This window comes from Streptomyces sp. TS71-3 (genome assembly GCF_018327685.1).
In the GTDB taxonomy this organism is placed as follows: Bacteria; Actinomycetota; Actinomycetes; order Streptomycetales; family Streptomycetaceae; genus Streptomyces.
The window spans coordinates 3,341,291-3,455,743 of record NZ_BNEL01000003.1 but is presented as its reverse complement, the minus strand read 5'-3'; the positions used below and the strand labels follow the sequence as shown (position 1 = coordinate 3,455,743).

General features: G+C 73.7%; 98 protein-coding genes and 4 pseudogenes. 67 read left to right on the top strand and 35 right to left on the bottom strand.

Annotated elements, in window-relative coordinates; genetic code table 11:
- The first annotated feature begins 49 nt into the window (after positions 1–49).
- A complete protein-coding gene (locus tag Sm713_RS38575) occupies positions 50–823 on the top strand; it encodes a helix-turn-helix transcriptional regulator (RefSeq protein WP_212914576.1) in 774 nt (257 codons plus the stop codon).
- Between the two features lie 206 nt (positions 824–1,029).
- Positions 1,030–2,355 (top strand): phenylacetate--CoA ligase PaaK, encoded by a 1,326-nt coding sequence (gene paaK / locus Sm713_RS38570; protein WP_249416952.1) that lies wholly within the window; start codon positions 1,030–1,032, stop codon positions 2,353–2,355.
- A 119-nt stretch (positions 2,356–2,474) separates the two neighbouring features.
- Here paaK and Sm713_RS38565 read toward each other — a convergent pair whose 3' ends face one another.
- Complete coding sequence (locus Sm713_RS38565) at positions 2,475–2,654, bottom strand: ester cyclase (RefSeq protein WP_283249858.1); 180 nt, start codon at positions 2,652–2,654, stop codon at positions 2,475–2,477.
- Positions 2,655–3,021: 367 nt separating this feature from the next.
- On the opposite strand from Sm713_RS38565, the gene Sm713_RS38560 reads away from it, so the two are divergent.
- The 4 genes from Sm713_RS38560 to Sm713_RS38545 all read left to right on the top strand — a co-directional run bounded on the left by Sm713_RS38560 (position 3,022) and on the right by Sm713_RS38545 (position 5,876).
- Positions 3,022–3,735: an SDR family oxidoreductase gene (locus tag Sm713_RS38560; RefSeq protein WP_249416951.1), complete on the top strand. Its 714-nt coding sequence runs from the start codon at positions 3,022–3,024 to the stop codon at positions 3,733–3,735.
- A 62-nt stretch (positions 3,736–3,797) separates the two neighbouring features.
- Positions 3,798–4,730, top strand: coding sequence for an NADP-dependent oxidoreductase (locus Sm713_RS38555; protein WP_212914572.1), 933 nt, complete (start codon positions 3,798–3,800; stop codon positions 4,728–4,730).
- A 67-nt stretch (positions 4,731–4,797) separates the two neighbouring features.
- Positions 4,798–5,232 (top strand): ester cyclase, encoded by a 435-nt coding sequence (locus Sm713_RS38550; protein WP_212914571.1) that lies wholly within the window; start codon positions 4,798–4,800, stop codon positions 5,230–5,232.
- Between the two features lie 134 nt (positions 5,233–5,366).
- Entirely contained in the window at positions 5,367–5,876 is a 510-nt protein-coding gene (locus tag Sm713_RS38545) for a MarR family winged helix-turn-helix transcriptional regulator (protein WP_212914570.1), read from the top strand.
- 8 nt (positions 5,877–5,884) lie between these two features.
- Here the strand turns inward: Sm713_RS38545 and Sm713_RS38540 are convergent, their stop codons facing one another.
- The 4 genes from Sm713_RS38540 to Sm713_RS38525 all read right to left on the bottom strand — a co-directional run bounded on the left by Sm713_RS38540 (position 5,885) and on the right by Sm713_RS38525 (position 11,595).
- Entirely contained in the window at positions 5,885–7,444 is a 1,560-nt protein-coding gene (locus Sm713_RS38540) for an NAD(P)/FAD-dependent oxidoreductase (protein ID WP_212914569.1), read from the bottom strand.
- A 112-nt stretch (positions 7,445–7,556) separates the two neighbouring features.
- On the bottom strand, positions 7,557–10,007 hold the full coding sequence (locus tag Sm713_RS38535; RefSeq protein WP_212914568.1) for a serine/threonine-protein kinase: 2,451 nt from the start codon (positions 10,005–10,007) through the stop codon (positions 7,557–7,559).
- Between the two features lie 18 nt (positions 10,008–10,025).
- Complete coding sequence (locus Sm713_RS38530; RefSeq protein WP_212915122.1) at positions 10,026–10,865, bottom strand: oxygenase MpaB family protein; 840 nt, start codon at positions 10,863–10,865, stop codon at positions 10,026–10,028.
- A gap of 343 nt (positions 10,866–11,208) precedes the next feature.
- On the bottom strand, positions 11,209–11,595 hold the full coding sequence (locus Sm713_RS38525) for a ferredoxin (RefSeq protein ID WP_212914567.1): 387 nt from the start codon (positions 11,593–11,595) through the stop codon (positions 11,209–11,211).
- Positions 11,596–12,029: 434 nt separating this feature from the next.
- Here Sm713_RS38525 and Sm713_RS38520 point away from each other — a divergent pair, with 434 nt between their 5' ends.
- The 12 genes from Sm713_RS38520 to Sm713_RS38465 all read left to right on the top strand — a co-directional run bounded on the left by Sm713_RS38520 (position 12,030) and on the right by Sm713_RS38465 (position 26,693).
- Positions 12,030–15,944 (top strand): discoidin domain-containing protein, encoded by a 3,915-nt coding sequence (locus Sm713_RS38520; protein ID WP_212914566.1) that lies wholly within the window; start codon positions 12,030–12,032, stop codon positions 15,942–15,944.
- Positions 15,945–16,141: 197 nt separating this feature from the next.
- Complete coding sequence (locus Sm713_RS38515; protein ID WP_212914565.1) at positions 16,142–17,452, top strand: diacylglycerol kinase family protein; 1,311 nt, start codon at positions 16,142–16,144, stop codon at positions 17,450–17,452.
- Between the two features lie 165 nt (positions 17,453–17,617).
- Complete coding sequence (locus Sm713_RS38510) at positions 17,618–18,058, top strand: ATP-binding protein (RefSeq protein WP_212914564.1); 441 nt, start codon at positions 17,618–17,620, stop codon at positions 18,056–18,058.
- Positions 18,059–18,175: 117 nt separating this feature from the next.
- A complete protein-coding gene (locus tag Sm713_RS38505; protein ID WP_212914563.1) occupies positions 18,176–20,251 on the top strand; it encodes a SpoIIE family protein phosphatase in 2,076 nt (691 codons plus the stop codon).
- Between the two features lie 176 nt (positions 20,252–20,427).
- Complete coding sequence (gene dhaK / locus Sm713_RS38500) at positions 20,428–21,420, top strand: dihydroxyacetone kinase subunit DhaK (protein WP_212914562.1); 993 nt, start codon at positions 20,428–20,430, stop codon at positions 21,418–21,420.
- Positions 21,421–21,505: 85 nt separating this feature from the next.
- Entirely contained in the window at positions 21,506–22,135 is a 630-nt protein-coding gene (gene dhaL / locus Sm713_RS38495) for a dihydroxyacetone kinase subunit DhaL (RefSeq protein WP_212914561.1), read from the top strand.
- A gap of 76 nt (positions 22,136–22,211) precedes the next feature.
- Positions 22,212–22,598: a PTS fructose transporter subunit IIA gene (locus Sm713_RS38490; RefSeq protein ID WP_249417127.1), complete on the top strand. Its 387-nt coding sequence runs from the start codon at positions 22,212–22,214 to the stop codon at positions 22,596–22,598.
- 431 nt (positions 22,599–23,029) lie between these two features.
- Positions 23,030–23,629 (top strand): hypothetical protein, encoded by a 600-nt coding sequence (locus Sm713_RS38485; protein WP_212914559.1) that lies wholly within the window; start codon positions 23,030–23,032, stop codon positions 23,627–23,629.
- Positions 23,630–23,831: 202 nt separating this feature from the next.
- A complete protein-coding gene (locus tag Sm713_RS38480; RefSeq protein ID WP_212914558.1) occupies positions 23,832–24,578 on the top strand; it encodes a sugar phosphate isomerase/epimerase in 747 nt (248 codons plus the stop codon).
- Positions 24,575–25,690 (top strand): Gfo/Idh/MocA family protein, encoded by a 1,116-nt coding sequence (locus tag Sm713_RS38475; RefSeq protein WP_212914557.1) that lies wholly within the window; start codon positions 24,575–24,577, stop codon positions 25,688–25,690. The genes Sm713_RS38480 and Sm713_RS38475 overlap by 4 nt, the downstream gene beginning before the upstream one ends.
- Positions 25,691–25,745: 55 nt before the next feature.
- Positions 25,746–26,015 (top strand): hypothetical protein, encoded by a 270-nt coding sequence (locus tag Sm713_RS38470; RefSeq protein WP_212914556.1) that lies wholly within the window; start codon positions 25,746–25,748, stop codon positions 26,013–26,015.
- A gap of 174 nt (positions 26,016–26,189) precedes the next feature.
- Positions 26,190–26,693: a MarR family winged helix-turn-helix transcriptional regulator gene (locus tag Sm713_RS38465; protein ID WP_249416950.1), complete on the top strand. Its 504-nt coding sequence runs from the start codon at positions 26,190–26,192 to the stop codon at positions 26,691–26,693.
- An 84-nt stretch (positions 26,694–26,777) separates the two neighbouring features.
- On the opposite strand, the gene Sm713_RS38460 is transcribed toward Sm713_RS38465, so the two are convergent.
- From Sm713_RS38460 to Sm713_RS38450, 3 genes are all read right to left on the bottom strand, one after another.
- On the bottom strand, positions 26,778–27,503 hold the full coding sequence (locus tag Sm713_RS38460; protein WP_212914555.1) for a GNAT family N-acetyltransferase: 726 nt from the start codon (positions 27,501–27,503) through the stop codon (positions 26,778–26,780).
- A complete protein-coding gene (locus Sm713_RS38455) occupies positions 27,500–28,420 on the bottom strand; it encodes an NADP-dependent oxidoreductase (protein ID WP_212914554.1) in 921 nt (306 codons plus the stop codon). The genes Sm713_RS38460 and Sm713_RS38455 overlap by 4 nt, the downstream gene beginning before the upstream one ends.
- Positions 28,421–28,684: 264 nt before the next feature.
- Positions 28,685–29,089 (bottom strand): VOC family protein, encoded by a 405-nt coding sequence (locus tag Sm713_RS38450; RefSeq protein WP_212914553.1) that lies wholly within the window; start codon positions 29,087–29,089, stop codon positions 28,685–28,687.
- A 501-nt stretch (positions 29,090–29,590) separates the two neighbouring features.
- Here Sm713_RS38450 and Sm713_RS38445 point away from each other — a divergent pair.
- Positions 29,591–30,505, top strand: coding sequence for a polysaccharide deacetylase family protein (locus tag Sm713_RS38445; RefSeq protein ID WP_249416949.1), 915 nt, complete (start codon positions 29,591–29,593; stop codon positions 30,503–30,505).
- 390 nt (positions 30,506–30,895) lie between these two features.
- Positions 30,896–32,155 (top strand): ROK family transcriptional regulator, encoded by a 1,260-nt coding sequence (locus Sm713_RS38440; protein ID WP_212914551.1) that lies wholly within the window; start codon positions 30,896–30,898, stop codon positions 32,153–32,155.
- 183 nt (positions 32,156–32,338) lie between these two features.
- Here Sm713_RS38440 and Sm713_RS38435 read toward each other — a convergent pair whose 3' ends face one another.
- Complete coding sequence (locus tag Sm713_RS38435; protein WP_212914550.1) at positions 32,339–33,046, bottom strand: LuxR C-terminal-related transcriptional regulator; 708 nt, start codon at positions 33,044–33,046, stop codon at positions 32,339–32,341.
- A gap of 65 nt (positions 33,047–33,111) precedes the next feature.
- Between Sm713_RS38435 and Sm713_RS38430 the strand changes: the two genes are divergently transcribed.
- The 17 genes and pseudogenes from Sm713_RS38430 to Sm713_RS38355 all read left to right on the top strand — a co-directional run bounded on the left by Sm713_RS38430 (position 33,112) and on the right by Sm713_RS38355 (position 49,150).
- Positions 33,112–33,348 carry a hypothetical protein gene (locus Sm713_RS38430; RefSeq protein WP_212914549.1) on the top strand — a complete coding sequence of 79 codons (237 nt, stop codon included), beginning with the start codon at positions 33,112–33,114 and terminating at the stop codon, positions 33,346–33,348.
- Positions 33,349–33,554: 206 nt separating this feature from the next.
- Entirely contained in the window at positions 33,555–33,962 is a 408-nt protein-coding gene (locus Sm713_RS38425) for a hypothetical protein (RefSeq protein WP_212914548.1), read from the top strand.
- The gene (locus Sm713_RS38420; protein WP_212914547.1) at positions 33,959–34,261 is read left to right on the top strand and encodes an acyl carrier protein; all 303 of its coding nucleotides are present in this window, start codon (positions 33,959–33,961) and stop codon (positions 34,259–34,261) included. The genes Sm713_RS38425 and Sm713_RS38420 overlap by 4 nt, the downstream gene beginning before the upstream one ends.
- A gap of 147 nt (positions 34,262–34,408) precedes the next feature.
- Positions 34,409–35,419, top strand: coding sequence for an acyl-CoA synthetase (locus Sm713_RS38415; RefSeq protein WP_212914546.1), 1,011 nt, complete (start codon positions 34,409–34,411; stop codon positions 35,417–35,419).
- Positions 35,406–36,347: pseudogene (locus Sm713_RS41360) on the top strand (aromatic amino acid lyase); the annotation flags it as partial. The gene Sm713_RS38415 and the pseudogene Sm713_RS41360, both read left to right, overlap by 14 nt.
- Complete coding sequence (locus Sm713_RS41355) at positions 36,317–36,967, top strand: aromatic amino acid lyase (RefSeq protein WP_308293214.1); 651 nt, start codon at positions 36,317–36,319, stop codon at positions 36,965–36,967. The pseudogene Sm713_RS41360 and the gene Sm713_RS41355, both read left to right, overlap by 31 nt.
- Positions 36,964–37,749: pseudogene (locus Sm713_RS41555) on the top strand (3-deoxy-7-phosphoheptulonate synthase); the annotation flags it as partial. The gene Sm713_RS41355 and the pseudogene Sm713_RS41555, both read left to right, overlap by 4 nt.
- A 79-nt stretch (positions 37,750–37,828) precedes the next feature.
- On the top strand, positions 37,829–38,251 hold the full coding sequence (locus Sm713_RS41550; RefSeq protein WP_308293223.1) for a 3-deoxy-7-phosphoheptulonate synthase: 423 nt from the start codon (positions 37,829–37,831) through the stop codon (positions 38,249–38,251).
- The gene (locus Sm713_RS38395) at positions 38,248–39,525 is read left to right on the top strand and encodes an acetyl-CoA carboxylase biotin carboxylase subunit family protein (RefSeq protein ID WP_212914544.1); all 1,278 of its coding nucleotides are present in this window, start codon (positions 38,248–38,250) and stop codon (positions 39,523–39,525) included. The genes Sm713_RS41550 and Sm713_RS38395 overlap by 4 nt, the downstream gene beginning before the upstream one ends.
- A 63-nt stretch (positions 39,526–39,588) precedes the next feature.
- A complete protein-coding gene (locus Sm713_RS38390) occupies positions 39,589–40,836 on the top strand; it encodes a biotin carboxylase (protein WP_212914543.1) in 1,248 nt (415 codons plus the stop codon).
- Between the two features lie 77 nt (positions 40,837–40,913).
- Positions 40,914–42,341: an amidase gene (locus tag Sm713_RS38385; RefSeq protein ID WP_212914542.1), complete on the top strand. Its 1,428-nt coding sequence runs from the start codon at positions 40,914–40,916 to the stop codon at positions 42,339–42,341.
- Between the two features lie 49 nt (positions 42,342–42,390).
- Positions 42,391–43,656 carry an MFS transporter gene (locus Sm713_RS38380; RefSeq protein WP_212914541.1) on the top strand — a complete coding sequence of 422 codons (1,266 nt, stop codon included), beginning with the start codon at positions 42,391–42,393 and terminating at the stop codon, positions 43,654–43,656.
- A 733-nt stretch (positions 43,657–44,389) separates the two neighbouring features.
- Positions 44,390–44,938, top strand: coding sequence for a flavin reductase family protein (locus Sm713_RS38375; protein WP_249416948.1), 549 nt, complete (start codon positions 44,390–44,392; stop codon positions 44,936–44,938).
- Positions 44,916–45,986, top strand: a complete 1,071-nt coding sequence (locus tag Sm713_RS38370) for an ABC transporter substrate-binding protein (RefSeq protein WP_212914539.1) — start codon at positions 44,916–44,918, stop codon at positions 45,984–45,986. The genes Sm713_RS38375 and Sm713_RS38370 overlap by 23 nt, the downstream gene beginning before the upstream one ends.
- On the top strand, positions 45,983–46,858 hold the full coding sequence (locus Sm713_RS38365; RefSeq protein WP_212914538.1) for an ABC transporter permease: 876 nt from the start codon (positions 45,983–45,985) through the stop codon (positions 46,856–46,858). Before Sm713_RS38370 ends, Sm713_RS38365 begins: the two co-directional genes overlap by 4 nt.
- The gene (locus Sm713_RS38360; protein WP_212914537.1) at positions 46,834–47,778 is read left to right on the top strand and encodes an ABC transporter ATP-binding protein; all 945 of its coding nucleotides are present in this window, start codon (positions 46,834–46,836) and stop codon (positions 47,776–47,778) included. Before Sm713_RS38365 ends, Sm713_RS38360 begins: the two co-directional genes overlap by 25 nt.
- Positions 47,762–49,150, top strand: a complete 1,389-nt coding sequence (locus Sm713_RS38355; protein ID WP_212914536.1) for an LLM class flavin-dependent oxidoreductase — start codon at positions 47,762–47,764, stop codon at positions 49,148–49,150. The genes Sm713_RS38360 and Sm713_RS38355 overlap by 17 nt, the downstream gene beginning before the upstream one ends.
- 39 nt (positions 49,151–49,189) lie before the next feature.
- On the opposite strand, the gene Sm713_RS38350 is transcribed toward Sm713_RS38355, so the two are convergent.
- The 3 genes from Sm713_RS38350 to Sm713_RS38340 form a co-directional block, all read right to left on the bottom strand.
- Positions 49,190–50,044: a class I SAM-dependent methyltransferase gene (locus tag Sm713_RS38350; protein ID WP_212914535.1), complete on the bottom strand. Its 855-nt coding sequence runs from the start codon at positions 50,042–50,044 to the stop codon at positions 49,190–49,192.
- 232 nt (positions 50,045–50,276) lie between these two features.
- Positions 50,277–51,032, bottom strand: coding sequence for an SDR family NAD(P)-dependent oxidoreductase (locus Sm713_RS38345; RefSeq protein ID WP_212915120.1), 756 nt, complete (start codon positions 51,030–51,032; stop codon positions 50,277–50,279).
- Positions 51,033–51,300: 268 nt separating this feature from the next.
- On the bottom strand, positions 51,301–51,930 hold the full coding sequence (locus Sm713_RS38340) for a ScbR family autoregulator-binding transcription factor (RefSeq protein WP_212914534.1): 630 nt from the start codon (positions 51,928–51,930) through the stop codon (positions 51,301–51,303).
- 158 nt (positions 51,931–52,088) lie between these two features.
- On the opposite strand from Sm713_RS38340, the gene Sm713_RS38335 reads away from it, so the two are divergent.
- Together Sm713_RS38335 and Sm713_RS38330 are read left to right on the top strand one after the other, a co-directional pair.
- Positions 52,089–53,048, top strand: a complete 960-nt coding sequence (locus tag Sm713_RS38335; protein WP_212914533.1) for a ScbA/BarX family gamma-butyrolactone biosynthesis protein — start codon at positions 52,089–52,091, stop codon at positions 53,046–53,048.
- A gap of 389 nt (positions 53,049–53,437) precedes the next feature.
- Positions 53,438–54,424, top strand: coding sequence for a glycoside hydrolase family 64 protein (locus Sm713_RS38330; RefSeq protein ID WP_212914532.1), 987 nt, complete (start codon positions 53,438–53,440; stop codon positions 54,422–54,424).
- 177 nt (positions 54,425–54,601) lie between these two features.
- Here Sm713_RS38330 and Sm713_RS38325 read toward each other — a convergent pair whose 3' ends face one another.
- Complete coding sequence (locus Sm713_RS38325; protein WP_212914531.1) at positions 54,602–57,079, bottom strand: glycoside hydrolase family 65 protein; 2,478 nt, start codon at positions 57,077–57,079, stop codon at positions 54,602–54,604.
- Positions 57,080–57,266: 187 nt separating this feature from the next.
- The gene (locus Sm713_RS38320; RefSeq protein WP_212914530.1) at positions 57,267–58,319 is read right to left on the bottom strand and encodes a universal stress protein; all 1,053 of its coding nucleotides are present in this window, start codon (positions 58,317–58,319) and stop codon (positions 57,267–57,269) included.
- Between the two features lie 383 nt (positions 58,320–58,702).
- Between Sm713_RS38320 and Sm713_RS38315 the strand changes: the two genes are divergently transcribed.
- Positions 58,703–59,164 (top strand): Crp/Fnr family transcriptional regulator, encoded by a 462-nt coding sequence (locus tag Sm713_RS38315; RefSeq protein WP_212914529.1) that lies wholly within the window; start codon positions 58,703–58,705, stop codon positions 59,162–59,164.
- A gap of 308 nt (positions 59,165–59,472) precedes the next feature.
- Here the strand turns inward: Sm713_RS38315 and Sm713_RS38310 are convergent, their stop codons facing one another.
- On the bottom strand, positions 59,473–60,102 hold the full coding sequence (locus Sm713_RS38310; protein WP_212914528.1) for a hypothetical protein: 630 nt from the start codon (positions 60,100–60,102) through the stop codon (positions 59,473–59,475).
- A 205-nt stretch (positions 60,103–60,307) separates the two neighbouring features.
- Here Sm713_RS38310 and Sm713_RS38305 point away from each other — a divergent pair, with 205 nt between their 5' ends.
- The 3 genes from Sm713_RS38305 to Sm713_RS38295 all read left to right on the top strand — a co-directional run bounded on the left by Sm713_RS38305 (position 60,308) and on the right by Sm713_RS38295 (position 63,034).
- The gene (locus Sm713_RS38305) at positions 60,308–61,393 is read left to right on the top strand and encodes an alcohol dehydrogenase catalytic domain-containing protein (RefSeq protein ID WP_212914527.1); all 1,086 of its coding nucleotides are present in this window, start codon (positions 60,308–60,310) and stop codon (positions 61,391–61,393) included.
- Positions 61,394–61,602: 209 nt separating this feature from the next.
- Positions 61,603–62,040: a pyridoxamine 5'-phosphate oxidase family protein gene (locus Sm713_RS38300; RefSeq protein ID WP_212914526.1), complete on the top strand. Its 438-nt coding sequence runs from the start codon at positions 61,603–61,605 to the stop codon at positions 62,038–62,040.
- Positions 62,041–62,302: 262 nt separating this feature from the next.
- Positions 62,303–63,034 carry a response regulator transcription factor gene (locus Sm713_RS38295; RefSeq protein ID WP_212914525.1) on the top strand — a complete coding sequence of 244 codons (732 nt, stop codon included), beginning with the start codon at positions 62,303–62,305 and terminating at the stop codon, positions 63,032–63,034.
- Between the two features lie 78 nt (positions 63,035–63,112).
- Here the strand turns inward: Sm713_RS38295 and Sm713_RS38290 are convergent, their stop codons facing one another.
- Positions 63,113–63,823 carry a pyridoxamine 5'-phosphate oxidase family protein gene (locus tag Sm713_RS38290; protein ID WP_212914524.1) on the bottom strand — a complete coding sequence of 237 codons (711 nt, stop codon included), beginning with the start codon at positions 63,821–63,823 and terminating at the stop codon, positions 63,113–63,115.
- A 421-nt stretch (positions 63,824–64,244) separates the two neighbouring features.
- Between Sm713_RS38290 and Sm713_RS38285 the strand changes: the two genes are divergently transcribed.
- Genes Sm713_RS38285 through Sm713_RS38265 form a run of 5 tightly spaced genes read left to right on the top strand, consistent with a single transcriptional unit; the run spans position 64,245 to position 69,841 of the window.
- Positions 64,245–64,334, top strand: coding sequence for a potassium-transporting ATPase subunit F (locus Sm713_RS38285; RefSeq protein WP_212914523.1), 90 nt, complete (start codon positions 64,245–64,247; stop codon positions 64,332–64,334).
- On the top strand, positions 64,334–65,995 hold the full coding sequence (kdpA, locus tag Sm713_RS38280) for a potassium-transporting ATPase subunit KdpA (protein WP_212914522.1): 1,662 nt from the start codon (positions 64,334–64,336) through the stop codon (positions 65,993–65,995). The genes Sm713_RS38285 and kdpA overlap by 1 nt, the downstream gene beginning before the upstream one ends.
- On the top strand, positions 65,992–68,067 hold the full coding sequence (gene kdpB, locus Sm713_RS38275; RefSeq protein ID WP_212914521.1) for a potassium-transporting ATPase subunit KdpB: 2,076 nt from the start codon (positions 65,992–65,994) through the stop codon (positions 68,065–68,067). Before kdpA ends, kdpB begins: the two co-directional genes overlap by 4 nt.
- A gap of 8 nt (positions 68,068–68,075) precedes the next feature.
- Positions 68,076–68,669: a potassium-transporting ATPase subunit KdpC gene (kdpC, locus tag Sm713_RS38270; protein WP_212914520.1), complete on the top strand. Its 594-nt coding sequence runs from the start codon at positions 68,076–68,078 to the stop codon at positions 68,667–68,669.
- Between the two features lie 29 nt (positions 68,670–68,698).
- The gene (locus Sm713_RS38265; RefSeq protein WP_212914519.1) at positions 68,699–69,841 is read left to right on the top strand and encodes a universal stress protein; all 1,143 of its coding nucleotides are present in this window, start codon (positions 68,699–68,701) and stop codon (positions 69,839–69,841) included.
- 250 nt (positions 69,842–70,091) lie between these two features.
- Here Sm713_RS38265 and Sm713_RS38260 read toward each other — a convergent pair whose 3' ends face one another.
- Positions 70,092–70,811, bottom strand: coding sequence for an SDR family oxidoreductase (locus Sm713_RS38260; RefSeq protein WP_212914518.1), 720 nt, complete (start codon positions 70,809–70,811; stop codon positions 70,092–70,094).
- 160 nt (positions 70,812–70,971) lie between these two features.
- Here Sm713_RS38260 and Sm713_RS38255 point away from each other — a divergent pair, with 160 nt between their 5' ends.
- Positions 70,972–71,544 (top strand): TetR/AcrR family transcriptional regulator, encoded by a 573-nt coding sequence (locus tag Sm713_RS38255; RefSeq protein WP_212915119.1) that lies wholly within the window; start codon positions 70,972–70,974, stop codon positions 71,542–71,544.
- A gap of 136 nt (positions 71,545–71,680) precedes the next feature.
- On the opposite strand, the gene Sm713_RS38250 is transcribed toward Sm713_RS38255, so the two are convergent.
- Positions 71,681–72,589: a helix-turn-helix domain-containing GNAT family N-acetyltransferase gene (locus Sm713_RS38250; protein WP_212914517.1), complete on the bottom strand. Its 909-nt coding sequence runs from the start codon at positions 72,587–72,589 to the stop codon at positions 71,681–71,683.
- 305 nt (positions 72,590–72,894) lie between these two features.
- On the opposite strand from Sm713_RS38250, the gene Sm713_RS38245 reads away from it, so the two are divergent.
- A complete protein-coding gene (locus Sm713_RS38245; RefSeq protein WP_212914516.1) occupies positions 72,895–74,130 on the top strand; it encodes a cytochrome P450 in 1,236 nt (411 codons plus the stop codon).
- Positions 74,131–74,208: 78 nt separating this feature from the next.
- Here the strand turns inward: Sm713_RS38245 and Sm713_RS38240 are convergent, their stop codons facing one another.
- Complete coding sequence (locus Sm713_RS38240; RefSeq protein ID WP_212915118.1) at positions 74,209–74,883, bottom strand: TetR/AcrR family transcriptional regulator; 675 nt, start codon at positions 74,881–74,883, stop codon at positions 74,209–74,211.
- Positions 74,884–74,999: 116 nt separating this feature from the next.
- Between Sm713_RS38240 and Sm713_RS38235 the strand changes: the two are divergent.
- Together Sm713_RS38235 and Sm713_RS38230 are read left to right on the top strand one after the other, a co-directional pair.
- A pseudogene (locus Sm713_RS38235) lies at positions 75,000–75,920 on the top strand (alpha/beta fold hydrolase); the annotation flags it as partial.
- Positions 75,921–76,348: 428 nt separating this feature from the next.
- Positions 76,349–77,791, top strand: coding sequence for an MFS transporter (locus Sm713_RS38230; RefSeq protein ID WP_212914514.1), 1,443 nt, complete (start codon positions 76,349–76,351; stop codon positions 77,789–77,791).
- Between the two features lie 94 nt (positions 77,792–77,885).
- Here the strand turns inward: Sm713_RS38230 and Sm713_RS38225 are convergent, their stop codons facing one another.
- From Sm713_RS38225 to lnt, 4 genes are all read right to left on the bottom strand, one after another.
- The gene (locus tag Sm713_RS38225) at positions 77,886–79,811 is read right to left on the bottom strand and encodes a GAF domain-containing protein (protein ID WP_212915117.1); all 1,926 of its coding nucleotides are present in this window, start codon (positions 79,809–79,811) and stop codon (positions 77,886–77,888) included.
- Between the two features lie 310 nt (positions 79,812–80,121).
- Entirely contained in the window at positions 80,122–80,949 is an 828-nt protein-coding gene (locus Sm713_RS38220; RefSeq protein ID WP_212914513.1) for a 3-hydroxybutyrate dehydrogenase, read from the bottom strand.
- A 54-nt stretch (positions 80,950–81,003) separates the two neighbouring features.
- A complete protein-coding gene (locus Sm713_RS38215; RefSeq protein WP_212914512.1) occupies positions 81,004–81,483 on the bottom strand; it encodes an NUDIX domain-containing protein in 480 nt (159 codons plus the stop codon).
- Between the two features lie 252 nt (positions 81,484–81,735).
- A complete protein-coding gene (gene lnt, locus Sm713_RS38210; protein ID WP_212914511.1) occupies positions 81,736–83,394 on the bottom strand; it encodes an apolipoprotein N-acyltransferase in 1,659 nt (552 codons plus the stop codon).
- Between the two features lie 311 nt (positions 83,395–83,705).
- Between lnt and Sm713_RS38205 the strand changes: the two genes are divergently transcribed.
- Positions 83,706–84,737, top strand: a complete 1,032-nt coding sequence (locus Sm713_RS38205; protein WP_249416947.1) for an O-antigen ligase — start codon at positions 83,706–83,708, stop codon at positions 84,735–84,737.
- A gap of 108 nt (positions 84,738–84,845) precedes the next feature.
- Here the strand turns inward: Sm713_RS38205 and Sm713_RS38200 are convergent, their stop codons facing one another.
- Both Sm713_RS38200 and Sm713_RS38195 read right to left on the bottom strand, forming a co-directional pair.
- Positions 84,846–85,391: a hypothetical protein gene (locus Sm713_RS38200; RefSeq protein ID WP_212914510.1), complete on the bottom strand. Its 546-nt coding sequence runs from the start codon at positions 85,389–85,391 to the stop codon at positions 84,846–84,848.
- Between the two features lie 67 nt (positions 85,392–85,458).
- Positions 85,459–86,253: a glutamate racemase gene (locus Sm713_RS38195; protein WP_212914509.1), complete on the bottom strand. Its 795-nt coding sequence runs from the start codon at positions 86,251–86,253 to the stop codon at positions 85,459–85,461.
- Between the two features lie 361 nt (positions 86,254–86,614).
- On the opposite strand from Sm713_RS38195, the gene Sm713_RS38190 reads away from it, so the two are divergent.
- From Sm713_RS38190 to Sm713_RS38170, 5 genes are all read left to right on the top strand, one after another.
- Positions 86,615–87,805: a glycosyltransferase gene (locus tag Sm713_RS38190; protein ID WP_212914508.1), complete on the top strand. Its 1,191-nt coding sequence runs from the start codon at positions 86,615–86,617 to the stop codon at positions 87,803–87,805.
- A 425-nt stretch (positions 87,806–88,230) separates the two neighbouring features.
- Complete coding sequence (locus tag Sm713_RS38185; RefSeq protein WP_212914507.1) at positions 88,231–88,734, top strand: DUF6643 family protein; 504 nt, start codon at positions 88,231–88,233, stop codon at positions 88,732–88,734.
- A 56-nt stretch (positions 88,735–88,790) separates the two neighbouring features.
- Positions 88,791–89,615, top strand: coding sequence for an MOSC domain-containing protein (locus tag Sm713_RS38180; RefSeq protein WP_212914506.1), 825 nt, complete (start codon positions 88,791–88,793; stop codon positions 89,613–89,615).
- A 304-nt stretch (positions 89,616–89,919) separates the two neighbouring features.
- Positions 89,920–90,525 (top strand): hypothetical protein, encoded by a 606-nt coding sequence (locus Sm713_RS38175; RefSeq protein ID WP_212914505.1) that lies wholly within the window; start codon positions 89,920–89,922, stop codon positions 90,523–90,525.
- A gap of 121 nt (positions 90,526–90,646) precedes the next feature.
- Complete coding sequence (locus Sm713_RS38170; protein WP_212914504.1) at positions 90,647–93,100, top strand: right-handed parallel beta-helix repeat-containing protein; 2,454 nt, start codon at positions 90,647–90,649, stop codon at positions 93,098–93,100.
- Here Sm713_RS38170 and Sm713_RS38165 read toward each other — a convergent pair.
- Positions 93,070–95,505 (bottom strand): hypothetical protein, encoded by a 2,436-nt coding sequence (locus Sm713_RS38165; protein ID WP_374196118.1) that lies wholly within the window; start codon positions 95,503–95,505, stop codon positions 93,070–93,072. The two genes, Sm713_RS38170 and Sm713_RS38165, sit on opposite strands and share 31 nt — an antisense overlap.
- 324 nt (positions 95,506–95,829) lie before the next feature.
- Between Sm713_RS38165 and Sm713_RS38160 the strand changes: the two genes are divergently transcribed.
- Positions 95,830–96,708: a DeoR/GlpR family DNA-binding transcription regulator gene (locus Sm713_RS38160; RefSeq protein ID WP_212914503.1), complete on the top strand. Its 879-nt coding sequence runs from the start codon at positions 95,830–95,832 to the stop codon at positions 96,706–96,708.
- A gap of 30 nt (positions 96,709–96,738) precedes the next feature.
- Here the strand turns inward: Sm713_RS38160 and Sm713_RS38155 are convergent, their stop codons facing one another.
- Complete coding sequence (locus Sm713_RS38155; RefSeq protein ID WP_212914502.1) at positions 96,739–97,884, bottom strand: PLP-dependent cysteine synthase family protein; 1,146 nt, start codon at positions 97,882–97,884, stop codon at positions 96,739–96,741.
- Positions 97,885–98,234: 350 nt separating this feature from the next.
- On the opposite strand from Sm713_RS38155, the gene Sm713_RS38150 reads away from it, so the two are divergent.
- Together Sm713_RS38150 and Sm713_RS38145 are read left to right on the top strand one after the other, a co-directional pair.
- Complete coding sequence (locus Sm713_RS38150) at positions 98,235–98,549, top strand: hypothetical protein (protein WP_212914501.1); 315 nt, start codon at positions 98,235–98,237, stop codon at positions 98,547–98,549.
- A 607-nt stretch (positions 98,550–99,156) separates the two neighbouring features.
- On the top strand, positions 99,157–99,705 hold the full coding sequence (locus Sm713_RS38145; RefSeq protein WP_212914500.1) for an ATP-binding protein: 549 nt from the start codon (positions 99,157–99,159) through the stop codon (positions 99,703–99,705).
- Between the two features lie 26 nt (positions 99,706–99,731).
- Here Sm713_RS38145 and Sm713_RS38140 read toward each other — a convergent pair whose 3' ends face one another.
- Genes Sm713_RS38140 through Sm713_RS38130 form a run of 3 tightly spaced genes read right to left on the bottom strand, consistent with a single transcriptional unit; the run spans position 99,732 to position 103,362 of the window.
- Entirely contained in the window at positions 99,732–102,302 is a 2,571-nt protein-coding gene (locus Sm713_RS38140) for an ABC transporter permease (RefSeq protein WP_212914499.1), read from the bottom strand.
- Positions 102,299–103,087 carry an ABC transporter ATP-binding protein gene (locus tag Sm713_RS38135; RefSeq protein ID WP_212914498.1) on the bottom strand — a complete coding sequence of 263 codons (789 nt, stop codon included), beginning with the start codon at positions 103,085–103,087 and terminating at the stop codon, positions 102,299–102,301. The genes Sm713_RS38140 and Sm713_RS38135 overlap by 4 nt, the downstream gene beginning before the upstream one ends.
- Positions 103,084–103,362 carry an SHOCT domain-containing protein gene (locus Sm713_RS38130; protein ID WP_212914497.1) on the bottom strand — a complete coding sequence of 93 codons (279 nt, stop codon included), beginning with the start codon at positions 103,360–103,362 and terminating at the stop codon, positions 103,084–103,086. The genes Sm713_RS38135 and Sm713_RS38130 overlap by 4 nt, the downstream gene beginning before the upstream one ends.
- 196 nt (positions 103,363–103,558) lie before the next feature.
- Between Sm713_RS38130 and Sm713_RS38125 the strand changes: the two are divergent.
- A pseudogene (locus Sm713_RS38125) lies at positions 103,559–103,969 on the top strand (phosphotriesterase); the annotation flags it as partial.
- Between the two features lie 47 nt (positions 103,970–104,016).
- On the opposite strand, the gene Sm713_RS38120 reads toward Sm713_RS38125, so the two are convergent.
- Positions 104,017–105,252: an ROK family protein gene (locus Sm713_RS38120; RefSeq protein ID WP_212914496.1), complete on the bottom strand. Its 1,236-nt coding sequence runs from the start codon at positions 105,250–105,252 to the stop codon at positions 104,017–104,019.
- Between the two features lie 189 nt (positions 105,253–105,441).
- A complete protein-coding gene (locus Sm713_RS38115) occupies positions 105,442–106,101 on the bottom strand; it encodes an alpha-ketoglutarate-dependent dioxygenase AlkB (protein WP_212914495.1) in 660 nt (219 codons plus the stop codon).
- A gap of 217 nt (positions 106,102–106,318) precedes the next feature.
- On the opposite strand from Sm713_RS38115, the gene Sm713_RS38110 reads away from it, so the two are divergent.
- Positions 106,319–107,008, top strand: coding sequence for a DUF899 domain-containing protein (locus tag Sm713_RS38110; RefSeq protein ID WP_212914494.1), 690 nt, complete (start codon positions 106,319–106,321; stop codon positions 107,006–107,008).
- A 21-nt stretch (positions 107,009–107,029) separates the two neighbouring features.
- On the opposite strand, the gene Sm713_RS38105 is transcribed toward Sm713_RS38110, so the two are convergent.
- Positions 107,030–107,512, bottom strand: coding sequence for a hypothetical protein (locus tag Sm713_RS38105; protein ID WP_212914493.1), 483 nt, complete (start codon positions 107,510–107,512; stop codon positions 107,030–107,032).
- Between the two features lie 488 nt (positions 107,513–108,000).
- On the opposite strand from Sm713_RS38105, the gene Sm713_RS38100 reads away from it, so the two are divergent.
- Positions 108,001–108,795: a metalloregulator ArsR/SmtB family transcription factor gene (locus tag Sm713_RS38100; RefSeq protein ID WP_212914492.1), complete on the top strand. Its 795-nt coding sequence runs from the start codon at positions 108,001–108,003 to the stop codon at positions 108,793–108,795.
- A gap of 215 nt (positions 108,796–109,010) precedes the next feature.
- Here the strand turns inward: Sm713_RS38100 and Sm713_RS38095 are convergent, their stop codons facing one another.
- The gene (locus Sm713_RS38095) at positions 109,011–109,880 is read right to left on the bottom strand and encodes a ketose-bisphosphate aldolase (RefSeq protein ID WP_212914491.1); all 870 of its coding nucleotides are present in this window, start codon (positions 109,878–109,880) and stop codon (positions 109,011–109,013) included.
- An 83-nt stretch (positions 109,881–109,963) separates the two neighbouring features.
- The gene (locus Sm713_RS38090) at positions 109,964–110,854 is read right to left on the bottom strand and encodes an SIS domain-containing protein (protein ID WP_212914490.1); all 891 of its coding nucleotides are present in this window, start codon (positions 110,852–110,854) and stop codon (positions 109,964–109,966) included.
- A 228-nt stretch (positions 110,855–111,082) separates the two neighbouring features.
- On the opposite strand from Sm713_RS38090, the gene Sm713_RS38085 reads away from it, so the two are divergent.
- From Sm713_RS38085 to Sm713_RS38075, 3 genes are all read left to right on the top strand, one after another.
- Positions 111,083–111,865 (top strand): DeoR/GlpR family DNA-binding transcription regulator, encoded by a 783-nt coding sequence (locus Sm713_RS38085; RefSeq protein WP_212914489.1) that lies wholly within the window; start codon positions 111,083–111,085, stop codon positions 111,863–111,865.
- A 388-nt stretch (positions 111,866–112,253) separates the two neighbouring features.
- Positions 112,254–113,429 (top strand): MFS transporter, encoded by a 1,176-nt coding sequence (locus tag Sm713_RS38080; RefSeq protein WP_249416946.1) that lies wholly within the window; start codon positions 112,254–112,256, stop codon positions 113,427–113,429.
- 231 nt (positions 113,430–113,660) lie between these two features.
- A complete protein-coding gene (locus tag Sm713_RS38075; protein WP_212914487.1) occupies positions 113,661–114,392 on the top strand; it encodes a maleylpyruvate isomerase family mycothiol-dependent enzyme in 732 nt (243 codons plus the stop codon).
- The last annotated feature ends 61 nt before the right edge of the window (positions 114,393–114,453 follow it).

The window sequence follows — 114,453 nt, the reverse complement described above, 5'->3', positions numbered from 1 at the left end:
GGGGCATCCTTCGGCTGCTGCCGAAACCTCCTTCCCCTAGCCTCGACGCATGACCCCGCACTGCGAGACCGACGTGGCGGATGTCGCCGCCGCCATCGGCGAGCCCTCACGGACCAGGATCCTGCTGGCGCTGGCCGGTGGCGGGGCCCTGCCCGCCAGCGCCCTCGCCGCGGAGGCCGGAGTCGCCCCGTCCACCGTCAGCGGCCATCTGGCGCGGCTGCGGGAGGCACGGCTCGTCACCGTCGAACTCGACGGACGGCACCGGTACTACCGGCTCGCCACGACCGAGGTCGCCCGGACGCTGGAGCAACTGGCGCGGATCGCACGCCCCCTGCCGCCGCGCACGCTCGGTGCCGACGGGCGCACGCGGGCGTTGATGCGCGCCCGGCTCTGCTACGACCATCTGGCGGGGCGGCTCGGCGTCGAGCTGATGGACGCGCTGCGCGAGGCGGACATCCTCACGGCGGACCGGCCCGGCGAGAAGAGCGAGAACGACGGGAATGGCGAGAACGGTGGGAACGGTGGGAACGCAGCCGTGGCCTACACCGTCTCGTCCAAGGGCCGCACCGTGCTGGGCGAGTTCGGTGTGGACATGACGGCCCTGTCCCGCCGCCGGTCCGCCGTGCGGTACTGCGTCGACTGGGCCGAGCGCCGCCACCACCTCGCGGGCCCGCTGGGCGGCGTGCTCACCACCCGGCTGTTCGAGCTCGGCTGGCTGCGGCGCGGCAGGTACCGGCGCGTCGTGCTCCTCACCGACGCGGGACGCACGGGTCTGGTGGAGACGTTCGGCGTCGCGGTCGAGCGGGTCGATGCCGCGCGGTGACGTCCGGCGTCGAGGGCGCCCCGGACCCGTCCCGCGGTGAAGGCGCGAGCCCCGGCCGCGTGCCCGGAAGATGCCGTCACCTCCCTTGACGCGCCTGCGGCCCCCTGGATTACTGATCCCGGAGCGGCCCGGACCGAATGATCGGTCGACCGGCCGCCCTGTCGACGCTGGGCACCGGACGGCCCGCTGACGAGAAAGAGGGCGCCTTGACGACGCATCCGACGCACCAGGCGGGACCGGGCGGCGAGGCCGGTCCACGCGACGCGGGCGAGCGCCTGGACCCCGAGCAGCTCCGGGATGTCCAGCTCAGGCGGCTGCGGGCCACGCTCCGGCACGTCTACGACCACGTCCCCTTCCACCGCGCCGCCTTCGACCGGGCGGGACTGCTCCCCGAGGACTGCCGCTCGCTCGACGACCTCGCCCGCTTCCCGTTCACCACCAAGGCCGACCTGCGCGACTCGTACCCGTTCGGGATGTTCGCGGTGCCCGAGGAGGAGGTCAGGCGGCTGCACGTGTCGAGCGGCACGACGGGCCGTCCCACCGTGGTCGGCTACACGGAGGCCGACCTGTCGCTCTGGGCCGACCTCGTGGCCCGGTCGATCAGGGCCGCCGGCGGGCGCCCCGGGCACAAGGTGCACGTGGCGTACGGGTACGGCCTGTTCACCGGCGGCCTCGGGGCGCACTACGGCGCCGAGCGGCTGGGCTGCACCGTGATCCCCGCGTCCGGTGGGATGACGGCGCGCCAGGTGCAGCTCATCCAGGACTTCCGGCCCGAGGTCATCATGGTGACGCCCTCGTACCTGCTCGCGCTGCTGGACGAGTTCGAGCGGCAGGGCATCGACCCGCGCGGCACCTCCCTGAAGGTGGGCATCCTCGGCGCGGAGCCGTGGAGCGAGGAGATGCGCCGGGAGATAGAGGAGCGCCTGGCTATCGACGCGGTCGACATCTACGGCCTCTCGGAGGTCATCGGCCCCGGCGTGGCGCAGGAGTGCGTGGAGACCAAGGACGGGCTGCACATCTGGGAGGACCACTTCCTGCCGGAGGTGGTGGACCCGATCACCGGCGAGGTCCTCCCGGACGGCGAGGAGGGCGAGCTGGTGGTCACCTCGCTCACCAAGGAGGCGATGCCCGTCGTGCGGTACCGCACGCGCGACCTCACCCGGCTGATGCCGGGCACGGCCCGGGTCTTCCGGCGGATGGCGAGGGTCATGGGCCGCAGCGACGACATGCTGATCGTGCGCGGCGTCAATGTCTTCCCCACGCAGATCGAGGAGATCGTGCTGCGCACCCCCGCGGTCGCGCCGCACTTCCAGTTGCGGCTGACCCGTGAGGGCCGGATGGACGCGCTGACGGTGCGCGCCGAGGCCCGTCCCGGCGCGACGCCCGAGGCGCGCGACGCGGCGGCCCGGGCCATAGCCGCGGGGGTGAAGGACGGCATCGGGGTGACGGTGGCCGTGGAGATCGTCGCTCCGGAGTCGCTGGAGCGCTCGGTGGGCAAGATCAAGCGCCTGGTGGACCTGCGGCCCCGGTAGGGCCCGTCCCGGTGGCGGCCGCGTGAGGGCCGCCGCCACCTGCAACTCCGCACGGCGGGCCGGGGCCGCCCCGCCGCGGGGCCGAGCTCACCTGAGCTGCGGCGGTCGACGGCCGGCGGTCATGCCTGGGTGAGCTGCCGCCTGAGCCCCGGGGCGTCGTACAGGAACCACGACTCGACGAACCGGCCGCCGGCGACGCGGTAGTGCCCCAGCTCCAGCATGGTGAACATCCGCCCCCTGGGCTCGATGCCGTCGTACACGCCGCGGTGGGTGCCCGTGATGGTGTACCGCACGCAGATGGGGTCCCCCCCACGACCACGTGCTCGATCCCCAGTGCCAGTCGGGGAACGCGGTGGTCAGGTCCTCGGCCTGGGCGCGGAGGGAGCCGGGGTCCCGCCGGCCACCGTGGGGAGCCGGCACCTCGCGGACCGGTCGCTCCCCGAGGACGAGGCGGCGTCGGGTCCGGTCTGTACGGGTCTGTACATACCGGAAAGCCGGGCAGAGAAATTTGCAGAGTCAAGCAAGTGTGGTGTTATGTGGGAGGAGGGGGCACGGGCCGGCGGACGCCGTCAGGGCCGGCCGATCGCCGTCGCCTGTACCGGTCGACGCCCGCCACCAGCGCAGATACCGAGAGACAACACCAGCATTGCGAGGACGGTGATGGAGATGAACGGAAGGCGAGTCGTGGTCATCGGCGGTACGTCGGGGCTGGGCTTCGCGGTCGCCCGGACGGTCGCCGCCCAGGCGGCCTCCGTGGTGGTGGCCTCCCGTGCTCGCGACCGCGTGGACAAGGCCGTTGCCGCGCTGGGGGACGGCGCCACGGGAGAGATCGTGGACGTCACCGACGAGGAGTCGCTCCGCGGCCTCTTCCGCCGGGTCGGAGCCTTTGACCACCTCGTCTACACCGCGGGCGAGACGCTCATGAACGGCACGCTGGAGGCAACCGATCTGGAGGCGGCCAAGCGCTTCTTCGGCATCCGTTGCTTCGGCGCGCTCGCCGCTGCGAAGTACGCCGCCCCGTACCTCGGAGCCGGCGGCTCGATCACCCTGACCAGCGGCATCCCCTCCACCCGGCCACAGGGCGGGACGGTCGTCGTCTCCAGCGTGCTGAGCGCCGTCGAGGGACTGACCCGCGCCCTGGCCTTCGAACTCGCGCCGGTCCGGGTCAACGCCGTGGTGCCGTCCATCACCCGGACCGAGTTGTGGGACGGCCTGCCGGACTCGGCCCGCGAGGACCTGTTCGCGTCGGTGGCGTCGTCCCTCCTGCTGCGCAGGGTCGGTGAGCCGCACGACATCGCGGACGCCTACGCATTTCTGATGAACAACGACCACACCACCGGCACGCTGCTCACCGTCGACGGTGGAGCGGTGCTGGTCTGAACGCCGTCCCGACGGCAAGAACGTCCGCCCCCTCCACAGGGAACGACAGAGGTGATGAACCCGTGAAGGCACTCGTTTCCAGGTCATACGGCCCGCTGGAGGCCCTTGAAACGGCCGACCTGCCCACTCCCGCGCCCGGCAGGGGCGAGGTCCTGCTGCGTACGGAGGCCGTGTCCCTGAACGGCATCGACCCCAAGCTGGTCACCGGCGCCATGAAGGACTTCCTCCCGGTCCCGCATCCGTTCGTGCCCGGTGTCGACGTGGCCGGGGTCGTGGAGGCCGTCGGACCCGGAGTGACGCGCCTGTCCGCCGGCGACCGGGTCGTGGCAGCGCTCGCACCCCCGTTCGGAGGGCTGGCCGAGTATGTCGTGGCGCAGGACTCCCCGAGGCTCGCACCGCGGCCCGAGGGACTCGACGCCGCGCGGGGCGCAGCCCTGGTCACGGGGGCGATGACCGCGCTGACCGTGCTCGACGCGGCCGCGATCCAGGCAGCGGAGACCGTCCTGGTGGTCGGGGCGACCGGCGGGGTCGGATCCTTCACGGTACAGCTGGCCTGCCGCGCCGCCCGGGCGCTCCACGCCACGGGGCACGCGGAGGACCAGGCGTTCCTGGCAGGCCTGGGCGCGGACCGGCTCATCGACTACAGGTCCGTGGACGTGGCGCAGGAAGCGCACCGGATCGTCCCCGGCGGCGTCGACGTGGTGCTCGACCTCGTCCACGCCGGCCCGGCGCTGGCCTCGTCCGCGGCCGCCGCCCGGACCGGCGGCAGGCTCGTCTCGGTGCTCGGGGGCCCGCCGGCCTTCGACCGCGGCGTCGGTGCCACGTACGTCGCGACGCAGTACCCGGCGGGCCGCCTGGAGGAGGCGGCGCGCCAGGTCGCGGACAGCCGTCTTGAGGTGCCGATCGGCGCCTCCTACTCCTTCGGCCAGGCCCGCGCCGCCCTCATCGATTTCACGACGCTGCACGTCAGGGGCAAGTACGTGGTGGCCTTCTGAGCGTCCCGCGCTCCATGCGTCTCCCGGTCGCCCCGCGGACGGCCGGCCGGCAACAGAGATGGGAACGATGACTCACAGCGAGGAGAGCAGGGCGGCGATCGCCGTCGTGCGCCGGAACACCGAGGAAGTGCAGGGCGGCGGCGATTTCGAGCTCTTCGAGGAGCTCTTCGCCGACGAGTTCGTCGACCACACGCCCCAGCCCGGCTTCGGCGCGGACAAGCCAGGCGTGAAGAGGCTCTACACGGCCTTGCGCGAGGCGTTCCCCGACTTCCACGCCGACATCGAGTGGCAGTCGGCCGACGGCGGCCTCGTCACGACGTTCAAGATCTACTACGGCACCCACCGGGGCGAGGTCCTCGGCATCCCCGCGACGGGACGCTCGATCCACTTCGAGACGGTGGACGCCATGCGGGTCGTGGACGGCAGGATCGTCGAACACTGGGGAGTGGGGAACCTCTTCTTCCTCGTCCAGCAGCTCGGGGCGCGGCTGACGGTCGAGTAGCGCACGGCGGCCGGCCGGACCCAGCGGGCCGCCGAGCGGGCCGGCTCGCTGTCCACCCGGCGCGAGCCGTCGGTTCCGGTCCCGTTCTGCCGACGACGTAAATATTTGTAGACTCAGACAACTAGAATGGGTGCATGGAGAAAGAACGACCGGACGGCTCGCTCCCGGCTCCCCTGACGCAGCAGGAGGAGGCCGCCTGGCGGGCGCTGGCACGCGCCGTGCTGGTAATCCCCAAGATCATGGACGCGGACCTGCTCGAGTCCCAGAACCTCAACATGACCGAGTACTCGGTCCTGATGAACCTCTCGGAGGCGCCCGAGCGGTCGCTGCGCATGAGCGAACTCGCCAACTACGTGTCGATCAGCGTCAGCGGGCTCTCCCGCGTGATCGAACGGCTCTCCCACCAGGGCCTCGTCGAGCGGGTCAGGGCGGCGTCCGACGGGCGCGGGCAGGTCGCCGTGCTCACCCCGGCCGGCCTCACCCGGCTGGAACGGGCCTGGCCGGCACACCTGGCCAGCGTCCGCCGCCATGTCATGGACCACCTCGCAGGGCTCGACCTCACCGCGTTCGCCGAGGCCATCAACAACATCGCGTACGCCGAACTGGGACCGCCGACCCGCCGCTACCTGCGCGGACCTCGCTGAACCAGCGGTCAGTGGCCGAGCACCGCCATCGCGGCGTTGTGACCCCCGACGCCGCTCACCCCGCCGCCGCGCACCGCGCCCGCCCCGCACAGCAGGATGTTGGGGTGGGCGGTCGCCACGCCCCAGCGGCCGGTGTCCTCGCCGGCCCATGGGAAGGCCAGGTCGCCGTGGAAGATGTTCCCGCCGGGCAGCCGCAGATCCCGTTCCAGGTCGAGCGGGGACTTCGCCTCGATGCACGGCCTGCCGTCGGCGTCCGTGGCCAGGCAGGACTCGACGGGCTCCGCGAGGTGGGCGTCGAGCTGGGCCAGCGTGGCGCGCAGCAGGGCCTCGCGGACCCCGGTGTTGTCGTGCCGGAAGAGCCGGGCGGGGGTGTGCAGCCCGAAGAGCGTGAGGGTGTGCCAGCCGCGCCGGGCGACCTCGGGGCCGAGGATGGTCGGGTCGGTGAGCGAGTGGCAGTAGATCTCCGCGGGCGGCGCGGTGGGCAGGGCGCCGGACGCCGCCTGGTCGTGCGCCTCGCCGAGTGCCTCGTAGCCCTCGGCGATGTGGAAGGTGCCCGCGAACGCCTCGCGCGGGTCGACGGACGTGTCCCGCAGCCGCGGCAGCCGCTCCAGCAGCATGTTGACCTTGAGCTGGGCGCCCTCCGCCGGGGCCGGAGGCTCCTCGCCGAGGAGGGTGGCCAGCTCCTGCGGCGAGGCGCCCGACAGCACGTGGCGGGCATCGACGCGGCCCTCCGCCTCCCGGGTGCGGAAGGTCACCTCCGCCGAACGGTCGTCCGTCTCCACCCTGATGACCTCGTGTCCGGTGGCGATCTCGGCGCCGGCGGCGCGTGCGGCTGAGGCCAGCGCCGTGGTGAGGGCGCCCATGCCGCCGACCGGAACGTCCCAGTCGCCGGTGCCGCCGCCGATGACGTGGTAGAGGAAGCAGCGGTTCTGCCGCAGGGACGGGTCGTGGGCGGCGGCGAAGGTGCCGATCAGCGCGTCGGTGAGGACGACCCCGCGCACCAGGTCGTCCTGGAAGTGCTCCTCGACGGCGGCCCCGATGGGCTCCTCGAAGACCATCCGCCAGGTCTCCGCGTCATCGATGCGGCGGCGCAACTCGTCCCGGGTCGGCAGCGGTTCGGTGAGCGTCGGGAAGACCCGTTCGGCGAGCCGCCGGGTGCGCCCGTAGAAGGCCTGCCACGCCTCGTACTCGCGCTCTCCGCCGGTGAGCCGCGCGAACGATGCCCGGGTGCCCTCCTCGCTGCCGGGACCCGCGCCGATCAGCAGGCCCGTCGGCTGTCCGCCGCGTTCGGCGGGGGTGTACGAGGAGACGGTGCGCTTGGCCAGCCGGAAGTCCAGGCCGAGATCGGTCACGATCTTCTCCGGCAGCAGGCTGACCAGGTAGGAGTAGCGCGACAGCCGCGCGTCGGCTCCGGCGAACGGGGGGGTCGAGACGGCCGCGCCGCCCGCGCCGTCGAGCCGTTCCAGCACCAGCACGGTCCGTCCGGCACGGGCCAGATAGGCGGCGGCCACCAGGGCGTTGTGTCCCCCACCGATGATCACCGCGTCATAGGCATCGCGATCAGGCATGGTCCTTGGTAACACGCGAAGATCGGCGGGGCCAGGGGCGGGAGCGCCATCCGGGCCCCCGCCCAGCAGGTGCGCGGGCGCGCGCCCGCCTCCCGCCGTGCACCGCGCGCGTTCAGAGTGCCGAGCGCTGCCGCAGCGCGGCCACCCTCCGGTAGATCGCCTCGGCCTCGGGGCCGCGGCCCAACTGCTCCAGGCAGTGCGCCTCGTCGTTGTGGGCCGCCAGGGTGTCCGGGTGGTCGGCGCCCAGCGACCTGGCGCGGGCCGCGGCCACCGCGCGGTACTCGGGCAGGGCGTCGGACCAGCGGGCGAGCCAGCCCAGGGCGACGGCCACCTCGCGGCGGCTGACGAGGGTGTCGGGGTGGTCGGGCCCCAGCACGCGGGCCCGGCTGGCGGCCACGTGGCGCGCCTCGGCTAGCGCGTCCTCCCAGCGCCTGAGGCGCCCCAGGTTGACGCCGAGGCCGTGCCGGGCGCGCAGGGTCTCGGGGGCGTCCGGGCCGTCCACCCGGGTGCGGTCCTCCACGAGGCTCCGGTACAGCTCCAGGGCCTGACCGCCCCGGCCGAGGCGGCCGAGGCAGATGCCGATCTCGTAGCGGGCGGCGAACGTGTCGGGGTGGTCGGGGCCCAGCACCCGGGCGCGCGCCTCGGTGACCGCCCCGTAGATCTCCAGCGCCCGGGCCCAGCGTCCGAGCAGCCCGAGCACGTAGGCGACCTCGTACTGGGTGACCAGCGTGTCCGGGTGCTGCGCGCCGAGCACCCGCGCCCGGGCCGCCGCGACCTCGGAGGCCATCCGGCAGGACTCCTCCAGGCGGCCGAGCCTGCTGAGGTTGAACGCGAGGTTGTGCCGGCAGCGGAGCGTGTCGGGATGGTCGGCGCCCATCGCCCGGGTACGGGCCAGCAGCACGGCCGAGTAGACCTGGTGGGCCTCGGCGTGCCGGCCGAGCTGCCCCAGCTCGTACGCGGTCTCCTGGAGGGCCGCGAGCGTGTCGGGGTGGTCGGCGCCGAGCACCCGGGAGCGGGCCGCGGCCACGTCCCCGTACTCGCCGAGGGCGATCTCCGGGCGGCCCGTGCGGCTGAGGGTGAAGGCGATCTCGAAACGGCTGGCGAGGGTGTCGGGGTGGTCGGGTCCGAGCAGTTCGGCGCGCTCGGCGGCGACCGTCCGGTGCGCCTCCTCGGCCTCGGCCCAGCGGCCCTGCCGGCCCAGGTTCAGGCCCGCCTCGTGCCGGGAGGCGAGCACGGCGGCGGGGCCGGTGGTACGCGCCGGGGTGGGATGCGCGGCGGAGTTCGCCGGCGTTCGTGCCGCCGGCGGCCGGGATCCGGGGGGCGTCGTCCGGGCAGCCGGCGCCGCGTGCCGCGGTCCGGGAGCCGCGTGACGCCCGGAGGACGGCGTCCCGCCCGTGCCCGGGTCCCGTGCTGGCGGGGCGCCGGTCCGCGGGCTCCCGGTCCCGGGCGTGGCGGGCGCCGGCGCCGTCCAGGGGCCGCTGAGCCCCATGGAGGTGTCGGGCGGGATGGGGTCCAGGTCGAGGGCGCCGCTGGCCTTGGGTCCGGTGATCATGCCCGCGGTCCAGGTCGGCAGGCCCGGCTCGCGGGCGGCCACGGGCGCGGGCCCGCCGGCGCGCTGGGCGCCGTGGCCGGTGCTGCGATCGGCCGACGGAGCGGCCTGGCCCGCCGGGTCCCTGCGCGGCCGGGCACCGGCGGCCGAGGCGGTGGCACCGCGGCCGGCACGGATGCGGATGGTGAGGTCGCGGGCGTCCACCGGGCGCGTGTCGGGGTCCTTCTCCAGCAGGTCGAGGATGATCCGGTCCAGGTAGCCGGGCAGCTCGGAGCGGTGCTCGCGGGGCGGCCGGGGCGGCGTGTCTCGGTGCCCCAGGAGCACCGCCCACGCGTCGTCCAGGTCGAACGGCGGCGCTCCGGTGGCGAGTTCGTACAGCACGCAGCCGAGGGAGTACAGGTCGCTGCGGTGGTCGACGTAACCTCCGCCGATCTGCTCGGGAGACATGTAGTGCGGGGTTCCCATGGCGATGCCCGTGCCGGTCAGCCGCTGGGTGAGCCCGATGTCGTGACCGAGCCGGGCGATGCCGAAGTCGCAGATCTTCACCGTTCCGTCGGTGAGCCGCATGATGTTGGCCGGTTTCAGATCCCGGTGCACCACGCCCTGTTCATGGGTGTACGCGAGCGCCGCCGCGACCTGGTCGGCGATCTCCTCGACGTCTGCGACCGGCAGCGGCCCCCGGGCGCTGTCCTCACCGGCCAGCAGCTGGCTGAGGTTCCGGCCCTGGAGGAGCTCCATCACCAGGAAGAGCACGCCCTCGTACTCGCCGAAGTCGTGCACCACCGTGATCCCGCGGTGCTGGAGCGACGCGGCGACCCGGGCCTCGCGCCGGAACCGCTCCCTCATCACCCGCGTGAAGGACGCGTCCTGCTCGGGCGTCAGCGGTTTGAGGCACTTCACCGCCACCCTGCGGCCCAGCGACTCGTCCCGGGCGCTCCACACCTCGCCCATGCCGCCCCGCCCGATCAGGTCGATCAGCCGGTAGCGGCCCTGGATGAGTCTGCTCTCCACCATGTCGTGCAGTCGCCCCCGTCACCCACCTGTGCCTTCCGGCCCGTCCAGTATGGCGAGCCGGGTGACGAGTTTGTACGGCGAGGGACGGGCGGCAGGGCCGAGTCGCGCCATCGCGCGCAGGATGTGCTTGGGCGGCAGCTGCCAGCGCACGCGTCCGGGGATGCGGCGCAGCACCGCCCCGGTGGCGCGCAGCCTCCGGGTCACCGCGGCGTCCGGCGGCGCGGACCTGCCGTACAGCGCCTGGGCGCGCGGCGGCAGCGTGGCGTAGGCGAGCCGGGCGAGCGGGCGCCAGAGCAGGGCGCGCACCGGCAGCAGCGGCAGGGGCACCGGGGGGCGGCGCAGGAAGTCGTCGACGCCATGTGCCTCGGGTCCCGCGGCGAGTTCGGGCCGCATCAGCTCGAAGTAGGCGGCAAGGGCGGCCCGGTCGGCGGGCACGTCCCGCGGGTCGAGCCCGACGAGCGGTGCCGCGGTGGCGGCCTGCTCGGCGACGTACCGGTCGGCCTGCGCGTCGGTGAGCGGGAAGCCGGAGCGGCGTACCACGTGCAGGTAGGACTCGATCTCGGCGCAGTGCACCCAGAGCAGCAACTCCGGCTCGTCGACGCCGTAGAGGGCGCCGGTGGCCGGGTCGGTGGCCTTCAGCCGGGCGTGGATCGCGCGCACCCGCGCGCCCGCGGCGTGAGCCGACTCCGTGGTGCCGTAGGTGGTGGCGGCCACGAAGCGTGCGGTGCGGATGAGCCGGCCCCAGGCGTCCCGCCGGAAGTCGGAGTTCTGCATGACGCCGCGCACCGCACGGGGGTGCAGCGCCTGGAGGTACAGGGCCCGCACGCCGGCCACCCACATCATGGGGTCGGCGTGCATCTGCCAGGTCACGGAGGAGGGCCCGAAGAGTCCCGCATCGCCGTCCCGCACGGCCGTCCCACCCCCTGCGCAATGTCCCTGGTACGAAAGGTCTGTCAGACGGCCAGGTTATCTGTCAGACGGCCAGGTTATCCGCACGGGCGGCCAGGATATCCACACGGCGGCGCAGGGGCGTCGCCCGGCACCCTCGACGGCGCGGGGCGACCCGGGGGCCGGCCTCGGCCCGCGGCCGAGAACCGGGGCGGCCGCCCCGTGCGCCGCGAGCGCTCCGCCCTGCCGAGGGCGCCCAGGCATGCCGCGAGCCGGGAGGGGCGCAGCCGCTCCCGGCCGGACGGCGAGGGCGTCAGCCGAGGATGGCGAGGAAGTCCGTGCAGGCACGGGCGCACGCACGGCAGGCCGCCGCGCACTCCTCGGCGCCCGGGTGCGCGTCGCAGACGTGCGCGCACTCCATGCACATCGCCCTGCACCACTCGACCTGGATCCGCATGCTGTACTCGTCCTGATGCGCCTGCTCGGACAGCATCGCGCAGGTCGCGTCGCAGACCTCCGTGCAGAGCACGGCCTGCCGGCGCATCTCGTGCCCCACGCCCGCGTCGCCGGGGCCGGCGAAGCTCACCCGGCCCGCGCAGACCCGCGCGCAGTCGGCGCATGCCTGTGCGCAGGCGAAACCCTCTTCCAGAAACGCGACGAGATCCTGCCGGTCCTCCGCGTGCCACGCCGTGGACGTCACCGTTCGGCTCTCCTCTCCGAGCTCTCCGCTCCGCTTGCGGCTCGCCTTACGGCCCCCTCTCCCGGTGTTGCGGGTAGCCCCGGCCCCGCGCCACCAAACCCACCCGCGGCCCACCGCTTCCCCGAGGGCTCGCCGGCCCGCGCGGCGACTGACCGGGAAGCGGCCCCGTCCCACAAAGTCCAGTAAGAAGGTCTGCGCAAACCGTGGACTCAGCAACACGCTTCTGCAATTCTCCAACAAATAGTCGCAAGAAAACGAGGTCCCCTCACTCGGCCGCGGCCCTCCCCCGCGCCCGGGGACCTCGGCGCGCCGGTACCGAAGCACCCGAGCAGGTCAGCGCCGGCGCACATCCGCACCTCGCACCCCCGCACACCCGTACTCGACGACCAGGCGCCCGGCCGCCGTGCGCGGCCCGCGCCGAGGACAGGGGAACGATGCGCACACCACGCTGGAGACGACGGGCGCTGACCGCCGCACTCGCCGCCGCACTCGCCGCCGTCGGCCTGCCGGCCGCCTCCGGCGCCGCGGACGCCGGCCGGCCCACCGCCGTGAGCGGCGGTCATCACGAGGCCCACGGCACGAACCTCGCGCACGGCAAGCGGCTCACGGCCAGCAGTTCGGCCCGGGCGTCGGCGGCCGCCGACGCCGGCGACGGCAGCCGCGCCACCTACTGGGAGAGCGCGAAGGGCGACCTCCCGCAGTGGATCCAGACCGACCTCGGGGCATCGGTGGGCGTCGACCGCGCGGTGCTGAGGCTGCCGTCCGGCTGGGGCACCAGGACGCAGGCGCTCACGCTCCAGGGCAGCACCGACGGCAGGCACTTCACCGATCTGGTCGCCTCGCACCGCTACACCTTCGGATCCGCGCAGGACCGGTCCGCGACGCTCTCGTTCGGCACCACCGTCACGCGCTACGTCCGGGTGACGGTCACCGCGAACTCCGCCGGATCGGCCGGCCAGCTCGCCGAACTGGAGGTCTACGGCCCGGCCCGGGGCGACACCCGGCCGCCGAGCGCGCCGCGCGGCCTGACCCTCAGCACGCCCGAGAAGGGGCAGGTCAAGCTCGACTGGCGCCCGGCGCACGACAACACCGGGGTCACCGGCTACGACGTCTACGCCGGCGGCACCCTGCGGACCAGCCTCCCGCCGACCACCACCACCTACACGGACACCCCGCCCGCCGGCTCCGCGGTCTCCTACTCCGTGCGGGCCAGGGACGCCGCCGGCAACCAGTCCCCCGACAGCGGCAAGGTCACCCGCAAGGCCGTCCGGGGCGACAGCCGGGCGCCGACGGCCCCCGAGCACCTGGCCCTCACCGAGCGGCCAGGCGGAAAGGTCCACCTGGCCTGGGGCGCGTCGAAGGACGACACCGGGGTCACCGGCTACGACGTGTACGCCGGCGACGGAACGCTGCTCGGAACCGTGCGGGGCGGCACGACCGCGTACACCGACGCCCGGCCCGCCCGCACCGGCACCGGATACCAGGTCAGGGCCAGGGACGCCGCCGGCAACCGTTCCACCGGCAGCAACACGGTCTCCCGCACGGCACGTGCCGCCCAGGACGCCGACCTGGCGGCCCACAAGCCCATCAGCGCCTCCTCGACCGTGTTCACGTACGTCGCCGAGAACGCCAACGACGGCAACCTGGGCACCTACTGGGAGGGCGGCGGGGGCAGCTACCCGAACACCCTCAGCGTCAGGCTCGGCGCCAACGCCGACGTCCACCAGGTCGTGATCAAGCTCAACCCGGACCCGATCTGGAGCAAGCGCACCCAGACCTTCGAGGTGCTGGGGCGCGAGCAGAAGGCGAGCGGCTTCAGCAGCCTGGTCGGCAGCAGGACGTACACGTTCGACCCGGCCACCGGGAACGCGGTGACGGTTCCGGTCAGCGCGCGCGTCGCGGACGTCCAGCTCAAGTTCACCGCCAACACCGGTGCCCCGGCCGGCCAGGTCGCGGAGTTCCAGGTGCTCGGCGTGCCGGCGCCCAACCCGGACCTCCAGGTCACCGGCGTGACCGCAAGCCCGTCGTCCCCGGTGGAGTCGGACCGGGTCGGCCTCACGGCGACGGTCGCCAACACCGGCACGGCGGCCTCGGACCCGGCCGACGTGACCTTCCAGCTCGGGTCGTCGAAGGTCGGCACGGCGCAGGTCGGGGCCATCGCGGCCGGTGCGACGGCGACCGTGACGGCGGACACCGGGACGCACGGCGCGGGCTCGTACCAGGTCGGCGCGGCCGTCGACCCGGACAACAAGGTCATCGAGCAGAACGACGGCAACAACACCTACACCAGCCCCACCGCGCTGGTGGTGCGGCCGGTCTCCAGCTCCGACCTGGTCGCCTCGCCGGTGAGCTGGTCGCCGTCCGCCGCGGCCGGCGGCGACACGGTCACGTTCACGGTCGCCCTCAAGAACCAGGGCACGGTGGCCTCCGCGGGCGGATCGCACGCCATCACGCTCACGGTGCTCGGCTCGGGCGGCTCCACCGTGAAGACCCTCACCGGCTCCTACGACGGCACCATCGCGGCGGGCGCGACCACGGCGCCGGTCAAGCTGGGCACCTGGACGGCGGCGAACGGCAAGTACACGGTGCGTACCGTGATCGCCGACGACGCCAACGAGCTCCCGGTCAAGCGCACCAACAACACCACCTCGCAACCCCTGTTCGTGGGCCGCGGCGCCGACATGCCGTACGACACCTACGAGGCCGAGGACGGCGTGACCGGCGGCGGGGCGCGGACCGTCGGCCCCAACCGCACCGTGGGCGACCTCGCCGGCGAGGCGTCGGGCCGCAGAGCCGTCACGCTGCCGAACACCGGCAGCTATGTCGAGTTCACCACGAAGGCCAGCACCAACACGCTGGTCACCCGCTTCTCCATCCCGGACTCCGCGGGCGGCGGCGGCACCAGCGCCACCCTGGACGTCTACGTCAACGGCGCCTTCCGCAAGGCGATCGACCTCACATCGAAGTACGCGTGGCTGTACGGCGCCGAGACCGGGCCCGGCAACTCGCCCGGCGCGGGCACCCCGCGGCACATCTACGACGAGGCCAACCTGATGCTCGGCGAGAGCGTGCCGGCGGGCAGCACCATCCGGTTGCAGAAGGACGCCGCCAACACCTCCACGTACACGATCGACTTCATCAACCTGGAGCAGGCGTCCCAGATCGCCAACCCGGACCCGGCGCACTACACCCAGCCGGCCGGGTTCACCCAGCAGGACGTGCAGAACGCCCTGGACAAGGTCCGGATGGACACCACGGGCACCCTGACCGGGGTGTACCTGCCGGCGGGCGACTACGAGACGTCGGGCAAGTTCCAGGTCTACGGCAAGGCCGTCAGGGTGGTCGGCGCCGGGCCCTGGTACACCCGCTTCCACGCCCCCTCGTCGCAGGAGAACACCGACGTCGGATTCCGCGCGGAGAGCTCCGCGAACGGCTCCACCTTCGCGAGCTTCTCCTACTTCGGGAACTACACCTCCCGGATCGACGGTCCCGGCAAGGTCTTCGACTTCTCGAACGTCGCCGACATGACCATCGACAACATCTGGGACGAGCACACGGTGTGCCTCTACTGGGGCGCCAACACCGACCGCGTCACGATCAGGAACTCCCGGATCCGCGACACCTTCGCCGACGGCGTCAACATGACCAACGGCAGCACGGACAACCACGTCGTCAACAACGAGGCCCGGGCCACCGGCGACGACAGCTTCGCCCTCTTCTCGGCCATCGACGCCGGCGGCTCGGACGAGAAGAACAACGTCTACGAGAACCTGACGGCCATCCTCACCTGGCGGGCCGCCGGGATCGCCGTGTACGGCGGCTACGACAACACCTTCCGCAACATCCACATCGCGGACACCCTGGTGTACTCGGGCATCACGGTCAGCTCGCTGGACTTCGGGTATCCGATGAACGGCTTCGGCACTGGTCCGACCACCCTGGAGAACATCTCGATCGTGCGCGCGGGAGGCCACTTCTGGGGGGCGCAGACCTTCCCGGGGATCTGGCTCTTCTCGGCCTCGAAGGTGTTCCAGGGCATCCGGATCAACAACACCGACATCATCGACCCGACCTACAGCGGGATCATGTTCCAGACCAACTACGTGGGAGGCCAGCCCCAGTTCCCCATCAAGGACACCGTCCTGACCGACATCACCATCACCGGCGCCCACAAGAGCGGCGACGCCTACGACGCTAAGTCGGGCTTCGGGCTGTGGGCCAACGAGATGCCCGAGCCGGGCCAGGGCCCCGCGGTCGGCGAGGTGACGTTCCACAACCTCACGCTGTCCGACAACGCCCAGGACGTGAAGAACACCACATCCACCTTCACCATCAACGGGCTCCCGTAGGGGCAGAAGCGCCTCCGGCGGGGCGAGCGGCGCCCCGCCGGACGGGGCATGCACGACGGCCGCATACGGTGGGGTCAGCCGACCCCGCCGTATGCCGGCCTCCCGCTAAAGTGGGGCGGCGTCGTGTGCCATGAAGCGACGCGCGCGGCGCGCATCGGGTGCACCGTGTGACGGCCGATGCGCAGGGGAGCTGGCGGATGAAGTGGACACCCCGGCTGCCGGGACGTACGGCGCGCAGGGCCGCGCTGCGCGCGGTCGGTTCCCTGGCCCTCGCCACCGTGGCCACCCGCGCGCTCACCCCTGCCGGCGCCCGCCCGCCGGGCGGCGGCGCCACCCGGAACGCGGCCGCGGCGGCGGCACTCACCCTCGGCGCCCTCCTGGAGGCCCCCAGGTTCGGGCTGTTCGTGGGCCCGGTCACCGGTGCCCTGGCCGCTTCCCGGATCCGCACCAGCGGCCACCACAAGGGCGAGGTGGCGGCCGGTCTCGCCATAGGCGCGGGCGCGGCGGTGCTCACCTGCCGCTGGTGGCCGGTCAAGCCGGAGGCGGCAGCGGCGGCCGCCCCGCCCCGCACGCCGGGCCCCGCGCTCAAGGACGGCGCCGGGCTGCACCTCGTCGTCAACCCCTCCTCCGGCATCTCCCTGGGCCGCGAGCAGGGCGGCACCGCAGACCAGCTCCACTCCCTGCTGCCGGCCGCCGAGATCACCGTCCTGGAGGAGGGAGACGACCTGGCCGCGGTGCTGGACGCCGCCGCGGTACGGGCCGCCGGGGAGGACGGCGCCCTCGGCGTGTGCGGCGGGGACGGCACCGTGAACGCGGCGGCACAGGCCTGCATACGGCGTGGCGTGCCGCTGGCGGTCTTCCCGGGCGGCACCTTCAACCACTTCGCGGTCGACCTCGGCAACCAGACCTTGGCGGACGTGGCACGCGCGGTCCGCGAGGGCGACGCGGTGGTCGCGGACGTCGGGCGGGCCGCGGCGCCGGGCGGCACGGACCAGCTCTTCCTGAACACCTTCAGCCTCGGCGTCTACACGGAGCTGGTGCAGGCCAGGGAGCGCCTGGAGGACCGCATCGGCAAGTGGCCCGCCGTGGTCGCGGGCCTCGCCACGGTGCTGGCGAACGGCAGCCCGGTACGCGTCGCCGTGAACGGCCGGCCCCGCCGGCTCTGGCTGCTCTTCGCCGGCAACGGCATCTACCACCCGGCGGGCTTCGCCCCCACCTACCGCACCCAGCTCGACGACGGGCTGCTCGACGTGCGGGTGGTCGACGGCGGCGCCCCCTTCGCCCGGACCAGGCTGCTGCTCGCGGTGCTCACCGGCACCCTGCACAGCTCGCGGGTGCTGACCACCACGCAGGCGCGCCGGGTCCGTCTCGAGGTGCTGGAAGGCGACCCACGCTTCGCCTACGACGGCGAGGTCACCCGCGCCACGGACACCCATCTCGTGCTGGACAAGCTGCCCCGGGCCGTCACCGTCTACCGGCCGGCCGACCAGGACCGATGGCTGCGCTGAGGCCCCCGGCGGGCGCCGCCCCGGCGTCGGTGCAGGGCCCGCCGGGCGGCCGGGCGGACGTCCGCCGGCGGCTGCACGGGTGTGGCAGGCGAACATTTCTGCGTACGCCGCACCTCGTCGGGCAAGCGCATCACTGAAGCGAATTTCCAGACCGGGGTGAACGACGTGAGTGAAGCAGAAGTACAGGCGCGCGACAGGCCGGAGCCGCCCGACGCGCACGATGTGCGGGCGGCGGCCCACGACGTGCGGACGACGGTCCACGAGGTGCGCCCGTCGGCCATAGCGCAGGCCCGCGACCTCGCCCGCAGACGGCTGAGGGGCTTCGACGCCCGGCTGGTCGACGACTGCCTGCTGGTGGTCTCCGAGCTGGTCACCAACGCCGTACGGCACGGTGGGGGACTCGTGGGTTTCGATGTGACGGCCAGGCCCGGGCACGTCACCGTCAGTGTGCGCGACCGCAGCACGACGCTGCCCAGCACCATCCCGCCCACCGGGCAGTGGCTGCCCGGCGGATATGGGTGGCCGATGGTGTGCCGCCTCGCCAAGAAGATCACCATCAGCATGCCTCCCGGGGGCGGCAAGGCGATCCACGTCAGTATCGGCTGATCGGGGCTCCGGGGGCTGCCGGCGGACCGCAACTGCGCAGGTCGTCCCGTCGCGACAGCAAACCTCCCCATCCCGAAATATCTGGGCATAACGGCCGATTCAGAGCAGAATGGATACATGGCCGTCAGGGGAGCACGCTCCTCGCCAGAGGAGCCCGAGTCAGAGCACCAGGTGCCCATCCTGGCGCTGAACCGCCTCGGCAGCTTCCACTGGGACCTGGACGGGCGGCGCCTGGACATGGACGCCACGGGCCTCGCCGTCTTCGGCCTGGACGAGGACGACTACGACCAGCGGCCCTCCACCCTCGGCGAGCGCATCCCGCGCACCGACGCGCGCCGCATCCGGGACACGGTGACCACGGCGCTCCGCAGCGGTGCACAGACCTACGGAACCTACTTCAGGGTCTCCAGGCCGGGCGAGGGACCGCACTGGGCGCACACGCACGGTTTCGTCCGCAGGGACGCCCGCGGCCGCGCACGGTGGGTGCACGGCATCGTCCGGGACGCCACCGACGAGCTGGGCGAGCCGGGCAGCGCGGCGGGAGGGCCGCGGCGCTCCGGCGAGCGGCCGATGGGCGACATCGTCCAGGAGGCGACCGTCGCGCTGGGCCGCGCCCGCACGGTGGACGAGGTGATCCAGGTCCTTCAGGACGCCTACGACGTCGAGCGGCTGGGCTCGGCAAGCATGGCACTGGGGCTGGTCGACAACGGGCGGGTGCGCATCGTCGCCGCCCAGCCGCCCCGCCGGCTGATCCCGGGCACCGAGGTGACCCGGCTGGAGGAGCCGTATCCCACCAATGACGCGGTGCGCACGCTCGCCCCCGTGTTCATCGAGTCCCCGGAGCAGTTCAAGCGGGCCTATCCCGACCTGTGGGAGAGCTTCGGCGCCCACGGCATGACCGCGGCCGCCTACCTCCCGCTGGTCGCCCAGGGCCGTCCCATCGGCGTCTTCGGGTTGCACTACCACGGGAAGTACGAGTTCTCCCACGAGGAGCGCAACCTGCTCCTCGCGCTGGCCAGCAACATCGCGCAGGGCCTGCAGCGGGCGATGTTCTTCGACCAGGCCCAGGACCTCGCCCAGAGCCTCCAGGAGGCGATGCTGCCGCACAGCATCCCGCAGGTGCCCGGCGCCGACGTCGCCGTCCGCTACCGCTCCGCGTCGCTCGCCCGGGAGATCGGCGGCGACTGGTACGACATCATCCCGCTCCCGCAGGGCCGCTACGGCGCGGTCATCGGCGATGTGCAGGGGCATGACATGCATGCGGCCGCGGTCATGGGGCAGCTCCGCATCGTGCTGCGCGCCTACGCCTGCGAGGGGCACACCCCGGCCACGGTCATGGCCCGGGCCTCCGTCTTCCTCCACGAGCTGGACACCGACCGCTTCGCGACCTGCGTCTACGCCGACGCCGACCTGTCGACCGGGGTGATCAGGCTGGTGCGGGCCGGGCACCTCGGCCCGCTGCTGCGCGAGGCGGACGGCACCTGCCGGCCCGTCGACGTCGCGGGCGGGCTGCCGCTCGGCCACTCCCAGGAGTTCGGCAGGCCCGAGTACGAGGTGACCACGCTGGTACTGGCGCCCGGCCAGAGCCTGCTGCTGTTCACGGACGGCCTGGTGGAGCGGCCCGGCGCCGACGTGGAGCAGGGCCTCGCGGAGCTCGCCGAGCAGGTCGCCACCGGCACGGGCGACGTGGAGCGGCTCGCGGACCAGCTGGCCTCCGTGGCCGACGAGCGGGAGGGAGAGGACGACGTGGCGCTGTTGCTGCTGCGGCGGCACGGCCGGGCCGGCGACCGCCCGGGGAGGCGGCTGCGCTGCGAGGTGCTCCGGAACGACCCGGAGGCGCTGGTCGCGACCCGCCGGATGATCCGCGACGCGGGGCGCGGCATGGGCATCGAGGAGCGCGGCGACGAGGTGGAGCTGGTCGCCGACGAGCTGATCACGAACGTGCTCGTGCACACCGGGAGCGCGGCCACGGTGACGGTGCGGGCGCCGGAGGACCGGACGGACGGGAAACCCCGGATGCGGGTGGAGGTGGAGGACGCCTCCAGCACGCTGCCGCGCCGCCGTGAGACGGGCGAGTCGGGTGTGTCGGGCCGGGGGCTGCTGCTGGTGGACGAACTCTCGGACGGATGGGGGGTGGAGTCGCGCGGCGAGGGCAAGTGCGTCTGGTCGGAGTTCACGGTGCCGGAGGACTGATGAGACTCCGTCAGACACCCCCAAGGATGTGCCTGGTGCGGCCCTGACGCGTGACAGCGAATTCTTGATACTGATGATATTGCTCTTGAACGACCGGGCCGCCGGCCCGGTGCCGCTCACCTTCGATCGCGGGTGAGCGCGCTCCGCCCGACCGGGTCCACCCCCTGGAGGTACCGATGAAGATGCTGATCAACGTGGCGGAGACGGTTGTCGCCGACGGCCTGCGGGGTCTTGCCGCGGCCCACCCGGAGCTGACGGTCGACGTGGACAACCGCGTGGTGGTCCGGCGGGACGCGCCGGTCGAGGGCAGGGTGGGCCTGGTCTCCGGCGGTGGTTCCGGGCACGAGCCGCTGCACGGCGGCTTCGTCGGTCCCGGCATGCTGTCGGCGGCCTGCCCCGGCGAGGTGTTCACCTCCCCGGTACCGGACCAGATGGTGCGGGCCGCGGCGGCGGTGGACAGCGGCGCGGGGGTGCTGTTCATCGTGAAGAACTACACGGGCGACGTGCTCAACTTCGACATGGCCGCGGAGCTCGCCGAGGACGAGGGCATCCAGGTCGCGAAGGTGCTCGTCAACGACGACGTGGCGGTCACGGACAGCCTCTACACGGCGGGCCGGCGCGGCACCGGCGGCACGCTGTTCGTCGAGAAGCTGGCGGGGGCGGCGGCCGAGGAGGGCGCGCCCCTGGAGCGGGTGCAGTCGATCGCCCGTCAGGTGAACGAGAACTCCCGCAGCTTCGGCGTCGCCCTGAGCGCCGTCACCACCCCGGCGAAGGGCAGCCCGACCTTCGACCTGCCCGCGGGCGAGCTGGAACTGGGCATCGGCATCCACGGCGAGCCGGGGCGCGAGCGGCGCGCGATGATGACCTCAGGGGAGATCGCGGACTTCTCCGTGGACGCCGTCCTGGAGGATCTCCAGCCGAGCAACCCTGTACTGGTGCTGGTCAACGGCATGGGCGCCACCCCGCTGCTGGAGCTGTACGGGTTCAACGCCGAGGTCCAGCGGGTCCTGTCGCAGCGGCGGGTGGCGGTTGCCCGCACGCTCGTCGGCAACTACGTGACGTCGCTCGACATGGCCGGCGCCTCGGTGACCCTGTGCCAGGTCGACGAGGAGCTGCTGAGGCTGTGGGACGCGCCGGTGAGCACCCCGGGGCTGCGCTGGGGCATGTGACGCGCCGCCTGCCTCCACCGTCCGCCCGGCGCGCCGCCCTTCAGGCGGCGCGCGTCCGCCTTCCTCGACCTCGCTAGGAGTTCCCGTGCTCGACGCCGATTTCTTCCGCCGCTGGATGACGCTCGCCGCCTCGTGGGTGGAGCGTGACGCCGACCGGCTCACCGCGCTCGACTCCCCCATCGGCGACGCGGACCACGGCAGCAACCTGCTGCGCGGGTTCACCGCGGTCATAGCGACGTTGGAGGAGCAGCACCCCGGCACACCGGGCGACGTGCTGGCGCTCGCCGGGCGGCGGCTGGTCTCCACCGTCGGCGGCGCCTCGGGCCCGCTCTACGGCACGCTGCTGCGCCGCACCGGGAAGGCGCTCGGCGAGTCGCCCACCGTCGATCGCGACCAGCTCGCCGAGGCCCTGCACGCCGGCGTCGACGCGGTGGCGGGCCTGGGCGGCGCGACGCCCGGCGACAAGACCATGCTGGACGCGCTGGTGCCGGCCGCGGGGGCTCTGCGGACCTCGTTCGCGGCGGCCCGGGAGGCCGCGGAACAGGGCGCCCTGGCCACCACGCCCATGCTGGCCCGCAAGGGCCGGGCCAGCTATGTGGGCGAGCGCAGCATCGGCCACGAGGACCCGGGGGCCGCCTCCTCGGCGCTGCTGGTGGCGGCACTGGCCGAGACGGCCCGCACGTCGGGCGAGGAGGAGGACGCCTCCGGTGAGTGAGCCCAGCGACGCGAGAGAGGAAGCGCGGGCGCCGTCGGGCACGGAGGCGGCGGGCGACGGCGCCGGGCAGGTCGGCATCGTGCTGGTGTCGCACAGCGCGGCGGTGGCGTCGGCCGTCGCCGAGCTGGCGGTGGGCCTCGCGGGCGGTGGCGCCACGGCCCCGGTGGAGCCCGCGGGCGGCACGGAGGGTGGTGGCATGGGCACCAGCGCGGAGCTGATCGTGGCCGCCGCGGTCCGGGTCGACCGGGGTGCGGGCGTGGCCGTCCTCGCCGACCTGGGCAGCGCGGTGCTCACGGTCAAGGCGCTGCTCGCGGAGGGCGAGGAACTGCCCGAGGACACGCGCCTGGTGGACGCGCCGTTCGTGGAGGGAGCGGTCGCGGCCGTGGTGACCGCCTCTGCGGGCGCTCCGCTGGACGCCGTGGTGAGGGCGGCGACGGAGGCGTACGACTACCGCAAGACGTGAGGGATGCGCCCCGGAGGGCCGCTGCTCTTCGGTCCCGCCCCGGCCAGGCGCGCTGTCCTTCGGTCCCGCCCCGGCAAGGGCGGCGGGGACTTGGCCTCGCCCCGGCAGGGGCGCGGGGAACTGCGCGAACAAGCCCCACCCGCCGGCGGCCAGGCAGACGACCGCAAGGGGCTGGACCCGATGGCCCTCCCCCACCGTCTGAAGGGCGTGGGAGGTGCCCCCAGCAGGCGGGTGCGGGTCGCGGCTCACCGGGCCCCTCCGGGCCCCACGCGCAACCGCTGGTGCGCCGTCCGAAGGACCCCGTCACCCCCTCGGGGGCGGTCCGCGTGCGCGTCGCGTCGCGGACCCGTTGGCTCGACGTAGGCGCACGGTTCCCCCGACCCTCGGCGGCCCCTGGGATACCGCCGACCGTGCAGCCGGAGGGCAATCCTATGCGTACTACTCAGATAGTCGTCCGATCCGGCCTGGCCGCGGCCGCGCTCACCCTGCCGCTCACCCTGGCCGCGCAGACGGCGTCCGCGGTAGGGGTCAACGTCTCGGCCACGGGCTCCACGGTCCGGGTCGCCACCTCCGCCTGCCCGCACGGTGGGAACGCCTCGCTGCTCTCCAGCGGCCAGGCGATCTTCGCCCAGGGCCGGCAGGCCACGCTCAGCATGGGGACCAGCCAGAGTGCCTCGTGGGCGAACGTCACGTCCGGCGCGCACACCGTGATCGTGATGTGCAGCGACGGCACCACCGCCGGCACCGGAAGAGTGAGCGTCGCCGACGCCACCACGGCCCCCGCCACCATCTCGCCGCCGCCCACCACGCCGCCGCCCACCACGCGGCCGCCCACGACACCGCCGCCGACCACGATCATGCCCACCACCACCGCCACGGCGTCGCCGCCGCTCGGCGTGCAGGGCGGTGTGGGCGGCGGATCCTCGGACTACAGCACCCTCACGCTCGCCGTGGGCAGCACCCTGGTCGCCGCCGCGGTCGGTGGCGGGGCCTGGTACGTGCGTCGCCGCCGCACGCAGAGAGGGGCCTGACCCGGCCGGCTCACCGCCCCCGGTCCCTCCGCTGTCGTCCGCCCGAAACGCTCGGGCGGACGACAGCCGCGTGCGCCGGGGCACGTTCACCGGCACTCGGGCGCCCCGATGTGCCCGGAAAAGCCGGGCATGGCCGGAATCGGGTCATTGGCAGAGCAGAGGTCGCGCATTACCGTCCCCCAGGACAGACAGGAGGGGGTTCATGCGACCGCTCAGCGTTCAGCTCTACTCCGTGCGGACCGAGCTCGCCGGGGACCGTGATGGCACCCTGGCCCGTCTCGCCGGAATGGGTTTCGGCGCGGTGGAGCCGTTCGACGTACTCACCGACCCGCTCGGACTGCGCAGCCGGCTGGACGACCTCGGCCTCGCCGTCTCCGGCGTGCACGTCCGTCCACTGGTCGATCCCGCGCACGACCCCGACCGCGTCCTGGACGCCGTGTCCCTGCTCGGCGCCACCGACGCCATCGTCCCCGCGGGCATCCCGCGCGAGGACTTCACCGACCGCGACGGCGTGGCACGCGCCGCCGACCTGCTCAACCGGCTCTCCGCCCGCGCCGCCGAGCGCGGCATCCGGCTCGGCTACCACAACCACTGGTGGGAGATCGAACCCAGGTTCGGCGACCGGCACGCCATCGAGGTGCTGGCCGGCCTGCTGGACCCCGCCGTCTTCCTGGAGATCGATACCTACTGGGCCGCGGTGGGCGGCGCCGACGTCCCGGCGCTGCTCGGGCGGCTCGGCGGGCGGGTGCGCGCGCTGCACGTCAAGGACGGCCCGGGCACCAAGGAGGACCCCAACGTGGCGGTGGGCGAGGGCACGCTGCCGGTGCCCGAGATCCTCGCGGCCGCGCCGGACGCCTGGCGCATCGTCGAGTTCGACGCCTGCGCGGGCGACCTGTTCGCCGAACTCGCCGCGAGCCACACCTACGTATCCGCATTGGAGGCCGCATGAGCACGGGACCCGTCGGCGTCGCCATCGTCGGCGCGGGCGTCATCAGCAAGCAGTACCTGAGCACCCTGAGCGGCTTCCCCGACATACGGCTGCTGGCCGTCGCGGACCTGGACCCGTCGCGCGCCCTGGCGGCGGCCCGCGCCTACGACGTGCCGGTCTCCGGCGACCTGGCCACCGCGCTCGCGGTGCCGGAGGTCGAGCTGGTCGTCAATCTGACGGTCCCGGCGGCACATGGCCAGGTGGCGACGGCCGCGCTGAGGGCCGGCAAGCACGTGTACGGGGAGAAGCCGATCACGCTCACGCCGAACGAGGCGGAGAAGCTGCTCGCCGAGGCGTCCGAGCGCGACCTGCTGGTCGGCAACGCGCCGGACACGTTCCTCGGCGCCGGCATCCAGTCGGCGCTGCGCGCGGTGCAGGCGGGGCACATAGGCACCCCCGTCGCCGCGTCCACCGTGATGCAGAGCCTCGGCCCGGAGTCCTGGCACCCCGATCCCGCGTTCCTGTACCAGCAGGGCGCGGGGCCGCTCTTCGACATCGGGCCGTACTACCTGACGGCACTGGTGGCGCTGTTCGGCGGGGTGACCAGGGTGGGGGCGACCGCGACCAGGGCCCGCCTGGAGCGCACGGTCGGGTCGGGACCGAAGGCGGGGCAGACCTTCCCTGTGACGGTGCCCACGCACGTCTGCGCGCTGCTGGAGTTCGCCTCGGGGGCGACCGCCAACTCGACGTTCAGCTTCGACTCGGCGCTGCCCCGCATCCAGTTCGAGATCACCGGCACCGAGGGCACCCTCGCCGTGCCGGACCCCAACACGTTCGGCGGCCCCCTGCGGGTGCGGGCGAACGGCGCGGGCGACTGGAGCGAGCTGCCCGTGACCGGGCGCACCGACGGACGGGGGCTCGGGGTGCTGGACATGGCGCGGGCGATCCGCGGCACCGGCCCGCACCGCGCGTCCGGCTCGCTGGCCCTGCACGTGCTGCAGACCATGACGGCGGTCGACGAGTCGGCGGCGCGGGGCGAGTTCACGGGCCCGGCGGGCCGGATCGTGCCGCCCGCCCCGCTGCCCGCGGACTGGGACCCGACGGCGGCGACGCTGGCGCACGGAGCCTCCTGAGAACCGGGGGCCGCGGGGTGGGCGGCGGGTCGTGCCGGGACATACCCTCGGGATCATGACCGCCGTCCCACGCCGCCACACCGTGGCCCTGAAGCCCCGGATCACCGACGCCGAGGGCCACCCCGACCATGGCAGCAGCCTGGTGACCGTGGTGGTGGAGGCGACCGGTGACCTCGGGGTGTCCGGCTTCCCGCGGTACGTGGGGCCCGGGATGCAGGTGGAGATCGATCCGCGTACCGGGGCCGTCGAGGCGATCACGGTCGACGGCGACGAACTGCCGTACGGATGGGTGGCCGAGGTGGTGCGCGGCCCGGCGGACCGCTGAGCGGTCCCGGACGCCCCGCCGGTGCACTGAGCGCGCCGGTGCGCTGAGCGCTCGCCGCGTTCACGGTGTCCGGTGCGCCGGTCCCCGGTCGAGGGGGTGACGGGACCCAGGAAGTTGTTTTATGCAACTATATGGTTGCGGGGCGCCCGGGAGCGCCTGTGGGAGGGAGCGGTCGTGACATCAGCGGAACGGGGCGAGGGGGAAGCCGCCGTCGAGACCATCCACCGGGAGCTGACGGCCTTCGCCCGGCGGGCCAGAGCCCTGGCGGGGCGGATGCATCCCCAGCTCTCCTTCGTCGCGTACACCCTCCTGAGCCACCTGGAGGAGCGGGGCGGCTGCCGGGCCACCGACCTCGCCGCCCACTACGCCCTGGACAAGTCGACGGTCAGCAGGCAGGTGGCCGCGCTGGAGCGGGACGGCCTGGTGCGGCGCGAGGTGGATCCGGGCGACCTCCGCGGCCAGGTGCTCGGCCTCACGGAGGCCGGCACCAGCGTCCTCGCCGCGGTCACGCAGAGCCGCCGGGCCGCCTTCGAAACGCGGCTGGCCGGCTGGCCGCGGGAGGACCTCGTTCGCTTCGCGGCCTATCTGGAGCGCTACAACGACCATGGGCCGCATATGGAGCGTTCAGAGGGCGCGGAAGGTTCGGAAGGTTCGGAACGCGCCGAAGGCGGCGGGTGAGGCGGTCCGACCGGTTGCCACGGTCCCTCGCGGCACCGCTCCTCCCCCGCCGCCCGCACGGGGCGTGCGGCGGGCGGCCTCCCCTCAGGCCATCGCGGCGGTGCGCAGGCCGGGCATGGTCTCGGGGACGTGAGCGCTCATGAACACGGTGGTGCGGCGCATCCGGAAGCCGAGGGACTCGTAGAGCCCGAGGGCCGAGGTGTTGTGGGCGGCGGCGTGCAGGAAGGGGATCTCCCCGCGTGCCTGGATGCCCGCTGCCACGGCGAGGATCAGGCGGGTCGCCAGGCCCTGGCCCCGGTACTCCGGGTCCGTGCAGACGGCGCTGATCTCCGTCCAGCCGGGCGGGCGCAGCCGCTCCCCCGCCATGGCGATCAGCCGTCCCTGCCGGCGGATGCCCAGGTAGGTGCCGAGCTCTATGGTGCGCGGCAGGAACGGGCCGGGTTCGGTGCGGGCGACCAGGTCCAGCATCTGCGGCACGTCGGCGCCGGTCAGCCGCACCGCCTCCTCGTCGGGGGCGGCGGTGACGTCGTCGCCCGCGAGCTGGACGCCCGGTATCCGGGAGATCACCCGCCAGTCGGCCGGCGGCTCCGCCCGGATCCCGAGCAGCGGCACCTTGCCGCCCGGCCCCGCGAGTGCGGCGAGGTCGGCCCAGTCGCCGGGGCCGGGATCGTCGGGCAGAGCGAGCCAGGGCGAGACGTCGACCTGGTAGCGCAGCACCCGGCCCCGGCGCTCGGCGAGGTGGGCGTGCGCGCCGGTCAGCGCTCCGCGAGCCGGGTTGTCCAGGGGGTGCGGAAGGTGCTCCGCGCTCACGCACCCACCTCGATGACGACCTTGCCGCTCGCGTGCCCTTCCTCCACGGTGCGCAGCGCCTCGCCGGCCCGCTCCAGCGGGAAGGTGGCCGTGACGTGCGGGCGCAGCGACCCGTCGACCACCAGCGCGGCCACCTCCTCCAGCACGGCCGCGGTGCGGGCGCGCGCCACGGGGGCGCCCCCGAGGTTGACCACCCGCTCGCGGTCCCCCGCGGAGATCAGTGCGGTGCGGTCGTCCAGGAGGCTCGCCGCCTCCTCCAGCACGTCCCCGCCGACCAGGTCGAAGACGGCGTCGACGCCGTCGGGCGCGACGGCCCGCACTCGGTCGGCGAATCCGGATCCGGAGGCCACGTGCACGCCGCCGAAGGAGGTGACCAGGTCCTTCTTGCCGTCGCTGGCGACCCCGATCACGCGCAGTCCCGAGGCTCGCGCGATCTGCACGGCGGCCACGCCCACGCCGCCGCCGGCACCGGTGACCAGAAGGGTGGCGCCGGCCGGCAGGCCGAGCTGCTGGACGCCGTCGTAGGCAGTGGCCGCGGCCACCGGCAGCGCCGCGGCGTCGGCGAACGACAGCGCCTCCGGCTTGTGCGCGGCGACGCTCACGGGCAGGAGGGTCTGCTCCGCGTACCCGCCGCCCAGCGTGCTGCCGAAGACCGCGTCGCCGACGCCGAAGCCCTCGACACCGGGCCCGACCCGCTCGACGATCCCCGCGGCCTCGCTGCCGAAGACGGCGGGCAGTTCGGCGGGGGCCGCGCCGGGCCGGACGTAGCCGTCGCGCAGCTTCCAGTCGACGGGGTTGACGCCGGCCGCGCGCACCGCGATGAGCAGCTGCCCCTCGCCGGGCTCGGGTGCCGGCCGGTCGATGAGGGCCTCGGCCTCAGGGCCCCCGAACTCGGTGTACACATACGCCTTGCCCATGCGCTCCCTCTCCTCGACGGCACCCCTGGCGAGGTGCACCGGCCTGCGATCCGGCGACAGGGGCAAGGCCGGCGGGCCGCCCCCTATTCCCGAATCCCAGCAGTGTTCATACCGCCGCAACGACCGGCGGACGGCGACCGCCCCGCCGTGTCGGGACGGCGGGGCGGCGGGGTGCTGGAACGCCGCCCTCGTGGGCGGTGGAGCCGGGCCGAGCGCCCGCGTCGCCGGCGGGCCGGTGCCGCCCGGCGCGGTCACCGGTGGGTGCTACGGCCTGCGCTCCGGTGCGGGATGGCTGCCGTAGGGCCTGGTCAGGATCTCCATGCCGTGGCCGGCGGGGTCCATGAAGTACGGGCCGCGCCCGCCGTGGTTGTGGTTGATCTCCCCCGGCTGCTTTCGGTGCGGGTCGGCGTAGTACGTGATGCCGCGGTCCCGGATGCGCTCGAACGCCGCGTCGAACTCGTCGTCCGAGACGAGGAAGGCGTAGTGCTGCAGGGTGATGGACTCCGGCGGGATGCTGGCGAAGTCCAGGGTGACGCCGTTGGCGGTGGAGACGGGGACGAAGGGTCCCCACTCGGGGCCGATCTCAAGTCCCAGGAGGGACGCGAGGAATTCTGCGGATTCCCGGTTGTCCCGGGCGTGAACGATGGTGTGGTTCAACTCGACTGACACTGTGGAATGCCTCCGGAGGCAATCTCACGGGCACCTCCATGCCTCACCCGGCCGGTGACCGGCACGCGACGCCGTACCCGCGATCCTAGGGCCCGCCGAACGCGGCGGCGAGACGGATGCGGCCATCCCGGTCCGGCCATCCCGGTCCGCGCTCCGGCGGTGACCGTGCCACGACCGGGGCGGCTCCCGTGCCGGGTCCACTCCGGTGCCGGGCTCACCGAGAGGCCGGGCTCACTCACCGCGGTGTTCACGCCACCGCCGCGCTCACGCCCGCGCCTTGCCCGCACCACCGTCGTGCCCGCACGAGGCCGGTGCCGCGTCGGACCGGATCTCCGCCACGCACGCCGCGGTGCGCTCCGCGACGCGTTCCGCGGTCCTCTCCGGACCTCTCCGACCCTCAGAAGCTGATCCGATTGTATGAATAATCCAGCACATCAACACCCTGAGCGTGACATCAAGAGCGTTCCATGACATTGAGGAGAAATGGGATCAGATAATCATATGAATACGCGTCGTTGGTTCCTCGCCGGCGCCCTCGGAGTGGGGGCGGCGGCCGCCACCGGCACGGCCGTCGTGCTGACAGGGTCGACGGACCACCCTGCTTCGGGCTCCCGGGCCGGCGCCTCCGGCAGCGCGTCCACCACCGCGAAGGCGGCTCGCAAGGAAGCCGCCGAAGCCGCCACACGGGCCAGGACCCGCCGCCCGTCGAGCGCCCCGCGCCCCGGTCCCGTACCCGTCGGAGCGGCCCGCCGGCAGGCCTACCGCCTCCGCCCGATCGCCGGCGACTCCGCGCTGGGCACCCCCGCCTTCCACCCGCAGGTGCGTACCCAGGCGGAGCTGACGCTCCCGGGCAGGGCCCGCGCCGTCGCGCTGACCTTCGACGACGGACCCGACCCGGACTTCACCCCGAAGGTGCTCGCCGTGCTGCGCACCTACCGGGTGCAGGCGACGTTCTTCGTCGTCGGCGAGAACGCCAAGGCGTTCCCCCGGCTGCTGCACGACATCGCCGCGGGCGGCCACGTGGTCGCCAACCACAGCTACACGCACCCGCTGCTGACCAGCCTCTCGCTCGGGAAGGTCAAGGACGAGCTGGGCAGGACCAGCGATGTCATCGAGCGGGTGCTCGACGCGCCGCCGCGCTGGTGCCGGGCGCCCTACGGGGAGTGGGACAAGCCGTCCCTGCGGGTCTGCGCCGGGCTGGGCATGGAGCCGATCGGCTGGTCCATCGACACCAACGACTGGGCCCTGCCCGGCATCGACAGCATCGAGCGGGCCGTGACGCGGGCCATCGAGCCGGGCAGCATCATCCTCCAGCACGACGGTGGCGGTGATCGGTCCCAGACCGTGGAAGCGGTGTCGGAGTACCTGCCGCGGCTGCTGGACAAGGGCTACGAGTTCGTCAGACCGCATGTATGACGTGTGACCGGGTGCGAGGACGGGGCATCCGCGGCGACGGCCCTCGGCTGTCCATGATGCGGGCAGCCCTTTACCGGCCCGAGCCGCTGCGGATACCTTGCGGCCCATGCAGCGCTCCGCACTCCTCACGACGCGAGGTCATGTCGACCTGAAGCGCGTGTGCTCCGCTGCGTGTCGGCTCTCCTGAGCGTACGGCGGCCCGCGCCCCGTACCGCATCGCGCCCCGCCGGCCGGGGCAGCACCGTGAGGGCGATCGTGCCCGAAGCAGCCCTGCCCACCGCTCCCTCGGGCCGGGCATCTCCCGGTGCCGCCCCGGCGGAGGCGCCCGTGTCCCGGCCGACCGGGGCATGACGGCGCCGTCGTCCGCCGCCGCAGCTCAGGAAGGCCCCCGTGAACGGATCCCAGGCATCCGCGCGCCCTGGCGCCCCCCGCCGCCCCGAACTCCCCGCCCGTTCGACCCGGCGCCCGCCCGGCACGCACGCGGTGCTGGGGGCGATCCTCGACCACGGGCCGGTGGCCCGCAGCACCGTGGCACGGCTCACGGGCCTCTCGCCGGCCTCTGTGACCGGGCACTGCGGGCACCTGCTGGAGCGGGGGCTGATCCGGGAGGGCACCCGGGCCACCGGTCCCCGCGGGCTCGGCCGGCCGCACATCCCGCTGGAGATAGACACCCGGCGCCATCTCGTCGCCGGCGCCCATGTCGCCGTCCGGCACACGACGTTGTCGCTGATGGACCTGCGCGGCCGGATCGTGGCCGAGGAGTGCGAGCCGCACCGGGACACCGGGCCGCCGGCCGTGCTGCGCCGGATCGCCGCGCGGCTGCCCCGGCTGGTGGCCGCCCGCGCCGGGGACCGGACCGTGCTCGCCCTCGGCGTGGCCACCGGCCACCGGGTGGACCCGGACGCCGGGGTGATCGTGGACCACCCGCAGCTCGGCTGGCGGGACGTGCCGGCACGCCAGGTGCTCCAGGCCGCGACCGGCCTGCCGGTGCACGTGGACGGCCACGCCCGTGCTCTGGCCCGCGCCGAGCAGCTCGTCGGCGAGGGGTCGACGCGTGAGAGCGCGGTGCTGCTCTTCGTCGGCACGGTGGTGGACGCCGCCTTCGCCAGCGCCGGAAGCGTCCATCTGGGACCGCACGCCGGGGCGGGCAGCGTGGCGCACCTGCCCGTCGGCGCGCCGCCCTCTCCGGCGGAGTCCGGTGCGTGCCCAGGGTGTGCGTGCGGCTCTGCGGAGTGCTTCCAGGCGCAGGTGTCGGAGCCCGCGATGGTGGCGCGCGCGGCGCGCCGGGGCCTGTCCGTGCCCGCCTTCTCCGATCTGCTCGAGGCGGCCCTGGCCGGCGAGTCGCGGGCCCTGGCGCTCTTCAGGGACCGGGCCCGCCGGGTCGGCAGGGCGGCGGCGATGCTGCTCGACGTGTTCGACCCCGAGGTGCTGGTGGTCGTGGAGCCTGGGGTCGGGCGGCTGCCGGAGTGCCTGGCGGAGCTGCACGCGGAGGTCGCGGTGCGCTCCCGGGTGTGCGACGACCCGGAGCGTGCCGTCGTGCCGAGCAGCTTCACCGGTTCCGTGCTGGCGGTGGCGGGGGCCTCGGTGGCGCTGGGCGCGCTCTACGCCGATCCGCTCGGCCCCTGGCCGGCCCTGGCCACCGCCACGTGAGGCGGCGATGGCCGCACCCGCGACGGATGGCGCCCGACGGGTCCCCCGTACCGCCTTCAGCACGGCTCTTCGCGCCTGACCCGCCCGCCGGACCCGCCTGGGGAGACCGTCCCGCCTCCCCCGGAACGGCCGGCTTCGGATACGGCCGGCTTCGGATACGGCCGGCTTCGGTTTCTGCCCGCTTCAGATCAGGTGCGTTTTGGCGGCCAGGTAGCCGAGTTGTGCGCGGCTGCTGCCCAGCCTGTCGCTGATCTTTCGGACGTGTTCCGCGACGCTGCGGCGGCTGAGGCCGAGGCGGCGGGCGATGGTCTCGTCGGTCTGACCGTTGACGATCGCTTTCAGGATCGTCCGCTGGATGTCGGTGGCGGTGGGCGCGGAGGCGTACGGCCTGGCGCGGCCCCAGTCCCGCAGGAAGGCTCTCACGAGGTGCTGGACGACTCTCCCCTGCCGGATTTCGAGCGTGCCGCCCTGCCCGTCGGCGATGCCTATGAAGGCTGTTCTGCGGTCGCAGATGACCACGGGTTCGAGCGTTTCGTCGAGCGTGCGCATTTTGACACCGGATGGAGCGAACTGCGCGATGCGCCCGCCGTCTTGGGTGATGACCCGCTGGGCGGCCTTCGGCGACAGGGGCGGGAGGTTGCCGGCGAGTATGGCGGTGAGCGGGTGGACGGGCTCGCCCGGGGTCGGCCGGACCGTGAGGAGTTCCTTGTCACAGGCGGCGAGCGCCGCCGTGAGGGCCGCACGGGCCGCGGCCTGGTGCGGGTGCTCGGTGACGGGAAGCCGTTCTCCCTGGTGGGCCTCGTCGTAGAGCTGCTCGGCGCAGGCTGTGGGGGGTGCTGCTGTGCGGGAGGCCGGCGCCGCGGCACGCCCTCGGCGAACCGGACCCGTCACAGCTGGACCGGCTGCTCGACGCACACCGGGTACGCGGCGGCGGCTGGGCGAACGAGGGGGCGCGGATGCCCGACCTGCTGTCCACCTACGAGTCGGTGGCCACGGCCGACCTGTACGGACACCCCCTCGACCCCGCGCACGTGCGCCGTTTCGTGGACCGGGTGCGTACCGCGCAGGGCACCGTGTGGACGCCGCTCGCCCCGGCCGGCGGCGGCCCTCTCGCCGACTGCCTGGGCACCCTCCTGCACCACCGCTTCGGCGAGGGGTCCCCTGGTCCCCTGCTGCCGCTGGTGCTCTCCTGACCGTCACCCCACCGCCCCCACCGACCACCCCCACCGACCGCCCGCACCGCCACGTGGACACCGCTCCCCTGCGGGCGCACCCACCCGGGCCACCTGCCGCACGCCCAAGTGCGCGCCGGACCCGGCGCCTGCCCGGGCGGCCGCCGAGTCCCCGCACGGGGACGGCCCGCGTGAGACCCCCGACCCGAATCCTGCGAGAGCCTGCCATGCCCACGATCGACATCACGACCCCTGAAATGAGCGTGCCGCAGCGGCGTGCCGTGGCCCTGCGGCTCACCCGCTGGCTGAAGAACCGCGGGATCGCGGCCCACCACGTCGTGGTCCGCTTCTCGGCGGCCGAGGCCGGCACCCTCTTCAGCGGCGGCATGCCCGTGGACGCGCTGCCCCACGACGGCGCCGGGCTGCACCACGCCAGCGTCACCGCCTGCGTCGGCCCCGACCGCGACGAGGAGTTCCGCGCGGCTCTCGCCGAGGAGATCACCTCGGCCCTCGGCGCCGGCGAGGCCACCGCCTTCCTCTACATCGAATTCCGGCCCACCGACCCCGCCCTGGTCCACCTCGCCGACCGGGGCCGCCTCCGGCGTGCCGACGCCCCCCGAAAGGACAGCGCATGAGCAGCACCGTCATCCCCACCGAGCAGGAGATCGCCACCCGGGTCCGTGCCGTGCTGCACGACCTGTTCGGTGACGCGCTGCACAGCGTGGCCGACGACACGGAGCTGACCACGGCGCTCGGCGAGCGGTACGACAGCCTGGCGGCGATGGAGTGCGTCTCGCGCGTCGAGGGCGAGTTCGGCATCGAGGTCGACTTCGTCGCCGACGACGTGCGCTTCAGCTTCGCCACGCTGGGCCGTATCGGCGCCTTCGTCCGCGACCGCCTGGAGGACCACGCCATCCTCGGGAACACCTTGTGACCGCATCCGGTACCGCCGGCTCGGCCACCCTCCCGGGCGCCGCATCCCCCGCCTTCCCGCCCCCGGTAGCTCCCACCCTCCCGGGCGCCGCCTCTCCCGCCCCACGGGCCCGCCCCCACCGTGCGGGCTCCGGTACCGGGAGAGGGGATGGCCTTCGCGACCTCCGGGAACACCGGCTCGGCCGTGCGCTGGTGGCGGACGGACGCGCAACTGCGCGCCGAGGCACGGCTCGTGGCGCGTGCCCTGCCGGGCCGGATCGAGCAGATCGTCTGCTTCGCCCCGCCCCAGCACCTGTACGGCTACCTGTTCGGCAGGACGCTGCCGGCGCTGCTGGACGTCCCGGTGAAGGCCGCCTGGCAGGACCCGCTGGAGCCGCCGCGCTGGCGCGACGGCCTGCACACGCTCTTCGTGTGCGTGCCCTCCAGCTGGCTCGTGCTGCGCAGCCTGCGCCGCCGCCTCGCCGAACTGCCCGGTGCGGTGGCCCTGCACGGCACGGGCCCGGCGCCGGACACGGCCCGGCGGTTGCTGGGCGGCCTGCCCGACGGCGCCCTGCGGGCGGTGGAGGTGTTCGGCTCGACGGAGACCGGCGCCGCCGCCGTACGTGATCTGGACGCCGCGCCGGCCGGCGAGGTGCCCTGGCGGCTGCTCGGCGACGTCGAGGCGGACAGCGCGGCCGGCGACCGGCTGCGCGTGCGGGGCCCCCGGCTGGCCCGCCGCGAGGGCGAGCCGGCACCGCTGTCCGAGTGGGCCATGGACGACGTGGTGCGGTGGGTCTCCGAGCGTGCGTTCGTGCGGCTGGGCCGTGCCTCGCGGTTGATCAAGGTCAACGGTGTCCGCTGCGACCTGGACGTCGTCGAGGCCGTCCTCAACCGCAGCTTCCCCGGGGCGGAGTCCGTCTGCCTGCCCACCGACGACGCGGTACGGGGCGAGTACTACGACGTCTTCCTCACCGGCGACCCGCAGCCGGCCAGAGCCGTCAGCGCCGCCGTCACCCGCGCGCTGCCGGGCTGCCCGCCGCCGCGGAGCGTGCACCGCGTGGACCGCATCGAGCGCTCCGCGACGGGCAAGCCCCTGGCGACCCCCCTGCACGCGGTCCTCGCCCGCCAATGCGCTCCCCACCGCCGGCACCCCCACCGCCCGGACGGTGAGCGCGCATGACCGCTCTCGACACCGGCCGGCAGGCGCATGCGTTACGCCGGTCACCGGCGGCCGTGGACACGCCTCGCGCGCTGGGTCCCCTGCGGGTCGGGGACGTTCTGCGCGCCAGCGACTGGCAGCACACCCTCGCCCTGGAGGAGCCCGCCCGGCGGAGGATGGCGGAGAGCCGGCAGGGCCTCGGCGCGCTCGCCGCCCGGGGCCCGTGTACGGCCTCACGCAGGGCTTCGGCCCGCTCGTGGAGCACACCGCCGCCACCGACTCCGGCAGGCAGGCCGCCGGCCTGCTGGACCACCTCACCAGCGGTCAGGGGCCGGCACTGCCGCCGCAGGTGGCGCGCACCATGGTCTGGCTGCGGCTGCACGGCATGGCCCTCGGGCACTCCGCGGCGGCGCCGGAGGTGTGGCAGGCGCTGGCAGAGCAGTGGAACGCCGGCTTCACACCGGTCGTGCCGCAGGACGGGAGCCTCAGCGCCAGCGGTGACCTGGTGCCGCTCGCCCACGCTGCCCAGGCGGCCGCCGGCCGCGGACAGGCCTGGCGGCGGGACACCGACGGCACGTGGCACCAGGAGCCGTCCGCCGACTGGCTGCGGCGCCATGGCACCGCACCCGTGGAGTGGGACGCCCGCTCGGCCCTGGCCTTCGTCAACGGCACCAGCGCCTGCCTGGCGCGCGCCCTGCACAACCACGCCGGTCTCGCGGCACTCGCCAGCGCCGTCGCGGAGGGCACGGGGCGGCTGACCGCACTGCTGGGCGCCTCCCCCGAACCCTACGACGACCGGCTGTCGGCCGTGCGCCGCCAGGCCGGCCAGCGCCGGGCGGCGGCCCTCATCCGTGCGGCCCCTGACGCGGGCGGTGCCGGGCAGGGCGCGCGACGGCTCCAGGAGCCGTACTCGCTGCGGTGCGCGCCCCAGGTCGTCGGGGCCGTACTGGACCAGCTCTCGTTCCAGGGGGTGTGCTGGGCGCGGAGGCCGAGGGCTGCACCGACAACCCGGTCTTCGTGGACGGCGAGGTCCTGCACGGCGGCAACTTCCACGCCGCGCCGGTCGCGCTCGCCTCCGAGCAGCACCTGCTCTGTCTGCACCAGCTCGCCTTCCTGGCGGAACGGCAACTCGCCCTGGTGCTGGATCCCGCGCACAACGGAGGGCAGCCGCCGATGCTGACGCCCACCCCGGGCCCGGCCAGCGGGTTCGCGGGGGTGCAACTGGCGGCCACCTCCCACCTGGGCGCGATCCGCCAGCACGGCTACCCCGCCTCGCTGACCCCAGTACCGACCAACCTGGGCAACCAGGACCACGTTCCGATGGCCCTCAACAGCGCCAACGCGGTCGCGGGCGCCCTGCGACGGGCGTGGTGGATCACGGCCTCGCTGTTCCTGGCCGTCACGCAACTCACCCACCTCACCGGCAGCGCCGCCGGCGAAGGGCTCTGGCAGCGGCTCGCGGACGGCTGGACCCCTCTGGGGAGCGACCGTCCGCTGGCAGACGAGGTCGACGCCACGGCCCGGCTGATCGAAAGGCACTTCACCAGCGTGCAGGAGGAGCACGGATGACCCCCACGGTCCCCGGCCTGAGTCCCGTCGCGGCCCAGCAGCCGCCCTGGCCCGACCCCGACGAGCTGGCCCGGGTGCGTCAGGAACTGGCCACCCTTCCCTCGCTGGTGAGCGCGGCGTCCTGCCGGCGCCTGCGGGACGAACTGGCCCTTGCCGCCCGCGGCGAGGCCTTCGTGCTGCAAGGCGGCGACTGCGCCGAGCCGTTCGCCGACTCGGACCCGGCGCGCATCACCGCCAAGGCGGCCCACCTCGCGCGGCTCGCCGACCTCGTGGCCGGCCGCACCGGGCGGCCCGTCGTCCGCATGGGCCGGTTCGCGGGGCAGTACGCCAAACCCCGCTCGGGGCCCACCGAGAAGCTGTCCGACGGCACCGAGCTGCCGGTGTACCGCGGCGACGCCGTCAACGCCCCCGAGCCCGACCCTGCCGCCCGCCGCCCCGACCCGCGGCGGCTGCGCTCCGCCTACGACCACGCCGCCCGGTGCCTCGACGCGCTCCTCCTCGACGGCCGCCTGCCCTCCACCGCCCCCGGCGCGAACTCGGAACCCGGCACGTGCCTGTACACCAGTCACGAGGCCCTGCTGCTCGACTTCGAGCAGCCCCTGCGGCGCCGTGAGGGCCAGGACTGGTACGGCTCCTCCGCCCACCTGCTGTGGATCGGTGAGCGCACCCGGCAACGCGAGGGCGCCCACCTGCGGTTCGCCGAGTCGGTGACCAACCCGGTCGGGGTGAAACTCGGGCCCACCACCGAGCCCGACGACGTGGGCGAGCTGTGCGAGCGGCTGGCCGCGAACGCCCCGGCCGGCCGGCTGGTCCTGATCAGCCGGATGGGCGCGGACCGGACTGCGGCACCTGCCCGCGCTCGTGGCCGCGGCAGCCCCCTACGCGGGGCGCCTGGTGTGGCCGTGCGACCCGATGCACGGCAACACGGTGCGCCACGCGAGCGGCCTCAAGACCCGGGTGATGGCCGACATGCGTGCCGAGGTGGAGCGGTTCTTCGCCGTGCTGCGCGCCGGCGGCGCCGTACCCGGCGGCCTGCACCTGGAGATGACCCCCGACGACGTCACCGAATGCGTCGACGACCACCGGGCGCTGCGGGACCCGCTGGCGCTGCCGCGCTACGCCAGCACCTGCGATCCCCGCCTGACCACGGCACAGGCCGAGAGCCTCCTCGAGGCCGCCCTCGCCTGCCTGCCGCGAACCACCTCGGAGGCCGTACCGGACGTACCGGCGGCATCCCGGACGGCCCGACCGGCCGCCCTGCCGGGAAAGGACACCGCATCGTGACCGCCTCAAGCCGACCGCACATCGTGGTGATCACCCGCTGGCAGGAGCGCTACGCCGAGTACGGGCGCTACCCGGACCACACCGCGCACCGGGTCACCTACGTGGCCACCGGCATCGCGCACGCGGCGATACCGCCGGGGGCGACGGACCCGGTGACCGTCTCGCGCACCGACGACCTGGACGAGGTGACGGCCGCCGTGCGGCTGCTCGCCGCCCGGCACGGCGCGCCGCAGCGCATCGTCGCCCTCAAGGAGGACGACCTGCTGGTCGCCGCCGAACTGCGCGCGCTGTTCGACTGCCCGGGAGACCGTCCCGAGGACCTGATCAGGTTCCGCGACAAGCTGGTGATGACGTCCCTGATCGCCGCGGCCGACCTGCCGGTGCCACCCGCGGCGGCCGCGCCCGACGCCGCCGCCGTCACGGCCTTCGCGGCACGGGTGGGCTGGCCCGTCGTCGTCAAGCCCCGCATCGGCAGCTCCAGCGCCGGCGTGCACATGCTGCACGGACCCGAGGACCTGCACGGAGTCGACTTCACGGGGCCGATGCTCGTCCAGGAGTGCAACCACGCGCCGATCTACCATGTGGACGGGATCTTCGACGGTGGCGCCCTGACCTGCTGGCGGGCCTCGCGCTACGTGAACACCTGCCTCGGGTTCCGGTCCGGCACGTTCCTCGGCTCCGTCGAGGAGGACGACCCCGCGCTGCTGGACGCCATCGGCAGCCATGCCCGGCGGTTCCTCGCCGCGCTCACGGACCGGCCCGTCCCCTTCCATCTGGAAGTCTTCGTCGGCGCCGCCGCCGGCACGTGCTGGTTCCTGGAGGTCGGCGCCCGGGTCGGCGGCGCCGAGATCCCCTTCATCTGGCGCGAGCTGCACGGCTACGACCTCATGCACGCCGCGTTCAACCTCCAGGCGGGCCTGCCCGTCGCCGGCGTCACCGACCGGGGCGGCGCGGGCCCGCTCGTGCCGGGGTCCCCGGGCTCCGAGCGGGGCGGCTGGCTGCTGGTGCCGGCCCCGGACAGCCGGCCGTGCCGGATCACCAGCATCACCCCGATGACCGGCCGCGACCCCGGCCCGTACGCGGAGGTGCTGCTCGAACCCGGCGAGGTGCTGCCCGCCGCCGACGCGTACTACGAGCACGTGGGCGGCAGGTTCCGCTTCCGCGGTCCGAACTCCGACGCCGTCGAGCAGGCGCTGGCGGCCACCGCGGCCGCCTTCCGGGTGGGCGCCCGGTCGCTGGCCGCCAGCGCGCCGGAACTCGCCGCCACGACCTGATCACCCGGCACCGCCCGACCCGCCGACCGCCGAGCCACCCTCACCGCCCAGGAGACAACCGTCATGTCACGCAAAGGCCACGTCGTCATCGTCGACCCCTTCTCCCCGTTCAACCGCGTAGCCCAGCAGTTCAGGAAGGCCGGCTACGACTGCGTCCGGGTGGAGACCATCGCCGGAATCCCCGAGGCGTACCGGGCGTCGTTCAGCCTGGACGACTACGTCGACAACATCACCCACACCGGGGACTTCGCCGGGACCCTGGAGGCGGTGGCCGGCTACCGGCCCGCGGCGGTGCTGCCCGGCGGCGAGCGGGGCGTGGAGTTCGCCGACCGGCTCGCCGAAGCCCTGGGCCTGCCCAACAACGGCACGGATCTCAGCGCCGCCCGCCGCGACAAGTTCACCATGGTGGAGACCCTCAAGGAGGCCGGAGTGCGGGGGGCGCGGCAGATCCTCGTCACCGACGAGGACGAGCTGCGCGCCTGGCACGAGCGCCTCGGCCGCCGCGTGGTGGCCAAGCCGATCCGCTCGGCCGGCGGCGACGGCATCCGCTTCTGCGGCACCCCCCACCAGTCGGTCGCCGCCTACCGCTCCCTGAGCGCCGCCGACAGCTTCTTCGAGTTCCGCAACGAGGGCGTGGTGGCCCAGGAGTACCTGTACGGCGGGGAGTACGTGGTCAACACGGTGAGCCGTGACGGCCGCCACCACCTCACCGACATCTGGAAGACCACCCGTCTGACCGCCAACGGCGTGCTCGACCTGTGCGACTCCATCCGGCTGCTGCCCCGCCGCTCCCCGGAGGGCGGGCCGCTGGGCGACTACGCGGAGGAGGTCCTGGGCGCCCTCGGGATCCGGCACGGCCTCGGGCACCTGGAGGTGAAGCTGACCCCGGAGGGGCCCTGCCTCGTGGAGATGGGAGCCCGCATCCCCGGCGGGGACATCCCGTACTACGCCCGGCTCGGCCTCGGGGAGTCGCAGATCGACTGGGTGGTGGACGCCTACGTGGCGCCCCAGCGCTTCCACGAGCGCTGCGAGACCGACTACCGGATCCAGAAGCACTTCGTCTCCGTGGCGATGATCTCGCCGCTGAAGGGCACCCTCAGGTCCTACCCCCATCTGGACGCGGTGCGCGGGCTGGAGAGCGTGCTGGACGTGCGGACGCTCGTCGAGCCCGGCGGGCAGGTGCTGCCCACCGTCGACGACTTCACCTACCCGATGATCGTCAACCTCTGCCACGAGATCGAGGAGACCGTCCTGCGGGACTACACCACCCTGCGGTTCCTCGACGGTGAGGGCTTCTACGACCTGGCATGAGCCCGCTCCGGCCGCCCGGCCCCCATCCGTCCACCCGCCCACCGCACACCCGCATGACGAGGAACGGGATGCCACCCATGCAGCACACGCCCCTGCCGGGGACCGACCAGGCCGTGGAGGAGTTCGTCCGGCGGCTCGACGGCGCCGTGCCCCACGGCGACGCGGCCACCGGCCACGGTCCCGACGCCGCCTCCGACGCCGGCCTGCCGGAGCCCCCGGAGGTGCTCGCGCTGCCGCTGGCCGAGCGGCACCGGCTGTTCGAGGCCGGCGACCTCTCCCCGGACGAGGTGCGCACGGCCGCCGCCGCGTGGCAGCCCCGCGCCGACGCCCTCTACCGGGCCTGTGCGGAACTGCACGAGCCGGGCCCCGGCGACCTGCTGAGGCTGGGGGTGAAGGACACCATCGACGTCACCGGGTTCGCGACCCGCCTGGGACTGCGCCACCACCGGCACCTTCCCCGCGAGTCGGCGGCCGTCCTCGCCCGCCTGACGGGCGCGCGGGTGAACGCCAAAGTGGCCACCACGGAGCTGAACATCGGCGTGGGCTCCGGCTGCGTCAACCCGTTCTTCCCGGACATCGACCCGGCAGGATCCAGCACCGGCTCCGCGGTGGCCGTGGCGGCCCACATCTGCGACGTCTCGCTGGGCACCGACGTGCTGGGCTCGGTGCGCTGGCCCGCGGGCCGGTGCGGTGTCGTCGGCCTGCGCACCACCCACGACCCCGCGCACCTGCCGGGCATCTTCCCGCTGTCGCCGCCGATGGACGCTGCGGGCTGGGTCGGGCGCACCGCCGACGACCTGTCCTTCGCCTGGCGGCGGATGGGCCTCGGGGACACCGTGCCCAGCCGGCCGTTGCGCGTCGGCATCCCGCGTGAGCTGGCCCGTCCCGGCGTGCTCGACGACGAGGTCGCGGGGGTGCTGGAGTCCACCGCCGAGGCGCTGCGGGGCATCGGCCACCACACCGTCCACAGCGACCTGGGCGAGCTCTGGGACTGCCGCGGCGACGGATGGACGCTGTGCGCGCGGGACGCCTACGACGGCTACCTGCGGTGGCGCTCCCACCTCGCCGACGACCTGATGGAGTCCACCCGGGCCGCGCTGGACACCGGCGCGAAGGTCGACGACGAGACCTACCGGCGCGTCCGCGACCGCATGGCGCGGATCAGGTCGGGCGCCGCCGGCCTCTTCGCGCAGCGGGAGGTCGACGTCTGGCTGCTGCCGCTGGACCCGGCGGTGCCGCGCGTACGGAGCACGGCACCGGCCGCCGCCTCCACCATCCCCGACGCCGACGACCCCGCCTACGAACGCGAGATCGGCTTCACACCAGTGGCCAGCTTCGCCGGCCTGCCCGCGATCACCTTCCCCGCCGCGCTGTCCGCGAAGGCCGCGGCGCCGGTCGCGGTGCAGCGGCTCGGCACCCCGGGCGCGGAGCCGGAACTGATCAGGGTCGCCCAGGACTTCGCGAGCGCGGTGGGCGAAATCCGCCGTCGGCCGCGCGGACTGTGAGGCGTGCGGTATGAAGTTCTCGGCCCCCGCCTCGACGAGGGAGACGACGATGGTGAGCACGCCCGGGGCCGGACGCGGCACCCTGCTGATCTACCTGGCCGTGTTCGGCGCCTACACCGGACAGCAGATCCTCACGCCCATCCTGCCGCCCCTGGCGCGTGAGCTGTCGCTGAGCGAGTTCCAGTACGGCATGGTGATGAGCGTGTCGGCGGCCGTCGTGGCACTGGTCAGCCCCCTGTGGGGGCGCCGGGCGGACGTGTGGGGCCGCAAACGGCTGCTGCTGGGCGGCCTGTTCGGGGCCGCGGCGGGCCTGGCCGCCTTCGCGCTGTGCGTGCGCCTGGGCCTGACCGGCGCGGTCTCGGCCCTGGTGGTGTTCACGCTGCTCATGGTCACCCGCGGGCTGCTCTTCGGCGGTTCGCTGGCGGCGGTGCCCGTCGCCGCCCAGGCGTACGTCGCGGACGTGACCGCCGAGGGCGGCGAACGGGTCAAGGGCATCGCCCGGGTCGGCGCGGCCCTCGGTCTGGCCCTGGTCCTCGGACCGGGTCTCGGCGGCCTCCTGGGCGACCTCGGGGCGATGCCGGCCCTGCTCAGCGCGCCGGTGCTGATCGCGCTGGTGGCCGTGGCGGTGTGGATCTGGCTGCCCGCGGAGCAGAGCCGCGGCACCGCACGGCGCACGGCCGCGCGGCTGAGCCCGCTGGACGCGCGGATCTGGCCGCACCTGGTGGCCGGCGTCGGCATCTACCTCTCCACGAGCGTGCTCCAGACCAGCATCGGCTTCCTGCTCCAGGACCGGCTGGAGCTGACCTCGCAGCGGACCGTCGAGCTGGCCGGCATGACGCTGCTCGCGGGCGGCCTGCCGATGCTCCTCGTCCAGGGCCTGCTCATCCCGCGGTTGCGCTGGCAGCCCCTGCGGCTGATGCGGGTGGGCGTCCCGCTGACCGCAGTGGCCTTCGCGGTGATCTGCGTGGCCGACTCGCTGCCGGTGTTCCTGGCCGCGGTGGTGCTCTCGGGCACCGGGCACAGCCTGGCCATCCCGGGGTACAACTCCGCCCTCAGCCTGAGCGTGGGCCCGTCCGAGCAGGGCGGCGTGGCGGGCCTCGCGGCCTCCGCGAACGCCGTCACCACCGTCCTCGGCCCGCTCGCGGCGACGGCGCTGTACCAGGCGGGTGCCGCGCTGCCGTTCCTCGCCGGGGCCCTGGAACTGGGCGCGCTGCTGCTGTTCCTGCTGATGCACCGTGCGCACCGCACGGCACCGGTGACCGGTCCGGCCCTGCCCCTGGCCGCCGCGGAGAGCGCGCCGCCGCCCGTCGACTAGCACGCAGGGCCCCAGGGTTCCTGCTCCCTGACCGGCCGTCACCGGGACATCGGAGACGGCCGGGGGCCCGCGCCCCACGTCCCGGTACGGCTCCCGCCGGGGCGGTGAAGGACCATCGAAGCACCATCTCTTAATTCAGAGATGCATTATGTTGACGGCGCGCGCCGTGAACCCGACGATGGGTACATGACGACTTCGCAGCGGATTCTCCCGTACGCGCCCTCCGAGGCGCCGCACGGCCCCCTGGCTGCGCACGCGCGGATTTCCTTCCGCTGTTCCTGTTGTTGTCGCGCGCAGGGGATCTGACCTCCTGCCTGCACCGGGGCGCTTCCTGCCCGGAACGGGGCTCACCCCGTCTGTCCAGGTGATCTGGCAGCTCGTTCAGGCTTCCCGCCGCGGTTCCCGGCTTTCCACCGTGCCGCCGGAATGCCGGGGAACTCTCTCGCGACCGCGTGCCGCACCCCTACCGCGCGCCCCTATCCCGGATTCTCTCGCCGACCGTTTCCCGCATATGTGACGGCGGCTTTTCCGGCATGTGTCAGCAGCCCCGCGAAGGCGCTTCTCCGCGCCGTCGCGCGGTCATTCCTAGATGACCGGTGCCCTTTTCCGACGACACCCGAGCCGTCTCACGGCGGCGGAGACCCGTGCGCCACCCGGCCGGAGTCCCGCCGCCCACTTCCCCATGCCCGCCTTCCCCCGCCGACCGGGAGAGTTCGCCGACCAGGAGAGTTCCTTGACCGTTTCCGCCGTCTCGCCGGGGCCCCCGCCCGGCATCGCCCAGGACCGTTTCAAGCAGGTGTTCCGCCGCCACCCCGGGGGTGTCGTGGTGGTCACGGTGGATGCCGGCCGGGGGCCCGCGGGGTTCACCGCCACCTCGCTCACCTCGGTCTCGCTCAACCCGCCGCTGGTGTCCTTCGCGATCGCGGGCACCTCGTCCTCCTGGCCGCACGTCGAGGCCGCGCGGACGGCCGTCGTGCACTTCCTGGACGCCGGACAGGAGGCGCTGGCCCGCCGGTTCGCCACCCACGGCGCCGACCGGTTCGCCGCCCCGACCAAGTGGCGGCCCCTCGCCACCGGCGAGCCCCTGCTCGACGGGGTCGCGGGGTGGCTGCGGCTCGGCATCGAGCAACTCGTGCCGGCCGGCGACCACCACCTCGTCGTCGCCCGTGTCGTGGACGCCTGGGTCGACACCGGCCGGGACCCCCTCCTCTTCCACGACGGCGCCTACCACCCGCTCCGAACCCGAACGGACCTCGGCCATGCCCTTCCCCACCACGCCTGACACGACCGGCCGCAGGGGCTTCCTCGCACTGGCCGGCGGCGCCGTCCTCGGCCTCGGCACCACCGGTTGCGTCGCCCCCTCCAGTGCCGCTGCCCGGCCCGCACCCACCGGCGCCCTGCCGACCGCCGCCCCGGCCCGCGGTACCAGGCTCTCCATCGCCATCCACCCCACCCAGCTCCAGCTCGCGGCGTCCGGACTCGACCGGAAGCTCGGATTCACCGTCTCCCAGTGGCCCAACCTCAACGCCGGCCCGGACATCATCCAAGGGTTCCGCGCCCGCTCCATCGACCTGGCCTCCAACGCCGGCATCCCGCCGATCCAGGCGGCCGCCATCGGGGTGCGGGCCAGGATCGTCGCCGTCCAGGTCCGCAACATCCCCGTCTACGTGTTCGCCACGGCGGCCGGCTCGGCCATCAGGAGCGCCGAGGACTTCCGCGGCAGGAAGATCGCGTTCTCGCAGGGACAGGCACAGGGCGTGGTCGTCCTGCGCGCGCTCAAGGAGGCGGGCCTGTCGTACGACGACGCGGAACTGGTGCCGCTGCCCAGCACGCAGTTCCTGACGGCGTTGCAGTCCGGCCAGGTCGACGTCGCACCGCTCAGCGAGCCCACCCTGACCAAATACCTCGACCAGTACTCCAAGGACGGCGCCCGGGCGGTGAAGACGGACGTGGTGGACCTGCTCACGGTGCTCTGGGCGCCCGAGGAGGTGCTGGACGACCCCGCCAGGCTCGCGGCGATACGGCAGTTCGTGCCGCTGTGGGCGCAGGGACAGGTGTGGGCGTGGCAGCACGCCGGCACCTGGATCGACCGGTACTACGTCAGGGACCAGGGCGTCACCAGGGCGGACGGCGCACGCATCGTGGACTCCCTCGCGCGGCCCTCGTTCCCTCAGAGCTGGGACAGGGCCCTGGCCTGGGAGCAGCAGACGGCGGACCTGATGGCCGCGGGCGGGTTCGTCCGGAAGCTGGACGTCACGCCGCTCTTCGACCGCCGTTTCGAGGGCCTCGCGGCCCGTGCCGTTCCGGCCGCGTACCGGGAGGCACGATGAGCGGCACGCTGTCGGACGTCCGCGTCCCGAAGGCCGCCACCACCGCGCCCGACACGGGCCCCGCACCGGCGGACCGCCCCGTGGCCCGCCGGGTACGCCGCCGGCTCGGGCCGGGCCGGCGGATACCGTTCGGCCGGCTGCTCGGGCCCGTGCTGCTGGTCGCCGCCTGGTGGGGAGCGTCGGCCCTCGGCGTGCTCGACCCGCGGATCCTGTCGGGGCCGGGTGCGGTGCTGGGCACCGCCCGGGACCTCGTCGCGGACGGCCGCCTCCAGGACAGCGCCCTGATCTCGCTGCAACGCGCCGGGCTCGGGCTGCTGTTCGGCGTGGGTGCCGGGGTGGTGCTGGCCGTGGTGGCCGGGCTCAGCCGGCTCGGCGAGTACCTCGTCGACGGGCCCCTCCAGATCAAGCGGGCCATCCCGGCCCTGGCGATGCTGCCGCTGCTCATCCTCTGGCTCGGCATCGGCGAGCAGATGAAGATCACCGTCATCGCCCTCGGTGTGGCGGTCAACATGTACATCAACACGTACGCCTCGCTGACGGGCATCGACAGCCGCCATGTGGAGCTGGCGGAGTCGCTGGAGCTGAGCAGGTGGCAGTTCCTGCGCAAGGTCGTCGTGCCGGGATCCCTGCCCGGGTTCTTCGTGGGGCTGCGGCTCGCGGTGACCTCGTCCTGGCTGGGCCTGATCGTGGTCGAGCAGATCAACGCGACCAGCGGCATCGGCTACATGATGTTCCAGGCCCAGCAGTACGCCCAGACAGATGTGATCATCGTCGGTCTCGTGGTCTACGGCGTCTTCGGGTTCCTCTCGGACGCCCTGGTACGCGCGATCGAGGGGAAGGTGCTGGCATGGCGGCGCACGCTGGCGAGCTGACCGGGACCGCGGCCCCCGCCGGGGTGCCGGGACGGCTGAACGGGGCCCTCGACGGCCCCCGCGCCCCGGAGCGGGCGCCGGCGGTCCGCGCCACGCGGCTGGTGCGGCGGTTCGGCGACCGGACGGTGCTCAAGGAGCTCGACCTCAGCCTGGCGCCCGGCGAGTTCATCGCCCTGCTGGGCCGCAGCGGCTCCGGGAAGTCCACGCTGCTGCGGGCCGTCGCGGGCCTGGACCACCGGGTGGCGGGCTCCGGCGAGCTGCTGGTACCCGAGCGGATCTCGCTCTCGTTCCAGGACTCCCGGCTGCTGCCGTGGCTGCGGGTGCTGGACAACGTCATCCTCGGCGTGCCGGGGCGGGGCGCCCGGGCCCGGGGCAGCGAGGCGCTGGCCGAGGTGGGCCTGGGCGGCCGCGAGGAGGCCTGGCCGCATGAGCTGTCCGGCGGCGAGCAGCAGCGCGCCGCGCTCGCCCGGGCCCTGGTCCGCGACCCGGAACTCCTGCTCGCCGACGAGCCGTTCGGCGCGCTGGACGCGCTGACCCGGATCAGGATGCACGGCCTGCTGCGCGAGCTGTACGAGCGGCACCGCCCCGCCGTGCTGCTGGTCACCCATGACGTCGACGAGGCGGTGGAGCTCGCCGACCGGGTGCTGGTCCTGGAGGACGGCCGGATCTCGGTGGACCTCACCGTCGACCTGCCCGCGCCGCGGACCCGCCGCGATCCCCGGTTCCTGGAGTACCGCGAGGTGCTGCTCACGGCCCTCGGGGTGGCCGCCGACCCGCCGCCGGCCACGGCTCGCCCCGAGGCGGGCCCGGTGCCGGGAGCGCCCGCACCGGCAGGCGTCCCCACTTCGGCCAGTGCGTCCACCGACCGCCCCGTTCCCCCGCTTCGCAAGGAGAGGACCCCGCATGGCCCGCAGGACTGACCGCCCGCCGATGCACCTCAACGCGTTCCTGATGTCCCTGGGCCATCACGAGGCGGCCTGGCGGCTGCCGGAGAGCGACGCGCGCCCCGGGGAGGACGTAGAGCACTACAGACACCTGGCGCGCACCGCCGAGCGCGGCAAGCTGGACTCGGTGTTCCTCGCGGACAGCCCGGTCCTGCACGGCGACCCGGGGCGCCGTCCCTCCAGCCGTCTCGAACCCACCCTGCTGCTCACCGCGCTGGCCGGCGCCACCAGCCGGATCGGCCTGATCGCCACCGCCTCCACCAGCTACAACGATCCGTACAACCTCGCGCGCAGGTTCGCCTCGCTCGACCATGTCTCCGGCGGCCGGGCGGGCTGGAACATCGTCACCACCGCGGGCGCCGACGCGGCCCGCAACTTCGGCCTGGACGACACCCCGCTTCACCACGACCGCTACCGGCGCGCCGCCGAGTTCGTCGAGGTCTCCACCAAGCTCTGGGACAGCTGGGCGGACGACGCCGTGGTCGCCGACAAGGAGGCGGGGGTGCACGCCAGGAGGGACCGGGTGCGCCGGATCGGCCACCGGGGCGAGTTCTTCCGGGTGGACGGACCGCTGAACGTGCGGCGCGCCCCGCAGGGCTACCCGCTGCTCGTGCAGGCCGGGTCGAGCGAGGACGGCAAGGACTTCGCGGCGCGCTACGCGGAGGCGGTGTTCACGGCGCAGCAGACGCTGGAGGAGGGCATCGCGTTCTACAAGGACGTGAAGCGGCGCGCCGAGCTGATCGGGCGCAGTCCGGACGGCCTCAGGATCCTGCCCGGTGTCGTGCCGGTGCTCGGGGACACCGAGGCCGAGGCGCTGGAGCTGGACGCCGAGTTGGACCGGCTGATCGTGCCGGAGTACGCCAAGCGGCAGCTCGCCGCGACGCTCAGGCTGGCCCCGGAGGCCCTCGCGCTCGACGAGGAGCTGCCCGAGGGCCTGCCCGCCGAGGACGAGATCGAGGGCGCGAAGAGCCGCTACACGCTGATCGTGGAGCTGGCCCGCCGCGAGCGGCTCACCGTGCGGCAGCTGATCGGCCGGCTGGGCGGCGGCCGCGGCCACCGGACCTTCGCCGGGACGGCCGAGCAGGTCGCCGACACCATCGAGCACTGGTACGGCAGCGGGGCCGCGGACGGCTTCAACATCATGCCGGCCGTGCTGCCGTCCGGCCTGGAGCGGTTCGTGGACCGGGTGGTGCCGATCCTCCAGGAGCGGGGGCTGTTCCGCACCGAGTACACCGGCAGCACGCTGCGCGAGCACTACGGGCTGCCGAGGCCGGTCAACCGGCTCTTCGAGGCGGTCGACCGGAGCCCCGGGTCCACGGGCATCGGCCTGGCGGCCGAGGCGGGCTGAAGGGCGGCGGGGCCGCCTCCTCCTGTGGCCCCGCCCGGCTCACCGTCCGCCCGGCAGCGTGGCCACCACCAGCCCGCAGCGGGGGCTGCCGTCGGGCCTGAAACCGAGCTCGGGAAGGGCGCGCAGCCGGACCTCGAACCCGGCCTGCGCGAGATCCCGGCAGACCTGCGCGGGCGGGAAGGTGCGGTAGTACATGACGAACGGCGGGCGCCACAGCGCGTTGCGGACCCGCATGGCGACGTCGAAGGCGAGCAGCATCCAGTAGCCCGGGCTGCCGGGCCTCGCGGGCGCGACCACCGGGAAGACGAACCGGCCGCCCGGCCGCAGCACCTTCTTGACCTGGGCGAAGAGCTCGGGCCGCATGGAGGGCAGGAAGTGGCCGAAGGCGCCGAAGCTCACCACCAGGTCGAACACGGCACCGAACGGCAGGGCCATGGCGTCGCCCCGCACCCAGTCGACGCGGGCCTTCGGGGGCACGGCGGCCCGCAGGGGGCGGGTGACGGCGAGTGGCTGGGCGCTCTGCACGGGGCCGGCGCTCGGGGCGGGCCCGGCGGCCGGTGCGGGCCAGGGCTGCGGGGGCGTGCCGCGCCGGGCGCGCGGCCAGGTGGCCCGGCCCTGGACGAGCATGCCCGCGCTGAGGTCGACCCCGGTGATGCTCTCCCGGCACACCTGAGCGAGTACGTCCATGCCCGCTCCGGTGCCGCAGCACAGGTCCATGCCGCGGCCGAACGGGCCGAGCGGGCGCAGCGCACGGGCCACGGCGTCCAGGACGGCGTCCGGGGTGCGGAACGGCGTCAGGTCGAATTTCGGCGCGAGCAGGTCGTAGCCGCGCTCCACGGACGACAGCGCCTGCACGGCCAGCTCACGGACGGTGGGACCCTCGGGTACGAACATCGCTGTTCAGCATAGGCGGCCGGGCGGCGGGCCAGCCATGTCGCGCCAGGCGCGCGGGCGGGGCCGGCACAGGCGCCCCTCATCCGAGCACGCGTCGCGTGGGCGCCCGCGTCCGACGGGTGCGCGCAGCCGGCGCAAGCGCGCGAGCCGTGGCACCGAGGGCACACTCGTGGGGCGTATGGTGTCCGGGGTGTCCCGGAGCCCGCCAGCGCCCCGGGACGCACCGGCCGGATCACACCGCGCTGCACCCGCCGTCCACCGGGACCACGGCGCCCGTCACGAACGAGGACCGGTCGCTGCAGAGCCAGGCGACCGCCTGCGCGATCTCCTCCGGGTCGGCCAGCCGCTTCTGTATGGCGCGGGACACGGCGTTCTCCTCCATCTGGGGCACCCGGCGCATGGCCTCCACCAGCAGTTCGGTGCGGGTGCTGCCCACCATCAGCACGTTGACGCGGATGTTGTCGCCGCCGTACTCGGCGGCGGCGGCCTTCGTCAGCCCCGTCACGGCGTGCTTGGCCGCCACATAGGGCGCCCCGGCGCCGGTGGCGAAGGAGCCGGCGGTGCTGCCCGTGTTCACGATCGACCCGCCGGAGGGCTGCGCCATCATCACCCGCACCTGGTGGCGCAGGCAGTTCCAGACGCCCCGGACGTTGACGTCGATGGTCCGGTCGAAGTCGGCGTCGTCCATGAGGTGCAGCGGGGTGCCGGCGGTGCCCCAGCCCGCGTTGTTGAACGCGGCGTCCAGCGACCCGAAGGTGTCCAGGGCCGTCCCGACGGCCCGCTCGACGTCGGCCGAGGAGGCGACGTCGCCCTCGGACACCGCGGCCCGCCCGCCGGCGGCCGTGATGTCAGCGGCCACCTTGCGGAGTAGCTCGCCCCGTCTGGCCATCAGCACCACGGCGGCGCCCTCCGCCGCCAACACGCGCGCGGTGGCCGCGCCGATCCCGCTGGAGGCGCCCGTGATCATGATCGTCTTGCCGCTGAGCATGGCAGTCCCCTCGATGTGACCGAACGTGCGTCCGGTACGGATGTGCTTGAGAGGCACACCGTACGGCTCATTCGTGAGGGGTGGTCAGCTCTGGCGGGCTCCGCCACGTGTCGACAGGGGGATCGGTCCGGCTGCCCGGCCGGGCAGCCGGTGGCGGGACGCCCGCCACCGGCTCGGGCCCCCGCCCCCACCGCACCCGGGAAGGGGGACACACGTCCCGGCCCGGCTTCGGGCCAACCGTCCGCGTCCGGTCCGCACCGCCCCGGGATCACAGGTGGCGCCCGCGGTCCTCTCCGAACTCCAGACGCTTGACGACGCTGGGCACGGCGAGCGCGGGCAGGATGCAGTGCCACATCTCGACGATCCGCTCGGGAAGGTCCTTGCGCCCGGTCTCCATGCTCGCGTGCATCTGTGCGCCCGTGCATGCGTTGACCACGAGGCGAGCCCATGCCTCCACGTCCACCCCGGCCCGTACCTCGCGCTTGCGCTGCGCCTCCCTGAAGCTCGGCAGCACCACGGAGACCCACTGCTGATGGGAGTTGTCCTCGGGCGAGATGAACTGCTCCTGATCCGTCACCAGCCGTGCGCCTGCCAGCAGGACGGGATTGTCGAGGAGCTGGTAGCCCCATGTCAGAGTGATGTCGACGACCTGCTGAAGGCCCTGTGCCGGTATCGGCGGCACGACCAGATCCGGCTGGCTGCGCACGATCTCGCGGGCCAGCTCTTCCTTGCTCCGGAAGTGGAAGTACATGGCGCCCAAGGTCACACCGGCCCGATTGGCGATCCTGGCGACACTGGCTCCGGCGAACCCCGACTCAGCAAACACCTCCGCCGCAGCGCGCACCAGGGTCGCACGGGTGCGCACGGCCCGGTCCTGCTTCACCACCCGTCCTGCCATTCCCCACCCCATCCGATCTTCCTCGACAACGATTTCGACGGTCTCTATTTTTGTTATTCGCCGCAACTAGCTCCATCGACATCAAGACGGATCGTTCAACGGCGAACAGATGCCGTCCGTTGCCCACCCCCCCCGTGATGTTCAGGGAGAGAATTCGCATGGTCACGAGTACCACTGATGCTCTCTCAGCAGCCACCTCAAGACCTCCACACCCGCTGCACGACTACGTACGGAAGGTAGAGAGCTCCGAGATCCTCGTCCAGGACTGGCGCCAGGACTCCGCGGAGTCCCAGATCGTCACGCTCCGTTGGCCCCGAGCGCACGCCTTCTACACCCTGCGCGAGGACGTCACCAGCCCTCTGCTCTTCACCGAGAGCGTCCGCCAGGCCCTGGCGCTGCTGTCCAACACGGTCCACCACATACCGCTCGATCACCGCCTTGGATGGGAGTACGCACGCTTCAGTGTCGCGCCCGACGCCTTCCGGGGCGACGCCAGGCCCGCCCTGGTGGACCTGCGGGTCACCCATACCGCGGTCTCCCGCCGCCGCCTCGGCTCCGTCCAGGTCACCGCCATGATCGAGGCGACCGGTGACGGAGCGTATGCGGGCTCGGCCGAGATCCGGTACATCACCCATCCCCCCGCCTTCTACAACAGGCTTCGCGGACGGTACGCGGACGCCGGCGAGTCCTTCGCCAAGGCCGCCCCGCCCCCGCCGCCCGTCGACGCCGCCCTCGTCGGCCGCGGATGCCCGCGCGACGTCGTCCTCGCCTCGACGGGGACGCCGCACCGCTGGCAGCTGCGTACCGACACCACCCACGAGGTGCTCTTCGACCACTCGCACGACCACGTGCCGGGCATGGTGCTCCTGGAGGCCGCGGCACAGGCCGCGCAGGCCGAGGCGGGCCCCCGACCGGTGCTGGCCGTGGGCTACGAGACCACGTTCTCCCGGTACGTCGAGCTCGACCAGGCCTGCTGGATCACCGCCGAGCCCGCTGCTCCCGATCTGCTCGGCCGTTCTCGTCTCAAAGTCGACGCTGTCCAGGGGGACCACCTGGTCTCCTCGACCCTCGTGTCCGTCGAACCCCTCGATGCGGCACCCGCCGACCCAGTGCACTGAGCCGCCCGTCGGTCCGGGCACCGCCTGAACCGACCACCGGGGACCACAGGTGCGGTGGCCACCCGGCCGGGACACACCCGGAAAGACCCACGCCTTCAGGGCGCCGGGGCAACCGCCCGGCGCCCTCCCCGGCCGCAGCGGCCGGCGCCCCCTTCGGCAGTAGCCCGGCACCCCTGCGCCCCCCCTTCCGGCACCCCCGCCGTCGCGCGCCTTGACAACTCCCGGCAATCCCAAGAGTCTTTGAGAGCGCTCTCTTGCCCGGACCCCACTCTTCTTTGGGTTCCTTGCCGGAACGCTCGGCAGCGCATCAGCAAGGCCGGACGAGGGCCACCACCCGGCTGTGGCCCGTGCGTCCGCGCCCGACCACCCCCCACAGCCAGGGAGTAACGATGCCCCCCACAGCAACGCCCCCGCTCCATCGCCGGCGCGCCCCCTATCTGATCGGCGCCGTCGCCCTGCTGCTCACCACGACGTCCGTGATCATGAACACCTCGTCGTCCTCGGCGTTCGGCGTCGAGACCGCCTCGCCGGCCGCCGCGGCGGGCCAGGCCCCGCCGGACGACTGGTGGGGCGACACCGGCAGCATCCCGCCGGCGAAGAACGTCCTCACGGTCAAGGTCCTCAACAAGACCAACGGCCAGTACCCGGACGACCAGGTCTACTGGACGTTCAACAACGAGACCCACTCGATCGCCGAGCAGCCGTACATCGACATGCCCGCCAACTCGGCCGGCCGCATGTACTTCCACCTGGGATCGCCGGACAGCAAGTACCAGGACTTCATCGAGTTCACCGTCGGCGACGACGTCTTCAACGGCAACACCACGCGCGTCGACGCGTTCGCCCTGAAGCTGGCCATGCGGCTGCACGCCAGCGACGGGTACGACGTCCAGGTCGGTGAGGACTACGAGACGTTCCAGGAGTCCAGGGACGCCACCTGGCAGAAGTTCGCGTCCGCCATGCCCGCCGAGTTCAAGTCGCTCACCGAGGTCGAGAAGCCGTACCGGATCCTGGCACCGGGCAGCGTGCCGGACTTCCGCGCCGGCGGCCAGTACGCGAACTACATGAGCGACTACGCGAAGAAGGTGGGTGTGAACGCCGCCACCTCCGACATCTTCGGCTGTGCCGGCTCGCTCGCCGCCGACCCCGGCATGTGCTCGGCACTCAACCGCCACGTGGCCGAGCTGCCCCAGGACGCCTGGTCCAAGCCGGAGAACTTCTACAAGGACGCCCCGGCCAATTACTACGCGAAGTTCTGGCACGACCACTCCATCAACAACCTCGCCTACGGCTTCCCGTACGACGACTACGCCGGCCAGTCCTCGTTCGTCTCGCACGGCGATCCGCAGTGGCTGGAGGTGGCCGTCGGCTGGTGAGGCACCGCGCTCACGCGGCCCGCTGAGCCGTCGCACCCCGTGTCCTCGCGCGCCGGACGGGGCACGGGGCGGCGTCGAAAGAGCCCCCGGGGAACTCCCCGGGGGCTCCCGCCATCGCGGACCCGCTCGCGGAGGACGCGTCATGGGGCACGGCAGCCGCTCGCGCCGGCCGGCGGATCACTCGGGCACCATCAGCTCCACGGACTCCCCCGGCTCGACGACCACCGAGCGGTCGGGGAGTTCTATCTCGATGGGCAGCTTGTCCGAGTCCGGCACCGCGAGCTGCAGCCGGCCGGGCCGCACCCCCAGCCGCACCCCGCCGTGGCCCTGGTAGTGGACCGAGAAGCTGTAGGAGGCGAGTTCGGGCATCGGCACCGGGTCCAGCCAGAGCGCGCCGCCACGCGTGGTCAGCCCGGTCAGGCCGCGCTGGACGAGGTCGAGCGTGCCCGCCATGGCGCCCAGGTGGATGCCCTCGCCGGTGGTGCCGCCCTGGAGGTCGGCGATGTCCCCTTCGATGGCCTCCTGGCAGAACCGCCACGCCTCGCTCCGCCTGACCCGGGCCAGCACCCAGCCGTGCACGAGCCCGCTGAGCGTGGAACCGTGGCTGGTGCGGCGCAGGTAGTAGTCCACCGTGCGCTGCCAGAGGTCGTCGTCGAAGCGGTAGCCGAGGCGGTCGAAGAGGGCGGCCAGCTCGGCGGACGAGAAGAGGTAGCCGAGCATCAGCACGTCGGCCTGCTTGGAGGCCTGGTAGCGGTTGACGGTGTCGCCCTCGGCCTCCAGGATCCGGTCCAGGCGCCGGATGTCGCCGTAGGTCTTGGCATAGCCGTCCCAGTCCAGTTCCTTCAGGTCGCCGTAGCCGTCGAACTGGCTGATGACACCGTCGTGGAACGGCACGTAGAGGCGGCGCGAGATCTCCTCCCAGTGGCCGGGCTCGCCCTCCTCCAGCTCGGTGCGCTCGGCGAGGTCGCGCCGCGCCGGTTCGGGGAGGGCCCCGAGCAGTTCCAGGGTGCGCGCGAGCACCCAGGCGGCGGTGACGTTGGTGTACGCGTTGTCGTCGAGGCCCGGCCGCCGGGCGCCCGGGTAGGCGTCGTGGTACTCGTCGGGGCCGACGACCCCGCGGATGCGGTAGCGGCCCAGCGCCCGATCGTAGTCCGCGAGGTCCGCCCAGAACCGTGCGACGTGCAGCAGCGTCTCGGCGCCCTTGGTGTGCAGGAACTCCGTGTCCCCGCTCGCCTCGCAGTACTGCCAGACGTTGTAGGCGATGGCCGAGCCCACATGCCGCTGGAGGTGGGAGTGGTCGGGCAGCCAGCGGCCCGAGCGGGGGTTGAGGTGCAGCTGCTGGGTCTCCTCGCGGCCGTCGCTGCCGCTCTGCCAGGGGTACATGGCACCGGTCAGCTCCGCGTCCCGCGCCGAGTGGCGGGCCTGCTCCAGGCGGCGGTGGCGGTAGCCGAGCAGGGCCCGGGAGACCTCCGGGAAGTGCAGGTTCAGGAAGGGCAGGACGAACAACTCGTCCCAGAAGATGTGCCCGCGGTAGGCCTCGCCGTGCAGTCCCCGGGCCGGTACCCCGGCGTCCTGGTCCGCGGTGTGCGGGGAGAGGGTCTGGAGCACGTGGAAGAGGTGCAGCCGCAGGATGTGGCCCGCCTCGCCGGGGACGGTGAGTTCGGCGCGGCGCCACAACTGGCCCCACGCCGTGCGGTGCGTGGCGAGCAGGGCGTCGAAGCCGGGGGCGCGGGCCACCCGCTGGACGGCGGCGTCCACCGGCTCGCTGATCGCCCGGTCCCGGGAGGTGTGCAGGGCGACCACCTTGTCCACGGTGACCGTGCGGCCCTGCTCGGCGCCCACCCGCCACACCTGGACCGCGCGCGCCGCCTCGTGCGCGGACGTGGTGTCCGTGCCGGTGCCGCCGCGTACCGAGGTGCGGGCCGCGAGGCCGACGCCCAGCCCGTAGGTGCGGGTGCGGCAGGCCAGCCAGACGCGGTCCCAGGCGGCGCTGCCGGTGCGCACGCCGGTGAGGTGGTCGCCGTTCAGGTCGCGGTAGCGGGCCACGCCCGCGTTGCTGACCGTCCCGTCGAGCGCCGACTCGATCTCGATCCGGCCCGAGAAGTTCTCCGCGGTCACCTCGGTGCGCTGCGCCGCGAGGTAGGGGTCCGCCATGTGCACCAGCCGTAGCTGACGTACCGTCACGATCCGGCCGCGTTCGTCCTCGTAGCGGCTGCGGCGCTCCAGGACGCCGGTGTCCAGGTGGAGGATCTGGCGGTGGTCGCGGAGCGCCGGGGTGTCGGGGGTGAGCCAGGCCGCCCCGGTGCGACGGGCCGGGTCCGCGCCGGCCTCACCGCCATCGGCGCCGCCCCCGCCGCCACCGTCGGTGATGCGCAGCCGCAGCGGCAGCCAGTCCGGCAGGTTGACCATGTCCTCGTTCTCTATCCGGTGCCCCTCCACGGTGGACGCGAGGCGGTCGTAGAAGCCGGCGGCGTAGGTGCCGGGGTAGTGCACGCCGTCCGCCGGGCACTCGCTCGCCGCGCCACGGGTGGCGAAGCGGCCGTTGCCGAGGGTGCACAGCGACTCCCGCAGCCGCTCCCCGTCCGGGTCGTAGCCGTCGTACTCCCAGGTCCAGTCGGTGGCGAGCTCGGCGGTCCTGTCCTGTACGTCGGTCACGTGGGGGCTCCTTCAGGTGAGCGACTTGCCCAGGCCGCGTACCACCGGTTCGGCACCGTGACACCGCGGCCGCTCCGTGGCGCCGGAATCCTCGCCCCGCCGGTCGCCGACGACGGGGTGGACCCTGCCGAGCCGGCCCGCCGGCCCGTCCGGCCGGGGCCGGACGGGAGGCAGGGTGCCGCGGCCGTCACTCACGGTGCGGGACGACCGCGACCGGGCAGTCGGCGTAGTGCAGCATCGTGTGGGCAACCCGTCCGATCCGGGCACCGAGGTGGCCGGACTGCCGCAGGGCGCCGGTGACCACCAGGTCGGCGGTGCGGGAGCCCTCCAGGAGCAGCTCGTGGGCGGGACCCTCGGCCACGCTGCGGAGCACCTCGGTGCCGGGGTGCTCGCGCTGGGTGTCGCGCAGCGCCTCGTCGAGCATCCGTGCCGCCCGCTGCCGGTGGCGGCGGGCGCGTTCCTTGGGCCAGCGCAGCCGCCCCGCCGTCTGGGACGCCGGGCAGCGCCAGGCGCGCAGGGCCTCCAGGTCGCTGTGCCGCACCTCCGCCTCCCGGAAGGCGAACCGGACCGCGCCGGCGCAGCTGGCCGGCTCGGCGACGCCGAGCAGGATCCGGTGGTGCTCGCCCGCGCGGCCGGCGGCGCTGCCACGCACCACGACGACCGGACACGGCGCCTTGGCGGCCATGGCGAGGCTGACGGTGCCGAGCAGCACGCCGGGCACCGCGCCCCGGCCGCGCTCGCCGGTGACCAGCGCGGTCGCGTTGCGCGCCGCCCGCAGCAGGGCCTCCTCCGCCTCCTCGCAGCACACGTCCGTGAGGACCTTGACGTCCGGGTCGCGGCGGGCGGCCCGGTCGGCGGCCTGGCCGACGATGCGCTCCGGGGACCCCACGGGAACGGTGCGCTCCTCGGGAGCCTCCAGCGCACCGGCGGGATCGACCGCCGTGCCGGTACCGGCGTGCCCGGCCTCCGTGCCAGGCAGGCGGCCGGGTCCCGCCGCCGTGCCAGGGGGCCCGCCGGGTCCTGCCGCGTCCCCGCCCTCCCCCGCCCGCGTCACGGGACCGCCTTCGCCGCCTGCCCGCGGCGCCCGTCCGGCCGGCCCGTCGTGCTCGTAACGCTGCCACAGGGAGGCGTGCACCAGGCGGAGCGCGAGTCCGTGCCTGGCCGCCTCGTCGGTCGCCCAGTCCACCGCACGCAGGCTGTACTCCGAGCCGTCCACGCCCACGACCAGTGGCAGTTCCATGATCCGCACCGCCTCTCACCGCGTGCCGGAGACCGCCACACGGTCCATCGTGGCACCGGGGCGAGGCGGCGGCGGCAGGGCCGTCCGCCCCAGGGCCCGGGACCTTCGGCCCAGGTACGCGGTCGTGCGGCGGGCGCAGGCTCATATCAGGACACGTGCCGCACAACGGTCGGGTATCGGTCCCACGACCGACCACGCGATGGCACCCGTTGCGGGGCACGTGCTCGTGTCGGAGCAGGTACCGCGTCCGCGGCCGGTGCCGCGGCGCGGGACCGGGTGGGTCTCGGCCGAACGCGACCGCGGCCCGGCGGGCGGGCGTGCGCCGGGCACCGGCCGTGCCGGCCCCGTCCGGCCCGGTCCGGGGAAGGAAGGCAGGCCCGGCCATGACCGTCGCGACGACCATTTCTATCCACGCGCTGGACCCGGATCACCGGGACAGGCTGATGGGGCTGGCGCGGGACGCGTCGTTCCCCGAAGGCGCGCGGATCTTCGAGGAGGGCCAGCACGCGGATCGCTTCTGGATCGTGCGGACCGGCACGGTCTCGCTGGACATGCGGGTGCCGGGCCGCCGTCCGCCGGTGGTCGACACCATCGGCCACAACGAGCTGATCGGCTGGTCCTGGCTGTTCGAGCCGTTCGTCTGGCAGCTCGGCGCGGAGGCGCTGTCACCGGTGCGCGCGCACGAGTTCGATGCCGCGGCGGTGCGGGATCTGTGCAGGTCGGACCCGCCGCTGGACGCGGCGGTCGCCCGCTGGGTCGGCCGCGTGCTCGCGTACCGCCTCCAGACGGCCCGCAACCGGCTGCTGGACCTGTACGCGCCCTACGGAAGCGGCGCGTGGAGTTGACCAGCGGCGCGTGGAGTCGATCCGCCGGCGTGGACGGCCGTGGAGAGGGCGTGGGGTCGAGATGTGAGCCGGGCCGGTATGTCGGGATGTGGGGCCGGGAGGTGGGCCGCCGGTCGGCGGTCGTGCCCGCGGTGGGGTCGTGCGGGCGGTGGAGGCGTACGCACGGTTCACGGTGAGCCGGGCGCACAGTGAGCGGCGCGGGGCGGGGCCCTACGCGCGGCGAATGATCGCGCGGCCGTAGCGGCCGTAGCGGCGGTGAGTGTGCGGCCGTACGGGCGGTGAGGACGGTGAGGACGGAGTGGGAGCCGTCATCCCATCCGGTGCCGCCACCGGGGCTCGACGTCCTCCCACTCCTTGTCCCAGTGGCGGGCGCGCACGGCGTCCACGCGGAGCCTCACGCCTCGGCCGGCGGCGTAGGTGACACCGCTGAAGAAGACGGCGGCCGAGCCGCCCAGCAGCACCGCCTGGAGGGCGGACTCCCCCGGGCCCGCGGGCGGGCTGGTGATCTTGCCGTGCTGGTCGGTCCAGATCTTCACGTGCTGCCCTGCCTGGTGGCCCGGCTCGACCATGGTCCGGCCGTTGTGCTGGGAACCGTCGGGCGCCGTCCAGTGCACCTGGGCCCGGACCCGGCTGTCGTTGCCGCCGGTCGCGGCCGGGGACGCGGGGGCGTCCTGGGAGAGCGTGGCGGACACCGAGTGCCGGTCGCTGCGCTGCTGCGCGAGGGTGCCCTCGGTCGCGCGGGCCGCCAGCATACCGACGAAGGCGCCGCCCACCGCGACGACGATCCACACGATCAGGATGATCCACGCCTCGATGAGGTCCTCGCGGCGCCGCAGCGGATTGCTGCGCCAGCGCCACAGCCACGCCCTGCGGCGCAGCGCCTGCGAGTCGTCGGGTCCGGGTCCAGGTGGCGGCCTCGGCGGCATGCCCCTGCGCATTGGACGCCTCCTCATCACGCTCACTTAGAAGGTGGCATCGGGGGCCAGGAGCGCGGCAGGGGCCGCCCGGGGTGCGGCTGGGGTCCGGCGGGCCGGGTGCCGAGGACCGCCCGGCCCAAGCTGCACCGGCCGACGAGCGGGCAGGGTGGTTCTGTCGGAGTGACCGCCGACGCCCGTGCCACGTGTCCGCCGCGGAGGGATGGTCATGAAAGCGCTCGTCTTCCACGGCTCCGGGCGTCTCGCCTGGGAGGCCGTGCCCGACCCCGGCGTTCAGGAGGCCGGTGACGCGGTCGTCCGGGTCGAGGCCACCACCATCTGCGGCACCGATCTGGACATCCTCAGGGGCGAGGGGCCGGCGGTGCGGCCGGGAACGGTGCTCGGCCACGAGGCGGTCGGCGAGGTGGTCGAGACCGGCCCCGAGGTGCGTGCCGTGCAGCCCGGCGACCGGGTGGTCGTGTCGTGCATCTCGGCCTGCGGGCGGTGCGGGCCCTGCCGGCTCGCCCGGTACGGGCAGTGCCGCGGCGGCGGGGGATGGCTCCTCGGGCGCCGGATCGACGGCACGCAGGCCGAGTACGTCAGGGTGCCCTGGGCGGACCTCTCCGTGCATCCGCTGCCGGGCGTGCTGAGCAGCAGGGACGCGGTGCTGCTCGCCGACGTCCTGCCCACCGGGTACGAGGTGGGGGTGCTGGCCGGGGACGTACGGCCCGGGGACACCGTCGCCGTCGTCGGGGCCGGCCCGGTCGGGCTCGCCGCGGTCGCCACCGCGCAGCTCGTGTCGCCCGAGCGGACCATCGCCGTGGACCTGGACGCGGCCCGGCTCGACACCGCCAGGAGGGTCGGCGCCGATGCCGTGGTGAACGCCTCGGACGGCCCCGAGCAGCTCGTGTCGGACCTCACGGGGTCGCTCGGCGCCGATGTCGTGATCGAGGCGGTCGGGGCGCCGGAGACCTTCGAGATGTGCACCCGGATGGTGGGCTCCGGAGGGCGCCTGGCCAACGTGGGCGTGCAGGGCAAACCCGCGGCGCTGCACCTGGAGGAGCTCTGGGACAGGGACGTGACGATCAGCACCGGGCTCGTCGACACCCGCTCGCTGCCCACCCTGCTGCGCCTGATGGCCGCCGGCCGGCTGCCCGCGTCCGAACTGATCACCCATGACTTCCCGCTGGCCGCGATGGAGGAGGCGTACGACGTCTTCGCACGGGCCCGGGCCACCGCGGCCCTGAAGGTGGTGCTGGGCGAGGAACCCCACGACGCGCTGGACACCACGCCCCGGACCACCGCCCGGTCGTAGCGCCGGGCGCGGCTGGGCCGTTCCCCGCGGACGGATGCCCGATGGGCCCTGTGCCGCGGCGCCGGGCGCGACGGAGCGTGGACGGTGCGGAGGTCCGGCGGCCGCGGTCCGCACTCAGGGATCCGAGGGGCCGCTCCCGGGCCGCGGGGCCTTCCCGAGCGAGCCGGCCCGCCGCCCGGCGAGCCGGGTCCCCCGATGAGCGCACTGTCATGAATGCCCCCGACGGCTTCCACGAGCTCGGCAGGCAGGAGAGCCTGCGGCTGCTGAGCAGGGCCCCCGTGGGCCGGGTGGTCCACACCCGGCGGGCGCTGCCCGCGGTGCTGCCGGTCCGCTTCTGCCTGGACTCCGACTCCGCCGTCGTCCTGCGCGCCCCGGCGCGCTCCGAGCTGGTGCGCGCCCTCGACGGAGTGGTGGTGGCCTTCGAGGTGGACGAGGTGGACGCGGGCGCCCGGGTCGGCTGGAGCGTCGTCGTGACCGGCCGGGCCACGGTGGTGACGAGCGCGGCGGAGCACGAGCGGCTGGCGCGCACCGGGCCGCGCTCCTGGACGGTCCCCGACGGGGACGACGACGTCTTCGTCCGCATCGAGCCCGAGCTGGTCACCGGCCGGGTGCTCGCCCACGGCCGGGAGGCGGGCATCGCCCCGTGACCGGCCCGGACGCTCCGCGCCGGCGGAGCCGGCGGTGGAGGCGACGGTGGAGGACGACGGATGTGCGGTGCCGTCGCTCCGGCGCCGGGTGCGCAGTGGTCCCGGGGTGCGCATCCGGCGTGGGGCACCGAGGCATCCGCCACCAGCGCACGCGGGCGGCGGTGTGTTCGCCCCGGCCGGGCGCGGGTACGCGGCATGGGCCGACACCCCCGCCCTCCGGCGCGACTCCCGCTGCCGGTGGGCACCCGCGTTGGGAGCAGCCATGGCGGACAGCGACCCGGCCCGCTCGAACGGCCCGATCACGGTCTTCCTGCTGGACGACCACGAGGTGGTGCGGCGCGGCGTGCACGACCTGCTGAGCGACGAGCCGGACATCGAGGTGGTCGGCGAGGCCGCCACGGCCGCGCAGGCGCTGGTGCGGGTGCCCGCGCTGCGGCCGGGGGTCGCGGTGCTCGACGTGCGGCTGCCGGACGGCGACGGCGTGAGCGTCTGCCGGGACCTGCGTGCCCGGATGCCCGGCCTCGCCTGCCTGATGCTGACCTCCTTCGACGACGAGGAGGCCCTGCTCGACTCGATCATGGCGGGCGCGTCCGGCTTCGTGCTGAAGCAGATCTGCGGTTCCGACCTGGTCTCCGCGGTGCGCACGGTGGCCGCCGGGCAGTCGCTGCTCGACCCCAGCGCGACCACGCGGCTGATGGCCAGGCTCCGCGGCGAGCAGGACCGCCAGGAGGAGCAGGACGCGCTGCCCGGCCTCACCGAGCGGGAGCGGGAGATCCTCGTGCTGATCGGCGAGGGGCTCACCAACCGGCAGATCGGGCACCGGCTCTACCTCGCCGAGAAGACCGTGAAGAACCACATCTCCCGCCTGCTGGCCAAGCTCGGGGTGGAGCGGCGCATCCAGGCCGCCGTGATCGCCACCCAGGAGCAGGACCGCCGGGAGCACGAGGGCCGCCGCCGGCAGCACGACGGGTACGGCAGCGGGGCGGGCGCATAGGGGGCCCGCGGCCCCGGGGTGCGGTGCGGGAGGGCCGCCGCCGGCCGGGCCGGCCTCAGCCGTCCGGCGCAGCGGGCCTCAGTCGTCCGGCACCTCGTCCTGATCGTCGTCGACGATGATCCGGCGGCCGGTGAGGCGGTGCGGGGTCAGGACCACCCACAGGTGGCGTTCGCCACCCGCCCAGGGCGTGCTGAAGGCCTCCTGGTTCAGCTTGCTGACGGTCTCCTCGTCGGTGACAGCGCGAGCGGAGCCGACGGCGAGGACGCTCCACCCCCGGCTGAACGCGTCGTCGATGTGGTCCACCTCGAAGGCCGTGTCGTTGCCCGCGGCGTGGGCGGGCGGGGCCCCGGGCGACGTGCGGAACGCGAGGTCCTCCCCGATGATCTGGTAGTTCACCGGGAAGATGGCGGGGCCGCTGTCGGTGGTCACGGCCACCCTGCCGACGCCGTGGGTGCCCAGGTGCTCGCGGCACTCCTCGGGGTCCATGGTCGCCAGCCGGGCGTGCCGGGCGGCACGGCCGAGGCCCGGCGGCAGGTCGGTGGTGCCGCCGGTCAGCTCGTCCACCGTGGTCTGGAGGGCGTCCGCGAGCCGGAGCAGAAAGCCCATGCTGGGCGTCGAGGTGTGCTCCTCCATGTACTGGATGTAGCCGGGTGCCGAGCCCGAGCGCGCCGCCACGTCCTCGCGGCTGAGGCCCATCTGCTCGCGGCGGGCGGCCACCCGCCGGCCGATGTCCCCCCTGACGTGCGCGTCCTCGGGCGGCACGGATCCCGGCTGCGGTTCTTCGGACATGGGCGGCACCATTCCTTCGTTGACGGCTGTGGACGGCCCGACGGCCCCGTCCGCACGGCTCCCCTTTTCCATGCCCGCCCCGTGCCCGGCTGGTATGGCGCCTCACCCGATCGGCGCCGGCGGCACCGGTCCCGCCGCCCGCACCGGTGCCGCCGGCCCCGTTACGCCCTGCCGGTGACGGCGTGCCTCCCAGCGGCGGTGGCTGCGCGGCTTTCCGGCGGCGAGGCGGTAAGCGTGAGGGGTACTCATGCGGCTCCGTCCGCACTCCCGTAGGTACCGGCCGTGCGGAGCAGCGCCGGCCGGCGGCGAGCACCACCACCGTCGTCCGGAGGAGACCGCCGATGCTCGATCTGGCCTTCATCGCCCTGACCATCGCCTTCTTCGCCCTGATGGTGCTGGTCCTGAGGGGGGCGGAGCGCCGGTGAGCGCCTCGAACGCGGTGGGGCTGAGCTGTGCGGTGGTCCTGATCGTCTACCTCGTGCTCGCCCTGGTGTTCCCGGAGCGGTTCTGATGAGCGACGCCGGCGCCGGACTGCTCACCATCGCCTTGCTGCTCGGCGCGCTCGCGGTGGCCCACGTGCCGCTCGGCGGGTACATGGCGCGGGTGTACGGCGGCGAGAGGCACCTGGCCGTGGAGCGGCTGGTGTACCGGGCGACCCGGGTGAACCCGGACGCCGACCAGCGCTGGACGACGTACGCGCTGGGGGTGCTCGGGTTCTCGGTGGTGTCCGTGCTGTTCCTGTACGGCTTCCTGCGGTTGCAGGGCGACCTGCCGCTCGCGCTGGGCCACCCCTCGGTCTCCCCCGACGAGGCGTTCAACACGGCAGTGTCGTTCGTGACCAACACCAACTGGCAGTGGTACGTGGGCGAGGCGACGCTGGGCCACCTGGTGCAGATGGCGGGCCTCGCCGTGCAGAACTTCCTGTCGGCGGCGGTGGGCATGGCCGTGGCGATGGCGCTGGTACGGGGGTTCGCCCGCTCGGAGACGGACCGGATCGGCAACTTCTGGGTCGACCTGGTGCGCGGCACCGTGCGCATCCTGCTGCCGCTCGCGTTCCTCGCCGCCATCGTGCTGGTGGCGGCCGGCGCGGTGCAGAACTTCTCGTCCCCCGACCCGGTGCACGCGCTCGCGGGCGGCACCCAGTCGATCGTGGGCGGTCCCGTCGCCTCCCAGGAGTCGATCAAGGAACTGGGCACCAACGGCGGAGGGTTCTACAACGCCAACTCGGCGCACCCCTTCGAGAACCCCACCCCGTTCACCAACGTCTTCGAGACGTTCCTGCTGCTGCTCATCCCGAGCGCGCTGCCGCGCACCTTCGGCCTGCTGGTCGGCAGCACCCGCCAGGGCTGGGCGATCCTGGCGGCCATGGCGGTCATCTGGGTCGCCGGCCTGGTGGGGGTGACCGCGGCCGAGGCCCTGCACCCGGGCACCGTGCCGCACGCGGTGGGCGCGTCCATGGAGGGCAAGGAGCAGCAGTTCGGGGTCTGGAACTCCGCCCTGTGGGCCAACGCGACCACCATGACGTCGACCGGGGCGGTGGACTCCTTCCACGACAGCTACACCGCCCTGGGAGGCGGTGTGCTGCTGCTGAACATGCTGCTGGGCGAGGTGGCACCGGGCGGCACCGGCTCCGGCCTGTACGGGATGCTGGTGCTGGCGGTGCTGACGGTCTTCCTCGCGGGGCTGATGGTGGGCCGCACCCCGGAGTACCTGGGCAAGAAGATCCGCCAGCACGAGACCACCTTCGTCGCGCTGTACGTGCTCGCCATGCCGTTCGCCGTGCTGGTGGGCGCCGGCCTCGCGCTGGGGCTTCCCGAACCACGCGCGACGATCCTCAACCCCCGCCCGCACGGCCTGTCCGAGGTGCTGTACGCGTACGCGTCCTCGGCCAACAACAACGGCAGCGCCTTCGCCGGCCTGGGCGTCGACACGACCTTCTACAACACCACGCTCGGCATGGCGATGCTCGTCGGCCGCTTCCTGCCGATCGTGTTCGTCCTCGCGCTGGCCGGCGCGCTCGCGCGGCAGCGGCCGGTCCCGGTCGGAGCGGGCACGCTGCCCACCCACCGGCCGCTGTTCGTGGGGATGCTGATCGGGGTCGTGATCATCGTGTCCGCGCTGGCGTTCTTCCCCGGACTGGCCCTCGGGCCGGTCGCGGAGGGACTCGTATGACCATGGCCGCCCCGTCGCCCGGCGAGGGGCCCCGCAGGGTCTCGGCGGGCGCGTTCCGGCCGCACCAGCTCGTGCAGTCGCTGCCGAACGCGGTCCGCAAGCTCGACATCCGCCACATGGTGCACACCCCCGTGATGTTCGTGGTGTGGGTCGGCTCGCTGCTGGCCACGATCTTCACGGCGACGACGGACGCCAGCGCGTTCGGCATCACGACGACGGTGTGGCTGTGGGCCACGGTGGTCTTCGCCAACCTCGCGGAGGCGGTGGCCGAGGGCCGCGGCCGGGCGCAGGCGGCGGCGCTGCGGCAGGCCAAGCAGGAGACGACGGCGAGGCGGCTGCGCGAGGACGGCACCGAGGAGGAGGTGCCCGGCACCCGGCTGCGGCTGGGCGACGTCGTGGTGGTCGAGGCCGGCCAGGTCATCCCCGGCGACGGAGAGGTGATCGAGGGCATCGCCAGCGTGGACGAGTCCGCCATCACCGGCGAGTCCGCACCCGTCATCCGGGAGTCGGGCGGCGACCGCTCGGCCGCCACCGGCGGCACCAAGGTCCTCTCGGACCGGATCGTGGTCAGGATCACCGTGCGGCCCGGCGAGAACTTCATCGACCGGATGATCGCCCTGGTGGAGGGCGCGGTCCGGCAGAAGACCCCGAACGAGATCGCCCTGAACATCCTGCTGGCCGCCCTCACGATCATCTTCCTGCTGGCGGTGGCCACCCTCCAGCCGCTCGCCACCTTCTCCGGCCGGGCGCAGCCGATCATCGTCCTGGTCTCCCTGCTGGTGTGCCTGATCCCCACCACCATCGGCGCCCTGATCTCGGCGATCGGCATCGCCGGCATGGACCGGCTGATCCAGCGCAACGTGGTGGCCATGTCGGGGCGCGCCGTGGAGGCCGCCGGCGACGTCAACACCCTGCTGCTGGACAAGACCGGCACCATCACGCTCGGCAACCGGGAGGCCACGGAGTTCGTGCCCGCGGAGGGGATCACCGCCACCGAGCTGGCCGACGCCTCCCAGCTGGCCAGCCTCGCGGACGAGACCCCCGAGGGGCGCTCGATCGTAGTCCTGGCCAAGGACCGGTACGAGCTGCGGGCCCGCGAGGAGGGCATGATCCAGGGCGCGTCCTTCGTGCCGTTCTCGGCCCAGACCCGGATGTCCGGGGTGGACCTGGAGGGCCGCATGATCCGCAAGGGGGCGACCACCGCGGTGCTCAAGTGGGTGCGCGACCACGACGGCCAGATCAGCGCGGAGATCAGGTCGGTGGTGGACGCCATCGGCTCCGGTGGCGGCACTCCGCTCGTCGTCGCGGAGCGCCCGCCGGACGGCCCCGCCCGGGTGCTGGGCGTCGTCCACCTCAAGGACATCGTCAAGGCCGGCATGCGCGAGCGCTTCGACGAACTGCGCAGGATGGGCATCCGCACGGTGATGATCACCGGCGACAACCCGCTCACCGCCCGGGCCATCGCGGGCGAGGCCGGCGTCGACGACTTCCTCGCCGAGGCCACCCCCGAGGACAAGCTGGAGCTGATCGCGCAGGAGCAGACCGGCGGCCGGCTGGTCGCGATGACGGGGGACGGCACCAACGACGCTCCGGCGCTCGCCAAGGCCGACGTCGGGGTGGCGATGAACGCCGGCACCACGGCGGCCAAGGAGGCCGGGAACATGGTCGACCTCGACTCCAACCCGACCAAGCTGATCGAGATCGTGGAGATCGGCAAGCAGCTCCTGATCACCCGCGGCGCCCTGACGACGTTCTCCATCGCCAACGACGTCGCGAAGTACTTCGCGATCATCCCCGCGATGTTCGCGGCGGCCTACCCCCAGCTCGACGACCTGAACGTGATGCACCTCAGCAGCCCGAACTCGGCGATCCTGTCCGCGGTGATCTTCAACGCGCTGATCATCGTCGCGCTGATCCCGCTGGCGCTTCGCGGGGTGCGCTACCGGCCGACCAGCGCCGCCCGGATGCTCCGCCGCAACCTCGCCGTCTACGGCCTGGGCGGCATCATCGCACCGTTCGCCGGCATCAAGGTGATCGACGTGATCGTCTCGCAGTTCCCCGGGCTGGGGTGAGCGCCGCGATGACCAGAACCGTGCTGAGGCAGGCCGCCGCGGGGCTGCGCGTGCTGATCGCGCTCACCCTGATCACCGGCGCGCTCTACCCGGTCGTCGTCTGGGGCATCGCCCAGCTCGCCTTCGAGCACAAGGCGGACGGCTCGAAGGTCTCCCTTGGCGGCCGCACCGTGGGGTCGAGGCTGATCGGCCAGGGCTTCACCGGGGCCCGCTGGTTCCACTCCCGACCGTCCGCGGCCGGGCCGCACGGCTACGACCCGCTCTCCTCGGGGGCGTCCAACCTGGGCCCGGAGAACCGGACGCTGCTCGGGCAGGTCCGGCAGCGGCGGGCGGCGGCCGCCGACCAGGACGGCATCCGCCCCTCCCGGGTCCCGGCGGACGCCCTGACGGCCTCCGGCAGCGGCCTCGACCCGTACGTCTCGCCCTCCTACGCACGCCGGCAGACCGCCCGGGTGGCCCGCGCCCGCCACCTGCCCGAGCAGCGCGTGGCGGCACTGGTGAGCGACCATGTAGACGGAAGGATGCTCGGCTTCCTCGGCGCGCCGCGGGTCAACGTGCTGGAGCTGAACCTCGCACTGGAGAGGCTCCGAAGGCGCGGCTGACCCCGGGCCCCGGCCCGGAAGGAGGAACCGTGCCGCGTGGCAGGCTGCTGGTGTACCTCGGGGCGGCCCCCGGGGTCGGCAAGACCTACGACATGCTCGGCGACGGCCAGCGCCGCGCCGAGCGGGGCACGGACGTCGTCATCGGCTTCGTCGAGGACTACGGCCGGCCGCTGACCCGGAAGATGGCCGAGGGCCTGGAGGCGGTGCCCCGCGCCACCCTGGAGTACCGCGGCACGGTCTTCACCGAGATGGACCTCAACGCCGTCCTCACCCGCGCCCCCGAGGTCGCCCTGGTCGACGAGCTCGCCCACACCAACATCCCCTGCTGCCGCAACAAGAAGCGCTGGCAGGACGTCGAGGAGCTGCTGGCGGCCGGCATCGACGTGATCTCCACCGTCAACATCCAGCACCTGGAGTCGCTCAACGACGCCGTCCAGCAGATCACCGGCGTCCGGCAGCGCGAGACCGTCCCGGACGACGTCGTACGGCGCGCCGACCAGATCGAGCTGGTCGACATGTCGGCCGAGGCGCTGCGGCGCCGGATGGCGCACGGCCACATCTACCCGCCGGACAAGATCGACTCGGCGCTCGGCAACTACTTCCGCACCGGCAACCTCACCGCCCTGCGCGAGATCGCCATGCTGTGGGCGGCGGACCGGGTGGAGGAGGCCCTGCTGCGGTACCGCAAGGACCACGGCATCCAGCACCCGTGGGGTACCCGGGAGCGGGTGCTGGTGGCGCTCTCCGGCGGGCCCGAGGGCGGCACCCTCATCCGGCGCGCCAAGCGGACCGCGTCCCGGGGAGCGGGCGGTGAGTTCCTGGCCGTGCACATCCAGCGAGGCGACGGTCTCACCGCGGCCTCGCCCCGCCTCCTCGACGACCAGCGGACCCTGGTGAACGAGCTCGGCGGCACCTACCACACCGTCGAGAGCGACGACCCCGCCCGAGCCATCCTCGGCTTCGCCCGCGAGGTCAACGCCACCCAGATCGTCATCGGCGCGACCCGCCGCAGCCGCCTGAAGGGGCTGCTCGGCCGGGGCATCGGCGAGTCCGTCATCGAGGGGTCGGGCGACGACATCGACGTGCATGTCGTCACCCACGCCGAAGCCGCGCACGGGCGCCTCCTGCACCACACGGGCCGCCCGGACCGCGGCGCCGGCGACGCGGCGTGAGCGCCGGCCGGCTACGCGTATGAGCGGTACCGGCCCGGCCCACGTGACATGAGCGGTACCTGCCCGGGTGGTGCGGCATGAGCGGTACCGGCCCGGCCCACACGGAATGAGCGGTACGCGCCCGACCCAAGCGATATGAGCGATACCGCCCTGGTCGGCAGACCGTGCCCAGGCGCACTCCCGCGCGGCGGAACCGTGACAGGGCGCACCCGGGCGCGGTGGCTTAGGGCCTGTTAAAAGAAACCGGCCGTCAGCCTGCGACCGCCGGCTCGGTGAGCCCCGGGTACAGCGCGGACACGCCGCCCGCCAGCCCCGCCTGGACCTGCTTGCTGATGTCGTCGGCGAGGATCTCGAACCGGCCGGCCTCCAGGCCGTCCAGCGCGAGCCGGGCCACCTTCGCGGGGTCCAGCTTGGGCACGTCCAGATCCGCTATCAGGTCGGTGTCCATGTATCCGACGTGCAGCGCGGTGACCTGGGTGCCCTGGCCAGCGAGGGCCTGCCGCGCGGCGTTGGTGAGCGACCACGCGGCCGACTTGGCGGCGCAGTAGGCGGCGGACTGCTCCTGGGCGTACCAGGAGAGCACGGACAGGACGTTGAGGACCGCACTGCTGCCGGCCCGGGCCAGCACCGGAGCGAACGCCCTGGTCACGCTGAGCGTGCCGAGGACGTGGGTCTCGCACTCGGTCCGGAAGTCGTCCAGGGGGCCGTCCAGGATGCCGGCGCCGAGCGAGGTGCCGGCGTTGTTGATCAGCAGGGTGACGTCCTGGGCCTGTTCGGCCGCGGCGCGTACGGACTCCGGGTCCGTGACGTCCAGGGCCAGCGGGACCGCGCCGGGCACGGTGACCTTGCGGGGGTCGCGCGAGCCCGCGTACACCTTGGCGGCCCCCGCGTCGAGAAGGGCCCTGACGAACTGCTCGCCGAGCCCGCGGTTGCCGCCGGTGACCAGAGCCACGGAACCGTTGATCTGCATGACACGCCCTTCGGTGGGAGAAGCACAGACGTGGTCCGCCGCGGGCATGCCACGACGGACCCAGGAAACGACCGACCGGGAAACCGATCGGTTTCCAGAAGCGTAAACCGATCGGTTTCCGCTGCCAACCCGACCCGGGTAATCTGGCGGCATGACCTCCATCACCACCGAGAAGGCGTCGACCCGGGAGCGGCTTCTCGACACGGCCGGCCGGCTCTTCTACGAGCAGGGCGTCGGCATCGGCGTCGAGGCGCTGTGCAAGGCGGCAGGGGTGTCCAAGCGGTCGATGTACCAGCTCTTCGAGACCAAGGACGAGGTGCTGGCGGCGGCCCTAGAACGGCAGGGCGCGGCCCTGGACGCGCTCGTGATGCCGCCGCCGGGCGTCCCCGAGTCGCCCCGCGCGCGGGTGCTGTACGTGTTCGAGCAGCTGGAGGCGGCCGCGAAGCGGCCGGACTTCCTGGGCTGCCCGTACCTCGGCGTGCAGATGCAGCTGAGGCACCCCGACCACCCGGCGAGCCTGGTCGCCGCGCGCGGCAAGCAGGGGCTGGCCGCCTTCTTCCGCGCCGAGATCGAGCGTGCCGGGGTCGCCGACCCCGGCACGCTGGTGCGCCGCCTCATGGTGGTCTACGACGGGTCGACCGCCCGGGCCGGCATCAAGGCGGACCCGCTGGACGAGGGACTGGCGGTGAGCACCGCCGCCCTCATGCTGGACGCGGCTGGGTTCCCCGAGTAGAGACCCCGCAGGTCAGGCCGCTGAGGCAGCACGGGAGGGCGCCGTGCCGCGGAAGGGCGGGGTGCGGGCGGCGCCGGCCGCGCGGGCTGCGGGTGCGCTGCCGCTCAGGGCGGCGCCGGACGGAGGGCGCTGCGAATCAGTGCGGCGCCGGAGAAGCCCCCGACGCGACCGGCTTCTCGAACCAGTGGTGGGCGTACGGCTCGTCGTTGAAGGCGGCGACCTCGTGGAAGCCGTAGGAGCGGTAGAGGCGGATCGCGGCGGTGAGCGCCTTGTTGGTGTCCAGGCGCAGCACGTCGCGGCCATGGCCGGCGGCCCGCGCCTCCAACTCGGCAAGGAACCGGCGGGCGAGGCCGAGCCGCCGGGCGCCGGGCGCGACCCACATGCGCTTGATCTCGGCCGGCGCACCGGACGGCAGCTTCAGCCCGCCACAGCCGACCGGCTCGCCGCGCAGCCGGGCGACCAGGAACAGGCCGCGCGGGGCACGGAGTTCCCCAGGGTCGGGCAACAGGCTCAGTGCGGGGTCGAAGCCCGTCTCGAAGGTCTCCCGCAGCTCGGCGGCGTAGGCCGTGAGGCAGTACCGGGCGTCGGGGTGGCCCGGGTCGACGATGTCCACGGTGACGGTCGCGGCGGTCAGCAGCCGTTCGACCTCGGCCATGGCGGCCACCAGCCGGGTGCGCTGGTCGGCGTTGAGCGGCTCCAGCAGGGAGCCGGCCAGTTCGTCGCTGCGCCGGTCCAGCAGGGCGCGTTCGGCATGGCCCGCCTCGGTGAGCCGGACGGTGCGCACCCGCCTGTCCCGCGGATGGGGTTCCACCGTCACCAGGCCGTGGGATTCCAGGGAGCGCAGCAGCCGGCTGACGTAGCCCGAGTCCAGCCCGAGCCGCTCGCGCAGCAGCCGTACGTCCTGGCCCTGCTCGCCGATCTCCCAGAGCAGCCGGGCCTCGCCGATCGGCCGGTCGCGCCCCAGGTAGCGGTCGTGGAGGACACCCACGCGTTCGGTGACGACACGGTTGAACCGCCGCACCTGATCCATCTGCACCGTAAGCATTCTCTGACTCTAGTCAGGGAATGCTGGGCCTGCCAGAGGCAGCCGTCGCTCGTCGAGGTACGGAGGCGGTGGAGCGTGCGCGACGCCTCCCGGGCACTCAGGCGCGGGAGCGCTCCTGCCGAGAGTACGGCTTGCCCGGAACGTGCTCTTCGGGCGGTGCCGCCGGACCGGGGCGCAAGGCTCACACGTCGGGCACCCACCCCTCCCCCGCGGCTCCGAACCCTCCCTCCGCGCCGACTATTACGGATCCCTTACCGGGATCGGTGACGCTTTGCTTCGCGCGACGCCGCACAGATGATCTGGCTATGCAACAGAACCCTCTCGTCCTCGATCCGACGGGCCGGCGCCGCGCCGAGGAGGAGGCCGTGCTCCATGCCGGGCCGGGCCCGGCCCTCGTCGACGTCCTCGGTGAGCGCGCATGGGCCGTCGCCGATCAGGAAGTGCTCATGCGGCTCCTCACCGACGACCGCGTGTCCAAGGATCCGCGGCAGCACTGGCCACGGTTCGTCTCCGGCGAGATCGTCGGAAAGTGGCCGCTGTACCTCCAAGTCGCCGTCAACAACATGTTCACCGCCTACGGGGCCGACCACCGCCGGCTCCGCCGCCTGGTCAGCCCGGCGTTCTCCACCCGGAGGACCGCGCTCATGATGCCGTCCATCGTGAGCAACACCGAGGCGCTGCTGGACGCCATCGCCGCCTCGCCGTCCGGAGTGGTCGATCTGCGCGAGTCGTTCGCCGCGCAGCTGCCCGTCAGGGTCATCAGCGATCTGCTGGGGATCCCCGACGCGATGCGGCTGGGCTTCCGCACGACGATCGACCGCATCTGGAACACCACGTCGAGCCCGGAGGACGCGGTCAGCAGCACGCAGGACGTCTACCGGATGCTCCACGCGCTCATCGCGGAGAAGCGCGCCGTTCCCGGCGACGACCTCGTCAGTGCCCTCATCGGTGCCCGTGACGACGAGGGCGACGGCTCCTCGCTGGACGAGGAGGAGCTCACCGACACCCTCCTCCTGGTGATCGCCGCGGGCTACGAGACCACCATCAACCTCCTGGACTCCGCGACCACCGCCCTGCTGGCCGACCCGGGTCAGTTGGAGCTGGTGCGGCGGGGCTCGGCGGACTGGGCCGCCGTGGTGGAGGAGACGCTCCGCTTCGCCTCGCCCGTGAGCCACATACCCATGCGCTACGCGGTCGAGGACATCCCGCTCCCCACCGGCGTCACCATCCGCAAGGGCGACGCCATCCTCGCCTCGTACGGGGCTGCGAGCAACAACCCGGCGACGCACGGCGAGACGGCGGGCACGTTCGACGTCACGCGCCAGGACAAGCGCCATGTCGCCTTCGGGCACGGCGTGCACTTCTGCCTCGGCGCGCCCCTGGCCCGCGCGGAGGCCACGACGGCGCTGCCCCGCCTCTTCGACCGGTTCCCCGGGATGCGGCTCGCCGTTGCGGTGGAGGAACTGGAGCCGCTGCCCAGCATCATGGGAAACGGCCACGTGACCCTTCCTGTGTACCTGGGGGCCGCCGGTGCCACGTGAGCCCCGGAAGGCCCCCGGGCAGGGCGCCGCGGATGTGCCGGACCGTTCCCGAGCGGCACGTCCGCGGCGCCCGGCGTGTCACGTGACGAAGCCCGTGAGCACCCGGCGCATCACGCGCTCGAACTGCTCATGGGGACCCTCCGCCGGGTCAGCGCCCGCCTGGTCGGCGAGGGCGGCCGCGATCTGCGGATGATCTCCTCGGGCCGCCGCCTCGCCCAGGTAGGCGGCCTGCGCCGCCTGCCGGTCGGTGCTCGCGCGGGTGCTCTGGAACCCGGCCCGGGCGAACTGCACGACCAGCGAGTTCATCAGGGCGACGATCTCCATCTTGGTGCGCCCCGGCAGCGGGACCGCTGCCATGGTCCGCAGCGCGTACTCCAGGTAGTCCAGGCTCCGGGGGCCCAGCCGGAGAGGTTCGGGCGGGATGTCGGACGCCCAGGGGTGCCGCAGGTGGACGGCCTTGGTCCGCACGGCCAGGGCGAGCAGATCCGCGACGGCGTCTCCGCGGAGCGGCACGTCGATGTCGACCTCTGCGGTCACCGCGTCCACCATCAGGTCGAGCACGTCGTCACGCCCGGAGACGTAGCGGTAGACAGACGCCTGCCCGGTGCCCAGCGTCGCCGCCAGCCGGCGCATCGACACCGCGGCCAGGCCGCCCCCGTCGGCCAGTTCCAGCGCGGCGGCGGTCAGCTCCGCACGGCTGTGGGTGCCCGCGGGCCCGCGGGCACCGCGTTCGGGCCTCGCCCAGACGGTCATCGCTCGCTCAGCCACTCGTCCACCTGCTGCCGCATCCTCATCCGTTCCCGTGGAGGCCACTTCCGTTCCCATGGTGCACCGCATACCCTAGAAACAGCGAACATCGGTCGCAGTTAATGGGGTGTCATGTCATCGTCGGCGACGCATCGTGGAGCGAGGTCCGATGGGCCGAGAACGGCGAAGTGCGGCTGGCCTTCGACTCGCTGACCGAGGGAACCGAGGGTGAGCCGCTTCTGCTGGTCACGGGGCTGGGTGTCAATCGGCTGTGGGTCCCTGACGGACTGTGCCGGATGCTGGCCGCGGAGGGCTTCGCGGTGGCCCGGTACGACCAGCGCGACGGCGGGGAGTCCACGCACCTGCCGCCGACCGCCACGGGCGGCCCCGTCTCCGCGCTGTTCGCCCGCCGCGGCGAGGCCTACACGGCCGAGGACATGGCCGACGACGCCGTCGCGGTGATGACCGCTCTGGGCTGGCGGTCGGCCCATCTGCTCGGCGTCTCGCTCGGTGGCGCCGTCGCCCAGCGCGTGGCGCTGCGGCACCCCGACCGCGTCCGTACGCTCACGTCCATGGCGGCCGTCCCGGGAGACGCCATGGGCCTGCGCGTCGCGCGGTACATACGGATGCGCACGCTGGCGAAGTTCACCCGCCTGAGGTTTCCCGACACTCCGGAGGGCACCATCGCTGCCTCCGTCGCCGTCTCCCGCCTGATCACCTCGCCGAACCGCCCCTTCGACGAGTCCGCCGCCCGCGAGGCCGCAGAGGGCAACGCCGACTTCGGTGTGCGCGGCCGGAAGGCGCAGAGCCGGCAGATCGGCGCCCAGTGGCACGGCCCGTCGATCAACGCCATCGCCCGGCCCACGCTGGTGCTCCACGGGGCGGACGACCCCCTCATCAAGCCCAGCGCGGCACGGGACATCGCATCCCGGATCCGCGACGCACGCCTGGTCCTGCTGCCCCGGGTCGGCCATGAGATGCCCGAGGAGGCGTGGCACAGCATCACCACCGAGATCCGCGCACTGGCCGACACCGCCAGGCGCCTACCGCCCGGTCAGCCGGCCCGAACCCCGCGGGACCGTGACCGTCGCGGACCGCGGGTCACACCAAGGCCCCTCAGCCTGATACCTCCGACCAGACGGCCACCTGTACGGTCGCAGCCGAACGGCCGGCGTCACAGTCGAACGGGCCGGCAGCACAGGCCGGCGGCACGGGCCGGTGCCTGCCACTTCCAGGGGGCATTTCCACGGGCGCTCCCAGGGGCCCGTGGCGGTGTCGGAGCGATGTCGTCCGCCTCTCCCCGCACCAGCCCGCGCACCGCTCCAGCGCACTGCTCCCGCGCACCGGTCATGGCGCCGGCACGCATACCCCGCCCGTGAACTATGGCGCCCCACCACATGTGCGTCCGACCTGCGTGTTCCTACGTTGTGCCGACACGTAGACGTCCCTCCCACGCCTGGAAGTGGTGCACATGGCCTCCGCAGCAGCCGCTCCCCCGACACCGGCGAAGCTTCCCCGGATCGTCGCCGCGAGCCTCATCGGCACCACCATCGAGTGGTACGACTTCTTCCTCTACGGATCCGCCGCGGCCCTGGTCTTCAACAAACTCTTCTTCCCCGGCTCCGACCCGCTCGTCGGCACCCTCCTGTCGTTCCTCACCTACGCCGTCGGCTTCGCCGCGCGCCCGATCGGCGCGCTGGTGTTCGGCCACTACGGTGACCGGCTCGGCCGCAAGAAGCTGCTGGTCGTCAGCCTGCTGATGATGGGCGTGGCTACCTTCGCCATCGGGCTGCTGCCCACCCACGCCACGGTCGGCAGCGCCGCCCCGGTGCTGCTGACGCTGCTGCGGCTGGTCCAGGGGTTCGCGCTCGGCGGCGAGTGGGGCGGTGCCGTCCTGCTGGTGTCCGAGCACGGCGACAAGCGGCACCGCGGGTTCTGGGCCTCCTGGCCGCAGACCGGCGCTCCCGCGGGACAGCTCCTCGCCACCGGTGTCCTGTCGCTGCTGACCTGGCTGCTGTCCGACTCCGCGTTCGGGTCCTGGGGCTGGCGGGTGCCGTTCCTGCTCTCCGGGGTACTGGTCATGATCGGTTTGTGGATTCGTCTCTCTGTCGATGAATCACCCGTGTTCAAGGCCGCCCTCGCCCAGGCCGAGGCCCGCCGGGCAGCCGAGGCCGCCGCGCAGAGCGAACGGCAGGCCTCCCGCACCGGCACGGGAGCGGTGGCGGAGAGGCTGCCGCTGGTCGGCGTGGTGCGCGAGCACTGGCGCGACGTGCTGGTGGCGATGGGCGCCCGGATGGCGGAGAACATCGGCTACTACGTGATCACCGCGTTCATCCTCGTCTACGCCACCACCTCGGCCGGGGTGTCCAAGCAGACCGCGCTCAACTCCGTGCTGATCGGATCGGCCGTGCACTTCGCCGTGATCCCGGCGTGGGGAGCGCTGTCGGACCGGATCGGCCGCAAGCCGGTGTACCTGTTCGGCGCGGCCGGGGTGGGTGCGTGGATCGTGCCGTTCTTCGCCCTGACCGACACCGGCTCGTTCGGCGCCCTGGTCCTCGCCGTGACCGTCGCGCTGGTCCTGCACGGTGCGATGTACGCGCCGCAGGCGGCGTTCTTCGCGGAGATGTTCGGCACCCGGATGCGCTACTCGGGCGCGTCGATGGGGGCGCAGTTCGCGTCGGTCGCGGCCGGCGCACCGGCACCGCTGATCGCGACCGCGCTGCTCGACGCCTACGGCAGCTCCACTCCCGTCTCGGTCTACGTGATCGCCGCCGCCGTCCTCACGCTGATCGCCGTGGGAGTGGCCAAGGAGACGCGCCACCGGGACCTGGAGGACGTGACGGCCGGCGCGGACCACGAGCGGACCCCTGCCCCCGCCGCCGACACCGGCGCGCCCCGTACCCGCTCGGTGTGACGGGCGGCCGCCCGGCCGGGCGGATCCGCGCTGCCGGGCCCGGTGGGGCCTCTCCCGCCGGGCCCGGCAGCCGCACGGCGGCCGGGGCCCACGCTCAGTCCTCGTCGAGCGCCGAGGCCAGCCGGTGCAGGCGCAGAGCGAGCTGGATCTCCAGGGCGCGGCCCGGGCTCTGCCAGTCACCGCCGAGCAGACGCCCCACCCGCTCAAGCCGCTGCGCCACGGTGTTCACGTGCACGTGCAGCTCGTCCTTGGTGCGTGCAGGGCTCATCCCGGAGGCGAAGTAGGCGTCGAGGGTGCGGACGAGGTCCGTCCCGCGGCGGCGGTCGTAGTCGACGACGGCACCGATACTGCGGTGCACGAACCCGGTTATGTCCCGGCTGTCCGCGAGCAGCAGCCCCAGGAACCCGAAGTCCTCGGCGGCCGCCCCCTGGCCGGCCCGGCCCAGCAGGCGCAGGGCGTCCAGGCAGCGGCGGCTCTCCGCATACCCGGCGGACACCGCGTCGGTGCCCGCCACCAGGCCGGCGACGGGGCCGGACGCGCCGACGGTGACCGCCTCGTGCACGGCGGTGCCCAGCCGCCGGGCGACCCGGCGGGCGAGTTCGGCGGCGGTGGTGCGGGCGGCGAGCGGGAGGAGCAGTACGGTGCCGCCGTCCCGGGCCGAGGCCAGCCCGTGCCGGGTGGCGGCCAGGTGGGACGCGGCGGACCACAGCCGGCGCCGGGCATCGGCTTCTGCCTGCACGTCGGCGAAGTCGTCGCCCAAGCGGGCGGCGAGCACCACATGGGTCGCGTCCGGGTCGGCGCCCAGCCGGGCCGCACGTTCCCGCAGCAGGCGGGGGTCGCGGTCGCGGGCGTCCAGCAGGTCGTCCAGGAGCTCACCGCGCACGCGCTGTTCGGCGTCGGAGGCGGAACGGCGGGCGAGGAGCAGCAGCGAGGTCACCATGGCGGCCCGCTCCAGGGTGCGCTGGTCGACCGGGTCGAGGCGGGGGTGGCCGTGCAGCACCAGCGCGCCGAACAGCTCGCCGCCCGCGGCGACGGCCGCGATCCAGTCCGCTGCGTGCCGTACCGCGTGCCCGTCCTGCGCGGAGGCCGTGAGCGCTGCCTGCGCCGAGGCCGTGAGCACCCCGTGGGCGGCGGCGGTGGGCGCTCCGGCGGGGGCTGCGGAGGCGTCGGTGAACTCGACCGTGCCGTCGAGGACCTCGGAGACCGCGGCGGCGACGTCGTGCACGCCGCCACCGCGCAGCACCAGTTCGGTGAGCCGGTCGTGGACGTCGGAGGCGCGCTCGATGACTCCGCTGCGGTCCCTGATGATCTCGTTGGCCCGCTCCAGGCCGCCGAGCGCCTCCCGGGTCTCCGAGAGCAGGTGGGCCGTGTCGATGGCGGCGGCCGCGAGGGCGGCGAACGAGCCGAGCAGCGCGATCTGTTCACGCTCGAACACCCGGGCCCGCCGGTCCGCGGCGAACAGCACGCCGATGACCTGCGGGCCCAGCTTCAACGGCACCCCGAGGATGGCGACCAGGCCCTCGTCCGACACACCGGTGTCGATGGTGCGGGTGTGCTGGAAGCGGGCGTCGTTGAAATAGTCGTCGGTCACGTAGGGGCGGGCGGTCTGCGCGACGAGGCCGCCAAGACCCTCCCCCATGCCGAGCCTGAGCTGCTGGAAGCGGGCCGCGACGGAGCCTTCCGTGACGCGCATGTAGGTGTCGCCGCGCGCCGGGTCGTTCAGGGTGAGGTAGGCGACGTCGGTGCCGAGCAGGGAACGGGCCCGCTGCACGATGGCCTGGAGGACGACATCGAGATCGCGCAGTCCCGCCAGGTCGTGCGCGGTCTCGAAGAGCGCGGACAGCTCGGCCTCACGGCGCCTGCGGCCCTCCAGCTCCGCGCGGACCCGCAGTGCGAGCAGCTTGGCACGCTCGAGCGCCGCGATCCGCCCGGTGGGCTCCCCCGCTTCGCGCGCCAGCAGCACCGGGCGCTCGTAGGCGTCCGCCGGGGCGTCCCGCGTCAGCAGCTCCAGGAACTCCATGAGACCCGCGGACTCCCCGCTCTCACCGCGCCCGCCCAGCTCGTCCGCCTCGCCACGCCCACCCGGCTCGTCCGCCTCCCCCGCGCCGGCGGCCCGGCCTCGCCCGACCGGCCCCGGTGCCTCGCCGGGCCGCCCCTGTCCGGCGGCGCCCGCTGCCGGGCCCGGCAGCGGCTGCGCGCCACCCCCGCTCGCCCGCCCCGCGGGGTCCGGACGGCCGCCCTCGCTCTCCATGGTCACCAGGATTACCCGTCGCACACCCGACCCCGCCAGCCCTGAGGTTGACTCTCGGCACCCGCACCGCCCGGAAGGGTCAGTGCGCCGTCCAGCCTCCGTCGAGCACCAGCGAGGTGCCGGTGACGAAGGACGCCGCGGGCGAGCACAGATAGGCGACGGCCTCGGCGACCTCGTCCGGCTCCACCAGCCGCTTGACGGCGCTGTCCTGCAGCAGCACGTCGGCGACCACCCGTTCCTCGGGGATGCCGTGGGCCTTCGCCTGGTCGGCGATCTGCCGCTCCACCAGCGGGGTGCGCACGTAGCCGGGGTTGACGCAGTTCGAGGTGACCCCGTGCGGGGCGCCCTCCAGGGCCGCCGTCTTCGACAGGCCCTCCAGGCCGTGCTTGGCGGCCACGTAGGCGGCCTTGTACGGCGAGGCGCGCAGCCCGTGCACGGAGGAGATGTTGACGATGCGGCCCCAGCCGCGGCCGTACATGTGCGGCAGCGCCCCCCGGATCAGCCGGAACGGCGCCTCCAGCATCACGGTGAGCACCGTGTGGAACACCTCGGGCGGAAACTCCTCGATGGGCCGCACGAGCTGGAGCCCGGCGTTGTTGACGAGGATGTCGGTGCCGTGGGCGCTGGCCTCCGCGGCGTCCAGATCGGTGAGGTCCAGGACGACCTGCTCGACGTCGCCGGGCAGGCCGGCCGCCTCCTCGCCGAGGAAGCCGAGGCCCTCCGCGTCCCGGTCCAGGGCGCGCACCGCGGCGCCGGCCGCCGCGAGCCGCAGCGCGCAGGCTCTGCCGATGCCACTGGCCGCCCCGGTGACCAGCGCGGTACTGCCCGCGAGGCCGGCACTCCCGGTGCCGGCGGCGGTGGAGGGCAGCGGTGGGGCGGGTGGGCTCGGAGTGCTGGGCGCGGTCATGGTCCGACCTTAGTCAGACGGCCGGCCTTCACCCATATGGGTGTCCCCCATACTTCATGCGGAACCAGTGGGCTCGAACCATGTGGGGGCCTCGGCCATCGCCTGCTTGATCCGGAACAGCCCGGTCTCGTGCAGTTCCGGCAGGGCGTCGACCGGGAACCAGCCCACCTCCACGGACTCGTCGTCGTTGACCCTGGCCTGCCCGCCCACGGCGCGGCAGCGGAACGTGATGTCCATGAACTGGCAGTGGTCGCCGTTGAGGTAGGTGACCGGTTTGAGGGCCTGCACCAAGGCGATGCGCTCGGGGACGCAGTGCACCGCCGTCTCCTCGTACACCTCGCGCACCGCGCAGGCCGCGGGCTGCTCGCCGGGGTCGGGGATGCCGCCGATGACCGACCACTTCCGGTTGTCGCTGCGCCGCCCTAGGAGCACCCTTCCGTCGTCGTCGAAGACGATCGCGGTGACGCCGGGGAGCCAGAGCAGCTGGTGGCCGGCGGTGGCCCGCAGGGTCCGGATGAAGTCAGGAGTAGCCATGGCCCGACCCTAACGGGCGCGCTCGCCGGCCTCCGCGAGGCGGCCCGGCGGCCCGGGCGGCGGCACGGTCCCGCGGCGGCGTCCCGGATCGCGCCACAGTCCCGCACTTCTCGCCCAGCCGTCGCCCTCACCCGGGCCCGATCACGGGGGCGGGGGTCCCGGTCCCGCTGGCCGCGGCCCCCGACCCGTGTGCCGGTTCTCACAGCCTGCTTCACCCACCCGGCCCACCCGCGCGGGTCGCGGGCGCCCGGCTCACTGACCCGCGTCGCCGGCGACGTCCCGGGCCGGCTCGCCCGCCGGGCGCGGCGCCGCGCGCCGGGACCGGGCCGCGGCCGTCACGGCCCAGCCGAGGCCGCCGGCCGCCACGAGCACGAGCAGGCACTCCGGAAGGGTGCCGAGGCGGGTGGCGGGGGTCAGGGAGGAGCGCAGCGGCACCTTCTCCACCAGGGCGTCGGCGGTGAACATCGACGTCCTGGCGACGATCCTCCCGTCCGGCCTGATCACGGCGCTGACGCCGCTGGTCACCGGGACGGTGACGGTCCGGCTGTGCTCCACCGCCCGGATCCGGCTCATCGCGAGCTGCTGGTAGGTCATCTCGCTGCGGTCGAACGTGGCGTTGTTGCTCGGCACGGAGATCATCTGGGCGCCGTCCTGCACGGTGTCCCGCACGGCCCAGTCGAACGCCGCCTCGTAGCAGGTGGCGAGGCCCACCTTGGCACCCGCCATGGTGAACACACCGGGCTTGGTGCCGCGGCTGAAGTCCTGCCGGACCATTCCGACGTCACTGCTGAACACGCTCACGAAGGACCGCAGGGGGATGTACTCCCCGAACGGCTGGATCTGACGCTTGTCATAGGTGTCCGTGGGGCCCTTGGCGGGGTCCCAGAGGATCTGCTCGTTGAAGAGCCTGCCGTCGCTCTTCTGGACGACGCCACCCACCGAGACGGGCGCCCCGATCGCCCGGACCGCGGTCTGGATCTCGGCGCGGGCCTCCGGGTCGGAGAAGGGGTCGACGTCGGAGGAGTTCTCCGGCCAGAGCACCAGGTCGGGGCGGGCGACCTTGCCGGCGTCGATCTGCGCGGCGAGGCGTTCGGTCTCCCGCACGTGGTAGTCGAGGACGGCGCGCCGCTGGGCGTTGAAGTCGAGTCCGGCGCGGGGCACGTTCCCCTGGATCACGGCGACGGTCTTCGTGCCGTTCTCGGCCGCGTCGCTGACCAGCGGAAGGGCGGCGAAGGCCGCCGCGAAGGGGACGGCGACGCTGAGCAGGGCGGCCACGGCGGCGGCGCGGTGCAGCGCCCGGGTGCGGCGGGCGAGGATCACCTGGTGGACGGCCTCGTACAGGCCGAAGCCGCACAGCACCACCGCGAAGCCGAGCACCGGGGTGCCGCCGACGGCTGCGAGCGGCAGGAACGCCCCGTCGGCCTGCCCGAAGGCGATCTTTCCCCAGGGGAAGCCGCCGAACGGCACGCGCGCGCGTGCCGCCTCCCCCGCGATCCACAGGGCCGCGGCCCACAGGGGCCACACCGGCAGCCGAGAGACCACCGCCACGCCCGCGCCCACCAGCGCCACGAAGCACGCCTCGGCGGCGACCAGCGCCAGCCAGGGCACGGGGCCGACCTCCACGCCCGTCCACACCAGCAGCGGCAGCAGGAATCCGAGCCCGAAGAGGTAGCCGAGCCCGGCCCCGGCCTTCCAGCTGCGACCGTGCAGGCACCACCCGAACACGGCGAAGGCCGGCAGCGCCAGCCACCACAGGCCCCGCGGCGGGAAGCTGACGTACAGCAGCACTCCCGCCAGCACTGCGGCGGTCGCCCGGATCAGGCCGTTGACCAGGCGCGCGCGCCGGGAGGTCGGCGCCGGGTCCTCGGGAGGATGCTCCGCGTCTGTCACGGAGGTCGCGGTGGCGGTCACCCGGGGAGTGTACGGCGCGTCACCGGCGTGCCCGCGGCCCGGCCCCCGGCGCATGGCCCCCGGCCTGCGCGACCAGCGCCGCCGGGCGGATCCCAGACGCCCCTTCTCCGTCATTTCTGCATCGTTTCTTCCCTGCTTGTCCACAAACTGATGCACCAACCATTACCGTGTCCGGAAGTCCCTGATATGCAGCCGTCACGGCGGCGCCGATCGGGACCCGTCATACGCCGGGGGCGGCGGGTGGGCATGACAGGGTTGGGGGACGGGTGGGGTTTACGGAGCGGTGGGCGGGTGCCCCGGGGCACCCGGACGTGCCCGCGCGGGTGGAGGCGGACGATCCGCGCGCCGGGGCGGACGCCGCGGGCATGGTCGCGCTCGGCGGCTGCGCGGTGTGGTCCCTGGTCACGGCGGCGGCCACCGGTGGCAGGCCGGAGGGCACGCTGCTGGCCGTGCTGGCGGTGGCGGCCGGGTACGCGGGAGGCCGGATAGCCGGGGCGCTGCTGCCCGTGGCCGCACCGGCGGCCGGGGCCCTGGTGGCGGGCGCCCTGATGGTGGCGGCGCCGGGCACCGCACTCGCGCCGGACGGCCCGCCCTGGTTCGGCACGGCGGCAGCCTCGGCCGCCGTCTGGACGCTGTGCGCGGGCGGGGCGTGCTGCGCGGCCGTCGCCGCCGAGCGCACCGTGACACGGGTCCTGCTGTGGCTGCTGGCCGCCGTGCTCGCCGTCGCCGCGGCACTGCTCGGCTCACCCGCCGGCGCCACGGGTGCCCTCCTGGTCCTGGCGTGCTCGGCGACCGCGGGCCGGGTGCGCAGGTCGCCGGGGCTTGCGGCGCTCACAGGCGTCGCGGTGGTGGCGGCCGCAGCAGTGTGGACCCTCGCGGCGGGCGACCTGCCGCCGGGCTGGCAGGCACGCGCGGGCGACGCGCTCGGCGCGCACCGCCTTCAGCTGTGGCGGGACGCTGCCGCGCTCGCCCTCGACCATCCGCTGCTGGGCGCCGGGCCCGGACGGTTCGCCGATCTGAGCCCCACCGTCGCGGCGGCCGTGCCGGCGGACGGCAGGCCGCACTCGGCGCTGTTGCAGCAGGCGGCCGAGCAGGGTCTCGTGGGGGTGGCGCTGCTGGCGGCGGGCCCGTGCTGGGCGCTGCGCACGCTGTGGCGCTCTCCCGGGCCCACCCCCGTGGTCCTCACCGCGGCCTCCGCGTTGACGGTCCTGGCCGGCCTCGCCCTGGCGGGCAACGCCCTCAGCTTCACCTCGGTCACGGCCGGAGCCGGCCTGCTCGCGGGCGTCGCCACGGCCCGGCCCATGGAGGGCGAAGAGGGCGAACTGGGCGTGTACCCCGTCTGAGAGGTGTACCGCGTCTACGCGTATCCGGCTGGGCGGGTCGGCCACACGGGTGAGGGTCCTGGCGGGAACGGGGTGCGGTGCCGGGTAACCGGGGCCCGCAGGCAGGCGTCAGGCCGGGGTGCCGGGCCGCAGGCGGGCGCGGATGAATCGCACCGCCGCCTCGGCGTTGTCCACGGTGACCGTGAACCGGTGGCCGTCGCCCAGGATCAGCACCATGCCCTCGCCGCGCCGGACGACCACCGCGGTGCCCTTGCCGGGCCGCCACCGGTAGCCCCATCCGCCCCACTGCCGGGGCGTGACCCGGGGGGTGAAGGAGGCGTCGACGACATGGGAGAGGAGGATGCGGCGCCGCGGCAGGCCGATGTGCCCGCAGCGCACCTCCAGGTAGTCCTTGTCGACCTTCACCGCGACATGGACGAAGGCGAGCGTGCCGTACAGCATGAGCAGCCCCGCGGCGATGCAGCCGACGACGGCCACGATCAGGGCGGGCAGTCCGGAGGCCCAGCCGGGGTCGACGGCGAGCTCGATGCCGAGGGCGAGACAGGCGGCACCACCGGCCGCGAGCAGCCACTGTGCGCGGTTGGTCGCTCGTCCGGTCCAGATCGCGGGCAGAGCGTCGCCGGAGCCACGCGCACCGCGGAGGTGGTGCCTCATGACATGAGAGTACCCAGGTTCGGCACCCCTGGCAGGGCATCGGCACTCAGGTCACGGACGGTACAGCTCACCGCACGGGGCTGGCGGCGGTGAGATGCCGGCCCTCGGGGTAGGCGAGCGCCTCGGCGGGCAACGGCGCCTCGCGGCCGCTCAACAGCACCGTGAGACCGCCGATCTCGCCCGCCGCGGTGTCCGGTCCGGTGGGCTGGACGCCGATCCTGCGCAGCGCCTGGGCGGCGACAGCGCCGGCCGAGCCGTGCATCACGAGGGGCGGCAGGCCGGCCCGCTGGAGGGCGCCGCGGATGCGCTCCGCGACCAGTTCGTAGTGCGTACACCCCAGCACGACGGCGCGGACGTCGGTAGGCGTGCGTTCGGCCGCGGCGGCGACGGCCGCGCTGACGGCGGACTCGTCGGCGTGCTGGACCGCCTCGGCGAGGCCGGGGCAGGGCACCTCGGTGACGTCGGCGCCGGCGGCGAAGTCGGCGATCAGGCGGCGCTGGTAGGCGCTGCCCGTGGTGGCGGGCGTGGCCCAGATCGTGATCGGGCCACCGCCCGCGGCGGCCGGCTTGATCGCCGGGACCGTGCCGACCACCGGCAGCGCGGGCTCGAGACGGGCGCGCAGCGCCGGCAGGGCGTGCACGGAGGCGGTGTTGCAGGCGACGATCAGCACGTCGGGCTGGAGCGCGGCGGCCGCCTCCGCGGCGGCCACGGCGTGCGCGGAGACGTCGTGCGGGGCGCGCGGCCCCCAGGGCATGCCGTCCGGGTCGCAGGAGAGCACGAGGTCGGCTTCGGGGCGCAACCGCCGCACCGCGGCAGCGGCGGGGAGCAGTCCGAGTCCGGAGTCGACGAGTGCGATCTTCACCCCGCCACTTTAGACGATGCCCTCCGCCGGGACCTGGGCGAGCCCGGACGGGCCCCTGGGACAGCGCCCCTTCTTGACGGGCCGCGTGAACGGCGTTGTGGTGCGGCGGACGGCGTGATGGTGCCTGGCATCGCCGAGCGGGCGCGGGACCGCTTGAGCGGCCTCGTGGGGCCACGGTGAGCGGCGTACCTCTCGACGGGCCGCTCGGGCGGCCCCCACGGACGGCGTGAGCGGCTTCACCCGGGACTGCGCATGGACGGCACCCGAGCTGCGGCGACGGCGAACCGTGCGTCCCCGAGCCGTGCGGGGCTTCGGCGGGGCGGAGTGGGCCGGGCCTGGGCCGTGGTGCAGACTGCGGCGAGTGGACGCCTTGACGGGAATCGCACTCGCCTCACTCGCCGGATGGCTCTGGCTGCTGCTGGGCCAGGGCTTCTTCTGGCGCACCGATGTGCGCCTGCCGGCGCGGCGGGTACCGCGCGAGTGGCCCCAGGTCTGCGTGGTGGTGCCGGCCCGGGACGAGGCGGAGGTGCTGCCGCGGAGCCTGCCGTCGCTGCTGGCGCAGGACTACCCGGGCCCGGCCGAGGTGTTCCTCGTCGACGACGGCAGCTCGGACGGCACGGGCGAGTTGGCCCGGGCCCTCGCCGAACGCCACGGTGGGCTCCCGCTCACCGTCTCCTCTCCGGGCGAGCCGCCCGCGGGCTGGACGGGCAAACTGTGGGCGGTACGGCACGGCATCGGCCTGGCACGCGCGCGTGCGCCGCGGTACCTGCTGCTCACCGACGCCGACATCGCCCATGAACCGGGCAGCCTGCGGGAGTTGGTGGCCGCGGCCGAGACGGGCGACTTCGACCTGGTGTCCCAGATGGCGCGGCTGCGGGTGGCGAGCGTCTGGGAACGGCTGGTGGTGCCGGCGTTCGTGTACTTCTTCGCGCAGCTCTACCCGTTCCGGTGGATCGGCGAGCGGGGCTCGCGGACGGCGGCGGCGGCCGGCGGCTGCGTGCTGCTGCGTACCGAGGCCGCCGACCGCGCCCGGGTGCCGGACTCCTTCCGGCAGGCCGTGATCGACGACGTCTCCCTGGCGAAGGCGGTCAAGCACACCGGCGGGCACATCTGGCTGGGGCTCGCCGACCGGGTCGACAGCGTGCGGCCCTATCCGCGGCTGCACGATCTGTGGCGCATGGTCTCGCGCAGCGCCTATGCACAGTTGCGGCACAACCCGCTCCTGCTCGCCGGCACCGTGGCCGGCCTCGCGCTGGTGTACCTCGTGCCGCCCGCGGGGCTGGTCGCCGGGATCGCCACGGCGAGCGCCGGCACCGCGGTCGCCGGCGGCCTCGCCTGGCTCGTGATGGCGGGCACGTACGTGCCGATGCTGCGCTACTACCGCCAACCCCTGTGGCTCGCCCCGTTGTTGCCGTTCACTGCCTTGCTGTATTTGCTGATGACGGTGGACTCCGCCGTGCAGCACTACCGGGGCCGGGGTGCGGCCTGGAAGGGCCGCACGTACGCGCGGCCGGACGCGGCGGCCGCCGAGACGGCTCCTGAGCAGCACTGACGCGGGGCCAGGGCCTCAGTGGCCGGTTTTCGCCACCTCCCCGGGGTGCATCCGTTCACTTCCCGGCCCGGCTCCGGTCTCCGCGCGTGCCCTAAAACAAGGTTGTTCGCGGTTGGAATTGGCATGTCCGCTCACCCCGCGGACCGCCGCGACCGCCGGTTCCGTTCATTTCGTCTCCCGCTCGGAGCCCGCTTTTCCGACGCCGCCACAGGCTCGCACCACAGGCCCCAGGAGCCCCTCGTGTGACGCTCGTCCGACCGACCAGTAACCCTTCACGAGCTTGGTCTTTACGCGATCCCTACCCCACCGCGCGACCGTTTTTCCCACGTTCGCTCGCATTGGGGATCCGCGACTGTGCCCAACCCAGAAAACAACCCTCTTATCGGTCTCCCCAACCAGCACATGGTGGGCTTAACTTATGAAGCATGACCTCCCCCCGCTCCACTTATGGCGGCGGTTACTACTCCGCGCCGCCGTTCCCGGACACTCCGATCTACGACTCCCTCGTCGCAGAGCGGGGCACCCCGCAGATCGCTCCGATCCGCGTTCCCGCCGCCTACGAGGCGCCCAGCAGTTACCTCCCCGCACTCCCGCCGGCGCTCCCGGCCCTGCCCTCGGGGCCGTCGTCGCACGCTCCCGCGCCTGCCCAGTACGGCGGCGGCTACCAGCAGGCCCCGCAGCAGATGCCCATGCACCAGCAGCCCTCGCCGTACGGAGCGCCGCAGCAGCCCGCGCCGCCCCGCGGCTACGGGTACCCCCAGCCGCAGCGGCCCGCCCCGGCGGGCACGGGCTACGAGGCCATGCGTCCCGCGGCGCCCGTGCGCCCGGCCGCGCCGCGTCCCGCGGCTCCGCGACCGGCGGCCCCGCGCCAGGCACCGGCCCCGAACGGCTACGAGGACCCGTACAACCGTCAGTACCGCGGTTACTGAGCGGCCGCGAGCGCGGCCCGGCCACGGCCCACGGGACCGGCTGGCAGGATGCAGCCATGCCGGAACCCGCGCTCGCGTCGCTGCATGTGTATCCGCTCAAGGCCGTCCGGGGACACGCTCCCCGGGACGCGGCCGTGGAGCCCTGGGGTCTTGCCGGTGACCGCCGCTGGATGCTCGTCGACGGCACCGCCCGGGTGGTCACCCAGCGCTCGCATCCCGGTCTGGCGCTCGTCACCGCGCAACTGCTGCCCGGCGGGGGGCTGCGGCTGTCGGGCCCGGGCCGGAAGGAGCTGGCCGTCGGGGTGCCCGCGTCCGGGGACACCCTCGTGGCCAGACTCTTCCGGGACGACGTCGAGCTCGTGCTCGCCGAAGCGGCGGCGCACGCCTGGTTCAGCGCCTACCTCGATGCGGACGTGCGCCTCGTCCATCTGGACCGGCCGGCGACGGCCCGGGCCATCGACCCGCGGTACGCGCGTCCCGGAGAGACCGTCACGCTCGCCGACGGCTACCCCCTGCTGCTCACCTCGCTGTCCTCGCTGGACGCCCTCAACACCCTTGTCGCACAAGGCGCGCACGCCGCCGAAGGGCCGCTGCCCATGAGCCGGTTCCGGCCCAGCGCCGTCGTCGAGGGCCTGCCCGCGTGGGACGAGGACGACTGGGAGCGCGTCGCGATCGGCGAAGTCTCCTTCAGGGCCCCCAAAGCGTGCGGGCGTTGCGTGGTGTGCACCACCGACCAGGACACCGCACGGCGCGGCAAGGAGCCGCTGCACACCCTGGGCAGGTACCGCAGGTTCGGCGACCAGCTCGTCTTCGGGCGGCACCTGGTGCCGGAGACCGCGGGCACCCTTCGGGTCGGCGACCCCGTCACCGTCCTCGCCTAGACCCCCACCCGGCCCCCCGACCGCCCTCCACGTAGTTGGATCCGGCCATCTATCCGGCCATCTGTCCGACCACGGCGGCCCGCCCACCTGCCGGTTCCCAACGCGCCCCGGAAGCACTCGCATAGCCTCGGGGTGCTCGGGAACCCGTCGGCCCGGCGCGGTCGTTCACGGAACGGGGGCGAGACGCCCGCGGTGCGTCTCGGCAGAATGGCGGCGAGAGCGTGATCTGGCTCTCGCTTCATGCCATACATGTGTGGACCGTGCCGTTAGAGGCCAAGACGGACACGAAAGGGGGTGCTGGGCTGTGCGAGCGATCGTCGGGCTCTGGCGTTGGCGGCACAATCCGCTGCGCCGGACGACTGATCTCCTCGAATCCTGGGTGGCGCTGACTGCCGCGGTACTGATCGCCGCAGCCGCCCCGGTCGTCGGAGTGATGACGGGGGCACTGAGCGAGCAGGCCCTGCTGCGATCGGTTCACCAGCAGCATGTGGAGCGCCATGTGACGACGGCCGTGGTGGTGCGAACGGTCCGCAGGTCCGCCGCGGACCCCGATCCCGAGACGGTGGCCGCGCGGGACGCCCACAGCCGGGTGATCGCCGACTGGCGGGCGCCCGACAGCAGTGCGCACACCGGCCCCGTCGTCACCGACCTGCAGAGTCCCCGCCCCGGTGACCACTTCCCGGTGTGGGTCGACCGGCAGGGCACGATCCTCCCGCGCCCGCTGGACCCGCTCACCGCGAGCACCCATGCCGCGCTGGCGGGCTTCGGCGCCGCGGCGGCCTTCGCCACGCTGGTGGAGGGCGGCCGGAGGGTGGTCCTGTGGCGCATGGTCCGCCGCAGGTACGCACGGTGGGACCGCGCCTGGGAGAAGTCCGGCCCGGACTGGGGCAGGACGGGCACCGGAAGCTGAGGGACCCCCGACTGGGTCAACTCCCCCGCTGTACACGCGCTACCGTGGAGCCGGCCGGCTCCACGGCACTTCCCCGGCGCTCTTCGCCGACAGAACCACGAGGTGGGGGACAGAACACCGCATGGCACAGGGCACGGTCCAGGTGACGCACACCGGCACATCGAGGTGGCGGCGCCGCGCGGGCGAATACGCCTCTCTCACAGCTGCCCTGGAGGCCGCGGTGGACGGTGACGTCCTCACCATCGCCGCCGGAACGTACAGAGAGAACCTCGTGGTGGAGCGCGCGGTGACGCTGCGCGGTCCCGAGGGGTCCCCCGGCTCGGTGCGCATCGCACCGGTGGACGGTGTGCCGCTGACCCTGCGCGCCTCCGCGGTGGTCCAGGACCTCCAGGTGGAGGGCCAGGACGCGGCGGCCCCCGCGCTGCTGGTGGAGGACGGCACGCCCACCCTGTCCGGGCTGCGGATCGCCACCCGTTCAGCGAGCGGCATCGAGGTGCGCGGGAGCGCCGCGCGCCCCACCGTCCGCAAGTGCACGGTCGACAACCCCGCGGGCGTCGGCATCGCCGTGCTCGACGAGGCGGGCGGGTTGTTCGAGGAGTGCGAGGTGGTCGCGGCCGGCCAGGCGGGCGTGGCGGCACGCTCGGGGGCGCATCCGCGCCTTGAACGCTGCCGAGTGCACCACACGTCGGGCGCCGGCCTGTCCGCGACCGGCGAGCACACCGGCCTGGAGGCGGTCGGCTGCGAGGTGTACGAGATCAAGGGCAGCGGTGTGCAGGTCACCGGCCGCGCCGGGGCGTACCTCACCGACTGCGACGTGCACCGCACGACGGCCGACGGCGTCACCCTCGACACCGACGCGGTGCTCACCCTCGCCGACTGCCGCATCCACGACGTCCCCGAGAACGCCGTGGACCTGCGGTCCCGCTCGGTGCTCACGCTGACCCGCTCCACGGTGCACCGCTTCGGCCGCAACGGCCTGTCGGTGTGGGACCCGGGCACCCGTGTCGACGCCAACCAGTGCGAGATCCACGAGAGCACGGGCGACTACCCGGCGGTGTGGGTCAGCGACGGCGCGACGGCCGTGCTGGACGCCTGCCGGGTGCACGACGTGCCGGACGCGCTGTTCGTGCTCGACCGCGGCTCCCGGGTCGACGTCGTCGACAGCGACCTCGCGCAGGTCCGCAACACCGCGGTGTCGGTGAGCGACGGCGCCACCGTCCAACTCGACGACTGCCGTATCCGCGACGCCGCCACGGGCGCCTGGTTCCGCGACCACGGCAGCGGCGGCACCCTCTCCGGATGCACGATCGACGGCATCCAGACCGGTGTCATCGTCACCAAGGGCGCCGACCCCAGCGTCGAGCGCTGCACCATCACCTCGGCCGCGGAAGCCGGCTGCTACGTCTCCGCGGGTGGCCGCGGCAACTTCCTCAACTGCCGGGTGACCGACGGCGCCGGATACGGCTTCCACGTCATAGACGGCTGCCGCTCCACCCTGCGCAAGTGCCGCACGGAGCGCTGTGCCCGCGGCGGCTACGAGTTCGCGGAGGCCCCCGCGGGTCAGGGCGCCGGCACCGGGCCCGCCGTCGAGGACTGCACGAGCGACGAGAGCGCCGGTGCCAGGACCGCGATACCCGAGACCGCCCTCCAGCCGGCGGCGCCCCAGGCCGGGCTGCTCGGCCAGATTCCCGCCCAGCGCACGGCGGAGCAGCAGCCCTTCCCCTCCGCCCCGGCGGCATCGCCGGAGGTCGTCGAGCAGCCGGTGCGCGACTCCAAGGACGTGCTGGGCGAGCTGGACGCCCTGGTGGGTCTGGAGAGCGTCAAACGCGAGGTGCGGGCCCTCACCGACATGATCGAGGTGGGCCGGCGCAGGCAGCAGGCCGGCCTCAAGGCGGCCTCGGTCCGCCGCCACCTGGTCTTCACCGGCTCCCCGGGCACCGGCAAGACCACCGTGGCCCGGCTGTACGGCGAGATCCTCGCCTCGCTCGCCGTGCTGGAGAAGGGCCATCTGGTGGAGGTGTCCCGGGTCGACCTGGTCGGCGAGCACATCGGCTCCACCGCCATCCGCACCCAGGAGGCCTTCGAGCGGGCCCGCGGCGGGGTGCTCTTCATCGACGAGGCGTACGCCCTGTCCCCGGAGGACTCCGGCCGTGACTTCGGCCGGGAGGCCATCGACACGCTGGTGAAGCTGATGGAGGACCACCGGGACGCGGTGGTGGTGATCGTCGCCGGCTACACGGCCGAGATGGAGCGGTTCCTGTCGGTCAACCCCGGTGTGGCGTCCCGCTTCTCCCGGACCATCACCTTCGGCGACTACACGCCCGCGGAGCTGCTGAAGATCGTGGAGCAGCAGACGGCCGAGCAGGAGTACCGGCTCGGCCCGGCCACCGGCGAGGCCCTGCTGAAGTACTTCACCGAGCTGCCCAAGGGTCCCGGCTTCGGCAACGGCCGCACGGCACGGCAGACCTTCGAGGCCATGGTCGAGCGGCACGCCGGCCGGGTCGCCCAGCTGGCCGAGACGAGCACGGACGACCTGACGCTGCTCTACCCCGAGGACCTGCCCGAGCTCCCCTGACCGCCCTTCCCCGGCTTGCCGGGCTGCTTGCGGCGGTCGCCGCCGGTGGCCGCGGCCACCCCGCCGACGTCCACGGCCCGGCCCCCGGAACCCGGGCGCTGGCCGGGCACGGCGGGTCGCAGGCGCGCCAGCAGCGCGCTGCGCTCCCGTGCGAAGGCGGGGTCGGCCTGGTAGTCGCCGTGCCCGAGGATCGGCGCCGGCAGCGGATGCAGCTCGGTGCGCCCGAAGGCCAGCGGGTCCTTGAAGGCCGGCGCGTCGACCCGCGTGCCCTCCTCGCCGGGCAGCCGCACGGGACCGCCGATGGGGTCGGTGGCACGGTGGAGATTGCGCCAGCAGACCACCTCGTGGTGCAGCCCTTCGAGGGCCTCGGGACCGAAGTAGGCCGGGAACCAGCGTCCGTAGAGGCGCTCCAGAGGCGATCCGTAGGTGAGCAGCCCCACCCGGCCCCGCATCGAGGGCTTCAGCTGCCACGCCGCCGCGGCAGCGAGCACGCTGCCCTGCGAGTGCCCGGACAGCACCAGGCGCCCGCCGGTGGCGCGCGTCCAGGTGGCCATGCGCCAGGTGAGGTCGGGTACCGCGCGCTCGGCGTAGCAGGGCGGCGCGAAGGGGTGAGCGGCGCGCGGCCAGAAGGTGCCGACATCCCACAGGATCCCTATCGTGCGCCGGGCTGAGACGTCCTTGTAGGCGCGGCGGCCCCAGGTGACGAAGAGGATGGAACCGAACCCGATCAGCCAGGAGCCGAGCGCCTGCGCCACCTGCGCGGCGCCGTCCAGCAGGGCCCACGTCCCCTCGGCGGCGCGGCTGGGCACCTCTCCGGTGCCCCATGAGCCGGCGAGCGCTCCCGCGCCCAGCAGCAGCGTGACGGCGGAGATCAGGCCGACGGCGAGCGGCGCCCGGTCGGTGAGGGCGGCGCGGGCGCGGGTGGCGGCGATCTGGCGGGCGCGTGCCCCGTCCGCCGGCTCTTCCGGGTAGTCGGCCCGCACCTGTGCCAGACCCCGCCGGGTGCGTACGAAGGTGTGGACGGCGAGCCAGCCGGCGAGCACCAGCAGCATCACGAGGAGCGGCGGGATCACCGAGGCCTGCCAGGTCAGCAGCACCGGTGGCCCGGGGATGGAGCCGCCGGCGCCCGGGCTGCCCGAACCGTCCACCCAGTCGGCGACGCGCTGGGCCACGCCACCGGTCATCACCCCGCCGAGCGCGCAGGCGAGCATGGCGACCGCGGGGCCGCCGAGCCCGTGGAGCACGGTGCGGGTGTCGGGCGAGCCGCGGTGCAGCGCGCGGGCGACCACCGCGAGCGCCACCACCAGCGCCCCCTGGACGAGGGCGATGCCGCCGAAGGTGGCGTCGCCGGGAAGCCGGCCGCCCGACTCCCAGCCGGGCCGGGACCAGCCGGCGTACACCAGGGTGAGGACGAGCAGGCCCAGCGAGACCAGCGGCAGCCGGCGCACCAGGGCCCGGTCGAGCTCGGAGTCGAGCCGGCGCTCGCTGCGGCCCCGGCGGGCGACCACCCAGACGACGAAGCAGCCGCCGGCGATCAGCAGCCCGTCCAGCACCCGGCCCAGGACGTCCAGGACCGCGGGGCCGCCGGCGGCACGGTCGAAGCGGGCGGCGGAGGTGCCGACGGCAGCGGCGATGGTGAGCAGGCCGGCGGCGGTGTGCGCGGCACGCAGCCTCGCCACCAGGCGCCGCCCGTACCAGAAGCCGGGCCGGCCGAGGGCGGTGTGCCCGTCCTCCTCCGGTTCGTCTCCGCGCGGCATCGGCTGAGCGGACTCGTAGGTGCTCCAGGTGCGGTGCGAGAGGTACCACAGGAGTGCCATGAGGGACGTGGGCGCCAGGGCGCCGAGGGCGAGGCGTCGGCCGGGCTGGGTCCACCAGCCGTGGTGGAACAGCTCGGGTGAGAGGAACTTCAGCCATGAGTGGTCTTCGGCGCACGCGCGCGTGCCGGCGCACTGCCAGACGGCGAGGTCGAGGGCGACCTCGCAGGCGGCGGCGACGAGCACCACGGTGAGGGTGAGGCCGGTGAGCCGCACCAGCAGGCCGTACGCGCCGATCGCCCTGCTGCGGCTGCGGCGCGTCCTAGGGCGCATCCAGTGGGCCAGGTTGACCACCATGAACGGCAGCAGGAACAGCCACAGCGCGCGTGAGGCGTTGCCCGAGGTGAGGTTGGACCACACGTACGCCTCGGGGACGGGCTTGTCGCGGTACGCCTCGGGGCGCCGCTCCGCGTCGGCGTCGTCGGCCCTGCGGTAGACGGCGGCGGTCTCGTCGCCGGTGACGCGGACGGTACGGGGGTCGTCGAGCATCTCCTCGGGGGTGGTGCCGCCCACCCCGTGCACCAGGAGTTCCAGGGCGGTTCCGTCCGAGGGCGCGCGGCCGCCCGTCGTGGGCCCTTTCGTGGCTTCCACCGTCGTGCTTCCCCCTGGTCCCACGTATGTGCGATGTCCCGTCAAGGATCCCTGCCCGCCGTCGCCGGGTACACCTCCGACACGCGATCTCCCCCGGTGGGTTGGGCAGTTGGCCCGCCCCGGCGGGCGCCGGGCGCGGTGTCCGGGCGCCAGGGCCACGCCGGCGTGCGCGGTCCGGGCGGGGCCGCGGCGGCCGGGCGGCGCGGTTGTCGGTGGAGCGTGCGAGGATGAGAGATCCTGAACGGCGGATTGCGTCGGATCCACGGCGAATGGCAGCAAGGTGAACGAAGACGGCACACGGCTCGGCGAGAGGACCCCAGCGGCGTGAGCGAGACCCAGAACCTGCTGGCCGAGCAGCGCCGCGCCCTGATCCTGGACGAGGTGCGGCGCCGCGGCGGCGTGCGTGTCAACGAGCTCACCAGGAGACTCGGCGTCTCCGACATGACGGTCCGCCGGGACCTGGACGCGCTGGCCCGCCAGGGGGTCCTGGAGAAGGTGCACGGCGGTGCGGTCCCCGTGATGGAGGCCAGCACCCATGAGCCGGGCTTCGAGGCCAAGTCGGGTCTGGAGCTGACGGCCAAGGAGGACATCGCCAAGGCCGCCGCGGCCCTGGTCCAGCCGGGCACGGCCATCGCCCTGTCCGGCGGCACGACGACGTTCGCGCTCGCCCACCACCTGCTGGACGTGCCGGATCTGACGGTGGTGACGAATTCGGTGCGGGTGGCGGACGTGTTCCACTCGGCGCAGGGCACGGCCGGCCAGCGCCAGGGCGCGGCTACGGTCGTGCTCACCGGCGGGGTGCGCACCCCCTCGGACTCGCTGGTGGGCCCGGTCGCCGACCGCGCCATCGGAGAGCTCCACTTCGACATGCTCTTCCTCGGCGTGCACGGCATATCCGTGCAGGCGGGCCTGTCCACGCCGAATCTGGCGGAGGCGGAGACGAACAGGCGCCTGGTGGGCTCCGCCCGCCGCGTGGTGGTCGTCGCCGACCACACCAAGTGGGGCACCGTGGGTCTCAGTTCGTTCGCGGCGCTCTCCCAGGTGGACACCCTGGTCACCGACGCGGGCCTGCCCGAGGAGGCGCGTGCGGAGGTCTCCGAGCAGTTGCGGCGGCTGGTGGTGGCGGGCGCTCCCGGGGATGTCGGCGAGCCGTCCCGCTCCCCGGTTCCGGGGGAAGCCGCGGAGATGGCCGCCGGCGGCTGACTGCCCCATACGGGCGCCCTCAGCCCGAGGTCAGCCGTGGGCCCCGCCCGGCCAGGTGCCCGAGGTGAGCAGTGAGTCGATGGCGGCGGAGTACGGGGCGATGTCGAGGCCCTGTGCCGCCAGCCAGCCGTCCGCGTAGTACTTGTCGAGATAGCGGTCGCCCGGGTCGCACAGGAGCGTGACGACGCTGCCCGTGCGGCCGTCGGCGACCATCTCCGCGACGATCTTCAGCGCGCTCCACAGCCCGGTCCCCGTGGAGCCGCCCGCCCTGCGCCCGATGGCCCGCTCCAGGGCGCGCACGGCGGCGACGCTGGCGGCGTCCGGCACCTTCATCATCCGGTCGATGGCTCCGGGGACGAAACTGGGCTCCATGCGGGGCCGGCCGATGCCCTCGATCCGGGAGCCGCGCTCGCAGGTGACGTCCGCGTCCCCGCTGGTCCAGCCGTCGAAGAAGCAGGAGTTCTCCGGGTCCGCGACGCAGATGCGGGTGTCGTACTGCATGTAGTGCACGTACCGGGCGAGGGTGGCGGAGGTGCCCCCGGTGCCGGCCGTGGCGACGATCCAGGCCGGCTGCGGGTAGCGCTCCAGCACCAGCTGACGGTAGATCGACTCGGCGATGTTGTTGTTGCCGCGCCAGTCGGTGGCGCGCTCCGCGTACGTGAACTGGTCCATGTAGTGGCCGCCGGTCCGGGCCGCGAGGGCCCCGGCCTCCTCGTACACGGTGCGCGGGTCGTCCACGAAGTGGCAGGTGGCGCCGTGGAATTCGATGAGCCGGCACTTCTCCGCGCTGGTGGTACGGGGCATCACCGCGATGAAGGGGACTCCGATCAGCTCCGCGAAGTACGCCTCCGAGACCGCGGTCGAGCCGCTGGAGGCCTCGATGACCGGCCGGCCGGGGCGGATCCAGCCGTTGCACAGGCCATAGAGGAAGAGCGAGCGGGCCAGGCGGTGCTTGAGGCTGCCGGTCGGGTGGGTGGACTCGTCCTTCAGGTAGAGGTCGATGCCCCACGCCTCGGGCAGCGGGAAGCGCAGCAGGTGCGTGTCGGCGGAGCGGTTCGCGTCCGCCTGCACCTTGCGGACGGCCTCGCGCAGCCAGGCACGGTAGGCGGGGTCGCTGCGGTCGACGTCCAGGGTGTCCGTCAGGGCCGGGCTTGCTTGCGGGTGGGTGGCACTCACCGGTCGCTCCTTGGGGTCGCATCGGCCGCCGGTCCGGATCGGGCACCCGTACGACCTGGTGACTGGCCCGATGATAGACATCCGCCGACCGCTTCTCACCTGCCGCTATGGACCGCCGAGCGGCACCGGCCCGGACCCGGTGGGCGCCTTGGCGCGTCGCGGGCGCCCCCAGGGCGCAAGCGTTCCCGGTACGTGCGCCCGGCCCGCCCGCGTACACCCTGGCGCCCTGCCACGGGGACGGGCACACTGCTGATACGGGAACATTCCCGGTGGCAGTCGCGTTGTGAGCCTGGTCGGCGCGGTCCTCTCAGGACCCGGCCGGCGCACACCTCGTACCCAAGGGGGGCATCATGGCGGAGCCGGAGTTCACGGCGGAGCGTGTTCGGATCGGCAAACGGTTGCGGTCCCTGACGCGAGCGGGCCAGGTCCGCATCAACGACGGCCGGGTGGAGCTGCTGAACAGCCGCGGCAGCGAGATCGACAGTGCCCCGGTGCAGGCGGTGCGCGCGGGCAAGTCCTGGTTCTCGTCGGGTGACAGCGCCTCGGCCGAGGTGAACGGCACGCGCTACACGCTGAGCATGGGGGATGACGCGGATCAGCGCGAGGACGGACGTGCCCGCCGGTTCATCGAGGCGGTACGCAAAGCGGGCGGCCGCCGTCCCTGACGCCATCCGTCCCTGACGCCATCCGTTCCTGACGGCATCCGTTCCTGACGGCATGCGTTCCTGACGGCATCCGCGGCATCCGTCCCCGACGGCTCGCGTTCGGCAAGGACCATGGGCACGGCCCCTCCCTGGGATCGCCGCCCGGCCACGTCCCGGCCTGTGCTGAGCCCGCGGTTCGCCACTGCCTCGGACGCGGTTCGTGGTGCCCGGGACGTCGTTCGCCCTGCTGTCGCGGATCGGGCGCGGTGAACCGCACGGCAAGTCCGGACGACGACCGTCAGGCCGCCGGCCGGCGGGAGGACGTCACCCGACTGGCGGGTGCCACCCGGGAAGCCCGCTGCCACCGGCCGATGGGCTACGGGACTCCCCCGTGCGCCCACCCCGCACAGGCCTCGCGGCCGGGCGCAACCCACCGTTCGGCCGCCCCCCCAGTTGCAGCTTGATGTGATGCGAGTCACTCTGGTCTCAGCTTACCCAGGGTGCACCGGCGATCACGCTGCGAACCAGTCATGCGCCGGTCCTCCAGCAGGCGGCCGCCGGGCGCAGCCGCCGTGCTGGTCCGTTTCTCCGTCTTCCTCCGGAACCTCGAATTCGGGGAGTCGTGGCCGTGATCAGCCAGCCAAGAAGGCACTGCACGGTGGAGCTCCAGGCCCTGCCGTCGCGGATCGGACAGGTCCGCAGAATCGTCTCCGCACAACTACGCCACTGGCGTCTCGACGCCTTGACCGACCGGGCGGCGCTCGGGGTGACCGAACTGCTCACCAACGTGCACCGGCACGCCCGCCCCGACAAGATCTGCACCGTCGACATAGAGCTGCTCCTGTACCGGCTCACCGTCTCGGTGCGGGACCACGATCCCAGGCTGCCGCGGGTGCACGACGCGGAGCCGTACCAGACCTGCGGGCGCGGGCTCGCCATGATCGCGGCGATGTGCGAGAACTGGGGCGCACGGGCCCAGGGCGACGCCGGGAAGATCGTCTGGTTCACGCTTCCGGTTCCCGGGACCGCTCCGCTCACGGCGACGCTGCCCGTCTACGGCGCCGCCACCACGGGCCCGTTCACCGGCAGTACGGACCTGATGGTTCCGGTGGACCTGGCGCCGGGCCCGGGGCCGCTGAACGGCCGTGCCGGGACCCGCTCCTTCGTGCTGGGCTGAGCGGGCCCCGGCGCGGTGGTGCCGCTTCACTCGGCGGCGATGGCCTTCAGGACGTCGAGCCGGGCCGCGCGGCCTGCCGGCCGCAGGCCCGCCAGCACCCCGGCCGTCACGCCCACCAGCGCGACGATCGCGAGCCTGGCCGGCGGTGCCGCGAAGGCGAACGCGGTCTCGGAGGCGCCGTCGGACGCCTTCACCAGCACCCAGCCGAGGAAGCCTCCCAGCACCAGGCCGCCGACCGTGCCGAACGCGGCCACCAGCACCGACTCCCACCGGACCATGGCGCGGAGTTGGGACCTGGTCTGCCCGACGGCGCGCAGCAGCCCGAGTTCCCGGGTGCGTTCGTGGACGGCGAGGGTGAGGGTGTTGGCGATGCCGAGCAGGGCGATGAGCACGGCGAAGGCGAGCAGGGCGTAGACGAGGGTCAGCATCATGTCGATGCCGCCGGCCGACGACTGCGCGTACTCGTCGCGGGTCTGCACCTCGGGGTTGCCGTAGGCGGCGGCGACGGCCCGCACGGCAGTCTTGCCCTCGGCGGTGCTCACGCCGTCCTTGAAAGTGACGGCGATCAGGGTGTCCGCGTCCTGGGTGCGGTGCGGCCGCCAGGCCTGGCGGGTGATCACGTAGTCGCCGGCCAGCTCCGAGCTGCCGTAGACGGCGCGGACCACGAAGGTCCTGGTGATCCCGTCGGTGAAGGTGAGCCGGGTGATGCCGCCCGTGCGCAGGTGCCGCGCGCCGGCCTCCTTCCCGGAGACGGCGATGCCGTCGCTGCCCAGGCCGGCCAGCGAGCCGTGCACCGCCCCGAGGTCGAAGGTCATGGCGAGCGCGGCGGGGTCGGTCACGGTCAGGGCGCGTCCGCTGCCGTCGACCTCGGCAACTCCGCGGCCGAGGCCGACCGCCGTGGCCACCTCGGGCCGGCGGGCGATGGCGGGGGCCAGCGCGGGGCTGAGCCCGCTGCCGCCGGCTCCGAACGACGGGGAGCTGACGGCGACGTCGCCCGCGAAGGACCGGTCGACCGTCTGGTCCATGGTGGCCTTCAGCGAGGCCCCGAACACCGTGAAGAGGGAGATGACCGCGACCCCGATCATCAGGGCGCCGGCGGTGGCGGCGGTGCGCCTCGGGCTGCGCAGCGCGTTGCGCCCGGCCAGGCCGCCCGTGATGCCGCGCAGCCGCTCCAGGGGGCGGCTGAGGAACCGGACCGCGAAGCCGGCGGTGACCGGTCCGAGCACCACGAACGCCGCGAGGGCGAGTGCGGCCCCCGTTCCGGCGAGCCAGATCGAGCCGGTGGCGAGCACGCCCGTGAGGGTGGCTGCGAGTGCGGCCGCGCCGAGCAGGGCGCCGGTGAGCGCTCGGGGGCGGGAGGCACCCGAGTGGTCGACGGCGGTCTCACGGAGCGCGGCGAGCGGCGCGGTGCGGCCGGCGCGGGCGGCGGGCAGGAGGGCGGATCCGAGGCAGACCACGATGCCGACCGCGAGCGGCAGCAGCAGCGAGAGGCCGCTGATCACCAGGTCCCCGTCCGGGAACGGGAAGCCGATGGCGGGGAAGAGCGCCTGGAGTCCGGCCGCGATCCCGATGCCGCCGCCGAGGCCGGCCGCGGACGCCACGACCGCCACGGCGCCGGCCTCCACGAGGGTGGCCGTGGTGACCTGGCGGCGCCCGGCGCCGAGGGCCCGCAGCAGGGCGTTCTCGCGGGTGCGCTGGGCGACCACGATCGCGAAGGTGTTGTGGATCGAGAAGGTGGCCACGAGCAGGGCGATACCGGAGAAGACCAGCAGGAGGGTGGTGAAGAGCGTCAGGAACTGGCCGGAGATCATATCGGTGTTCTCCCGCGCCGACTGCCGGCCCGTGATGGCCTCGACGCCCTTCGGGAGGACGGGGGCCAGCGCGTCGACGAGTTCCCGCTGGGAGGTGCCGGGGGTGGCCCGCACCTGGAGGGTGGCCGCCCTGCCGGGCTCCGCGGTGAGGTACTTCTCCGCGTCGGCCCTGGTCATCCCGGTGAAGGTGGTCTGGGCCATGCCCCCGGTGCCGCCGAACGTGGCGAGTCCCACGATCCTCACCCGGACCGGGTCCGGCGTGCGCAGCACCGTCGTGTCGCCGATGGCGAGGTGACCGGTCTCGGCGGTCCCGCGGTTGACGACGACCTCGCCGTGCCGGACGGGCGCGCGGCCCTCGGCGAGCCGGTAGGGGTTGAGCCGGGTGTCGCCGATCCAGTTCCCGGCGAGGGTGGGCGGGCCCTTGCCGCCGATCGGCTTGCCGTCCGCGCCGATGAGCTGGCCCGCGCCCTGGATGCTGGGCTCGGCGACGGCCACGGACGGCACCCGTTCGAGGGTCTTCACCAGCGAGACGGGGACGGGCTGCCTGACGCCCTGGCTCTGGCCGGGCGTGGTGATGGTGTCCGCGCTGCGCACCACGGCGTCGGTGCCGGAGGTGGCCTCGCCGAACAGGGTGTCGAAGCTGGCGCGCAGGGTGTCGCCCATGACGAGGGTGCCGGCCAGGAAGGAGACGCCGAGCAGTACGGCGAGGAAGGTGCCGGCGAACCTGCGCTTGTGGGCCCTGAGTGAGGACAGGCTGATGCGGGCCACGGTCCCGCCGGCGCTCATGACCGGGCTCCGGCGTGTGCGGTGCGGTGGGGCTCGGTGTCGAGGTGCTTCATCCGGTCCAGGACCGTGCCGGCGCTCGGGGCGGTCATGCGGTCCACGAGCCGGCCGTCGGCGAGGAAGACGACCTCGTCGGCGTGGGCGGCGGCGACCGGGTCGTGGGTGACCATGACGACGGTGCCGCCGAGGGCGCGCACGGCGTGCCCGAGCAGCCCGAGCACCTCCTCTCCCGAGCGCGAGTCGAGGTTGCCGGTGGGCTCGTCCGCGAAGACCACGTCGGGCCGGCCGGCCAGCGCGCGGGCGACGGCGACGCGCTGCTGCTGCCCGCCGGAGAGTTCCGCCGGCCGGTGGTGCAGCCGGTCGCGCAGGCCGACCACGTCGATGATCTCCTCGATCCAGTCGGGATCGCCCGGTCTGCCGGCGAGGTCCAGCGGCAGGGTGACGTTCTCCGCGGCGGTCAGCGTCGGGACGAGGTTGAAGGCCTGGAACACGAAGCCGACGCGGTCGCGGCGCAGTCGCGTCAGGCGGCGGTCGTCGAGCGTGCCCAGCTCGGTGTCGCCGATGAAGGCGGATCCGGAGGTGAGCGTGTCCAGGCCGGCCGCGCAGTGCATCAGGGTGGACTTCCCGGAGCCCGACGGGCCCATGATCGCGGTGAACCGGCCCGCCGTGAAGCCGGCGTCCACCCCGTCCAGGGCGCGCACGGCGGTGTCGCCGGTGCCGTAGACCTTCACGGCGCCGACGACCCGCGCGGCCGTGCGGGTGTCCGCGGTGACCGCCGAGGGCGTCATGCCGCACCGCCCTTGCGGCTGCGGCCGAACTGCTCGTCCAGGACGGACAGCCGCCGCCAGTACTCGTCCTCGTCGATCTCGCCGGCGGCGAAGCGGCGGCCGACCACGGCGATCGGCGAGTGCTCCTCGGCGGCCGGGCGCCAGGGGCCGCGCGGTCCGCGCCAGCCGGTGCGGCGCAGCACGGTGAGGACGCCGACGATGACGGCCGCCCAGACCAGCGGGAAGAGCAGCACCCAGGGGCCCGGGCCGTCGTGGGCGAAAGCCAGTGTGTTCATGAGCAACTCATCTCCTCGGCGGCGAGGGCGGCATGGCCCTCGCCGGCGGCCGGGATCCGTACGGACCGGCCCGCTCGACGGTGGTGTCGGTACGGTCCGAGAGTCGCTCCGCGGGGCTGCCCGCGTCGTCGTACGGTCAGCGGCCGTGTGCGTACCACGGCGGGAGTAGCGGTGCGCCGGGCGGCTGCTCCGCCGGCTGGGCACCGGCGCCCTGGACGTGCTCGACCTGCTCCGCGACGGGCTCGGGGTACCGCCCGACCGCATGATCCTCGGCCATCTGGACCGCTGCCCGGATCTGGTGATGCACCGCCAGGCGGCCGAATCGGGCGCGTTCCTCGCGTTCGACGGGCCGTCACGGGCGAACCACGCCACCGACTGGCGGATGCCGGACACCGTCGGCGCCCTCGCCGACGCGGGCTTCGCCGATCGGCTCCTGCTGGGCGCCGACACCACGACCGCCGCGGCGTGCTCCGTGAACGGCGGTCCCGGCATGCCACACCTGCTGCGCAGAGTGCGGCCACGGCTGGCGGCGATGCTCGGCGAGGAGCTGACGGACCGGATCCTCACGGAGAACCCGAGGCGTGCCTTCGCCGTGCGCTGGCGGTGAGCCCCCTCCTGCCGGCTCCCGGGCTGGGGTGCTCGGGCGGGGTGCGCTCAGCCCGCGAGAACGGTGAGGGGGTCGTCGAGCACCGGCTGCCAGGCCAGCTCGGCCGCGCCCACCAGGCTGTTGTGGTCCAGGGTGCACGGCATGATCGGCACCTCGCCGCTGTTGCGGCCCCACAGGCTGCGCTCGGCGACCACGGCACGCAGGCGCTCGGGGTCGACGGCGAGCAGTTCGCGGTGCAGCCCGCCGAGGATGATCCGGTCGGGGTTGAGGATGTTGACCAGCCCGGCGAGCCCGAGGCCCAGCCTGTCGATCAGCGCCCCGGCGGCGGCCTGTACATGCGGGTCGGCGTACTCCTGATGGAGCAGGTTGGTGGCCTGGTCGAGCATGGAGGGCTCGGGGCCGGGCACGCGGCCGGCGTCCGTGAGGAGTGCCAGCGGGTCGGCCTCCACGTCCAGGCAGCCGCGGCTGCCGCAGTGGCAGGGCCGGCCGGCGGGGTTCACGGTGAGGTGCCCGACCTCCAGGGCGAGGCCGGAGCTTCCGGTGTGCAGGCGCCCGTCGAGCACCAGCGCCCCACCGACGCCGCGGTGCCCGGTGGCGACGCAGAGCAGGTCGCGGGAGCCGCGTCCCGTGCCGTGCCGGTGCTCGGCGAGCGCGGCGAGGTTGATGTCGTTGCCGCAGAACGCGGGGCCGGTGATGCCGGCGTCGCGGACCTGCCGGGCGAAGATGTCCCGCACGGGAGCGCCCACGGGCCAGGCGAGGTGGAGCGGGTTCAGCGCGGTGCCCTCGGGCTCGGCGACCGACGACGGCACGGCGAGCCCGGCCCCGACGCACCGCCGCCCGGTCTCCCGCAGCAACCGAGCGCCCGCGGCGACCACGGCGCCCAGCACCTGCGCGGGGTCGGCGTCGATGGTGTCGCAGCCGGGTGAGGTGGCGACGATACGGCCCCCGAGGCCGACGAGGGCCGCCCGGTATCCGTCGGAGTGCACCTGTGCGGCCAGCGCGACGGGCCCCTGCTCAGCGACGTCGAGGCGGTGCGAGGGGCGGCCGTGCACGCCTGCGGCCGCGGCGGGCCGGACGTCCACACGGATCAGGCCCAGGGCCGCCAGCTCGGCGGCGACGGCGCCTGCCGTGGCGCGGGTGACGCCGAGTTCCGCGGTGAGCACGGCACGGGTGGGCGCGCGGCCGGTATGCACCAGCTCCAGCGCGGGGCCGAGTGCGCCACGCCCCCGTTCCAACCGGGTCTGCGTGGGCCCCGTGGCGCGGGAGGACGCATTGCCGTTCATGTGAGCGAGTGTCCCATGATCGGGGCACCCGGCCGTCGCGTATGGCGGAATTCGGACACGGTACGGGGCGGGGCACACCACGGGGTGGCACACGCTGTGCCGGCCTGCCTGCGCCGGCCTCCGAACGGTCCCGGCGCCACGCTCACCAGGGTCGAGTGGGCCGCCGCTGCTCAGCCGCCCTCGCCACGGTCACGCGCCGAGGCCGCTCACACGCAGGGTGATGTTGAGACGGCCGGTCAGCCCCAGCTCCGCAGGCGCGGTGCCGGCATGGATGCGCGGCACCCCGTGGTAGGCGAGACGCGAGGAACCGCCGAAGACGAAGAGGTCGCCGCTCTGCAACTCGATGTCGGTGTAGGGCTTCGTCCGGGTCTCCGTGTTGCCGAAGCGGAAGACGCACGAGTCGCCGAGGCTGAGCGAGACCACCGGGGCATCGGATCTCTCGTCGCGGTCCTGGTGCATGCCCATGCGTGCGGTGGCGTCGTAGAAGTTGATCAGTGCGATGTCGTACTCGTACCCGGCGTTCTCGTCCCCGAAGGCGGCCGCCACCGCCCTGCGCCCGAGCTGGGCCAGCCGGGACGGCATCGGCTTGACCGGGGCTCCGTCGCCGTCGACGGCGGTACGCGCATAGCCGTAAGGGAACCAGTGCCATCCCAGCCCGAATTGGCGAACCGACATGCGCCCGCCACCGGGAGTGAGCACCTCCCGGAGCCCCGCGGGCGGTTTCGCCCACGCACGGCAATGGTCGAGGAGCGCCCGCTGCTCACCGGGGTCCAGCCAGTCCGGCAGGTGCACGGCCCCCGGCCCGACCGCCGACCTGTCTCGGGAGAACAGTCCGCTCATGTCCACCATCTTCCATCTCGGGTGCGGAGTTCAGTCCGCCGGATAGCCGAGCACCCAGATGCACCGCACACTCGTTCGACTCCGCTGCGCTGACATGCGCCTGCGCTCATCTCAGCCGACCCTGGAGGGCAGGGGCTCCGCGGGACGGCGCCTCCAGCACACGCCTCCAGCACGCACCCCCGGCTCAGCGCACGAGCTCGGACCGAAGTGGAAGGTGGACGTCGCCATGAACACACCTCCGATCGTCACCCCGCGGGAGTGGGAGACGGCGCGCCGGCAGCTGCTCGTGGAGGAGAAGGAGCTGACCCGCGCCCGGGACGCACTGGCCGCGAAGCGCCGCCGGATGCCGTGGATGGCCGTGGACAAGGGCTACGAGTTCGACGGGCCCGAAGGCAAGGCGAGCCTGCTCGACCTGTTCGACGGCCGCCGTCAGCTGATCGTCTACCGCGCCTTCTTCGAGGACGGCGTGACGGGATGGCCGGACCACGCCTGCGTCGGCTGCTCCATGGTGGCCGATCATGTGGCCCACCTCGCCCACCTGAACGCGCGCGACACCACTCTCGTCTTCGCCTCGCGCGCACGGCAGCCGGACATCGAACGCCTGAAGGCGCGGATGGGCTGGACGGTGCCCTGGTACACGATCACCGACGGCTTCGACGCCGATTTCGGGGTGGACGAGTGGCACGGCACGAACGCGTTCGTCCGCGACGGCGACAACGTGTTCCGCACGTACTTCATCAACTCCCGCGGCGACGAGGCCTTGGGGACCACGTGGAGCTACCTCGACATGACCGCGCTCGGGCGGCAGGAGGTCTGGGAGGACTCGCCCGAGGGTTACCCGCAGACTCCGCCGTACGCATGGTGGAACTGGCACGACGCGTACGAGGAGGCCGAGCCGGCACGGGGTTCGCTGTAAGGCCCCTGCCGGGAAGCCCTGTCAGAGATGGTGCGCGATGAAGTCGCGCCAGAGGTTCACGGCTTCGGGTGTGGTCTCGCCGTGGGTGCCGGCATAGCCGATCAGTCGCTTGTCCGGGGATCCAAGCGCCTCGAAGAGCGCGAGTTGCCCCTTCCTCGGGAAGACCTCGTCGTGCCACTGGACGTGGAACAGGGCCGGCGCGGTGATCCGCCGGGCGTCTGCCGCGACGCGTTGCGGCGCATCCAAGGCGTCCGGGATGCCTGGTCCCTGCTGGAGACCGAACTTGCCGAGGACGACGCAGCGGATCCGGTCTCCCAGGGCAGCCGCCAGCGGAAGGCCGAACCGTGTTGCCATGGACATTCCCAGGTACGCGAGCCTTCCGGTGTCCGCGACGCGCGAGGATTCGAGGAGGCCTATGGCGGCCCGCCAGTCCTCCGTCATGCGATCGAGGACGACGTCGATCCCCTCTTCGGCGATACGCGCCTGATACTCCTCGGACGGCATCGGGCCGGGGACTCGATCGCCGTGGTACGGCCCGTCGATCGCCAGTGACGCGACTCCGAGACGCGTCGCGAACCAGGAGGCCAGGCCGCTGACCCGCGCGCTTCTCTTGTGCCCGCTCCCTCCGTGCCCCAGCAGGACCAGGGGAGGTGGCGACGAGGGAGGGGACGGCGGCAGCCAGAGCACTCCCGGAACGACGGTCTCCTGCCGCGACACCCACCGGGGCAGACGGAACGCCGCCTCCACCACACCGTGATCCAGCACGCGACGGTCGGACCACTCGACTTGTCCACCCACGCCGCCATCCCATCAGAGCCCTCTGTGGCAGCCGTCAGCCGTGCGGCGCACATGGTCATACCCTCACTCCGGTCGCTAGGCGGCCACGGAGGGGCCCGGTCCGGCCCACGATTGACATGCAGCCTTTCGGCTGCCTTTAATGGAAAGGCAGCCGAAAGGCTGCATGTACCAGATGAGCAGGGGCAGAGCGAGCGATGGACGAAGTGTTCAAGGCGCTGGCCGACGCCAGCCGCCGCAGGCTGCTGGACAGCCTGAAGAACCGCAACGGGCAGAGCCTGACCGAGCTGTGCGCCGGTCTTGAGATGGCCCGGCAGTCCGTGAGCAAGCATCTGGCCGTCCTGGAGGCCGCGGGCCTGGTGACGACGGCACGCAGCGGCCGGCAGAAGCTGCACTACCTGAACGCCGCACCGATCAACGCCGTGGCGGACCGCTGGATCAGCCAGTACGACCGGGAACGGGCCCGTGCGCTCACCGACCTCAAGGCAGCATTGGAGCAGACGACGATGGACACCGGTCCCTTCGTGTACAAGACCTATATCCGCACCACCCCCGAACGGCTCTGGCAGGCGCTCACCGACCCGGAGTTCACCCGACGGTACTGGGGCCCGGCCCTGGAGTCGGACTGGCAGCCCGGCTCACCCGTGGTCTGGGACGGCGAGGGCGGCAGGATCGCCGATCCCGAGCAGGTCGTGCTGGAAGCCGAGCCCGGCCGCCGCCTCTCCTACACGTGGCACACCTTCACGCCCGAGTGGGGCAAGGCGTCGGGCCTGCCGCAGGACGTGCTCGACCGGATCCGCAGCGAGCGCCGTTCGAAGGTGACGTTCGAGATCGAGCCCGCGGGCGAGCTGGTGAAGCTGACGGTGGTGCACGACGACCTGGAGCCGGACGGCACCGTGCGCAAGCTGATCCGCGAGGGCTGGCCCGCGCTGCTGTCCAGCCTCAAGACGCTGCTGGAGACAGGCGAGCCGCTGCCGGAGCCGGCGCGCTGAGACGCCATGGCCCCACGGAGGCCCCACGGACCCATTGGCGATCGGGCGGAGGGGAACCCGGACCACCACCCCGCGGGCCCATGGCACCCGGTGGATCCGTGGCGACTCAGGGATCCATGACCATGGCCCCTCTCCCCCCGCGGACCCCTGCGGCCCCTGGCGCCCCATGGAGCCCCGCGCCCCGGCACGCATCCCCTCCCCTGGCTGGGCGCCGGCTACGGCGCCGCGCTCACCACGCCGATCAGCCGTGCTACCGCCTCGGTCATGGCAGTCCGGGCCGAGGCGAGATAGGGCCGGCAGTCGACGGCGTCGGGATGGGCGGCGAGGAACTCGCGGATGGCGGTGGTCATGGCCACGTTGAGCGCCGTGCCGATGTTGACCTTGGCTATGCCGCCGGTGACGGCGGCCCTGAGCTCGTCGTCGGGCACGCCGGACGAGCCGTGCAGAACCAGCGGTACGCCCGCGGCCGGTCCGAGCCTGCCCAGCAGTTCGTGGTCGAGGGCCGCGGTGCGCCGGGTCATGGCGTGCGTGCTGCCGATCGCGACCGCCAGCGCGTCCACTCCGGTGCCGGCCACGAAGGCCCGCGCCTCCTCCGGGTCGGTCCGGGCGGCCGGGGCGTGCGCGCTCAGCGGGGGCGCCACGCCGCCGGCCTCGGCCTTGCCGCCCACCTCGCCCAGCTCCGCCTCGATCCACAGCCCCTGGGCGTGCGCCCAGTCGGCGGCGGCGTGGGTCGCGGCGAGGTTCTCCCCGTACGGCAGCCGTGCGGCGTCATACATCACGGAACTGAAGCCCGCGTCGGCGGCCTGCCGCAGCAGCTCGTCGCTCTGCACATGGTCGAGATGCAGCGCGACCGGTACCGCGGCCTGCTCGGCGACCGCGGCGGCGGCCCGGGCCAGCGGCAGCAGCCGCCCGCCGCGGAACAGCACCGCGTTCTCGCTGACCTGGAGGATCACGGGGGAACCCGCGGCTTCCGCGCCGCCGACGACGGCCTCCACATGCTCCAGCGTGATGACGTTGAACGCGGCGACGGCGGTCCCGGCGTCCGCGGCACGGCTGACCAGCGTGCCGGATGCTGCGAGGGGCACGGCCTCTCCTTGAGTTCGGTGGGCGGCGGTCGGGGTGGATCCGCGCAGGGTGCCCGGCACGGCCGGGCCCGCGGGCGGGAGCGTCAGGACGCCGGCGGGGTGAGGATCACGGAGCGGCTGAGGTGCCGCGGCAGGTCGGGGTCGACACCGCGGGCCGCGGCCACCTCGACCGCGAGGCGTTGGGCCCGCACCAGTTCGGCCAGCGGATCCAGTTCCCCCGCCACCCACATCGCGCCGGTGGCGCGCACCTGCCCGGCCAGTCCCGCGGGGGCCTCGCCGAACATCCAGGTGGCCGTGCCCCGGGTGGCGATGCTGATGGGACCGTGCCGGTACTCCATCGCCGGGTACGCCTCGGTCCAGCTCAGCGACGCCTCGCGCATCTTCAGTCCCGCCTCCTGCGCCAGGCCGACCGTCCAGCCGCGGCCCAGGAAGGTGAACTCCGTGCACTCGGCCAGGCCCTCCGGCAGCGGGTCCGCCAGGGCGGTGCGGGCGTCCTCGACGACCGCGTCGGAGTGCAGGCCCAGGTGGGCACGGAGCAGGGTGACCACGGTGGTGGCGAAGCGGGTCTGGACGACCGAGCGCTCCTCAGCGAAGTCGAGCACCACCAGTTCGTCGGCGACCCGCATCACCGGTGTGCGCGGATCCGCGGTGACCGCGGTGGTGGGGATGCGGCCCCGGAGCGAGGCGAGGAGGTCGAGGACCTCGGTGGTGGTGCCCGACCTGGTGAGGGCGACCACCCGGTCGTAGCTGCGGCCCGCGGGGAACTCCGAGGCGGGGAAGGCATCCGTCTCCCCCTGCCCGGCGCCCTCGCGCAGCCCCGCCACCGCCTGCGCCATGAAGTACGAGGTGCCACAGCCGACGATCGCGACCCGCTCGCCCGCGGCGGGCAGTACGGCGGCGTGGCGGCCCGCGAGTGCGGCGGCCCGCGACCAGCACTCCGGCTGGCTGTTCAGCTCGTTCTCGACATGGCTCATACCACGCCCTCCTCCGTATGATTGTTTCTGCAAGATATAGGCACGTTACAAGCAGCATCAAGCATGCCTGGGAGCACCCTGCGCTAGGGTCACCGACATCCGGGTATGCCCCCGGTCGGCACGCCGCATACCAGGGCGACCGACCGGGCCCGCCATGTGCACGTTCCGGGAGGACGTTCGGCCCGGACCACGGACCGAGCGCCGGTGGGCGCGGATGGGAGGCGCTGCATGTCGCGCGACGCCCGCTGGCAGGAGCTGCTGGAGCTGCTGGTGGAGCACGGCCGGCTGGACGTCGAGGAGGCCGCGACCCGCCTCGGGGTGTCGGCCGCGACCATCCGGCGCGACTTCGACGGCCTCGCCGAGCAGCAGATGCTGGTCCGCACCCGGGGCGGGGCGGTGGCGCACGGCGTCTCCTACGAACTGCCCCTGCGGTACAAGACGGCGCGGCGCGGCGCGGAGAAGCAGCGCATCGCCGAGGCCGTGGCCGGCCTCGTCACGCCGGGCCAGGCGGTGGGGCTGACCGGGGGTACGACCACGACCGAGGTGGCCCGCGCCCTCGCCGTCCGCCCCGAGCTCGCCTCCGGCTCGCCCGCCCTGACCGTGGTGACCAACGCGCTCAACATCGCCACCGAGCTCACCGTCCGCCCTCAGTTCAAGATCGTGGTGACCGGCGGGGTGGCCCGGGCGCAGTCGTACGAGCTCATCGGGCCGCTCGCCGACGGCGTGCTCGGACAGATCACCATCGACGTCGCCGTGCTCGGCGTGGTCGGCTTCGATCCGGTGCACGGCGCCGCGGCGCACGACGAGGCCGAGGCCGCCATCAACCGCCTGCTCTGCGAGCGGGCCCAGCAGGTGATCGTTGCGGCGGACTCCAGCAAGCTGGGCCGCCGCGCCTTCGCCTGGATCTGCGGCGCGAACCAGGTGGACACGCTCGTCACGGATGCCGCCGCGCCTCCGGAGACGCTGGCAGGGTTCGAGGAGGCGGGCGTCGGCACGGTCATGGCGGTGTGACCGGACGGCCGGGCGCCGAGAGCCGGGCACTCGGCAGTCGGCACTCGACCACCCGCACCGGCACGCCCGCACTCGCACGCTCCTGCGCTTGCTGCGCAGATGCCTGCCCCTGTATGCGGATGTAAACGGATGCGGACACATGTGCTCGTACCGCCGCGCCTGCTCCGGCACATCAGCACCCGCACATACGCGCGCCCCGGACCGTTCACCGGCTCCGGCACCCGCCACCGCGGGGCCCTGCGCCGGCCCTTGTGGGCTTTCTCGGCGGTTCCCCGCAGGGTGCCCCCGTATTCCCCTTGCCGGGTGGGGAGCACCCTCCTAGTCTGATTTTGTGCCGACACTAAACAAAGTAGGGAGCGCAACGCCGCGCACCCCGGAAGCACGTGCCGTGGCCGGACTCCGTGCCGCGGTGACGGTCTTCTTCGCGCTCGACGGGTTCGTCTTCGCCGGCTGGGTGGTCCGCATCCCCGCCGTCAAGGAACAGACCCACTCCTCGGCGAGCGCGCTGGGACTCGCGCTCCTGGGCGTCTCGGCCGGCGCGGTGGTGACGATGATGTTCACCGGACGGCTCTGCCGCCGGTTCGGCAACCACCCGATGACCGTGACCTGCGGCGCGCTGACGTCCCTGGCCGTGGCCCTGCCGCCGCTCACCCACTCGGCGCTCGCGCTCGGCGGGGTGCTCCTCGTCTTCGGCGCCGCTTACGGCGGCCTGAACGTCGCCATGAACAGCGCGGCCGTCGACGTCATCGCCGCCCTGCGGCGACCCGTGATGCCGAGCTTCCACGCCGCGTTCAGCCTCGGCGGCATGCTCGGGTCCGGCGTGGGCGGCCTCGTCGCGAGCCATCTCTCCGCCACCCGGCACCTGTTCGCGCTCGCCGTGGTCGGGCTTGCGGTGACGGCCGCCGCGGGACGCACGGTTCTGCGGCACACCGTTCCCGCGCCCGCGGAGGAGATGCGGAGTGCGGAAACCACGCCCGCGCCGGCTCCCGAGGCGCCCTCGTCGCGGCGGCTCGACGGCGGGACACGCGGCCTGGTGATCGTGTTCGGCCTGATCGCGCTCTGCACCGCCTACGGAGAGGGCGCGCTCGCCGACTGGGGCGCGCTGCACCTGCAGCAGGACCTGTCCGCGGACCCGGGCGTCGCGGCCACCGGGTACGGGTCCTTCGCCCTGGCCACGACGATCGGCCGGGTCACCGGCACGACCCTGCTGGAGCGGCTGGGCCGGACGCGCACGCTGGTGGTGGGCGGGGCGACGGCCGCCGTCGGGATGCTGCTCGGATCTCTGGCGCCCACGCTGTGGGTGGCCCTGCTCGGGTTCGGCATCACCGGCCTCGGCCTCGCCAACATCTTCCCCGTCGCGATCGACCGGGCCGGCGCCCTCGCCGGGCCCAGCGGCGTCGCGGCAGCCTCCACCCTCGGTTATGCCGGGATGCTGCTGGGGCCGCCGGCGATCGGTTTCATGGCGGACTGGTTCTCGTTGCCCACCGCGCTCACCAGCGTGGCCGTGCTGGCTGCGGTGGCGGCGGCGGTGGGGTACGCGACCCGGCGGGCCGCATCGGCGTGAGCCGGATCCCGGGTCCCGGCTTCCAGCTCCGGCGTGTTCCCTGTCCGCTGAACGACGATCGTTCCTCCGGTGCGAGAGGTGTTCCGGTGCGAGAGGTGTTCCGGTGCGAGAGGTGTTCCTCCCGTGCGAGAGGCGCAGGGCGCACCGGGCGACCACGTGGTGCGCGGGCCGCAAGTCCGTGCGCCCGAAACGTGCAGTGGGCACGGCATCCTTGCATGGCAGACTCCCCACATGAAGACCTCCCATCACATAGAGATCCTCGCCCGGCAGGGCGAGTCCATGGCGAAAGCCGCCGCCGCGGCGGGCCTGACGGCGACCGTACCCACCTGTCCCGGCTGGCAGGTCGCCGATCTGCTGCGGCACACCGGCCAAATACACCGATGGGCCGCAGCGTTCGTCCGCGAGGAGCTCACCTCGTTCCAGCGCCGGCCCTCCGCGCCCGACGGCGACACCGACCTGATCTCCTGGTTCGGCGCAGGGCACGCGGCCCTCGTCGCGACACTCAAGGCCGCCCCTTCGGACCTGGCGTGCTGGACGTTCATGCCCGCGCCGTCCCCTCTCGCCTTCTGGGCGCGCAGGCAGGCCCACGAAACCACGATCCACCGCATGGACGCCGAGTCCGCACGCGGCACGCAGGCCGACGGAGTCGGGGCCGAACTGGCCGTGGACGGCATCGACGAGCTGCTCGCGGGCTTCCACCAGCGTTCCGTGAGCAAAGTGCGCACGGACACCCCCCGGGTCCTGCGGGTACGCGCCACGGACACCGGCGACACCTGGACCGTGCGGCTCTCCTCCGAGGCGCCGGTCACCGAGCGCGGCAGCACCACGGCGGAGGCGGAGTGCGAGCTGGCGGGCCCGGCCACGGAACTCTACGCGGCGCTGTGGAACCGCCGTCCCGTGCCCACCGTCACCGGTGACCACGCGCTGGCCGAGCTGTGGAAGGAACGCTCCCGAATTGTGTGATCAACGGGTGCGGAGGCGCGCACACGGCGCGGGACGCGCCGCCCTGCACGGTTACGCCCGT

Coding starts and splice junctions, on each gene's coding strand:
- Sm713_RS38575 (WP_212914576.1), top strand. CDS start 50: ATGACCCCGCACTGCGAGACCGACGTGGCGGATGTCGCCGCCGCCATC.
- Sm713_RS38560 (WP_249416951.1), top strand. CDS start 3,022: ATGAACGGAAGGCGAGTCGTGGTCATCGGCGGTACGTCGGGGCTGGGC.
- Sm713_RS38550 (WP_212914571.1), top strand. CDS start 4,798: ATGACTCACAGCGAGGAGAGCAGGGCGGCGATCGCCGTCGTGCGCCGG.
- Sm713_RS38545 (WP_212914570.1), top strand. CDS start 5,367: ATGGAGAAAGAACGACCGGACGGCTCGCTCCCGGCTCCCCTGACGCAG.
- Sm713_RS38540 (WP_212914569.1), bottom strand. CDS start 7,444: ATGCCTGATCGCGATGCCTATGACGCGGTGATCATCGGTGGGGGACAC.
- Sm713_RS38535 (WP_212914568.1), bottom strand. CDS start 10,007: ATGGTGGAGAGCAGACTCATCCAGGGCCGCTACCGGCTGATCGACCTG.
- Sm713_RS38530 (WP_212915122.1), bottom strand. CDS start 10,865: ATGCACGCCGACCCCATGATGTGGGTGGCCGGCGTGCGGGCCCTGTAC.
- Sm713_RS38520 (WP_212914566.1), top strand. CDS start 12,030: ATGCGCACACCACGCTGGAGACGACGGGCGCTGACCGCCGCACTCGCC.
- Sm713_RS38515 (WP_212914565.1), top strand. CDS start 16,142: ATGAAGTGGACACCCCGGCTGCCGGGACGTACGGCGCGCAGGGCCGCG.
- Sm713_RS38505 (WP_212914563.1), top strand. CDS start 18,176: ATGGCCGTCAGGGGAGCACGCTCCTCGCCAGAGGAGCCCGAGTCAGAG.
- dhaK (WP_212914562.1), top strand. CDS start 20,428: ATGAAGATGCTGATCAACGTGGCGGAGACGGTTGTCGCCGACGGCCTG.
- Sm713_RS38485 (WP_212914559.1), top strand. CDS start 23,030: ATGCGTACTACTCAGATAGTCGTCCGATCCGGCCTGGCCGCGGCCGCG.
- Sm713_RS38480 (WP_212914558.1), top strand. CDS start 23,832: ATGCGACCGCTCAGCGTTCAGCTCTACTCCGTGCGGACCGAGCTCGCC.
- Sm713_RS38475 (WP_212914557.1), top strand. CDS start 24,575: ATGAGCACGGGACCCGTCGGCGTCGCCATCGTCGGCGCGGGCGTCATC.
- Sm713_RS38470 (WP_212914556.1), top strand. CDS start 25,746: ATGACCGCCGTCCCACGCCGCCACACCGTGGCCCTGAAGCCCCGGATC.
- Sm713_RS38455 (WP_212914554.1), bottom strand. CDS start 28,420: ATGGGCAAGGCGTATGTGTACACCGAGTTCGGGGGCCCTGAGGCCGAG.
- Sm713_RS38445 (WP_249416949.1), top strand. CDS start 29,591: ATGAATACGCGTCGTTGGTTCCTCGCCGGCGCCCTCGGAGTGGGGGCG.
- Sm713_RS38430 (WP_212914549.1), top strand. CDS start 33,112: ATGCCCGACCTGCTGTCCACCTACGAGTCGGTGGCCACGGCCGACCTG.
- Sm713_RS38425 (WP_212914548.1), top strand. CDS start 33,555: ATGCCCACGATCGACATCACGACCCCTGAAATGAGCGTGCCGCAGCGG.
- Sm713_RS38420 (WP_212914547.1), top strand. CDS start 33,959: ATGAGCAGCACCGTCATCCCCACCGAGCAGGAGATCGCCACCCGGGTC.
- Sm713_RS38415 (WP_212914546.1), top strand. CDS start 34,409: ATGGCCTTCGCGACCTCCGGGAACACCGGCTCGGCCGTGCGCTGGTGG.
- Sm713_RS38390 (WP_212914543.1), top strand. CDS start 39,589: ATGTCACGCAAAGGCCACGTCGTCATCGTCGACCCCTTCTCCCCGTTC.
- Sm713_RS38385 (WP_212914542.1), top strand. CDS start 40,914: ATGCAGCACACGCCCCTGCCGGGGACCGACCAGGCCGTGGAGGAGTTC.
- Sm713_RS38380 (WP_212914541.1), top strand. CDS start 42,391: ATGGTGAGCACGCCCGGGGCCGGACGCGGCACCCTGCTGATCTACCTG.
- Sm713_RS38370 (WP_212914539.1), top strand. CDS start 44,916: ATGCCCTTCCCCACCACGCCTGACACGACCGGCCGCAGGGGCTTCCTC.
- Sm713_RS38365 (WP_212914538.1), top strand. CDS start 45,983: ATGAGCGGCACGCTGTCGGACGTCCGCGTCCCGAAGGCCGCCACCACC.
- Sm713_RS38360 (WP_212914537.1), top strand. CDS start 46,834: ATGGCGGCGCACGCTGGCGAGCTGACCGGGACCGCGGCCCCCGCCGGG.
- Sm713_RS38355 (WP_212914536.1), top strand. CDS start 47,762: ATGGCCCGCAGGACTGACCGCCCGCCGATGCACCTCAACGCGTTCCTG.
- Sm713_RS38350 (WP_212914535.1), bottom strand. CDS start 50,044: ATGTTCGTACCCGAGGGTCCCACCGTCCGTGAGCTGGCCGTGCAGGCG.
- Sm713_RS38345 (WP_212915120.1), bottom strand. CDS start 51,032: ATGCTCAGCGGCAAGACGATCATGATCACGGGCGCCTCCAGCGGGATC.
- Sm713_RS38340 (WP_212914534.1), bottom strand. CDS start 51,930: ATGGCAGGACGGGTGGTGAAGCAGGACCGGGCCGTGCGCACCCGTGCG.
- Sm713_RS38335 (WP_212914533.1), top strand. CDS start 52,089: ATGGTCACGAGTACCACTGATGCTCTCTCAGCAGCCACCTCAAGACCT.
- Sm713_RS38330 (WP_212914532.1), top strand. CDS start 53,438: ATGCCCCCCACAGCAACGCCCCCGCTCCATCGCCGGCGCGCCCCCTAT.
- Sm713_RS38320 (WP_212914530.1), bottom strand. CDS start 58,319: ATGGAACTGCCACTGGTCGTGGGCGTGGACGGCTCGGAGTACAGCCTG.
- Sm713_RS38315 (WP_212914529.1), top strand. CDS start 58,703: ATGACCGTCGCGACGACCATTTCTATCCACGCGCTGGACCCGGATCAC.
- Sm713_RS38310 (WP_212914528.1), bottom strand. CDS start 60,102: ATGCGCAGGGGCATGCCGCCGAGGCCGCCACCTGGACCCGGACCCGAC.
- Sm713_RS38305 (WP_212914527.1), top strand. CDS start 60,308: ATGAAAGCGCTCGTCTTCCACGGCTCCGGGCGTCTCGCCTGGGAGGCC.
- Sm713_RS38300 (WP_212914526.1), top strand. CDS start 61,603: ATGAATGCCCCCGACGGCTTCCACGAGCTCGGCAGGCAGGAGAGCCTG.
- Sm713_RS38295 (WP_212914525.1), top strand. CDS start 62,303: ATGGCGGACAGCGACCCGGCCCGCTCGAACGGCCCGATCACGGTCTTC.
- Sm713_RS38290 (WP_212914524.1), bottom strand. CDS start 63,823: ATGTCCGAAGAACCGCAGCCGGGATCCGTGCCGCCCGAGGACGCGCAC.
- kdpA (WP_212914522.1), top strand. CDS start 64,334: ATGAGCGACGCCGGCGCCGGACTGCTCACCATCGCCTTGCTGCTCGGC.
- kdpB (WP_212914521.1), top strand. CDS start 65,992: ATGACCATGGCCGCCCCGTCGCCCGGCGAGGGGCCCCGCAGGGTCTCG.
- kdpC (WP_212914520.1), top strand. CDS start 68,076: ATGACCAGAACCGTGCTGAGGCAGGCCGCCGCGGGGCTGCGCGTGCTG.
- Sm713_RS38260 (WP_212914518.1), bottom strand. CDS start 70,811: ATGCAGATCAACGGTTCCGTGGCTCTGGTCACCGGCGGCAACCGCGGG.
- Sm713_RS38250 (WP_212914517.1), bottom strand. CDS start 72,589: ATGCTTACGGTGCAGATGGATCAGGTGCGGCGGTTCAACCGTGTCGTC.
- Sm713_RS38245 (WP_212914516.1), top strand. CDS start 72,895: ATGCAACAGAACCCTCTCGTCCTCGATCCGACGGGCCGGCGCCGCGCC.
- Sm713_RS38240 (WP_212915118.1), bottom strand. CDS start 74,883: ATGACCGTCTGGGCGAGGCCCGAACGCGGTGCCCGCGGGCCCGCGGGC.
- Sm713_RS38230 (WP_212914514.1), top strand. CDS start 76,349: ATGGCCTCCGCAGCAGCCGCTCCCCCGACACCGGCGAAGCTTCCCCGG.
- Sm713_RS38225 (WP_212915117.1), bottom strand. CDS start 79,811: ATGGAGTTCCTGGAGCTGCTGACGCGGGACGCCCCGGCGGACGCCTAC.
- Sm713_RS38220 (WP_212914513.1), bottom strand. CDS start 80,949: ATGACCGCGCCCAGCACTCCGAGCCCACCCGCCCCACCGCTGCCCTCC.
- Sm713_RS38215 (WP_212914512.1), bottom strand. CDS start 81,483: ATGGCTACTCCTGACTTCATCCGGACCCTGCGGGCCACCGCCGGCCAC.
- Sm713_RS38200 (WP_212914510.1), bottom strand. CDS start 85,391: ATGAGGCACCACCTCCGCGGTGCGCGTGGCTCCGGCGACGCTCTGCCC.
- Sm713_RS38185 (WP_212914507.1), top strand. CDS start 88,231: ATGACCTCCCCCCGCTCCACTTATGGCGGCGGTTACTACTCCGCGCCG.
- Sm713_RS38180 (WP_212914506.1), top strand. CDS start 88,791: ATGCCGGAACCCGCGCTCGCGTCGCTGCATGTGTATCCGCTCAAGGCC.
- Sm713_RS38170 (WP_212914504.1), top strand. CDS start 90,647: ATGGCACAGGGCACGGTCCAGGTGACGCACACCGGCACATCGAGGTGG.
- Sm713_RS38150 (WP_212914501.1), top strand. CDS start 98,235: ATGGCGGAGCCGGAGTTCACGGCGGAGCGTGTTCGGATCGGCAAACGG.
- Sm713_RS38140 (WP_212914499.1), bottom strand. CDS start 102,302: ATGAGCGCCGGCGGGACCGTGGCCCGCATCAGCCTGTCCTCACTCAGG.
- Sm713_RS38135 (WP_212914498.1), bottom strand. CDS start 103,087: ATGACGCCCTCGGCGGTCACCGCGGACACCCGCACGGCCGCGCGGGTC.
- Sm713_RS38130 (WP_212914497.1), bottom strand. CDS start 103,362: ATGAACACACTGGCTTTCGCCCACGACGGCCCGGGCCCCTGGGTGCTG.
- Sm713_RS38120 (WP_212914496.1), bottom strand. CDS start 105,252: ATGAACGGCAATGCGTCCTCCCGCGCCACGGGGCCCACGCAGACCCGG.
- Sm713_RS38115 (WP_212914495.1), bottom strand. CDS start 106,101: ATGGTGGACATGAGCGGACTGTTCTCCCGAGACAGGTCGGCGGTCGGG.
- Sm713_RS38110 (WP_212914494.1), top strand. CDS start 106,319: ATGAACACACCTCCGATCGTCACCCCGCGGGAGTGGGAGACGGCGCGC.
- Sm713_RS38105 (WP_212914493.1), bottom strand. CDS start 107,512: ATGCCGTCCGAGGAGTATCAGGCGCGTATCGCCGAAGAGGGGATCGAC.
- Sm713_RS38100 (WP_212914492.1), top strand. CDS start 108,001: ATGGACGAAGTGTTCAAGGCGCTGGCCGACGCCAGCCGCCGCAGGCTG.
- Sm713_RS38090 (WP_212914490.1), bottom strand. CDS start 110,854: ATGAGCCATGTCGAGAACGAGCTGAACAGCCAGCCGGAGTGCTGGTCG.
- Sm713_RS38085 (WP_212914489.1), top strand. CDS start 111,083: ATGTCGCGCGACGCCCGCTGGCAGGAGCTGCTGGAGCTGCTGGTGGAG.
- Sm713_RS38075 (WP_212914487.1), top strand. CDS start 113,661: ATGAAGACCTCCCATCACATAGAGATCCTCGCCCGGCAGGGCGAGTCC.